General features: G+C 39.0%; 101 protein-coding genes (1 of these 101 cut by a window edge). 47 read left to right on the top strand and 54 right to left on the bottom strand.

Annotated features, from left to right (window positions below; all coding sequences use genetic code 11):
- Positions 1-60 precede the first annotated feature (60 nt).
- From LV716_RS14550 to LV716_RS14535, 4 genes are all read left to right on the top strand, one after another.
- Positions 61-267, top strand: a complete 207-nt coding sequence (locus LV716_RS14550) for a hypothetical protein (protein WP_163417931.1) — start codon at positions 61-63, stop codon at positions 265-267.
- 333 nt (positions 268-600) lie between these two features.
- A complete protein-coding gene (locus tag LV716_RS14545; protein WP_163418512.1) occupies positions 601-2130 on the top strand; it encodes a M20/M25/M40 family metallo-hydrolase in 1530 nt (509 codons plus the stop codon).
- 88 nt (positions 2131-2218) lie between these two features.
- A complete protein-coding gene (locus LV716_RS14540) occupies positions 2219-2974 on the top strand; it encodes an ABC transporter substrate-binding protein (RefSeq protein WP_233759151.1) in 756 nt (251 codons plus the stop codon).
- Positions 2964-3533 (top strand): YdeI family protein, encoded by a 570-nt coding sequence (locus LV716_RS14535; RefSeq protein WP_163418510.1) that lies wholly within the window; start codon positions 2964-2966, stop codon positions 3531-3533. The genes LV716_RS14540 and LV716_RS14535 overlap by 11 nt, the downstream gene beginning before the upstream one ends.
- Before the next feature lie 11 nt (positions 3534-3544).
- On the opposite strand, the gene LV716_RS14530 is transcribed toward LV716_RS14535, so the two are convergent.
- The 3 genes from LV716_RS14530 to LV716_RS14520 form a co-directional block, all read right to left on the bottom strand.
- A complete protein-coding gene (locus LV716_RS14530) occupies positions 3545-6784 on the bottom strand; it encodes a S41 family peptidase (RefSeq protein ID WP_163418509.1) in 3240 nt (1079 codons plus the stop codon).
- 109 nt (positions 6785-6893) lie between these two features.
- Complete coding sequence (locus LV716_RS14525; protein WP_163418508.1) at positions 6894-9461, bottom strand: glycoside hydrolase family 2 protein; 2568 nt, start codon at positions 9459-9461, stop codon at positions 6894-6896.
- Positions 9462-9506: 45 nt separating this feature from the next.
- Positions 9507-10754, bottom strand: coding sequence for a nitrate/nitrite transporter (locus LV716_RS14520; protein WP_163418507.1), 1248 nt, complete (start codon positions 10752-10754; stop codon positions 9507-9509).
- Between the two features lie 388 nt (positions 10755-11142).
- Here LV716_RS14520 and LV716_RS14515 point away from each other — a divergent pair, with 388 nt between their 5' ends.
- Genes LV716_RS14515 through LV716_RS14505 form a run of 3 tightly spaced genes read left to right on the top strand, consistent with a single transcriptional unit; the run spans position 11143 to position 13355 of the window.
- Entirely contained in the window at positions 11143-11463 is a 321-nt protein-coding gene (locus LV716_RS14515; protein WP_042294514.1) for a helix-turn-helix domain-containing protein, read from the top strand.
- A gap of 3 nt (positions 11464-11466) precedes the next feature.
- A complete protein-coding gene (locus LV716_RS14510) occupies positions 11467-12516 on the top strand; it encodes a DNA cytosine methyltransferase (RefSeq protein WP_163418506.1) in 1050 nt (349 codons plus the stop codon).
- Positions 12513-13355, top strand: coding sequence for an NgoPII family restriction endonuclease (locus tag LV716_RS14505; protein WP_163418505.1), 843 nt, complete (start codon positions 12513-12515; stop codon positions 13353-13355). The genes LV716_RS14510 and LV716_RS14505 overlap by 4 nt, the downstream gene beginning before the upstream one ends.
- A gap of 587 nt (positions 13356-13942) precedes the next feature.
- Here the strand turns inward: LV716_RS14505 and LV716_RS14500 are convergent.
- Positions 13943-14131 (bottom strand): hypothetical protein, encoded by a 189-nt coding sequence (locus LV716_RS14500; RefSeq protein ID WP_163418504.1) that lies wholly within the window; start codon positions 14129-14131, stop codon positions 13943-13945.
- Between the two features lie 111 nt (positions 14132-14242).
- Here LV716_RS14500 and LV716_RS14495 point away from each other — a divergent pair, with 111 nt between their 5' ends.
- From LV716_RS14495 to LV716_RS14430, 14 genes are all read left to right on the top strand, one after another.
- The gene (locus LV716_RS14495) at positions 14243-14461 is read left to right on the top strand and encodes a helix-turn-helix domain-containing protein (protein ID WP_163418503.1); all 219 of its coding nucleotides are present in this window, start codon (positions 14243-14245) and stop codon (positions 14459-14461) included.
- A gap of 313 nt (positions 14462-14774) precedes the next feature.
- Positions 14775-15599 carry a carboxypeptidase-like regulatory domain-containing protein gene (locus LV716_RS14490; protein ID WP_233759150.1) on the top strand — a complete coding sequence of 275 codons (825 nt, stop codon included), beginning with the start codon at positions 14775-14777 and terminating at the stop codon, positions 15597-15599.
- Positions 15600-15771: 172 nt separating this feature from the next.
- Entirely contained in the window at positions 15772-16452 is a 681-nt protein-coding gene (locus LV716_RS14485; RefSeq protein ID WP_317167648.1) for an SAM-dependent methyltransferase, read from the top strand.
- A 93-nt stretch (positions 16453-16545) separates the two neighbouring features.
- The gene (locus LV716_RS14480; RefSeq protein WP_163418501.1) at positions 16546-19758 is read left to right on the top strand and encodes a hypothetical protein; all 3213 of its coding nucleotides are present in this window, start codon (positions 16546-16548) and stop codon (positions 19756-19758) included.
- Positions 19759-19847: 89 nt separating this feature from the next.
- Entirely contained in the window at positions 19848-20564 is a 717-nt protein-coding gene (locus tag LV716_RS14475; RefSeq protein ID WP_163418500.1) for a DUF2490 domain-containing protein, read from the top strand.
- Positions 20561-21781 carry a bifunctional alpha/beta hydrolase/OsmC family protein gene (locus tag LV716_RS14470; protein ID WP_163418499.1) on the top strand — a complete coding sequence of 407 codons (1221 nt, stop codon included), beginning with the start codon at positions 20561-20563 and terminating at the stop codon, positions 21779-21781. Before LV716_RS14475 ends, LV716_RS14470 begins: the two co-directional genes overlap by 4 nt.
- Positions 21782-21847: 66 nt before the next feature.
- Positions 21848-22342, top strand: coding sequence for a YdeI/OmpD-associated family protein (locus LV716_RS14465; protein WP_233759149.1), 495 nt, complete (start codon positions 21848-21850; stop codon positions 22340-22342).
- A gap of 53 nt (positions 22343-22395) precedes the next feature.
- Positions 22396-23121, top strand: coding sequence for a superoxide dismutase (locus tag LV716_RS14460; RefSeq protein ID WP_163418498.1), 726 nt, complete (start codon positions 22396-22398; stop codon positions 23119-23121).
- A gap of 124 nt (positions 23122-23245) precedes the next feature.
- Entirely contained in the window at positions 23246-23542 is a 297-nt protein-coding gene (locus LV716_RS14455) for a GNAT family N-acetyltransferase (protein ID WP_163418497.1), read from the top strand.
- A gap of 100 nt (positions 23543-23642) precedes the next feature.
- A complete protein-coding gene (locus LV716_RS14450; RefSeq protein ID WP_163418496.1) occupies positions 23643-24950 on the top strand; it encodes an MFS transporter in 1308 nt (435 codons plus the stop codon).
- A gap of 76 nt (positions 24951-25026) precedes the next feature.
- Positions 25027-25485, top strand: a complete 459-nt coding sequence (locus LV716_RS14445) for a nuclear transport factor 2 family protein (RefSeq protein WP_233759148.1) — start codon at positions 25027-25029, stop codon at positions 25483-25485.
- 38 nt (positions 25486-25523) lie between these two features.
- Entirely contained in the window at positions 25524-25895 is a 372-nt protein-coding gene (locus LV716_RS14440; protein WP_163418494.1) for a VOC family protein, read from the top strand.
- Between the two features lie 49 nt (positions 25896-25944).
- Entirely contained in the window at positions 25945-26475 is a 531-nt protein-coding gene (locus LV716_RS14435) for an RNA polymerase sigma factor (RefSeq protein WP_163418493.1), read from the top strand.
- 1 nt (position 26476) lies between these two features.
- Positions 26477-27271 (top strand): anti-sigma factor domain-containing protein, encoded by a 795-nt coding sequence (locus tag LV716_RS14430; protein ID WP_163418492.1) that lies wholly within the window; start codon positions 26477-26479, stop codon positions 27269-27271.
- A 96-nt stretch (positions 27272-27367) separates the two neighbouring features.
- Here the strand turns inward: LV716_RS14430 and LV716_RS14425 are convergent, their stop codons facing one another.
- The gene (locus tag LV716_RS14425; protein ID WP_163418491.1) at positions 27368-28018 is read right to left on the bottom strand and encodes an OmpW family protein; all 651 of its coding nucleotides are present in this window, start codon (positions 28016-28018) and stop codon (positions 27368-27370) included.
- Positions 28019-28334: 316 nt separating this feature from the next.
- On the opposite strand from LV716_RS14425, the gene LV716_RS14420 reads away from it, so the two are divergent.
- On the top strand, positions 28335-28874 hold the full coding sequence (locus LV716_RS14420) for a mechanosensitive ion channel family protein (protein WP_163418490.1): 540 nt from the start codon (positions 28335-28337) through the stop codon (positions 28872-28874).
- 61 nt (positions 28875-28935) lie between these two features.
- Here the strand turns inward: LV716_RS14420 and LV716_RS14415 are convergent, their stop codons facing one another.
- From LV716_RS14415 to LV716_RS14405, 3 genes are all read right to left on the bottom strand, one after another.
- A complete protein-coding gene (locus tag LV716_RS14415; RefSeq protein ID WP_163418489.1) occupies positions 28936-30210 on the bottom strand; it encodes a lipopolysaccharide assembly protein LapB in 1275 nt (424 codons plus the stop codon).
- 66 nt (positions 30211-30276) lie between these two features.
- Positions 30277-31008: a hypothetical protein gene (locus LV716_RS14410; protein WP_233759147.1), complete on the bottom strand. Its 732-nt coding sequence runs from the start codon at positions 31006-31008 to the stop codon at positions 30277-30279.
- Positions 31005-31697: a DUF4331 family protein gene (locus LV716_RS14405; protein ID WP_163418488.1), complete on the bottom strand. Its 693-nt coding sequence runs from the start codon at positions 31695-31697 to the stop codon at positions 31005-31007. Before LV716_RS14405 ends, LV716_RS14410 begins: the two co-directional genes overlap by 4 nt.
- Positions 31698-31863: 166 nt before the next feature.
- Here LV716_RS14405 and LV716_RS14400 point away from each other — a divergent pair, with 166 nt between their 5' ends.
- Positions 31864-33054, top strand: a complete 1191-nt coding sequence (locus tag LV716_RS14400; RefSeq protein ID WP_163418487.1) for an LETM1-related biofilm-associated protein — start codon at positions 31864-31866, stop codon at positions 33052-33054.
- A gap of 91 nt (positions 33055-33145) precedes the next feature.
- On the opposite strand, the gene LV716_RS14395 is transcribed toward LV716_RS14400, so the two are convergent.
- From LV716_RS14395 to LV716_RS14375, 5 genes are read right to left on the bottom strand one after another with little or no spacing between them, the layout of a single operon-like run.
- Complete coding sequence (locus LV716_RS14395) at positions 33146-33901, bottom strand: LytTR family DNA-binding domain-containing protein (protein WP_163418486.1); 756 nt, start codon at positions 33899-33901, stop codon at positions 33146-33148.
- A 16-nt stretch (positions 33902-33917) separates the two neighbouring features.
- A complete protein-coding gene (locus tag LV716_RS14390) occupies positions 33918-34253 on the bottom strand; it encodes a 2TM domain-containing protein (RefSeq protein WP_163418485.1) in 336 nt (111 codons plus the stop codon).
- Between the two features lies 1 nt (position 34254).
- A complete protein-coding gene (locus LV716_RS14385) occupies positions 34255-34560 on the bottom strand; it encodes a 2TM domain-containing protein (RefSeq protein WP_163418484.1) in 306 nt (101 codons plus the stop codon).
- Positions 34561-34562: 2 nt separating this feature from the next.
- Positions 34563-34865: a 2TM domain-containing protein gene (locus LV716_RS14380; protein ID WP_163418483.1), complete on the bottom strand. Its 303-nt coding sequence runs from the start codon at positions 34863-34865 to the stop codon at positions 34563-34565.
- A gap of 44 nt (positions 34866-34909) precedes the next feature.
- Positions 34910-35188: a 2TM domain-containing protein gene (locus LV716_RS14375; protein WP_163418482.1), complete on the bottom strand. Its 279-nt coding sequence runs from the start codon at positions 35186-35188 to the stop codon at positions 34910-34912.
- A gap of 486 nt (positions 35189-35674) precedes the next feature.
- On the opposite strand from LV716_RS14375, the gene LV716_RS14370 reads away from it, so the two are divergent.
- The gene (locus LV716_RS14370) at positions 35675-37231 is read left to right on the top strand and encodes a BspA family leucine-rich repeat surface protein (RefSeq protein WP_163418481.1); all 1557 of its coding nucleotides are present in this window, start codon (positions 35675-35677) and stop codon (positions 37229-37231) included.
- Positions 37232-37467: 236 nt separating this feature from the next.
- Here LV716_RS14370 and LV716_RS14365 read toward each other — a convergent pair whose 3' ends face one another.
- Together LV716_RS14365 and LV716_RS14360 are read right to left on the bottom strand one after the other, a co-directional pair.
- Complete coding sequence (locus LV716_RS14365) at positions 37468-38808, bottom strand: 2TM domain-containing protein (protein ID WP_163418480.1); 1341 nt, start codon at positions 38806-38808, stop codon at positions 37468-37470.
- A 34-nt stretch (positions 38809-38842) separates the two neighbouring features.
- Positions 38843-39466 (bottom strand): M48 family metallopeptidase, encoded by a 624-nt coding sequence (locus LV716_RS14360; RefSeq protein WP_163418479.1) that lies wholly within the window; start codon positions 39464-39466, stop codon positions 38843-38845.
- Positions 39467-39757: 291 nt separating this feature from the next.
- Here LV716_RS14360 and LV716_RS14355 point away from each other — a divergent pair, with 291 nt between their 5' ends.
- From LV716_RS14355 to LV716_RS14340, 4 genes are all read left to right on the top strand, one after another.
- Complete coding sequence (locus LV716_RS14355) at positions 39758-42157, top strand: TonB-dependent receptor (RefSeq protein WP_163418478.1); 2400 nt, start codon at positions 39758-39760, stop codon at positions 42155-42157.
- A 13-nt stretch (positions 42158-42170) separates the two neighbouring features.
- Positions 42171-43007: a DUF4249 domain-containing protein gene (locus tag LV716_RS14350; RefSeq protein WP_233759146.1), complete on the top strand. Its 837-nt coding sequence runs from the start codon at positions 42171-42173 to the stop codon at positions 43005-43007.
- 326 nt (positions 43008-43333) lie between these two features.
- Positions 43334-45358 (top strand): S9 family peptidase, encoded by a 2025-nt coding sequence (locus tag LV716_RS14345; protein WP_233759145.1) that lies wholly within the window; start codon positions 43334-43336, stop codon positions 45356-45358.
- 129 nt (positions 45359-45487) lie between these two features.
- Complete coding sequence (locus tag LV716_RS14340) at positions 45488-46099, top strand: FMN-binding negative transcriptional regulator (protein ID WP_163418476.1); 612 nt, start codon at positions 45488-45490, stop codon at positions 46097-46099.
- Between the two features lie 7 nt (positions 46100-46106).
- On the opposite strand, the gene LV716_RS14335 is transcribed toward LV716_RS14340, so the two are convergent.
- On the bottom strand, positions 46107-47870 hold the full coding sequence (locus LV716_RS14335) for a PorP/SprF family type IX secretion system membrane protein (RefSeq protein ID WP_163418475.1): 1764 nt from the start codon (positions 47868-47870) through the stop codon (positions 46107-46109).
- A 307-nt stretch (positions 47871-48177) separates the two neighbouring features.
- On the opposite strand from LV716_RS14335, the gene LV716_RS14330 reads away from it, so the two are divergent.
- Positions 48178-48648, top strand: a complete 471-nt coding sequence (locus tag LV716_RS14330; RefSeq protein ID WP_163418474.1) for a GNAT family N-acetyltransferase — start codon at positions 48178-48180, stop codon at positions 48646-48648.
- Here the strand turns inward: LV716_RS14330 and LV716_RS14325 are convergent.
- A complete protein-coding gene (locus tag LV716_RS14325; protein WP_163418473.1) occupies positions 48643-50805 on the bottom strand; it encodes a TonB-dependent receptor in 2163 nt (720 codons plus the stop codon). The two genes, LV716_RS14330 and LV716_RS14325, sit on opposite strands and share 6 nt — an antisense overlap.
- 210 nt (positions 50806-51015) lie before the next feature.
- On the opposite strand from LV716_RS14325, the gene LV716_RS14320 reads away from it, so the two are divergent.
- Complete coding sequence (locus LV716_RS14320; protein ID WP_163418472.1) at positions 51016-51435, top strand: DUF2141 domain-containing protein; 420 nt, start codon at positions 51016-51018, stop codon at positions 51433-51435.
- A gap of 69 nt (positions 51436-51504) precedes the next feature.
- Here LV716_RS14320 and LV716_RS14315 read toward each other — a convergent pair whose 3' ends face one another.
- Positions 51505-51984 carry a Dps family protein gene (locus LV716_RS14315; RefSeq protein WP_163418471.1) on the bottom strand — a complete coding sequence of 160 codons (480 nt, stop codon included), beginning with the start codon at positions 51982-51984 and terminating at the stop codon, positions 51505-51507.
- A 109-nt stretch (positions 51985-52093) separates the two neighbouring features.
- Between LV716_RS14315 and LV716_RS14310 the strand changes: the two genes are divergently transcribed.
- On the top strand, positions 52094-53041 hold the full coding sequence (locus LV716_RS14310; RefSeq protein ID WP_163418470.1) for a LysR substrate-binding domain-containing protein: 948 nt from the start codon (positions 52094-52096) through the stop codon (positions 53039-53041).
- A gap of 52 nt (positions 53042-53093) precedes the next feature.
- On the opposite strand, the gene LV716_RS14305 is transcribed toward LV716_RS14310, so the two are convergent.
- Complete coding sequence (locus LV716_RS14305) at positions 53094-53291, bottom strand: hypothetical protein (RefSeq protein WP_163418469.1); 198 nt, start codon at positions 53289-53291, stop codon at positions 53094-53096.
- Between the two features lie 141 nt (positions 53292-53432).
- Between LV716_RS14305 and LV716_RS14300 the strand changes: the two genes are divergently transcribed.
- Positions 53433-54701 carry a D-alanyl-D-alanine carboxypeptidase/D-alanyl-D-alanine-endopeptidase gene (locus LV716_RS14300; protein ID WP_163418468.1) on the top strand — a complete coding sequence of 423 codons (1269 nt, stop codon included), beginning with the start codon at positions 53433-53435 and terminating at the stop codon, positions 54699-54701.
- A gap of 15 nt (positions 54702-54716) precedes the next feature.
- On the opposite strand, the gene LV716_RS14295 is transcribed toward LV716_RS14300, so the two are convergent.
- The 4 genes from LV716_RS14295 to LV716_RS14280 form a co-directional block, all read right to left on the bottom strand.
- Positions 54717-55304, bottom strand: a complete 588-nt coding sequence (locus tag LV716_RS14295; RefSeq protein ID WP_163418467.1) for an NUDIX domain-containing protein — start codon at positions 55302-55304, stop codon at positions 54717-54719.
- Between the two features lie 8 nt (positions 55305-55312).
- A complete protein-coding gene (locus LV716_RS14290; RefSeq protein WP_163418466.1) occupies positions 55313-55966 on the bottom strand; it encodes a DUF2461 domain-containing protein in 654 nt (217 codons plus the stop codon).
- Positions 55967-56150: 184 nt separating this feature from the next.
- Complete coding sequence (locus LV716_RS14285) at positions 56151-56948, bottom strand: TIGR00266 family protein (RefSeq protein WP_163418465.1); 798 nt, start codon at positions 56946-56948, stop codon at positions 56151-56153.
- Between the two features lie 75 nt (positions 56949-57023).
- On the bottom strand, positions 57024-57479 hold the full coding sequence (locus LV716_RS14280) for a DUF4442 domain-containing protein (RefSeq protein ID WP_163418464.1): 456 nt from the start codon (positions 57477-57479) through the stop codon (positions 57024-57026).
- Between the two features lie 168 nt (positions 57480-57647).
- On the opposite strand from LV716_RS14280, the gene LV716_RS14275 reads away from it, so the two are divergent.
- The 7 genes from LV716_RS14275 to LV716_RS14245 all read left to right on the top strand — a co-directional run bounded on the left by LV716_RS14275 (position 57648) and on the right by LV716_RS14245 (position 64023).
- Entirely contained in the window at positions 57648-58130 is a 483-nt protein-coding gene (locus tag LV716_RS14275) for a DUF4870 domain-containing protein (protein ID WP_163418463.1), read from the top strand.
- Positions 58130-58636 (top strand): nuclear transport factor 2 family protein, encoded by a 507-nt coding sequence (locus LV716_RS14270; RefSeq protein ID WP_163418462.1) that lies wholly within the window; start codon positions 58130-58132, stop codon positions 58634-58636. Before LV716_RS14275 ends, LV716_RS14270 begins: the two co-directional genes overlap by 1 nt.
- A gap of 232 nt (positions 58637-58868) precedes the next feature.
- Positions 58869-59201, top strand: coding sequence for a PadR family transcriptional regulator (locus tag LV716_RS14265; protein WP_163418461.1), 333 nt, complete (start codon positions 58869-58871; stop codon positions 59199-59201).
- A gap of 8 nt (positions 59202-59209) precedes the next feature.
- Positions 59210-60940 carry a PspC domain-containing protein gene (locus LV716_RS14260; protein ID WP_163418460.1) on the top strand — a complete coding sequence of 577 codons (1731 nt, stop codon included), beginning with the start codon at positions 59210-59212 and terminating at the stop codon, positions 60938-60940.
- A gap of 164 nt (positions 60941-61104) precedes the next feature.
- Positions 61105-61827 carry a head GIN domain-containing protein gene (locus tag LV716_RS14255; RefSeq protein ID WP_163418459.1) on the top strand — a complete coding sequence of 241 codons (723 nt, stop codon included), beginning with the start codon at positions 61105-61107 and terminating at the stop codon, positions 61825-61827.
- 133 nt (positions 61828-61960) lie between these two features.
- On the top strand, positions 61961-62974 hold the full coding sequence (locus tag LV716_RS14250) for a dipeptide epimerase (protein WP_163418458.1): 1014 nt from the start codon (positions 61961-61963) through the stop codon (positions 62972-62974).
- Positions 62971-64023: an aminotransferase class I/II-fold pyridoxal phosphate-dependent enzyme gene (locus LV716_RS14245; protein WP_163418457.1), complete on the top strand. Its 1053-nt coding sequence runs from the start codon at positions 62971-62973 to the stop codon at positions 64021-64023. The genes LV716_RS14250 and LV716_RS14245 overlap by 4 nt, the downstream gene beginning before the upstream one ends.
- A gap of 12 nt (positions 64024-64035) precedes the next feature.
- On the opposite strand, the gene LV716_RS14240 is transcribed toward LV716_RS14245, so the two are convergent.
- A complete protein-coding gene (locus LV716_RS14240; protein WP_163418456.1) occupies positions 64036-65544 on the bottom strand; it encodes a SusD/RagB family nutrient-binding outer membrane lipoprotein in 1509 nt (502 codons plus the stop codon).
- A 3-nt stretch (positions 65545-65547) separates the two neighbouring features.
- Positions 65548-68643 carry a SusC/RagA family TonB-linked outer membrane protein gene (locus tag LV716_RS14235; protein ID WP_163418455.1) on the bottom strand — a complete coding sequence of 1032 codons (3096 nt, stop codon included), beginning with the start codon at positions 68641-68643 and terminating at the stop codon, positions 65548-65550.
- A 396-nt stretch (positions 68644-69039) separates the two neighbouring features.
- Between LV716_RS14235 and LV716_RS14230 the strand changes: the two genes are divergently transcribed.
- The gene (locus tag LV716_RS14230; RefSeq protein ID WP_163418454.1) at positions 69040-69486 is read left to right on the top strand and encodes a hypothetical protein; all 447 of its coding nucleotides are present in this window, start codon (positions 69040-69042) and stop codon (positions 69484-69486) included.
- Between the two features lie 119 nt (positions 69487-69605).
- Here the strand turns inward: LV716_RS14230 and trxB are convergent, their stop codons facing one another.
- Entirely contained in the window at positions 69606-70580 is a 975-nt protein-coding gene (gene trxB, locus LV716_RS14225) for a thioredoxin-disulfide reductase (protein ID WP_163418453.1), read from the bottom strand.
- A gap of 761 nt (positions 70581-71341) precedes the next feature.
- A complete protein-coding gene (locus LV716_RS14220) occupies positions 71342-72256 on the bottom strand; it encodes a hypothetical protein (RefSeq protein ID WP_163418452.1) in 915 nt (304 codons plus the stop codon).
- Positions 72257-72453: 197 nt separating this feature from the next.
- Between LV716_RS14220 and LV716_RS18480 the strand changes: the two genes are divergently transcribed.
- Positions 72454-72582 (top strand): hypothetical protein, encoded by a 129-nt coding sequence (locus LV716_RS18480; protein ID WP_255674264.1) that lies wholly within the window; start codon positions 72454-72456, stop codon positions 72580-72582.
- Between the two features lie 304 nt (positions 72583-72886).
- Here the strand turns inward: LV716_RS18480 and LV716_RS14215 are convergent, their stop codons facing one another.
- The 13 genes from LV716_RS14215 to LV716_RS14155 form a co-directional block, all read right to left on the bottom strand.
- Positions 72887-74992 carry a glycoside hydrolase family 172 protein gene (locus LV716_RS14215; RefSeq protein WP_163418451.1) on the bottom strand — a complete coding sequence of 702 codons (2106 nt, stop codon included), beginning with the start codon at positions 74990-74992 and terminating at the stop codon, positions 72887-72889.
- Positions 74993-74999: 7 nt separating this feature from the next.
- Positions 75000-76463, bottom strand: coding sequence for an arylsulfatase (locus tag LV716_RS14210; RefSeq protein ID WP_205600131.1), 1464 nt, complete (start codon positions 76461-76463; stop codon positions 75000-75002).
- Between the two features lie 164 nt (positions 76464-76627).
- Positions 76628-78073, bottom strand: a complete 1446-nt coding sequence (locus LV716_RS14205) for a RagB/SusD family nutrient uptake outer membrane protein (RefSeq protein ID WP_163418449.1) — start codon at positions 78071-78073, stop codon at positions 76628-76630.
- 17 nt (positions 78074-78090) lie between these two features.
- A complete protein-coding gene (locus LV716_RS14200; protein WP_163418448.1) occupies positions 78091-81168 on the bottom strand; it encodes a TonB-dependent receptor in 3078 nt (1025 codons plus the stop codon).
- A gap of 211 nt (positions 81169-81379) precedes the next feature.
- On the bottom strand, positions 81380-82816 hold the full coding sequence (locus LV716_RS14195) for a sulfatase (protein WP_163418447.1): 1437 nt from the start codon (positions 82814-82816) through the stop codon (positions 81380-81382).
- 234 nt (positions 82817-83050) lie between these two features.
- Positions 83051-84718: a ribulokinase gene (locus tag LV716_RS14190; RefSeq protein WP_163418446.1), complete on the bottom strand. Its 1668-nt coding sequence runs from the start codon at positions 84716-84718 to the stop codon at positions 83051-83053.
- Between the two features lie 20 nt (positions 84719-84738).
- Positions 84739-86037 (bottom strand): L-fucose:H+ symporter permease, encoded by a 1299-nt coding sequence (gene fucP, locus LV716_RS14185; RefSeq protein ID WP_163418445.1) that lies wholly within the window; start codon positions 86035-86037, stop codon positions 84739-84741.
- A gap of 63 nt (positions 86038-86100) precedes the next feature.
- Positions 86101-87873, bottom strand: coding sequence for an L-fucose isomerase (locus LV716_RS14180; RefSeq protein WP_163418444.1), 1773 nt, complete (start codon positions 87871-87873; stop codon positions 86101-86103).
- Between the two features lie 9 nt (positions 87874-87882).
- Positions 87883-89103, bottom strand: coding sequence for a DUF6786 family protein (locus LV716_RS14175; protein WP_163418443.1), 1221 nt, complete (start codon positions 89101-89103; stop codon positions 87883-87885).
- A gap of 213 nt (positions 89104-89316) precedes the next feature.
- Positions 89317-90324, bottom strand: a complete 1008-nt coding sequence (locus tag LV716_RS14170) for a LacI family DNA-binding transcriptional regulator (protein ID WP_163418442.1) — start codon at positions 90322-90324, stop codon at positions 89317-89319.
- A 125-nt stretch (positions 90325-90449) separates the two neighbouring features.
- Positions 90450-90890, bottom strand: a complete 441-nt coding sequence (locus LV716_RS14165) for a thioredoxin family protein (protein WP_233759144.1) — start codon at positions 90888-90890, stop codon at positions 90450-90452.
- A gap of 153 nt (positions 90891-91043) precedes the next feature.
- A complete protein-coding gene (locus LV716_RS14160) occupies positions 91044-93407 on the bottom strand; it encodes a TonB-dependent receptor (RefSeq protein ID WP_163418440.1) in 2364 nt (787 codons plus the stop codon).
- A 416-nt stretch (positions 93408-93823) separates the two neighbouring features.
- Entirely contained in the window at positions 93824-94072 is a 249-nt protein-coding gene (locus tag LV716_RS14155; RefSeq protein ID WP_163418439.1) for a hypothetical protein, read from the bottom strand.
- A 247-nt stretch (positions 94073-94319) separates the two neighbouring features.
- Here LV716_RS14155 and LV716_RS14150 point away from each other — a divergent pair, with 247 nt between their 5' ends.
- Complete coding sequence (locus LV716_RS14150; RefSeq protein ID WP_163418438.1) at positions 94320-95024, top strand: sulfite exporter TauE/SafE family protein; 705 nt, start codon at positions 94320-94322, stop codon at positions 95022-95024.
- Here the strand turns inward: LV716_RS14150 and LV716_RS14145 are convergent.
- The 14 genes from LV716_RS14145 to LV716_RS14080 all read right to left on the bottom strand — a co-directional run bounded on the left by LV716_RS14145 (position 95021) and on the right by LV716_RS14080 (position 108597).
- Positions 95021-96115 carry a hypothetical protein gene (locus tag LV716_RS14145; RefSeq protein ID WP_163418437.1) on the bottom strand — a complete coding sequence of 365 codons (1095 nt, stop codon included), beginning with the start codon at positions 96113-96115 and terminating at the stop codon, positions 95021-95023. The genes LV716_RS14150 and LV716_RS14145 overlap by 4 nt on opposite strands.
- 1 nt (position 96116) lies before the next feature.
- Positions 96117-97178, bottom strand: a complete 1062-nt coding sequence (gene hypE / locus LV716_RS14140) for a hydrogenase expression/formation protein HypE (protein WP_233759143.1) — start codon at positions 97176-97178, stop codon at positions 96117-96119.
- An 11-nt stretch (positions 97179-97189) separates the two neighbouring features.
- Entirely contained in the window at positions 97190-98284 is a 1095-nt protein-coding gene (hypD, locus tag LV716_RS14135) for a hydrogenase formation protein HypD (RefSeq protein ID WP_163418436.1), read from the bottom strand.
- A gap of 2 nt (positions 98285-98286) precedes the next feature.
- Positions 98287-98562 (bottom strand): HypC/HybG/HupF family hydrogenase formation chaperone, encoded by a 276-nt coding sequence (locus LV716_RS14130; RefSeq protein ID WP_163418435.1) that lies wholly within the window; start codon positions 98560-98562, stop codon positions 98287-98289.
- A 3-nt stretch (positions 98563-98565) separates the two neighbouring features.
- Positions 98566-100824, bottom strand: a complete 2259-nt coding sequence (hypF, locus tag LV716_RS14125; RefSeq protein ID WP_163418434.1) for a carbamoyltransferase HypF — start codon at positions 100822-100824, stop codon at positions 98566-98568.
- Between the two features lie 7 nt (positions 100825-100831).
- Positions 100832-101527 carry a hydrogenase nickel incorporation protein HypB gene (hypB, locus tag LV716_RS14120; RefSeq protein WP_163418433.1) on the bottom strand — a complete coding sequence of 232 codons (696 nt, stop codon included), beginning with the start codon at positions 101525-101527 and terminating at the stop codon, positions 100832-100834.
- Positions 101528-101541: 14 nt separating this feature from the next.
- Positions 101542-101889 (bottom strand): hydrogenase maturation nickel metallochaperone HypA, encoded by a 348-nt coding sequence (locus tag LV716_RS14115; protein ID WP_163418432.1) that lies wholly within the window; start codon positions 101887-101889, stop codon positions 101542-101544.
- 5 nt (positions 101890-101894) lie between these two features.
- Positions 101895-103379, bottom strand: a complete 1485-nt coding sequence (locus tag LV716_RS14110; protein WP_163418431.1) for a hypothetical protein — start codon at positions 103377-103379, stop codon at positions 101895-101897.
- Positions 103354-103617: a hypothetical protein gene (locus LV716_RS14105; RefSeq protein ID WP_163418430.1), complete on the bottom strand. Its 264-nt coding sequence runs from the start codon at positions 103615-103617 to the stop codon at positions 103354-103356. Before LV716_RS14105 ends, LV716_RS14110 begins: the two co-directional genes overlap by 26 nt.
- Positions 103614-103934 carry a hypothetical protein gene (locus tag LV716_RS14100; protein ID WP_163418429.1) on the bottom strand — a complete coding sequence of 107 codons (321 nt, stop codon included), beginning with the start codon at positions 103932-103934 and terminating at the stop codon, positions 103614-103616. The genes LV716_RS14105 and LV716_RS14100 overlap by 4 nt, the downstream gene beginning before the upstream one ends.
- Positions 103931-104410, bottom strand: a complete 480-nt coding sequence (locus LV716_RS14095) for a hydrogenase maturation protease (protein WP_163418428.1) — start codon at positions 104408-104410, stop codon at positions 103931-103933. Before LV716_RS14095 ends, LV716_RS14100 begins: the two co-directional genes overlap by 4 nt.
- Positions 104411-104487: 77 nt before the next feature.
- Positions 104488-106080 (bottom strand): nickel-dependent hydrogenase large subunit, encoded by a 1593-nt coding sequence (locus tag LV716_RS14090; protein ID WP_163418427.1) that lies wholly within the window; start codon positions 106078-106080, stop codon positions 104488-104490.
- 22 nt (positions 106081-106102) lie between these two features.
- Positions 106103-107062, bottom strand: a complete 960-nt coding sequence (locus LV716_RS14085; RefSeq protein WP_163418426.1) for a hydrogenase — start codon at positions 107060-107062, stop codon at positions 106103-106105.
- A gap of 500 nt (positions 107063-107562) precedes the next feature.
- Complete coding sequence (locus LV716_RS14080) at positions 107563-108597, bottom strand: LacI family DNA-binding transcriptional regulator (protein WP_163418425.1); 1035 nt, start codon at positions 108595-108597, stop codon at positions 107563-107565.
- A gap of 201 nt (positions 108598-108798) precedes the next feature.
- Between LV716_RS14080 and LV716_RS14075 the strand changes: the two genes are divergently transcribed.
- The 5 genes in view from LV716_RS14075 to LV716_RS14055 are tightly spaced (at most 21 nt apart) and all read left to right on the top strand, a layout consistent with a single transcriptional unit that may run on beyond the window.
- Complete coding sequence (locus LV716_RS14075; RefSeq protein WP_163418424.1) at positions 108799-109806, top strand: zinc-binding alcohol dehydrogenase family protein; 1008 nt, start codon at positions 108799-108801, stop codon at positions 109804-109806.
- A gap of 21 nt (positions 109807-109827) precedes the next feature.
- Positions 109828-111480 (top strand): UxaA family hydrolase, encoded by a 1653-nt coding sequence (locus tag LV716_RS14070; RefSeq protein ID WP_163418423.1) that lies wholly within the window; start codon positions 109828-109830, stop codon positions 111478-111480.
- Between the two features lie 18 nt (positions 111481-111498).
- The gene (locus tag LV716_RS14065) at positions 111499-112962 is read left to right on the top strand and encodes a tagaturonate reductase (RefSeq protein ID WP_163418422.1); all 1464 of its coding nucleotides are present in this window, start codon (positions 111499-111501) and stop codon (positions 112960-112962) included.
- Positions 112963-114498, top strand: a complete 1536-nt coding sequence (locus tag LV716_RS14060; RefSeq protein WP_163418421.1) for an alpha-L-fucosidase — start codon at positions 112963-112965, stop codon at positions 114496-114498.
- Between the two features lie 11 nt (positions 114499-114509).
- Positions 114510-115343 carry the 5' portion of an amidohydrolase gene (locus LV716_RS14055; RefSeq protein WP_163418420.1) on the top strand. The gene runs 36 nt beyond the window's last position, so 834 of the gene's 870 nt are visible here — the first part of the coding sequence; its start codon is at positions 114510-114512; the stop codon falls past the right edge of the window.

Here is a 115343-nt window from a genome sequence, read left to right as displayed (position 1 = left end):
ATACTCATGTTACATCATATAAATTACCACATTTATAAACATTTTATTTATTTTTGCCTCATGCAAGACCATCACGCAAAAGAGAACAGACTTTCAGAATACATGACGGACTCTTATGGTTCACCGGAAGAGTTATCCTTAATTCTTAATTCATGTATTGAGATGCTTTTTTATTTAGAAGAAGGTGTTTTTGATCGCCGAGAGGTACAAAATGTGGTTTCCGTTCTAAAAGATGTTATCATCTTGCTTAAGCAACAAGGATGGTAAACTACTTTCGTTCCCCCGCTCCCGCTGGTCTGTGACTAGTGGCGTACCAGATATGTAAACATATTTTCGAGTATACTAGCTTGTTATAGGTTTTATATTTTTAGGGCATTAGCTGAGATTGAAAATCTCAGTTTTTAGGTCAATTCCAAATTGGATACTGTTGTAGCCACCAGTTGCAAACTGTCGGTAGCGGGGGTAACTGGTGGAAAGCAAGCGTTAGAAAACAATAGAAAAGGCCAGCTTAAAAAAGGTCATCGGCACTTATACTAAGCAAGAATTCGCAAAATCAACTTACTATGCCTAAATTTAGGCAACAACGCAATATACCGACCCATGAAGTTTTCTACATCCATTTTCGTTTACTTTTCTGTATTGACACTTTTATTTCCCTTAACCGGTCTTTCGCAAAAACTAAGCCAAGAAAAATTAAATAGTACTGCCCAAGCGTACACGTTAAGCTCTTTTGGAACTTTAAAAGAATTGCTCAGCATTCCAAACGATGCCTTTTATCCCGAGGAAATCGAAAAAAATGTGCAATGGTGCGAAAGTGCCTTTAGTGCCAGAGGTTTTACTGCAACCCGAATTCCAACAGCAACTGTTCCCTTGTTATTGGCCGAACGAAAACATAAAAAAGCCAAAAAAACGGTACTCATTTATCTGCAAATCGATGGACAACCTGTAGACTCGACGCGATGGTTTCAAGAAAGTCCGTACAAACCTGCCCTTAAAAAAATGGACGGTAACGGGGAATGGAAAGAAATTCCATGGAATACCATTGAAAACTACGAGGATGATTGGCGTGTTTTCGCAAGGGCTGCAAGCGATGCAAAAGGACCGGTCGCTATGTTTCTTGCTGCTTTGGATGCTGCGGAGGATTTAAACATCAATCCAAACTACAACATTAAGGTAATTATGGATTTTGAAGAGGAACTGGGCTCTCCACATCTTCCAAAGGCGGTAACGGATAACAGCGAACTTTTAACAGCGGATATGCTCATTATCTTTGATGGCCCCCGGCATATTACCAACAAACCTACATTAACCTTCGGTGCCAGAGGGATTTCCACGATACAATTAACGACTTATGGCCCCGTAGTGCCACAACATAGTGGACATTTTGGGAATTATGCACCAAATCCTGCCTTGCGACTTTCTAAATTGTTGGCTTCCATGAAAGACGATGAAGGTCGGGTCACCATCCCAGATTTTTATAACGGTATCGACATCGACCAGGCTACCGAAAACATCTTAAAGGCCGTTCCCGATAACGAAGCACAGATAAAGGAGCGCCTTCAGATTGCCGAAACCGATAAGGTGGGCAGGTATTATCAAGAAGCGATTCAATATCCTTCGTTGAACATTAGGGGCATGCAATCCGGTTGGATCAATGAAAAAGTGCGCACCATTGTTCCGGGATGGGCCAGAGCGGAAATCGATGTGCTTTTGGTTTTGGAATCTGACCCAAACCGTCTTATTGATTTAATCAAAAAACATATAGCCGATCAAGGATACCATGTATTGGACAGGGAACCGACCAAAGAAGAGCGGTTACAACATCCTAAAATTGCTACCATGACACATGAGATTTCCTATCAATCCTTTAGAACTAATTTTGATTCCGAAGTAGGACTATGGTTGACTAGTGCCCTCAAAAATGCCTTTGGTGAAGACCCCATTCGCATACGCATGAGCGGTGGTTCCATTCCTATCTCACCGTTCGTGAATACGTTGGGTATTCCGGCAGTGACGGTACCCACAGTGAACCGTGACAACAATCAGCATAGCCCCAATGAAAATTTGAGGTTGGGCAATTATAGGGAAGGCATCAAAACCATGATAGCTATTTTAGCGGAAAGGTTATAAGTTTTCTCGTTTAATCCATTATAACAATCAACGTAATCAGTTTCGTTTTGCTATGGGAAGCTTTGAAATAACGGACCAAATGGGGCGCATGATACAAATAACAAAACCTGTATCGCGAATCGTTTGCCTTAACCCTTCCCAAACAGAAACATTGGTTGATTTGGGGTTAGAAGAATCATTGGTCGGTATTACCAAATTTTGTATCTATCCAGATTATCTTCGAAAAACCAAGACGGTAGTCGGTGGTACCAAGAACATCAACTATGATAAAATCAAAAGCCTAAAACCGGATATTATTCTTTGCAATAAAGAGGAGAATAGTAAAGAAATCGTGGAGGCCTTGGAAAAAGAGTATCCTGTACATGTTACGGATGTGGGTTATTTGACCGAAGCTTTGGAAATGATTCGCCAATACGGGCAACTGTTCGATTGTACGGAAAAAGCTTCTGAGCTATGCACGCATATTTTAGCTGAAAAATTGGAATTCGAATCCATAATTTCAACAGCATCAAAATACAGGGTAGCCTATTTTATTTGGCAAAATCCCTGGATGGTAGTTGGCAAAGGCACTTTTATTGACCATATGTTGGCACTTAACGGATATAGCAATGCCTTTGCAGAACAGGACAGATATCCCGTCATAGAACTCGATACCTTAAAAAATAAGGCTTTGGATTATATTCTGCTATCCTCAGAACCTTTTCCCTTTAATGAAGAACATAAACTGAAATTGGAGCAACAACTTGGTATTCCGGTAAAGTTGGTAAACGGAGAATTTTTCTCTTGGTACGGCTCACGATTACTAAGGGCATTTGACTATTTTAAATCACTACATGGACATTAAGGAATATTATTTTAAAAATGATTTGGAATGGCGGGATTGGTTGCATGAAAACCATCCCAATAAAGAAGGTATTTACCTTATCTTTTATAAGGTGGATCATCCCAAACCCAGCATGCGATGGGAGGAAGCGGTGCGTGTTGCACTATGTTACGGTTGGATAGACAGTACCGTAAAAAGTTTGGGCGATGGCAAAAGGCGCCAATACTTCTGCCCCCGAAAACCAAAAAGTGTTTGGAGCAAGGTCAACAAAGACCATATCAAGGGATTGACCAAAGCTAAACTAATGCACAAAAGCGGCTTAAAATCAATTGCGGTTGCCAAAGAAAATGGTTCCTGGACCGCTTTGGATGATGTCGAGAACGGAGTTATACCCGACGATTTGCAAAACGCCTTTGACAAAAACAAGGTCGCATGGGAAAATTTTCAAGGGTTTGCCCGTGGACAACGCAAAAGCTATCTCTATTGGTTAAACAGTGCAAAACGTGAAGAAACACGCCAAAAAAGGATAGCAGAGATTATTTCACTTTGCGAAAAGGGATTGAAGTTGAATTCTCGATAAACAACCCTTATCTAATTCACCTCTTTCAACAATTCTTCGATAGAACGTTCCAATTGTTGGTCAATCCCTTTATCGATGATATCTGGCATATTCTTTACCTTGATTATAGGTTCAGTCTGGTTGTTTTCCATCCACTCCCCTGCTTTGTTTTTGGCACTAACGGGTACCACTCCCCATCTTCCGCCATCGGGCAAACGTTCCCAACCTGCAAAACTGCACGTTCCCGGTACGGGCATTCCCACCGTTTTTCCGATCTTTAAGTCGGTATAACCACTTGCAAAGCAGTGTCCATCACTATACATGGATTCATTGAAAATAGCAAGTGTAGGCTTTGTCCATCTAGAAGTTGGCTCTCCTCCTACTTGCCTATCCTCCGTAGCGTAGGTAATAAAGGATTCACCAGTAAAGAACATGGCTAAATCGGCTACTAAATCACCACCACCATTAAAACGGGTATCCACGATAACTGCTTCTTTATCAAAAAACTTGCCCAACATGTACTCGTAGATATTGCGATAGGGACCATCGCTCATGCCAGGAATATGCACATAGCCCAGTTTTCCATTACTTTTCTCCTCTACCTCTTTCTCGTTTTGTTTTACCCATCTTTTGTACAATAGACGATTTTCTTGTGAGCGTGTGATAGGTTTTACCGTGATTTGCTTTCTTTTTCCCGTAGCTGGTTCAACGATATCCAGTAACGTAAACTGGTCTGCCAATCGATTGAGGTATTTGGCAACATCGCTATCCGCTAAAATAGTCTCCCCATTAATTTTTTCGATAATGGTACCTGGCGCAATCGAAAAGGCTGATTTATCAAGCGGACCTCCCTTAATGACTTCCGCAATCTTTATACCATCACCCTCATGGTCATAGTCCATAAATATTCCCAAACTAGCCGTAGCATCACCATTGGGAATGTTTCCGTTGTATCGACCTCCGGCATGGCTTACGTTCAATTCGCCTAAAAGTTCAGAAACCAGTTCAGCAAATTCATAGGAATTGCCCAAATGTGGAATGTATTTTTCGTATTCCTTACGAAGCATTTCCCAATCCTTTCCATGAAAATTGGAGTGGTAGAAAATTGCATTGGTACGTAGCCAAACATGCTCGAACATATGTTGACGCTCGGCATTGGTATCCAACTGCATTTCGGATTTCATTTTTACAGCTTCTGTCTTCCCTGCTTTTAAATCAACCTTCTTAATTTTTCCATCGCTAAGTAAAAATAGATTCTCCTGTTCTTTGTCCCATTCCAAACTAGCACGTTTGGCATTCAGGGAAATCAACATTTTGGTTTTCTTGGTGCGAAGTTCCGTTTCCCATAGATTCAGATTTTTTTCAAATCGGGCCAAATAGTACAATTTCTCGCCGTCTTTAGATAAAACTGCATCTGCCAGATTTGAGGAATGGATGGTCAAACGCGTTTTACGCTCGGTCATATCTTCCCAATCAAACTGTATCGGTTTTACCGTCTCCTTATCTTTTTTGTCGTCCTTCTTTCCTTTTTTCTTTTTTGAATCGGAAGTGTCTTCGTCTTTTTTATCATCCTTTTTATCTTCCAACAACTTCATCAAGTCATAATCTTCTTTGTTCATATTGAATTTGTCCCAACTTTCTTGGGTCAGGAACATGCTGTATACATCGCCTTGGGTTCTACCGCTGGTGGCGTAACTTTTAAGCCCGTCCCTGTTACTGAACCACAAAAGTTGATTTCCTTCATTCACCCATTTGGGTCGATAATCATAATATCCGCTTTGGGTAAGGTTTTCTTTTTTAGAACCATTGGCGGACATCAATAAAATTTCTCCATTGCTCAATGTAGCGCCCCAAGCGATCAACAACCATTTGCTATCTGGACTCCACTTAAAGTATTTGTCCCCATCGCTAAAATGATAAAGTTCTTTTGGTGTCAGTAAGGTCTTTTCCTCTTTGGTTTTCAAATTCAATACCTTCAAGGTTCTTCGGTCTTCTATATAGGCCATGTACGTGCCATCTGGGGAAAATTCTGCCAAATAACAATCTACATCTTTGCTGAGCAATGTTTCTTCCTTCAGCAAGGTAGCGGCAAAAAAATACGATTCCTCACTACGTACTTTTTTAGTTTGGTACAACTGCCATTTGCCATCACGTTCACTGGAATAGGCAACGGCATTTCCATCGGCCGTAAATTTTACAAATCGTTCTTGCTCTGGGGTATTTGTCAACCGTTTTGTTAAACCTCCTTCTATGGCAGTGACAAACACCTCTCCCCTGGCTATAAAAGCTATCTCTTTGCCATTTGGTGAAACTGCCATTTCAAGCACCCCTGAGTTAATGGAAATAAATTGGTCTGTATTTACACCATCTTGGGTTCGGATGATAATACTGACCTTTTCTGGGTCAGCCCCATCGGTAAGCGTATAAATTTCTCCATCGTAGCTAAAAGCCATGGTTCCATTGCCATAGGACAACGACCGAACTGGATGTGTTTTTAAATTCGTTACTGGTTGATTTTGAGAAGGATTGTCCAAGCTAAACTTGTGCACGTTGAAACTCCCGCTTTCTTCACTGAGATAGTATACCGTTTTTTCGTCTTTGGACAGCACTGGGTTTCTATCCTCGCCCCCAAATGTCGTAAGCATGGTATGCTTATCCTCATTTTTGCTATACATCCAAACATCCCGGGCTATTGCTGAAACATGATGCTTTCTAAATTCATTTTCATATCCTTTTTTATCATGATACAACAAAATACTACCCTCTGAACTTACCTGTACGTCTTGTGCTGGAACGGTCAATACCTGATTCACCTTACCCACATTGGAAGCTACTTCATAAAGCTCGGGTTGAGCGCTAGTGGGATATTGCCTATGCTTTACCGCATCTTGACGCACGGCACCGAATAAAACGGTACTATCATCATGCGAAAAGGTATAGGGTATTTCGTCATTGCTATGAAAAGTCAATCGGGTAGCTTCTCCTCCAAGAGCGTCCATTACAAACACATCAAAATTACCATACCGGTCAGAAGCAAAAGCAATCTGCTTGCCATCCTTGCTCCATGTTGCCTTATAATCATGGGCCTTATGATAAGTAAGCTGTGTTGCCGTGCCACCTGCTGATGGAACCCGAAAAAGATTTCCCTTGTAGGTAAAGACAATGGTACTTCCATCTGGGGAAATGGAAGGATAACGGGCCCATTTGGGATTGACCTGCCCTGTGGCGCATACGCTAAAAAGCAATAAAAATATGGCTGAAAAAGTTCTCATTTGACGTAGTTTGGAAATGTTGTGGAAGATAATGAATCCATTGCTTTTTAGTTGCGCATAAACGAAAAAAACTCTTACGTAATCTGGATATATTCTTCCTTGAAGAATATCAATATGTGGTATCTAAAGTGAGTACCTTCAAATCTTCCGCAAAATTAAGATCAGAACCATCTTTTAAAATAAAAACTGTTTTTTTCTGCCCCGGCAGTAAATCAAAATAATTATCGGAAAAATTATTAGTGGAACGTGAAGCTAAATAAACATCCTTGGCAAGCTTTTCCGTTTTTAGATGCACTTCATACCGGCCTTCTTTTTCGGTGATGGAATGTGTTAAACCGGAGCTTGGCAATACCAATTCCTTGAAGGGAACACGATAGCTAATATTTTCTACAGTAGTGGTTCCATTACTAAAAGAAGCATGCAACAGGGTAGCTTTTTCATCATGGGAGTTCAATTGAACTTTATCAATAGCCAATGCGTCTTTGGTACTATTTCCATCCACCGTTATCGTTTCTTCCCATGATTCCAAAACAGTTCCCGAAAAGTCCAGTAGTTGTAATGTCATTTTACCTGAAACAGCTTCCAGATGGTCGTTCAATACTACTACGTTTATTGCGTCCGTATTTTTTGTGATACTAAGTGCCAAAGGTTCAAAAGCCCTTTTTATGGTATAGTGCAAGGCTTTCCATTTACCATAATAATCGATACTGCTCCATGAAGCTACAGGCCAACAATCATTGATCTGCCAATACAGACTGCCCATACAGCGCTCTCGGTTTCTCCGATGTGCCGCAATACCCTCACCGATACCGTATGCTTGCAAAAGATGGCTTAGGTAAAGGTAGGATTCAAAGTTCTTCGGTTTTTTATAATGGCGCAACATGTATTCTTCAATAGTCTCGTTACCGATACTCGAACGCTGGTGCGATTTCATGACTTCTGAATAAATATCATAATCTTCGGGTATCGCATATTTTTCAACGGTTGATAGCTCTGGAAAGGACTGAAAACCAAATTCGGACATAAAACGCGGCATTTCTTTCTCAAAATTGGAAAAAGGTTCTTTGCCCCACCAAACGCCCCAATAATGACGGTCACCATCCGTAAGAGATTCTGGTTCCCCCAGTGCGGTACTTGGCGAAGAAGCCCAATACCTTCTATCCGCATCATAGGCATTGACCACTTCTGGCAAGATTTTATGAAATATGTTTTGATACGCCTGGTATACCTCTTGCGCCGGAGCTTCACCATAGGTTTTTTTCATCTCATCTTCCCAGCCCCAATTCTTCCATGCCGATAAAATCTCGTTGTTACCGCACCATAAGGCAATTGAAGGGTGGTTTCGAAGTCGCTTTACATTATCAATGGCTTCTTCCCTAATATTGTTTAAAAAATCGGTATCGCCGGGAAACATGGCACAGGCAAACATAAAATCTTGCCAGACCAAAATGCCCTTTTCATCGCACAGTTCATAAAAGTAGTCGTCTTCATAGATGCCCCCGCCCCAAACACGAAGCATGTTCATATTGGTTTCAACCGCTGCATTGATTACGTTCTCATAGTCTTTTTTATCAACACGGGGCAAGAATACATCATTGGGAATGTAATTTGCCCCTTTCATAAAAATAGGATGCCCGTTGACCTTGAAAAAGAACGAGCTTCCAATACTGTCTTTTTCGGTGACCAATTCAATCGTTCGCAAGCCTACCTTTTTGGAAATGGTATCTTGACTTTTTCTACCCTTGATTTTAACACCAATAGTATATAGTTTTTGGTTCCCTAATCCGTTAGGCCACCATAATTCGGGATCGGCAATTTTAAAAGAAAAATCATATTGATGTGTCCCTTTTCGCATCAAGAATTCTTCTTCGAGCACCGTAATATCATCGATTGTAACTTCTACATCTGCTTTTTCTTCGGCAACAAGTGCGGTCAACTCCAGATGAGCTTTTAGTTTTGCAACGGTATCCAACACTTCCTGCTGCACAAAAAGGTCCTTGATCACAAAATCGTCCCAACTTTTAAGTGTTACTGGACGCCATATCCCTGAAGTTACCAAACGAGGTCCCCAATCCCAACCAAAATGATAACCGGCCTTTCGAGTATATACACTGACTTTTTTATTTTCGGGAACTTGCCCCAATGCTGCGAGGTCATTATCCGATACAGGGATTACATAGGGGACTTTGTCATATTTTTCGATGCCTTTTTTAATCGGTGATGCCAAAACTACCCTTAACCGATTTTGACCAACTTTTATTTTTTGCTTTACAGAAACTTCGTAAGTCCTGAACATGTTATCGGTCTGTAGCAACAACGTACCATTTAAATAAACATCGGCGTAGGTATCCAAACCCCTGAATGTAAGTGCCATGTAATCTCTTTCCGTTTCTTCTTCGGTAAGGTCAAAAGTCGTTTGGTACTCCCAATCTGCCTTGTCTACCCACTGTAACTCACGCTCATTTAGGCGAAAAAATGGGTCTTTAATTTTATTGTTGTCCAATAGATCGGTATGTACCGTGCCAGGCACTTGAGCCTTTAACCAACTTGTATCGGCCGTATTTCGGAATTCCCAATTGTCTTTAAGTACCATCTCTGAAGGTGTTTTCTTCGCACATCCGACCAGTATCAAAACTAATAGATAAAGTGGCTTTTGGATGAAATTCAATTTTTTCATAAGGGGAAAGATACACATAAACCGACTTAAAAAAACTGATGTTGCTCAATTGTTACGGTACATCCTGTAATAAATAAATGCCGTGATAGCTCCAACGCCGGAAAACCCTGTTAGCATCCAAAACACGTATTGATGTCCTTGCTCGCCCGGGTATGTATCCAAGAAATAACCATAGGCCGGGCCGGCAAAGATATCTGGGGTGTAGCCGACCAAAGAGATGAGTCCAACTGCAGTACCCGTTAACACCAGAGGTATTTTACCTTCCTGCATTACACCAAAGTATAAAGCCCGTGCGGCATAAACCCCTACGGCAATCGTAACTACCGACATAAAAAATAAAATGGTGGTTGAAGGACCGATCACACCAGAACCAAAAAATATACCCCCGATTACGCAGAGCAACAAACTCAAAAACAGCCAAAATGTAATTTTGAACCTATCGACCACCAAACCTACCAGTATGCCGGTTGTTGGTCTTAAAAACTGTAAAAAGGTTCCTACCTTGGCAGATTCCACCTCATTGTAGCGCATTACTTCATTGGCATATTGGGATATGACATCCGTTATTTTATAACCCACATAACCGCAAAGAATAATTATCATAAGAAGCCATACGGAAGGAAGCTTCAAGACTTTCTTGATATCAGTAAAAGATAATTCCTCGATCAGGATATTGCTTTCGTCCATTCCAGATTTCATAAACAGCCAAACCAAAACACCGATGACACCTATAATGACCGATGCCATATAGATGACATAGGTAAACGCTTCTTTTCTTTCGGATAAATCAGCTGTATTTACATCCTCTTTTAGAAATAGCGAAAAAACCAAAACACCCAATAGCCCAAACAAAGCTCCGGTAAGCCCCCTACCCCCATCCAAAAAGCCAAACGCTTTCCCCTGTGAAGTGTCACCGCCCCATACCCTAGTTGCCTTTATCATGGGCGCCCAAAAAAGAAAAATGGTGGTGAAACCCCAATAACCATATAATGCCCGCAAAATTCCATAACCAGGATATGTAGCGAACAAAATGCCACCAAGTGCTGTCATCCAAAGCGCAATAGCAATCAATTTTCGTGGTGGAAATTTATCGGCCAATGGTCCTCCTACCAGATAAGATAGCAAGGCGACAATACCATACACCGAAAAACAGAGTCCCAACTGTACATTCTCCAATTGAAAGACATCCAATACCGTAGGTCTAAAAATACGGGGCAATACAAAGGGAAGAATAAATACGGCCTCTCCGGCCAAAATTAAAAGGATAAGATAGTACCAAGGCGGTTTTTGCATTTAAGTGGTTTTTGTTGGTATTGGTAATCTAGGCTTTAAAGTAATGGATTTTATTGGAAAAAATGCAATATCAAATCCATCTTGACTCATTATAGAATTCTTTTAAACCTGATAAATTAGCACAAAAACATGAACTGGAAGGATAATGGAAATAGCAAAAAAAACATGAGAAAAGTATTATTTTTACCCTTGTTTAAGATGGATAATGGGACGATTCTCTTTATCTATTAGTTGTGTTTCATACTGCCAGCCGCATATTTTAGCACTTTCGGTTTTTGCCAACACACAAGTTCCAACGCTCGAAAAACCAAAAGAGCTAAAATTTCCCAACGCACGAATTGAATATTCCGATTAAAATATTTAAATTTGTCAAAAAATGACAAGTCTTATGAAAACCACATTTGGAGAATACATCCGACTTTTACGAAACGAAAACGAATTGACTTTAACTCAACTTGCGGCCAAACTGAATTTGGACTCTGCAAATTTGAGCAAAATCGAGAATGGAAAACGAGATTTTGACGAAAAGCGCCTGCCAAAACTTGCGAAAATCTTCAAACTAAATCTTACGGAATTACGAAATGAATATGTGACTGACCAAATAGGAAAGCATATTTATGAAACAAATTGTACAAAACAACTTTTACAAGTTGCAGAGGAAAAAGCAGAATATCGTAGAACACTTAATAAATCACTTCAAACACAATAAAATATGAAAATAGTATCTTTCTTCGCAGGAGCTGGCGGACTTGATTTAGGCTTTCAACAAGCTGGTTTTAATGTTATATGGGCAAACGAATATGACAAAGAAATTTGGGAGACTTATGAAAAAAATCATCCAAACACGATACTTGACAAAAGAAGTATTATGAACATACCAGCTGATGAAGTTCCAGAATGTGATGGAATAATTGGAGGTCCACCTTGCCAAAGTTGGAGTGAAGCTGGAGCTGCAAGAGGAATTAAAGATAAGAGAGGTCAGTTATTTTATGACTTCATAAGAATATTAGAAGCTAAACAACCTAAATTCTTTTTAGCAGAAAATGTTAGTGGAATGTTGATTTCTAAACACACAGAAGCTTTAGAAGGAATTAAAGAACTTTTCAGAAATGCAGGAATCGGATATGAACTTTCCTTTCAAATGCTTAACGCATCTGATTATAATGTTCCTCAAGATAGAAAAAGAGTTTTCTTTATTGGAATTAGAAAAGACTTGAATTTTAAATATCAATTTCCAACTGAAACTTTCCCGAAAATACCTCTTGAAGACGTTATATCTGACTTAAAAGAATGTGTTTTACCGGCTTTAGAATACAACAATACAAATGGAGATAATTGCGTAGTACCAAATCACGAATATATGATTGGTAGTTTTTCAACTATTTATATGTCCAGAAATAGAGTAAGAAGTTGGGACGAACAGTCTTTTACAATTCAAGCTGGAGGAAGACACGCACCACTTCATCCACAAGCACCAAAAATGAAATTCATAGAAAAAAATAAGAGAATTTTTGTTCTAGGAAAAGAACATTTGTACAGAAGATTAAGTGTAAGAGAATGTGCAAGAATTCAGACTTTTCCAAATGACTTTATTTTTCATTATAAGAAAGTCGCAGCAGGTTACAAAATGATTGGAAATGCTGTTCCTGTTAATTTAGCAAAGTTTTTAGCAAATAGCATTATGGAACAAATTAAAGCTAACGATAAAACGAATAAAGCAGTCAAAAAGACTCAAAAAGTAAAAGAAGCATTAGCAGTATGACAAATATTTTAGAAGCAATTTACAATATCGTAAATCAAAAGAACTTTGAAATACGTGCAATGTATTCAGGTAGAAATCGAGCGAACGGAATGGGTGACGCTCTTGAAAACTACATCAAAGATGCCTTTGCAGGAACTTTTGGAGTTTCTGACGAATTGCAGAAAATGCAAACCTATAATCAAAAATTTTCTTGGTTAGGCTCACAAAACAATCCACCTGATATAATGATAAAAGGCGGAGATGCAATTGAAGTTAAGAAAACACAAAGTGCAAATTCAAGTTTGGCATTAAATAGTAGTTATCCAAAAACGGATTTAAGACACACAAGTCCAATGATTACGAAAGAATGTAAAGAGTGTGAAAATTGGACTGTTAAAGATTTAATTTATTGTGTTGGACATACAACTGATACAAGTTTAAAATCTTTGTGGATGGTTTATGGTAATTCCTATGCAGCCAGACACGAAACCTACCAAAGAATTAAAACGACAATTTCAAGCGGAATTAAAACAATTCCAGATGTCGTTTTTGCGGATACTAAAGAATTAGGTCGAGTAAATCAAGTTGACCCTTTAGGAATAACGAATTTGAGAATTAGAGGAATGTGGCAAATCGAAAATCCAAGGAAAGTATTTAACTATTTACACGAACCAACCGACAAGGATTTTGAATTAGTTTGCATAATTCCAACCGAAAAATACAGTAGTTTCCCGAAAGATAGTAGAACAAAACTTGAAGGAATAAAAGAAAATGGATTTAGTATTGAAGATAAACAAATAAAAGACCCTAATAATCCTGCGAAATTAATGGATTGTAAATTGATAAAACTATGTGTGTAAGCCAACGCTAAAAGCCATACACATTTGCAATTCGCTTCAGCCAACACACAAGTCGAAAATTGCAAAAGAGTATGTCTTTGCCAACGCTACAAACAGAACGGAAAATAAAGTACGAAAACACAACAACGTATATAAAAAATAGCGGTTTTAGTGCTTAAACAAAAGATAAATTATAAAATAAAGGTCAGTTATAAACCGAAAAATTAGTGCGTTAAGTCCACTACTTTTCATATACAAACCGTTATCTTCAATAGCTCAAAAAATAAATTAATTGGACTTTAAGACAAAAATAATTGTTTCCATCCTTGTTATAGTAGGAGTTCCTATTTGGCTTAAGTTGGGAGAACTAAATGATAAGCGTCTTATTAACAGACTTGAAAAAACTAATAGGCCATTGGCTAAAAAATCTGCTTGGTTTTTTTCGAAGGAGAAAGGACCTCTGTCAAAATATATAGTTGTGATTTTCATAGTTATATTACTCTTGGCCATATGGGTGGGTTTTGAATAAACAAACTCTGTCAAACCCAAGAAATACTGCCCACGGCCTCGGCAACTTTGCACGGATTGACTATACAGAGACGGGGAATTTATTCTTGCCGCCTTAGAATACTGATAATTGTCCTTAAAGCTGAAACAACGGACTGAACATCTCTCCTATCAAAAGTATGGTCTTCAATGTAGAACAGCATTTCAATGGCCTTATCCAAAAAGTTGGCCAAGCCACCGGGATCGCCATAACTATCCTTAATCAGTTCGGCAAAATACTTGTCTTTCATCGTCATAGATAATTATGACGCTAATATATCATTTTATTTTAGCTCGTCATAATTTATTATGACTATGTTCCCATTTTATCTCTTCAATTTTGTTTTGTTACCACGAAGGAAATGTTGACAAAGAAAGAGTTATCGATTAAAATTGGGGACCGAATCAAACAGCTTAGAAAAGATAGAAATATCTCCCAAGCCGAGTTGGCCAGATTGTGCGAAAGGGACAAACAACATATTGAACTAATCGAGAACCACAAAGTCTCTGCCAATACTTACACTCTTTACACTATCGCAACTGCCCTGAACATTGAACTTAAAGAGCTGTTCGACTTCTAAAAAATTGGCCGACAAAGGAATTCAATCGGACGCAACTGTTGCGACGGACTTTACTCGGGTGTAATAAAAATGAGAACGTGCCTACTCGCACGTGTCGCTACAGAAGATAACAAAGCCTAAACGTAATCCAGACTTATGAGCAAAACCGAAAGGTCTGTGTATATTTATAATGTCGCTAAATCTTATGGATTTAGCTTTGGAACAAAAAAAGAAAAAGCAAAACAATAAGCTTTAGCTTCGTTCGCAGACGGAAACGAAAAGTTTCCTTGCCTCCGCACTACGCTTAGCCGAACCGTTACCTGCAAACTGAAAAATGAAGAACTCCTTTTATACATTTATCTTATTACAACTTTTAACTTTTCAATCTCATTCACAAACGATTGAAATGAACGGGACCATAATTGATTCGGAAACGAAAGACCCCATTGAGTTTGTAAACATTGGTATATTAAATAAGAACATGGGCACGATATCAAATTTAAAAGGGAAATTTGACCTAAGTGTTTCGAAAAAGTTCTCGAATGATAGTCTAACTATTAGTCACGTTAGCTATTATACCTTAAAAATACCTATCAAGGGTTTTAAAAATCAAATGATACGTCTTGAACCTAAAACAAATGAATTGTCGGAAGTTATAGTTTCAAACAAAAAGATAAAAAATAAAAAAATTGGGGTCAAATCTTATAGCAGATTTTTATCAATGCGTGTGGTATCAAAAGACAATGATATCGTAGAGGTTGCACAGCGAATTAATATTGCGAACAAAGAAATAAAAGTTAAAGCAGTAAACTTTGCAATAAGAAAATGGTCAAAGATAGATGGCGTTAAAATTAGAATTAATTTTTATGAAAATAGAGACAACGCACCTCAAACTAAAATAGTGCTTAAAAACATTGTTGCGGAATTACCAACTCAAGAGGACTCGGATTGGATACGAATTGACCTGAATGATAAAGACATTTATATCTCACAAGACTTCTTCATTGGAATTGAATTTATACCGAACTTCGAAAATCCAACAATAGTGGACTTAGGTGGAATATTGACAAAAGGAAAGGGATATTACCGAGAAAATAGCTTGGGCAATTGGTCAAAACTGAACGGAGGAGCTTCTATTAACGTTGAAATAGAATACTGAAAAAGTCTACACATAACACGGAGTATAAAATACAGCTAACAAGTACTAAATCTAAAGTTTTGTGCTTCTTTGCAAAGAACATCACACTTTTAATTTGGCATCTAAATGAGAAAAAATAATGAATAGCTATACCTAACAACATACATAAAAAATACGCCCAAATGATTGCCATGTGACCTTTTTATTCCCTAACATTTCAAATGTTTCGAAGCTTTCACTCAACTTTAGAGTAGCAATCTTTACTTTTGAGCCTACTATGGACAATGAGCAAACCTATTGGACCCAACGCTACAAGCAAGAACGTACAGGTTGGGATATTGGATATCCTTCCACGCCATTGAAAACCTACATCGACCAACTTACGGACAAGAATATCAAGATTTTAATTCCCGGTGCGGGGAATGCCTATGAAGCTGAGTATTTATGGAAAAAAGGATTCCATAATCTATACGTCATGGACATCTCCCCTATCCCTTTGAACGCTTTTCAAGCAAGAAACCCTGAATTCCCTACAACCCATTTGCTCCAAGAAAACTTTTTTGAGCATCAAGGACAATATGATATCATTTTTGAACAGACTTTTTTCTGTTCTCTTGTTCCAACCGATAAAAATAGATTTGCTTATGCAGAGCAAATGGCATGTTTGCTACAAACCAATGGCAAATTAGTCGGGGTTTGGTTCGATATCCCACTAATGGACGATATGGATAAAAGACCTTTTGGGGGTGACAAGGAACTCTATCTAAAATACCTGACGCGCTATTTAAAGATGATTGCCTTTGAAAGATGTTACAACTCCATTCCTCCTCGACAAGGGAATGAACTTTTCGGAATCTTCGGTAAAAAGGAGTGACAAAAAATCTATGCATTGCCCTAAATCCGTTAACAAGCCTTTAAGAAATCCCGTGTCCCTTTTGGTTATCTTTAGCAGACTAATTAACCTAGAATGAAACAACATTACACTTTGTTGATGCTACTTGCATCTATTACCCTATTTGCACAAGATTTTTCCATGGATTTGGTCCAGGATATGAAACCCCGTAACATTGGTCCCGCAGGGATGAGTGGTAGGGTTACCTCTATTGATGTAGTCCATTCCAATCCAGATATTATGTATGTGGGCACCGCTTCGGGCGGGCTATGGAAGTCTACATCTGGAGGCATTAAATGGGAGCCGATTTTTGATAAGGAAGTTACAGCTTCCGTAGGTGCGGTTGCCATTCAGCAATCCAACCCATCAGTAATCTGGGTGGGTACCGGAGAAGGAAACCCAAGGAACAGTCTTAATGGTGGTTACGGAATCTACAAGTCCTTGGATGGTGGAAAAACCTGGAAAAGTATGGGGCTTGAAAAAACCCGACATATCCATAGAGTGATTATAGACCCCACGGACCCGAATGTGGTGTATGTAGGTGCTATTGGTTCCCCATGGGGCATACATCCAGAACGTGGTGTCTACAAAACGACCGACGGTGGAAAAACATGGGACAAAATCCTTTTTATAAATAACAAAACAGGTGTTGCCGACCTAGTAATGGACCCAACAAATCCAAATAAGTTGATTGCAGCAATGTGGGAACACAAGCGCGACCCGTGGTTCTTTAAATCGGGCGGTGAAGGCAGCGGGCTTTATATGACGCATGATGGCGGAACTACTTGGAAAAAACTAACAGATGAAGATGGCCTGCCAAAAGGGGATTTGGGGAGAATCGGCATCGCCATAGCTAAAAACAAACCTAATGTTGTCTATGCCTTGGTCGAGGCAAAGAAAAATGCACTCTACAAATCTGAAGACGGAGGTTTCAAATGGAAGAAAGTAAACGATAAGAATGATATTGGAAATCGTCCATTCTATTATTCGGAAATCTATGTTGACCCACAGAACGAGAACAGAGTGTACTCTATTTTTACTTTTGTAAATGTTTCGGAAGATGGAGGTAAAAACTTTGAACAGTTGATGAACGCTTATGGCTGGGATGTGACCAATGGTATACATCCAGACCATCATGCCTTTTGGATTCATCCAGAAAACGGTCAATTTTTAATTGATGGTAACGATGGCGGGATGAACATTTCTAAAGATGGTGGCAAAACTTGGCGTTTTATTGGAAATCTGCCCGTAGCACAATTCTACCACATCAATGTCGATAATGAATACCCCTATAACGTCTATGGCGGAATGCAGGATAATGGATCTTGGCGTGGGCCCGCATATGTATGGAAAACCCAAGGCATACGGAACAGTTATTGGCAAGAAATTGCCTTTGGGGATGGTTTTGATGTCGTCCCCGATTTGGATGACAATCAATTTGGTTATGCCATGAGCCAGCAAGGCTATGTTTCCCGTTATGACTGGAAAACTGGAAACAATTACATCGTACGCCCTACTCCACCCAATGCGGAGACCAAACTTCGCTTTAATTGGAATGCTGGAATAGGACAAGACCCATTTGATAACAGTACGGTTTATTTTGGAAGTCAATTTGTACATAAGTCAACTGATAAAGGATTGACATGGGAAGTGATTTCCCCGGATTTGACCACAAATGACAAAGAAAAACAAAAGCAAAGCGAAAGTGGTGGACTTACCATGGATGCAACCGGAGCCGAAAATCATTGCACCATTCTAGTCATTGAACCTTCACCAGTAGAGAAGGATATGCTTTGGGCAGGTACAGATGACGGTCGCGTGCATTTTACCCAAAATGGTGGTAGTAGTTGGACCGAGGTCACTGGAAATATTAAAGGATTACCAAAAGGAAGTTGGATTCCACAGATTAAAGCTTCGAAGAACAACAAAGGGGAAGCGCTTCTAATAGCTAATGATTACAGAAGGTTCAACTATACGCCTTACGCATACCGTACCAAAGATTATGGAAAAACATGGACGCGCATTGTAGATGGCGATGATGTTGAAAGTTATACGTTATCCATAGTCGAAGATGCCAAAAATCCCAATCTTATGTTTTTAGGAACAGATGATGGTCTATATGTTTCCTTAAATGCAGGAGAGAAATGGCAAAAGTGGACAGAAGGTTTCCCTACTGTGTCCACTAAAGACTTGGTTATTCAGCCTAGGGAAAACGATCTTATTTTAGGGACTTTTGGTCGTTCTGCATGGGTGCTGGACGATATACGCCCACTAAGGGAATTGGCAAAAAACCCTTCCCTCCTTCAAAAGGAAATACGTCTCTTTGATAGCCCAGATACATATCTTGCCGCATACCAACAACCTACCGGAAGTCGGTTTGGAGGAGATGCCCTTTATAATGCCGAAAACAGAAAATATGGTGCTATGATCACCTATTATTTAAAAGAAGGGAACAGCTCCAAAAAAGAAGATGACAAAAAAGAAGAGAAGAACGACGGAGAGAAGGAAGTTGAGAATACAAAACAAAAAACAAAGGATTCCGTTGTATTCAAGTTCTTCGACGGAGAAAGATTGATACGAACATTGAAATTTAAAACTCCCAAAAAAGCTGGTTTTCATCGCATCTATTGGGACCTTGATGAAAAAGGTCCAGACAGGCCGTCAAGAAAAATAAACAAGGATAAAAAAGAACGTGGCGGTGTGGAAGTAAAACCGGGAACGTACAAAGTAAAGGTACATTATGGGGAGTTAATGGACTCCACATCAGTATCGGTTAAGTCGGACCCAAGGCTGAAGGTTTCGATTGCTGCAATCGACCAAGTGTATACCACAGGAAAAAAATTGGATGATTTTACACAAAAAGCAGCCGATGCTGTAAAACAACTTGTGGAAAGCAAGGACTTGGCCAATAAATTCGAAAGAGAATTAAAAGAATTGGACAAGGAGCAATATAAAGAACAGATTACCGCTTCAAAAGATATTGTAAAACAAATAGATTCCATAACCGCACTCTACCTTGGTAAGGAGGACAAACGCCAAGGAATAACCCGAAATCCTGAAATAACTGTTATGCTCCGTATCAATACCGCCAGAAGATATGTGGGCAGCCGTAAAACAGGAATGACCAAAACGGAAAACAATCTGATTCAATTTGCAGAAGAGGAACTGAATTCCGCATTGGAAAAGACCAATACTTTCTTTAAAAATGATTGGAAAGCTTATAGAGAAAGTATTGAATCTTTAGATGTATCCCCTTTTAAGGAAACACAGTCCTTTAGTTTAGATTGAAGTATTAACGATTTAGCAGCACATAATCTATGAGTTTTAAACATAGTCTTTAAGAAGATTGACTACGTTCTAATTCGCAACATTGTTTTATGAGAAAACTTATTTTACTGGTCACGTTAGGTACTTGTTCTTTTATGTATGCCCAAGAAAGTGGCGAAGAAGAATTAGGTGCATGGTATATGTATTTTGGAATGAATCGAGTTTCTGACAAACTAAGCATACATACCGAAGCGCAATTTCGATACTATGAAACTACCTCGAACTTTAATCAGTTGTTGTTACGTACCGGACTGAACTACCACATTACTAAAAATGCCATCGTAACCGGCGGGTATGCCTATATTGATTCAGACCCTACGTTTGGAGAATTTGATGGTATTGCTGGAGATGTTTTAATTAATAACAATACACTTTTAGAACATCGAATCTTTGAACAATTAATCTTGACGAACAAAGTATGGGAATTTCTTTTTGAACACCGCTACCGATTGGAACAGCGCTTTTTGGAAAACAGGGATTTAAATGATTCGTTTACTGAACATCGTGCCAGATATCGGTTACAGGTCACCTTGCCTTTGACCAATACATTTTTCTTGAATTTTTATGATGAAGTATTCATCAACCTCCAAGATGACATCTTTGGACAGAATAGATTGTACCTTGCTGGGGGAATACATCTTACCGAAAACAGTAATCTTCAGATAGGATACTTAAAAAATCATTTCAACAATGCAGTTTTTGACCGCATTCAGATAGGTTTTTTCTTCAATCCCGACTTAAGAAAAAAGTCAAAAAGTAAATCATGAACCTCCAAAAAATCACGTTCACCAATAAAGAAGGGCAACAACTTGTAGGCCGCATAGAATTTCCTGTAGATAGGCATCCACACAATTATGCACTCTTTGCACATTGTTTCACCTGTACCAAGAATCTTTCCGCCGTTAAGAATATCAGTAAAGCGTTGACCGCAAATGGTTTTGCGGTACTTCGGTTCGATTTTACGGGTTTAGGTGAAAGCGATGGTGATTTTGCAGATACCAATTTTTCCGGAAATGTAGAGGATTTAATAGCTGCAGCCGATTTTTTAAAGGATAACTACGAATCCCCCTCATTATTGATTGGGCATTCTTTGGGCGGTGCTGCGGTAATTTTTGCTGCCTCCGAAATCGAATCCGTTAACGCAATAGCAACCGTAGGAGCACCTTCTAATCCAAAACATGTAAAACATTTGTTCAAAAGTGGATTGGAAGAAATCAATGCCAATGGAGAGGCAGTTGTCAATCTAAGTGGTCGCGATTTTAAGATTAAAAAACAATTTGTGGATGACCTAGACACCAAATCACTTCCTGAAACCGCAAAGTCACTCCGAAAACCTTTGCTCATTATGCATTCCCCGCAGGATGATACCGTGAGCATAAAAAATGCAGAAGAAATTTACGTTGCGGCCCATCATCCTAAAAGTTTTGTTTCCTTGGATGGCGCGGACCATTTACTGTTCAATAAAAAAGACTCCACCTATGTTGGGGAGGTCATTTCTGGTTGGGCAAAAAGATACCTGTCCATAGAAAAAGGAGTTGATGAGGGTTTACGAACAAAACACCAAGTTGTGGCAAGCCTGGACGGGGATGACTATTTTACAACACAGATGAAGGTTGGAAATCACTACATGATAGCGGATGAACCTACTGATTTTGGAGGGAATGACTTTGGCCCTTCCCCCTATGAGCTTGTCTCTGCCGGTCTTTCTGCATGTACCGTAATGACCATTCAAATGTATGCCAGAAGAAAGGGGTGGCCCATATACAATGTGGAAGTGCATACCTCTTACAGCAAATCCCATGCGGAAGATTGTGAAAATTGTGAAAACGATACTTCTAAAATCGATACATTTCAACGAGAAATTAAATTGACAGGGAATCTTGATGAAAAACAGAAAGCAAAAATCATGGAGATTGCCGATAAATGTCCAGTGCATAGAACGCTTCACAGTAAAACACAGATTTTGACCAAATTAGTAGATTAATTTCCTGTTTCTTTTATACTTTGCCTTTAAATCATAAATCGCCATTTAAAATTCAAAGTACGTTAGATGCAAAGTCCAACTTTTGAAATAAGCATTGGAACTAATATGGATGGTATGTATCTCATTGCCATTCCAATGGAAATTGCAAAACCTTTTGTTGAGAATAAGCATAAACGTGTCCGGGTCGTGGCAAGTTTTGAGGATAGATCTATTGAAATTTATGCAGCGTTATTAAAGAGAAAAAATGCCTACTTTATGATGTTCGGAAAGAAGAATCAGAAGGCATTGGGTATATTCCCTAACGATTACTTTCAATTACAACTTTTTGAGGATACTTCTAAATATGGTGTTGCCGTTCCCGAGGAATTTGATGCGGTCATGCTAAGCGATTATGATGCCTACAACATATTTGAGGGTCTAACGGATGGAAAAAAACGAGGTATTATTTACATGATCACCCGTTATAAAAACTCTCAGACCAAAATTGACAAAACACTCTTGTTGTGCGAAAACCTAAAAAGGGGGATTCGGGATAATAAAGAATTGTTAAAGCCATTTTAGTTTGACAACGTTTCAATAATTCCTAACTTTAGAAAAATCATAAAAACTTTACCATGGACAAACGTAAATTTTTGAAGCATACCGTAATGGCGACCACTGGAATGTCCATTGCCCCTTCCCTTGTGCTTTCATCCTGTAAAACCGAACCTAAAAAGGAAAAAGAGATGGAGGTTCCGGCTACAGCGGCAACGGTGTTTTCACTTCCCGAGATTCCATACGGGTATGAAGCATTTCCAGATACCATTGATGCGATGACCATGGAGATTCACCATTCAAAACATCATCAAGGGTATACCAATAAATTGAATGCTGCCCTGAAAGAGGAAAATATTTCTGGGAAAACAATTGAAGAAATTTTGAGTATGGATAATTTGCCAACAGCAATCCGCAATAATGGTGGTGGCTATTACAACCATACCCTCTACTGGGATATTTTAACTCCCGGTGGCAGTATGAGCGATACCCTAAAATCCAAGATTACCGAAGATTTTGGTTCGCACGAAGCTTTTACCAAAGAATTGGCAGAAGCCGGCGCAAAACGATTTGGTTCTGGTTGGGCTTGGGTCTGTCAAGATGCGGATAAAAAACTTCACATCTGTTCTACACCAAATCAAGATAATCCTCTTATGAACGTTGCCGAAAAAATGGGAACGCCAGTATTGGGAATAGATGTTTGGGAACATGCCTATTATTTGAAATACCAGAATAAGCGAGGGGACTACCTTCAAAATATTATCAAAATCATCAACTGGGAAAAAGTTGAGTCAAGAATGTCTTGAACATTTTAAGTTTAAAAAGAGCTGCCTTTTGGCAGCTTTTTTTAGAAAGCAACCAATTACGACTACGCCATCCTAACAAGACAAATAAACACATAACCCTTTCCACACTTAAATCGTTTATGTTATGGATACTTATCAACTTTTAAATAATGAAGAAGCCAAGCAGTTTCAATTTAAGATTGATGGCGCCGTGGCCAAAATAGAATACATAAAGGCGAAAGAAAAAATCTATCTTACCCATACCGAAGTGCCCAGAAACTACGAGGGCAAAGGTGTTGGCTCTGAACTTATAAAACAAACGCTGGAATACATCAAAGCAAAAGATCTTACATTGGTTCCCTTATGTCCTTTTGTGGCCATGTACATAAAAAGGCATCCCGAATGGAAAACCTTGGTTTTAAAAGGAATTAACATTGCCTAATAATTTCAGATAATCTTTGCGGTTTAGATAAAGATCCAATTCTTATTTTTTTGATATTCCATTGGACTAAAACATTTACTTTTACGAGTGAAACCTTACCATGTTCAAAACCCAAAGATTCAGTTTAATCGACCCATCAAAAAGTCCTTTTTTCTATGGATATGTCATCCTTCTTATGGGTACTGTTGGTGTCTATTGCAGTATTCCCGGTCAAACCATAGGGGTATCTGTTTTTACGGATCCAGTTAAAGACGCTTTGGGTTTGAGTCGTAATCAATTCAGTAATGCTTATATGATCGGAACCATCATCAGTTCCCAAGTCATAGGACGTGCTGGTGTTTGGTTTGACAGATACGGAGCAAGATATGTTGCCTTAGGCGCAACATTGACATTGGCAACAACACTTTTACTCTGTTCCTTATCGGTTCATATGAGTGAGTCCATCAAGGATTTACTTAATCAAGACACATGGATCATACCATTTGTTCTTATGACTTGTTTGTTTTTCTTATTACGATTTGCTGGACAAGGCGTATTGACCATGGCATCAAGAAACATGATCATGATCTGGTTCGATAAAAACAGAGGTAAGGTGAATATGTTCAGTAGCGTTGCTCTTTCTTTTGGTTTTTCCTCCTCTCCTTTATGGATCAATGCAATCATTGAAACAAATGGTTGGGAAAATGCATGGCAAATCTTTGCGGTAGGGCTTCTGGTCTTCAGCATGTTGGTTTTCCTTTTTTATAAGAACAGACCTGAGGAACACGGACTGTTACCCGATGGAGTATCTGAGAAAAACTTGGAAGAACGGGAAAAAATCAAAATTGCGAGCAAGCAATTCACGCTTAAAGAGGCTAAAGGTACACGTGCTTTTTGGATGTACGGGCTTATGCTTGCCTTTAATAGTTTTTTTATCACGGGCCTTACCTTCCATGTTGTATCCATCTTTGCCAGTGAGGGCTACCCAAAAGCTGATGCTATCGCTATTTTTTTACCAGGTTCTGTGGTTGCCGTTACAATTTCAACCATTTTTAATTGGTTAAGCGATTCCCTATCCTTAAAGCTGTATCTCTATTTAATGCTTTTGGGCGGTATTCTGGCAGCTGTAGGCTTTTTATTTTTGACCAGTCCAATTGGGATTCCCTTCTTAATTGCCGGTTTTGGTATTATGGGAGGGTTTTTTGCCGTCCTTAATGCTATCGCATGGCCACGTTTTTATGGTCGAGACCACCTAGGTGCCATTACAGGAAAAATAATGAGTTTTTTAATTCTGGCAAGTGCTTTGGCCCCGCCTATTTTTAGTTTATGCTTTTCCACGTTCGGTTCTTATAGCCTGGTGGGTTATATAGGGTTGGCATTTTTGATATTCTTGGTTTTGGGAAGTTTAAAAGCCAACAATCCTCAATAACAGGATTCTTGAAAATTAAAAATGGCCACTAGTAGTTAAATTTCTTAAATTTATAAGTATCATTAGATTACGGCGCATGAACTTCAAGATTTCTTTATTTGTTTACTTAGTTGTGTCCTTTTTTTTGTTCTGTGCCTGTACGGCCCAACCAAAAGAAAAGGAATTGTTAGATACCATTGAAAAGTTTAATACTGCTTTTGCAAACAGTGAACTCCCAACATTGGATGCTATGGTAACGGAAAATTATGTTCATACCAACGGAAATTCCAAGGCCATTGATAAGACGTCTTGGTTTAACTATCTAAAATCAAGGAATCAGGAAATTGAATCTGGTATGCTAAAGATGGAAGGTTACAACATGGATGAATTACATATTGAATTACATAACCAAACGGCAATTACCACGGCGAAAATATCCACATCTATCATCAAAAATGGAGTAATTACAGAAAATGAGTATCGGGTTACAAATATTTGGGTATATGAGGATGATGTTTGGAAACGAGCAGCTTTTCACGACACCAAAATAAAATAACAAACGTAGTCAACATATAACCAATTGAAATAAACAACATGAAACTAGGCGCATTTTCCATTAGTTTGGCAGTAAAAAATCTAGAGGTGTCCAAAGAATTTTACGAAACTTTGGGCTTCACTGTTTTTGCCGGAGAATTGGAACGAAATTACCTTATCCTAAAAAATGAGAATACGCTAATCGGGCTTTTTCAAGGCATGTTCGAAAACAATATTTTGACCTTTAATCCGGGTTGGGATGCCAATGCCCAAAACTTGGACGCTTTTGACGATGTACGCACCATACAAAAGCACCTTAAAAAAAATGGTATAACACCGGTAAAGGAAGCAGATGAGAATTCTGAGGGTCCTGCAAGCTTTGTAATTACTGATCCCGACGGCAATACTATTTTAATTGACCAACATGTATAATGGGCCTTCAAAAGAAAGCATTGCTTTTTTCATACTTTAGCCCCGCGCCATGAATTTAGACGACCTCATACAACAATTTCAACAAAAGGATAAAACTGCCTTTGAAAAATTGTACACCATGTATGCCGACAATATTTGTGGGGTCATCAATACCATTATACAAGACCCAGAACGTGCCGAGGAATTGTGCCAGGATGTATTTGTGAAGATTTGGGAAAAATCAGATAGCTATAATCCAACAAAAGGTCGTTTTTTTACGTGGATATTAAATATTGCGCGCAATACGGCCATCGATGAACTACGTTCTAAGATCCATAAAAATCAGAAGAAAAACCTACATGTTCATTCTCTCGTAGGTATTTTTGAAAAAGGAGAGGATTTAAACTCCAAAATAGATACGATAGGAATACAAACGCTTCTTAAAGGGTTGAAAGAAAAATGTATTCTATTAATAGATTTGCTATACTATAAGGGATACACGCAAAAGGAAGTGGCCAAAGAACTAAATACCCCAATAGGCACCATAAAAACAAGAATTCGTAGCTGTATTTCCGAAATACGGAAAAACATGAAACTGTAAGATGGATATTGAAAAGTACATAGCATCCGGAATTTTAGAGCTCTATGTAGCAGGAGCATTAAGTGCCGAGGAAAACTTGGAGGTACAACATTATGCGCTTCAATATCCTGAAATTCAAAAAGAAATTGAAGGGATTGAAGAGGCCATGCTTCAACTTACAAAATCGGCAAGCCCCGGAGTAACTGACACCGACTTTAAAAAAGTACTGGCTCGTCTGGACGATACCATTCCTTTCTTACCTGCAGCTTCAAAGAAAAGGATTGCCTGGACAAGTTATATGGGTTGGGCCGCTTCGTTAGTATTGATTACGGGCTTGGCCTGGATGTACCTTCAAAACAAAAATTTAAAGTCAGAAATTGAACTGACCAATCAAGAGAACAAAAATTTACAACACACTATCACCAAAACCCAGAATGCCATCACTGAAAAAGAAGCACTCTTACAGGAGCTTAGAAGTAATAATGTTACGGTGGTAGCGTTGGGAGGCCAAGATGTATCTCCAAACTCCTATGCAAAGGCATATTGGAACAAAACCGAAGAAAAAGTTATTATCGATGCTCAAGGATTGCCAACACCTCCAACGGGATATGCTTATCAAGTTTGGTCGTTGACCTTAGATCCCTTGACTCCTACCAGTTTAGGCCTATTGGGAAATTTTGATACTGATACCAGTAGACTATTTACACTACCAAATACCAATGAATCCCAAGCCTTTGGCATAACACTGGAACCAGAGGGCGGCAGTTCGACACCAACTATGGAGCAGCTTTATACTCTAGGAACGGTTGGACCGTAAAGGGTTTCAAAATACTTTGCCTGTCAATTTAGAAAAAGAAAACGACTTGGAAAAACCAAGCCGTTTCTAACAACTTATAAAACTAAGAACACAATTCTATAACTTAATCCCTACTCCAAATCCGATAATCCATGGATTGATATCAACATCCGCATCAACTGTTGCTTGGAGAGCAGTAGTAGCATCAATGGTGGCATCGGTACTTAAGAAGAGCTTTTTCACATCAACATTCAAGAACCACTTATCGTTGAGCATAAAATCAAAACCTCCTTGTAGTGCATATCCTATAGAAGTATCATAGTCAACATTGTCCGCAACGGGACCTTCATCAACTCCGTAAAAAATAGTCATATTAAGACCTGCACCAACATAGGGAACAAAATCACCTCCAGTAAAATGGTACTGTCCTGTCAATGTTGGAGGAAGTAACCATACATGTCCTAAATCTATATCCCCAGCTGCTGTACCCACAGCTTCCACATCGTGCTTAGCAGTAGCCAAAATCAACTCAACTGACCAATTTTCGTTAAAGAAATAAGAGATGTCCAATTCGGGAACAACTGCTGTGGATATTGATGCATCACCACCTATAGCTTCAATATCTGCACTTTCATCTGGTGTTACTACAATACCTCGTAACCTAAATTGCCATTTGCTGAAGTCAGCATTCGAATCTGTATCCTGTGCATTTGTGTAATTCACAAAAGCCAAGAGCACTACCATTAAAGAAATTACTGTTTTTTTCATTTGAGTCTGTTTAAATTTCAGTCAAAACTAAACCTCTACTCAATCAAAGAACATGACCTTTATCATAGATGGAAAATTTATGATTTGTTACAAAAGCTATTATTTTAATCATACTTGCATCCTTGGCCTAGATAAGAAGGGGCTTCACAAAGAATCAAGTATAGAAATAAAAATGAAGAAAAATGGTATACTTTGGCATTCCATCTCAGAATAATGGATTGTAGTTGTATTATTTTTAAAATCTCTCGTCATTTGTATTACAGAAAAGACGGTTGTTTGTCAGCTACGGTAATAAGTTAAACTTTAAGTATATGCTATGTTAGATTTCATGTCTGTGAAAACAGAACTACTGGTCACAATTATTTTATTGGTATTTATTCTAGGGTTAAACTCTTTAAGTAAAAGGGCCATACGCAGGTTCGGGAGAACCAGCGCTATAAATATGAACAGTAGAAAAATTATTTTCTATCTAAGCAACTTGTTTTTTTATGGCCTTGCGATAATAGTGATTACCTTGATTTGGGGGGTAAACCTAAAGGAATTCACTGTTTTTATTACGTCGGTCTCTGCAATTTTGGGCATTGGATTTGTCGCCCAATGGTCCATATTATCAAACTTGACCGCCAGTGTCATTTTATTCTTTAGTCATCCGTTACGTCTTGGCGATAGGGTCAGGGTTATGGACAAGGATTTTGATTGGACCGGAGAAGTTGAGGATATCAGTGGTTTTTATCTTTTTATGCGTACGGATGATGGTAGAAAGATTACCATTCCTACTAATTTGGTCATTCAAAAAGGTATAGAAATCCTTAAAAAAGAGGAAATCGATAACAAACCTGATGCCATCGAAAATTAGTTAAAATACGCCACGATACTTCCGTGGCGTATCTTAAAAACAATCAATCCAAAAAAACCGTTTAAAGCATTCCAACTTTTTTTGAAGCGTTGGGACCCAATTCGTACAAAGCCTCCAATAATTCCTTTTTTAACTCCTGTACTTCTTTCGTTTTTCCATTTGCTTTATAGATTTCAGCCAGATGCTGAAGTATTACCGGTTCCTGTGTTTTACCTACAACGTGGTTTTGGGCAAGTTCAAGTGCCACTTCAGGTTCTCCTTTTTTAAGATAGCTGTAGGCGAGCATATCAAAAGACTCTGGAGTAGGGCGGTTTTCCACTTCTTTTTTAGCCAACTCCAAGGCCCTATCGAAAGCTTGTAACTCATCCAAGTACAAATTAATAGTGTATGCATTGTACATAGCCCCATAGGACTTGTCCTGAATACTTTTATGGTATGCATTAAGTGCAGATTTTTTTAAAGCATCATCGTTCATGAACTCGGCAATTTCCGCTCGTAGCAAATGGTAATCTGGTAATGTATGGGTTTGAGTTATTGCGTTTAGAATGCGTAATGCTTCTGCACCATCTTTCTCATGGGAAAAAACAATCCATGCTATGCCTTTTTTGGCATAGGCATTTTTCGAATCTATTTTTAAGGCTTTCAAATAGTGCTCGTAGGATTCCTGTATACGCCCTGCGTGCCCGTAATAATCCGCCAAATTGGTATAGGACCACAGCATAAGTTGCCTATTTTTTGAAGATTCGGCTTTGTTGATCGCTTTCTCCATCAAACGAATTGTGGTATCAAGATTACCTTTATAATCGTTCCATTTTGCCAAGCGTATCAGATATCCAAAATCGGACATATTGCGGATACTGTCCAAATATTTACTTGCTGTATTATAGTTTCCCAGTTCCATATGCAAATCGAACAGAAGACCATGGGATGCATTGACACCGCTACCTTTTTTTAGTGCCAACTCGGCCAATGTAAGTGCCTCTTTAAATCGATGCTGCGAAATATAGTTTCTTGCCAACGCCCTATAATAGGCTGCTTTACCTATTGCAGCGACTTCAACAGCCTTGCTTAACGCCTCTTCAGCTTTTTTCAAATATGTGATATTGCCCGTACCTGTAAAAAAACGACTGTACTCTGCCGCTACGTTACCTAAGCCCAATGCTTGTAAGCTATCGGGTTTTATTTTGTTGTTCCAAAGCTCAAAATACTTGGAAGTCGTTGAATTCGATGCCGTACTTAAATAGAGTTCGTAATCTTTGGAATCTGTTTTAAATTTTGATTTTTGATTACAGCCCACTACAAGCGTCAGTAATAGTAACCATACTGGATATTTCATGCCTTTGATTTTTTATTGAATAAAAAGGGAGAGTGAAAACGCCTCTCCCACTCCTTTTCATAGTTATTATTCCGGATTTCCCAAATATGGAAAGCTTGTTGATATATCAGCCGTTAAACCCACTCCATCCGAAGTCAATCTAGGTAAGTCGGGAGTTCCATCATCATCCAAGTCTTGCCCACTAAAACGGTTTCCTTCCGCCCCACCAAAAAAGAGGATTAAGGAGACATCAATAATATCATCACTTGGTGTTCTCCCGGTCAGTGCAACTTCGTCACCATCAGGCACTAAAATATTCCCATCGTTATCTGCATCGGTACCAGGATTAAAATATGTTGTGGGTAAATCGGGAGCTACTTCCAATACATCGGCTGCCAGAACCGTGGTCAACGTTGTGGCATCCAATCCAAGTATATTGTTTTCATAATTGACAATGTTTGGGTCCAATCCCAATTTGTTGGCATAAACATCATGATATTGTTCCAGTCTGGCCTCAAAACCACTCTGAAAGCTTGCCACCATTTCCGAAGGTATGGCTACATTATGGGCGTCCTTAACACTTGGCTGGCCGTCCATATCAAAACTAAGCGTTGTGTTTATTCCGGGGCGACCCATGAAATCAACTTGTGAAAAGGTACCGGAAAAATCGATTACTTCGACATCGTCATCATCCATCATCATCGTGTCGGGCGTATTGTCGTCATTGCTACAGGCAATAAATAAGCCTGACAATAATAGTGCTAGTGTTGTGTTCTTTATATACTCCTGTATCATGGTGCTCTTTTTAGTATTTCTCATTGTTTTCTATTTGTAGTTACCCAAGTCTTATAGACCGTAAGGCCTAAAGCGTTTGTTCCAGTAGGTGTTCCTAACATGCTATTTGGTATCTCAATGGCAATGGTCATGGTATTGGCGCCATCAAATGTATCTTCTGCATCAACGGCCGGTAAAAACCCGTCTGGGGCCGAATTAACTTCAGGAGATATGACTGCATTGAACTGGAAAAAGTCGAAAAAGAAAGGGTCTTGTCTTGGACCGGCAAATAACGAAACGCCATCTGAGGTAGTTTCTACGATTGCCGTAGCTCCCGAAATATCAACATCCCCGAGAGGGCTGTCCGTTAAAATTTGACCGCTTGTACCTGTCTGGGATGGAGCATCAGGCCCAAAAAAGTACATTCTCCCATCTCTGGCAATGGCCTGAATGACAAGATCTTCTACTAAATCTCCACCCAAATCTATATTGATTTCCGTAAGCACATCTTCATCAAAGCTACCGTACGGCAAGTCTGGCAAAACATCTGATTGCAAATCAACTAGAAAAACAGTATTGTTGGAACCTTCTGTGGGTTCAAAAGCAAAAAAATCTGCAATATCGGAAGTGGTCCCAGTTGTTGAGGGAGCATCAATATGATCCGCGGACACCAAAACCATCGTAGCTGTTAGCAAAACTCCCAGACCAGCCACATACTTAGTTGTTTTTTTCATTTTAGTATACATTTTTGAATTAAATACAACGGTACCTACGGAACTATGGAAAGTGGGGTTTGGTTTTGATGTGTTAAAAAAAACTTAATACATTTCTATTATTATAAGGACCGTAGTCATAAAAAGTCCTATAATTTGTGTTATTTTGGTATGTAAACATAACCTAATGAATCCCTCATCTTCTGGCTGGATAAACAAGTTTGGGTATCTTGTCAATAAAGAAAGTCTTGATTTTCTAGACTTTGAAAGTCTCTATAAGGAACTTAAGACGAATGGTTTTATCTATGGGGTTCACTTAAATATCCCCTCTTTTGTTCCAGTAGAGCATAAGCTAACAGAAGATGAAATTGCAAAAATAAATTTGCTCACCGCTTTGTACTTCACCTTCAGGTTCGAAAAAGAAGAAACTGATTTTGATGTCTTTGTAAATACTGTTTTTGATTATTACCAATCCCTGGAAGTTGGAAAAATATCGTTCTTGAACAAAATATTGAGCGGAAAGCATACGGAATCCCAATTGGAAAAGCTCTTGGATTCAAGAATTTACTTGGACAGTAATATTTTTAATCGGGCTTTTGGAAACAGTCTTACCAATTCCCTGTTGTATGTAGACGTCCTAATTTTTAGAAGCTATCTACAAGGTTATATCCCCATAAAGCAACATGCGCAGTTATTGGAATATGTAACCATTAATATTGCATACCATGCATTGAACTCAAAAGATACCGATGAAAAGGATATAAAACTTGTACAGATATTAGCTTCTTCATTAACCTATGTAGATTTTGATGAGACGGATTTTGATGGCACCTATAGGGATTTGTTAAAACAGAGTTTTACAACAGTTTACGAAAGAGAATATTTTATGGATATTGCATGTCTGACATTGTGGGAGGATGGGTCGTTGGACTACACGGAATCCGATTATATTTTTGGTCTGGGAAAGGACTTGGGAAAGACAAAAATCGAGGTAGAACATGCCCTAAATTTCGTTAAGGATTTCTTCAAAAAAAACAGCGAAAAAGCAACCTATTTAAATGATAAAAATTTGGCGTTTCAGTTCTATGAAGGAATGTCCAAAAGTGTAAGTAAATTGATTTTGCGAAATAGCAAAAGACTAAAAAAAGAGCTTCTTGAAAGTAAGGAGCTTGTCACCCTTTTATCAAAATCCACGGTAAAGGATTTGAGTGCGGAAGAAAAGAAAAAAGTACAAAATCATTTGTTGGATATTTTTAAAACCATTCCTTCTTTGGCCATTTTTATGCTACCGGGCGGAGCAGTTTTATTGCCTATTTTTATAAAATTAATTCCTAAATTGCTGCCATCGGCTTTTGATGACAATCGAGTCGAAAAATAGTCGTTTTTCTCTTAAAAAAGCTACTATAAGAAAAATCTATATTTACTTTTATACATGAATAAATATTTGATAACCAAAATTTTATAATTTCTTATTCTAACCAAAGCTTAAAGTCTTTTACTCGCTCCCGGCTTACGATGATTTCTTGTTCATTAAAGCGATTCAGCTTAATTTGAAGCCTAGAATTGGTGTATGAAATGATGTCGTTGATGTGATTGATGTTCACATAAAATTTTCGGCTCACCCTGAAGAAATTTTTTGGTGAGAGCTCCTCTTCCAAATTCTCCAGAGTGGTATCCAACAGATAACTTCTCCCCTCGGATGTAGCTGCATAGGTTCCCTTATTTTCACTATAAAAACATTCCACGTCATCTGCATTTATAATTTTCAAATGCTGCCCTACCTTGACCGTAAATCTTTTTTTGTATTCACGTTCCAGAGGGTTTACCAACAGGTTTTTTATGTCGTTAAAATCAACCGATATTTTGTGCGAACCAGGCTTAAAATCCTTGTACTTTTTCACAGCACTTTCCAGCTCTTCATCATCGATAGGTTTTAACAAATAATCTATGCTGTTCAACTTAAATGCCTGGAGCGCATATTCGTCATATGCAGTGGTGAAAATTATGGCACTTTTTACCTCGATGATATCAAATATTTCAAACGAAAGACCATCCGACAATTGGATATCCAAAAAGATAAGATCGGGATGTGGATTGTTCTGAAACCACTCGATAGATTCTTCAACGGAATGCAACATGGTTGAAACCTCAACATCCAATTCTGCAAGCAACCTGTTCAAACGTCTTGCAGCGGGTTTCTCATCTTCTATAATGATAACGTTCATTTTACTGTATTAAAGATTATTCAAAAGTACGTGTATCCCGTTCTTCTTGTTCCATATATTTTTGAATCTGCTTGGCTTCCCACTTTTCTACACGGGAGTGGCTAAAGACCCGGATTGCATGAACAACAAGAAAAATTCCCCAGATTACTGGTGTGGATACCAAGTCCCATATCAACCAATTGTTATAGTTAAAGGCTTCTGAACCTATATCTTGGAAAAAATCATAATGATACGCCTTTATACAGAATATGATGATATTGATGATAATGTAAATACTCAAGTGCGAATAAAACTTCTTTAGTTGTTTTACTCTTTTTTCTGCTCTTTCCCTACTAGTTTCTAGATTTTTCATATTACATGTATTTATCCATTTCTTTTTTATCTTCTTCTATATATTTTTTGATCTGCCTTTCTTCCCACTTTTTATTAAAAAGTGGATTAAAATCAAAAGTCTTGGCCGCATGGAAAAAAAGTCCAATGCCCCATCCAAAAAGCGTTACAAAATGACCCCATTCCCAAAAATCCTCGGTGTTTCTATAGATATTAAAAAGGATGAAGGCATTCACGATGACATAAACTGCTATGTGAACATAAAACCCTTTTAGCTTTTCGATCTGGTTCTTTGCACGTTTTAATTTTTCTTGATTATATGGCTCCATAACTATCTCCATTTATCGTTTTCTTCTTCTTTTTGCATAAACTGCCTAATCTTACGCTCTTCCCAGTTTTTTCCAAAAAATGGGTTGAGGTCAAAGGTTCCTATGGCATGAAAAAAGACACCTATCCCCCATCCAAATGCAGCCCACAAAAACCATGCATAGCTAAATCCGTTGGTTAAATAGTTGATCAATGCCAAAGCTGAAATTACAATAATATACGTCCAAAGGTTTGCGTAAAACTTTTTTAATTGAATAACCCTCTCCCTTGCCTTTACATATTTATTTTCCTTGCTTAAATTTTCCATTTTAGTTGTTTTTGGTTAGTTGTACAGTTAAATATACTGAAACATTAGAATTTAGTGTTGTTCATGAATTCCTTGATTTTACGCTCTTCCCAGTCTCTGCCAAAAATAGGATTATACCCATAAATGCCCATCCAATTTGCGACCAATCCTATTCCCCAACCCAGTGCAGGAAAAACGAACCAAAGAAAACTGGTTGTCCTATAATTGATATAAGCCAAAATAGGAATGACAATACAATACGCAAACAAACTGGAATAGAGAGATTTAATAGTATCAACTTTTTCCTTTGCTCTTGTGTATCTGTTTTCATTGAAGTCTTTCATAATGCTATGTTTTAAGTGTTACCTATATCTTAATTACATAGCAAACTTCGGGATATTGAAAAGCAAGTGAAAAAGTAGATTCGCGAACTGTTGGTTTTTAGGGATGAATTGTAGGGATTGGGAATTAGGTATAAGGTGAAGGGTAAAAGGTGTTGGGTATTGGAATCGAATATGCTTACAACTTGTTTACTTGTAATCCCTAACTCCTAACAACTGACTTCTGATTTCCGATTTCTGATGTCTGATGTCTGAAAAACACCCCTTTTCACCCAAAACCTTTCACCCAAAACCCTTCACCTCGATAACGACCCTTCTCAACTTCTCAACTTCTCAACTTTGAAACTTTGAAACTCTGCAACTTTGAAACCTTTCACCCAAAACCCAACACCCCCATCCGTCAACCCAAACCCTGCATCCGTCAATTGCCATGGGTCACCGATCTATATTCCTGTTTTCTTGCAAGCTCTAACGCTAAATTTCGAGCTCATGAAAAAAATACGTTTTTTGATTCTGATGACACTGTCCGTTGCAATGTTCGCCGTCTCCTGTTCAAGTGATGATGGTACAACGACACCGACACCAACACCGACTAAGCCGACCATAAGTGGTTTTACGCCCAGTTCCGGGCCTGTTGGCACACAGGTGACCATTAACGGGACCAACTTTAGTACAACACCGGCATCCAACACCGTAAAAATTGGTGCCACTACGGCTACCGTAAGTACCGCAACCGCCACCAAGCTTACCATCTCCGTTCCCCAGGGTGCGACAACAGGAGCGGTAAGTGTTGGCGTAGGTGGTGAGACCGTGACCGGAAACACCTTTACCGTGACCGAAGCGGAAGCGCAGAACACCGCCCCCGTAATCACCAACCAGACCACAACAACAGAAGTGGATGAGAATGCGAACAATGAATTCACCATCTTTACCGTGACCGCCACCGATGAAGATGAAGGCGATACGCTCACCTTTGAGATTACGGACGGAAACGATGAAGAACTGTTCAGCATAGATGAAAGCGGCCTGATCACCTTGGCGGACGGTAAGAACCTTGACTACGAGACGACCAGCGGGCACAACATCACCGTGACCGTCTCCGATGGCAATGGGGGCACGGACCAGATCAGCGTACAGATAGCCGTGAAGAACGTCATCGAAAACCTGTTCGAGGACCCGGCATCCTTTATCTTTACCTTGGAGACCGCTGGTGCCAATGAGGAATTCAACATAGAAGTATTCGGAGAAGGGGAAGATGTCGATTTTCAAATTGATTGGGGCGATGGACAGCCAGAGGAACATGTGACCGAAGAGGAAGCGTACCATCAGTACCAAACTGCGGACACTTATACCGTGGCCCTAAAAGGGCAAGTGGGCCGATTGAGCTTCTTTGGACAGGACGCTTTGCGGACCGTGGAGCAATGGGGAGACACGGCATGGAAGAGTATGGAGGATATGTTTCACTTGGATAATGATGATATTTATGTAGCTATAAATGCAACGGGCGAACCCAACCTTGAGCAATGTACATCGTTCAGTTACGCTTTTCCCAATGCGGATTTTAAACAGGACATTACCGAATGGGATGTAGACAATGTTCAAACCATGAATAACACTTTTAGGGGTAATAGCCTATTTAATCAGGATATCAGCGGTTGGGATGTAAGCAATGTTGAAGATATGCGTTCCATGTTCTTTGAAGCTACTGCATTCGATCAGGACATCAGCGGTTGGGATGTAAGTCAGGTTACCAATATGGATTACATGTTCGCGGATGCCACGGCGTTCGACCAAGATCTGGGGGAATGGGAAATAGGCAACGTTTCAAGTATGATAAACATGTTCAACGATTCCGGGATGTCCGCCCCTAACTTTTCAGATACACTTATAGGGTGGGCCGATCAAGTGGTACAACCAAATGTGGTTTTGGGTGCAACGGGAGTAGATCTGTGCATAGGTGACGGGGGCATCGCTTATAATACCCTTATAAATGACATGGGGCCCAATTGGGACATAGATTATAAAGACAGTGTTTTCTGTCCGTAATTAAACTTAACTTTTAATACAATGGGCCACTGAGGAACTTTACGTTTTTTGGTGGCCTTTTGGTTTGGGTATGAGTTCGGAGGTCAGAAGTCAGATATCGGAAGTCAGCGGTACGAGGTACGAAGTCAAATTCAAGAACTTAGAGCTTAGAACTTGAAACTTTGAAACCTTAAACCTTTTACCCTTCACCCAAAACCAAAACCCGCATCCGTCAACCGTCATATTAAACCGAACAACTAAAAATCCTCCTTGTCCATAAGCTCTTGGATCTTACGTTCTTCCCAACGTTTGCCCCAAAGTGGATTATAGCCATAAGCTTCCATACCGTGTGCCAACACCCCAAATCCCCAGCCAATTGTTGGAAACAGTGCCCAGAGAAAGCTAGTGGTTTTTAGGTTGAGCCACCATAAAAATGGAATAACGATACAGTACGTAATCAGATTGCTATAAAAACCTTTTACGGCATCTACTTTTTCTTTTGCCTTTAGGTAACGTTTCTCCGCAATATGGGATTCCTGCGTTTCAACCGTTGATCCTTTTTTAGTAAGCATTGGGATCGACACACTAAAATCTGAAGTTGTTTTTTCAATGTGGACCTGTCTATCCGTTAAAATTTCATAGCGCTGCTGGATATTTTGGAGCCCCACCCCACTACTCTTTTTGACCACCTGCTTTTCTTGAAGGTTATTGGTCACCATCAGCATTCCGCCCTCTTCTTTAACGGTAATATGCAATGGTTTTGATGATGTCACAACGTTATGCTTCACGGCGTTCTCCAACAACAGTTGTAATGATAGGGGCACTATTTTAGCATCTGGAACACTGGATGTATCCGGAATATTAAAAACAATACTATCCTCAAACCGCATCTTTAAGAGTCTAACGTAGGTTCGGGCAAAATTCAATTCTTCGTCCACTGTGACCAAATCCTTGTTTTTCTGTTCCAAAACATAGCGGTATACTTTTGAAAGGGACGTCGTGAATTTTTGGGCCTGATGCGGATCTTCTTCAATAAGGCTGGTAAGTACATTAAGACTGTTGAATAAAAAATGGGGATCCAATTGATTTTTTAGCGCATCAAAACGGGCAGAGGCCGTGCCTGCTATAATCCGTTGCTTTTTTACCCTAGTATCCTGTAAAGCTTTGTAGAAATGAAAGGCATGTAAAATGGCGGAGATACATATTGCGATAATCAAAGTGGAAACGTAGTTCTCCAAGGTCTCATTTGCCAAAAAATCATCAAATGAGTTACTGTATATCCCCACATTTACCAATACCCTGGCCAGACCAAATCCTACTAAAGTAACGACTATAGAGCCAATGGCACCATACCAAAGACGCTTTTTACCCTGCAGTTCCCAGCTATATTTTGTAGAGATAAAATCATTGTAATAAGCATTGAATGCGGTTATAATGAATGCATAGATGTAAGTGACCCCAAAGTTTTCAAGCTCATCGGACCACGTAACACCATTACCTATATTGATAAGTATGTTAAGTGCGCGTATAGCCAACGTAATATAAAGGCTTACGATTAAAACACGTCTTAAACTACCTACTTTGACCTCTTTTTTCACCTTTTACAACTTAAAAGCATCATACTGACCATCATCAGCTCTTACACTGTTCTAAAACCTCTTCGGCTCTTTTCTTTCCCCAACTTGGGTAGAACGGGGTTTCGGATTTAAAGGTAGCAAAAAGTTCCAAGGCCTTTTCAATATCACTACAGTAAGGTGCGGTATCTTTTCCAAAATAGCGAGCAGAACCCATATCCCATTCTGCTTTGGAAAGTATGACCCTTGGGTTTTCGGGCGCCAATTCCAAGGCTTGGTTATAGAGTCGGGTGTTCTTTCCCGAAAGTGTCATGCCATACTTGGCACCATCAAAAGAGATCCACGCTGTATTGATCATTGCTTCCTGAACAAGGAGCTCGGGATTGTTGGAAGAAATGGCTTGTGCCAAATCCAAGAACTCTTTTGCCTTGTCCAATTGCTCGGTCAATTTTTCTTCATCCTTCTCGCCAAAGGAGGAAAAAGTATTGACCTGTGCTACATAGTAATAAGGCAGCCAGTTATCGGGCTCGGCCATTGCAATACGTTCAAAAAGATTGGACGCCTCAACATTTTTTTCGTTTTTCCATAAGTCAAATGCCTTTTCCATTCCCTTGGTATATTGATCTTGTGCACTAAGGGTTCCGATCAATAAGGAGATTAAAATTTTTACTACCGTTTGCATAACTGTTCGTTTTTTGATTATTGCTGTCACAAAAATGTAATCAAAGACATCATTTGACCAGAAAGTATTACCGGATTGTAGAATTTTTGGGATGAATTGTATTCAGATTGCTATTGACCAAAAGTTCATGGCCTACCTGCCCACTTGTCCATCGATGAAAACCTTGGATAGTGAATAGTTTTATGTCAAAAAATTATTTTTTCCGGGTGATGCAACCCTTCTTTTTTTCAAATGTCATTAAGGAGAGTAAACCATAATAGGATTTAACTTTTAACCTTAATCAAGAAACAAATGAAGAAAAGAAACGGTAGTAATTTACTACCACTACTAATGCTGATCGTAGGCTTTGTGCTGAGCTCATCTCTCATCCATGCACAAAAAAAATATACGATCAGCGGAACCGTTACCGATGAATTTAACGGAGAAACACTTTTTGGAACCTCCATATTCTTAAAAGGCACATCCATTGGAGCCATAACAAATGAATATGGGTTTTATTCCATTAGCGCACCTGAAGGCTCTTATACCCTGGTATTCTCGCATATGGGATATAAAGAGATCTCCATGGAAATAACATTGAACAGCAATCAAAAAATTGATGTTGAAGTTGAGGAAACCTCAACGCAATTGGATGAAGTTGAGGTCACGGCAGAAGAAACCGAACGTGCAATCATAAAGAAACCGGAAATGAGTATTTCCAAGCTGAACATAAAAACCGTGAAGCAGATGCCGGTAGTTTTGGGAGAAGTAGACGTTATCAAATCATTACAGATTTTACCAGGAGTGACCAATAACGGTGAAGGTACGAGCGGATTTCACGTAAGAGGCGGTGCTGTTGACCAAAACCTGGTATTATTGGACGAAGCTATCATCTATAATACTTCGCACTTATTGGGCTTCTTTTCGGTCTTTAATGCAGATGCCGTAAAAGACTTAAAACTATACAAAGGTGGAATTCCAGCGCGCTTTGGTGGCAGGGTATCTTCTGTATTGGATGTTCGCCAGAAAGATGGGAACAGTAAAAACTTTGCCATGACTGGCGGAGTTGGTGTTATATCCAGCAGACTTGCTTTAGAAGGTCCAATGTTCAACGACAGGGGATCTTTTTTAGTTGCAGGTAGAGGATCTTATGCACACTTGTTACTAAAACTGGCAGGGGAGAAAAACAGTGTCAGTTTTTATGACCTAAACCTCAAAACAAATTATAGCATAAACGACAATAACAAATTGTATCTATCTGGTTATTTTGGTCGTGATGTTTTCAATTTTGACGGCTCTTTCAGCAGTAGTTACGGCAATGCATCGGGCAACCTAAGATGGAACCATATCTTCAATGATAGATTGTTTTCAAATTTATCCCTCATTTATAGTAATTATGACTATGAGCTGGGCATAGAGGATTTTGAGTTTGATTGGATTTCATCCATTAGAAATTATAATGCCAAATACGACTTTAAGTATTATTTAAGCGATGCTTTTAAGCTGGATTTTGGAATCAGCGCCATAAAGTATGAGTTCAATCCAGGGGAAATTAAACCTACTGGGCCAAATTCAGCTATAAATGAACTTATATTGGACCAAAAATTAGCGCTCGAAAGTGGCATCTATATTGGAGCAGAACATAAACTAACGGATAACCTGTCCGCACAATACGGTGTACGGTACAGTAGGTTCAACCGACTTGGTGGCCAACCCATATCGGAATATGCAAATGACCAACCTATCTTATATAACCCAACGTTACGGTTCTACCAGAGAACAGACCCAATTGGTGAAACATTTTTCAAAAAGAGTGAGAGCATCGAAACATTCGACAATTTTGAACCCAGGCTCTCTTTAGCGTATCAGCTCAATGATTACTCTTCCATCAAAATGGGGTATTCAAGGGCGGCACAGTATATCCATCTGCTATCCAATACTTCAGCAGTGACCCCTTTGGACGTGTGGACACCGAGCGGAAAATATATAAAGCCCCAACTCTCCGATCAATATGCGTTGGGCTACTTTAGAAACTTTAACGATGAAATGTATTCTTTAGAAGTGGAAACCTATTACAAAACGGTCGATAACAGAATCGACTATGTGGATGGTTCAGACTTAATAGGGAACAATACTATTGAAACTGAAATTTTAAACGGAGAATCACGAGCTTATGGTCTTGAATTCCTGTTTCGGAAAAATGAGGGAGCTTTTACAGGATGGATTGCCTATACCCTATCTAAATCTGAACAAAGAACCCCAGGTGGTATTGCAGGAGGACCTGGGATAAATAATGGTGAATGGTATAATACCCCTTTTGACAGAACCCATGATGTATCGATTACTGCTGCCTACAAATTGAATGATAAATGGAGTTTTGGGGCAAACGCAATTTTCCAAACGGGAAGACCTGTCACATATCCCAACGGACAATATGAGTATGAAGGTATATCCGTTGCAAGTTACTCTGATCGTAATGCCGATAGATTACCCGCATACCATCGTATAGACCTTTCCGCGACGTATAGGCCCAATAGAAGACCTGATAAAAAATGGAAAGGTGAATGGGTTATTGGCATCTATAATATCTACAATAGGAAAAATGCCGCTGCCATATCATTTGGACAAAATTTGGAAACCGGAGCAAACGAAGCCACCAGAACCGCTATTTTCGGAATGGTCCCATCAGTAACGTACAACTTTAAATTCTAAGAACATGAAACCAATGTATAAGATATTATTCAGCATTTTATTGATAATGGGCGCATCATGTACCGATGTTATAGAAGTTGATGTCCCAGAAGGCCCTATAAGACTAACTATAGAAGCATCCCTAGATTGGGAAAAAGGAACTACGGGCAATAATCAGACTATTCTTCTAAGTACCTCCACACCGTTTTTTGAAAGTCAGCAAAATACAGCGGTCACTGGGGCCAGTGTTAAAGTAACAAACAATGATAGTGGTACCGAATTTATTTTTGAAGATGAAAATGATGGTAGGTATACCACTACATCTTTTGAACCGATTATTGGAAATTCCTACACATTGGAAGTGGTTTACCAAGAAGAAACCTATACTGCTACTGAAACGCTTCTTCCTGTGACCGATATCACATCCGTAACACAATCTACCGAAGATGGAGAGGATGATGAGGCATTGGAAGTAAATGTATCCTTTGAAGACCCGGCAGATATAGAAAACTATTATTTTTTACGTTTTCAGAGTCGCGACGACTTGCTTCCTGAACTCTTCTACATAAAAGATGAATTTATCGATGGCAATGAGTTCACCGTTTATTATGAAAAGTTAGAGGATGAGGATAATAATATCAGGGAGTTTTTGGTTGGGGATACCGTTGATATCGTTTTTCTGGGAATATCCGAGGATTACTATACCTATTTACAGCTTTTGGTAGACCAGTTTGAAGCCGGCGGAGATCCCTTTAGCCCTACCCCTGTAGCACTTGTTGGTAATTGTGTCAATACCAGTAATCCAGACAATATCGCCTATGGTTATTTTAGGGTCACGGAAAAAGTAGAACGCAGTTATACGTTTGAATAATTATTTGGTTTGATGAAAAGAAAGGGTATCTCATAAGCATTTAGTTCTTCCAAAATTAGGTTGAGCCTATATAAGCTCATGTTGAATTTCTGACAGGTTGAAGTATTTCAATAAGTTCAATATGACAAGAATGTTTTTTTTGATGCCCTTTTTTGATTCAATGCTAGCTATAATTTTCATCTCCATACAATTCGGTTCCGGTTTGATGCCAAAAGGCTATCAATTCTTATTTTGGGATCTTAGATTTTAGGAAGCTCTGTTTTGATACAGTAAATCGATTAAATACGTATCTTGAGCATTATTCAACCTTCTAAAAATCTAACACTTTGAAGACTATCCTGCAGCGTATCGTTTTAGTATTGTTTTTTGGCCATACCGTTCTAGGTCAAGTAAAATCCAACTTGGAGCTTATAGACATTTTCAATATGGAATATGTCTCTGACCCACAAATTTCACCTGACGGGAACAAGATTATCTACGTCCGTAATTTTAAGGACGTAATGACCGACAAAAACCTTTCCAATCTTTGGATAGTTAATTTTGATGGTACCAAAAACCGTCCGTTGACTACGGGAAACCAAAACGACTTTTATCCAAGGTGGTCGCATGACGGAAAAAAAATCATTTTCAAATCGAACATGTCGGATGGTAAAATGAAATTATATCTCATGTGGATGGATACCAAGGAAACTGTTGCGCTCACCAATACACCAAAATCCCCAGGACAAGTTTCTTGGTCCAAAGACGATAAGCAACTTGCATTCACCATGTTTGTCCCCAAAAGCGAGAAATCTATTGTAAACATGCCCACAAAACCTGAAGGTGCCAAATGGAACAAACCACCAACATATATTACAAGACTTAACTACCGCGGTGATGGGCAAGGATATTTTAAAGGGGGAAATACGCAGATTTTCACCTTATCCATAGATGGCGGCACACCAAGGCAATGGACCTCTACCAATTTTGACCATGGAGCACCTGTGTGGTCAAAAAATGGCAAAAATCTTTATTTCTCAGCGAATTTTAATACTGAAGAAGCATTAGAACCTCTAAACAGTGAAATCTATACGCTTTCTTTAGCCGATGGGAAAGTAGCTGCACTTACAGATCGTTATGGGCCTGATTCCAATCCGGTCTTATCACCAGATGGTACTAAATTAGCTTACACCGGTTTTGATGATACCTACCAAGGTTACCAATTGACCAAGGCTTATCTACTTGATATCGCCAGTGGAACATCTAAATTGATTTCTGACGGTTTTGATCGTGATATACAAAACATTACTTGGGCCAATAGTGGAAAAGGAATCTATTTTCAGTTTGATGATAAGGGCCATACAAAAATCGCGTACATGAACCTCAACGGAAATGTTGATGAAAAAGTAAAGGGCTTAGGTGGACTTTCATTGGGAAGACCTTACAATGCGGCTGCGTATACCGTTTCAAAAAACGATAGATTCGCATATACGCTAGGAAGTACGGAGCATCCAGCTGATCTGGGAACTTATGAAAAAAATCAAACCAAACGACTTACTTCTTTAAACGATGACCTATTCGCTTTTAGAAACTTGGGCAAGGTAGAAGAGCTTTGGTGGGATTCTTCTTATGACCAACGTAAAATACAAGGTTGGGTCGTTACTCCCCCGAATTTTGACCCTTCAAAAAAGTATCCTATGATCTTGGAAATACATGGTGGACCATTCGCTAGCTATGGTGCGGTTTATTCTGCAGAGATACAAGCGTATGCAGCGGCAGGTTACGTAGTCCTCTATACAAATCCTAGGGGAAGTTCAGGTTATGGAGAAGAGTTTGGAAATTTAATTCACCATGATTACCCCAATCATGACTACGAAGATTTAATGTCGGGCGTAGATGCTGTGATCAAGAAAGGCTATATAGATGAAAGTAATCTTTTTGTTACCGGTGGTAGTGGCGGTGGTGTACTCACTGCATGGATCGTTGGTAAAACTGATCGTTTTAAAGCAGCTGTAGTCGCTAAACCGGTAATCAACTGGCAAAGTTTTGTGCTCTATGCAGATGGAGCCAGTTTCTTTTCTAAATATTGGTTTGGAAAAAAACCTTGGGAGGATCCAGAGAGTTATTTTAAACGATCTCCCCTTTCCTATGTCGCCAACGTAAAAACGCCAACAATGCTATTGACCGGTGAAGAAGATTATCGCACACCAATTGCAGAATCCGAGCAGTTCTTCGCTGCATTGAAATTAGAAAATGTAGAATCTGCCATGGTCCGAATTCCGGGTGCATCCCATGGAATAGCAAATAAACCTAGTAATTTAATTGCTAAAATTGCCAGTGTTCTGGCATGGTTCGAGAAGTATAAAAAATAAATGCACATAGGTTAAGGCTTCAATCGCAAACCCAATTTTCTGAGGTTCCTTGTTTGTTTTCACTGAACTCAACACAAGTATTGTTTATTGTTTATTGTTTATTGTTTATTGTTTATTGTTTATTGAAAAATGTATATCCCACATCACTACAAAAACGAAAATCTTGAAGAAATAAAAGATTTCTTGACCCATAATAGTTTTGGCCTTTTGATTAATCAAGTAGATGGAAAGCCATGGGCGACGCACATACCATTGGAACTAGAGAAAGACGAAGCAGGAAAGGATATTCTTGTCGGTCATATTGCCAGGGGAAACCCACAGGGAAAGTCATTTATAGACTCGGTAGAAGTACTTTGCGTATTCAATGGTCCCCATACCTATATCTCTTCTTCATGGTACAAGGATGAGGAAGTTCCCACTTGGAACTATATTGCGGTCCATATTTACGGAAAGCTTACAATCCTGAGTGAGGAAGCTACCATGAAATCGCTATATAGGCTGGTAGACAAATATGAAAGAACGGTTAAAAACCCCATTTCCCTGAAGGATATGTCGCCAAAAACCTTGAGGCAAGTTAAGGGTGTTATTGGTTTTAAGATTGAAATCTCAGATATTCAAGCTGCGTACAAGCTTTCACAAACCCGCGAACAAGATCATCCAAAAATTACTTCAGAATTGATGGAAAGAGAAGATATGGGCAGTAAGGCAATCGCCAAAAAAATGAAAGAACCAAAACTGTAAAGGTCAATTATTCATTATCCTGAAATTTAGTGTCCGCCCAGTTGGAATAGCGGGGATTGTCTACGTGCATGATCCATATCTCATCGGTATATGCACCCTTCATCTTTGAACGATACGCTTGGTACGCAAGTTCATTTTCTTCATATTTCGCCAAGTAGACATAATTTAAGCCATTATCTGGATTTTTAAAGTATTTGGCATTCAATCCTCTGGCTTTAAGTTTAGCCATAAAGCTCTTTAGATAACGTTCGTTCTTGAATACATTGGCTACAATATAATGCCCCTTACCTACTCCATCAAGGTTGATGAATTTCTCAATGGGTTTGAACGCCCCACCGGTAAAAGCACCGGTATCATCAGTAGCACTGGTTTTTTTAGCTTTTACGTTATTCGCTAAACTATTAGTTTTTAAAGTTTTCTCAATAGAATCCAAATCAACATTTTTGGCCAAGTATATATCTTGGGCCTGTGCTTCAATATCTGGTCGTTCGTTATTGGTTTTGCGTTGTACCATTCGCATGACCATCTCAAAACGTTTTTCCAAGTCCCGCTGTCTGTGCTGTTCCAATGAATCCATTTTAAAAATCAACTCATTGATCACCATGTAATTGTCTTTTTGTTGGGCCTTTAGCTCTTTGACCTGCGCTTCCCAGAACGCTAAATCCTCCTTATTGGTTGGACGTAGGGTAGTTTGTTCATCCAACTTGTCTTTTTTCTTTTTCTTTTGATTCTTAGCATCGGCCACAAAAGTTCCCTCTATAGGTTTTTCAGTTGAACCTTCATTGGATGCTATTGCATTTCTTGACTGTGAAGGGATGAAGGAGAAAGCAATGGAAACTTCATGGGTTACGCCAAGATTACTTAGAGGACTATTAATATTTTTTTCAAAATTATAACCAAATGAAAGTCTTCGATTTAGATTAAATCCCGTACCTGCGGAAGCGCCATAAAATTCATCATATCCGCCTTGAATCCAACCTAACTTAGGTAAGTCCAATATTAATCCTCCCCCAAAAATGGGTTCTTCGGCCCCTTCAAAACGGGCTCTCGCTAAAGGCAGTAGTCTACCATCTTCAAAAATTCCAGCTCCATTTTTAAACTCATGCGCAAACTGAATATGTCCAGAAAAAGTTTTTTCATCGAAACTGGTCAAGGATTCCCCGGATTGCATATTGTAATCGACCAAGTTTTGTGCAAATACCCCAAAATCAAACTTTCCAAAAGAAAGGTTAAGCCCAGGCTGAAAAGATATAATGGAATTTTGTGAAGCATCATTTAAAAGAGGGTCTTCTTCTAGGGTAACGGCTCTTTCTGGATCAAAACTACTCACGTAATACGGAATATTGACTCCAAAACTAAGATTACTTTTTTCACCCAATTGTATGCCATGGGAATAGTTTGCCATAACACCCAAATTGGAGATTACACCTTCCTGTTGGTTGTACAAACTTAACCCAAGACCAACACGTTCATTTAAACGTCCACTATAACTCAAGAAATAGTTTTGGTTATTGTTGTTAAAATCCGAACCTTGGTTTCTGTGAAACAGGTTTACATAGGACTTATCCTCTCTAACAGCTGAAAACGTTGGATTTATCAAAAATCTATTGAATTTCAACAAGTTTTGAAAAGGCACATCATAGCTAACATATGGGTTTCCATCTTGTGCGTTTGCTTTGCATAGAAAAAACAATGGTATTATAAAAAATAAGGCCTGTCTTAGATAAAACAAGACTGTACCTCTGGATAAAAGGAGTAATTTTAAATCCATAGCTTAATCGTATTTGTAGGTTAAACAAACTGTGGTCAGCAGATTTGTCTTTTTTGTTTGGTCTCATTAGCAAGATTTGGGATACTTGTAAGAGCTTTACTATTAATTATGAAACAATATTACTTATTTAATCGTTAAAAAACCAATTTAATCGATGAAAAACAGTGTTTTCTTGGTTATCTGTCTAAATTTTATGAAAATTCAAGATTTTTTTTCCAAAAATCTATACTATGGTAGTAATCCTATTAACCTGTAATCGGTTTCTTCTATTTTCTTTTTTGGTAATTTTCGAATACAATTTATTCAAATGACCGAGACACCTACAATAGTTCCATACGCGGAAAAATATAAAGAAGCATTCAAAACACTCAATGTAGCCTGGATAGAAAAGTATTTTAAGATTGAGGAAATGGACCGTATTTCTCTTAATTATCCCCGAGAGTATATATTGGATAAAGGGGGGTATATTGGTTTTGCACTTGTTGAGGATAAGCCTGTTGGGGTATATGCCTTGATACCCTGTAAACGCAAGGGGTTCGATTTTGAATTGGCAAAAATGGGAGTTTCTCCTGAGGCGCAGGGCAAAGGTGTTGGAAAACTACTTGCACAGCACATTATAGAAAAAGCCAAAGCTTTGGGTGCCAAAAGAATTTATCTGGAAAGTAACCGTGTTCTACAACCTGCAATCAATTTGTACCAGAAGTTGGGCTTTGTAGAAATCAAAGGGGCTATGTCACCCTATGAGCGTAGTGATATTCAAATGGAACTGGTTTTATAAGTTATCCAACTGGTTACTTTTCTTATCTGTGCTTATTGTCCAAAAGAAGCCTACAAAAAAGAAGCTATCCGCCGCAGGTCTTATGGCCTGTCTATCAAAAATACCATTTGCATTTGGGGTGTTCGCATACTGATAGTTATTGATATTATTGAATCCAAGTACATTATTGACCGAAAAGTAGAGGATTTTTTGTTGGTCTATCAGGTATGCCCAGTTAAAATTCAAACTGTTAAAGGACTTTGTCTTTTCCGTTAAAAACCCATTTGTGTTTGGATTGTCATAAGGCCTTCCGGAACCGTATATGTATGAAAAACCCAATTGCGAACGTAAATCATCCACCCAATACTTGGTAACTACAGAAAGATTGTGCTCTGGAGCAAAGTTTGGTGTAGCGCGTTCCCTAAAATTTCTATAGTCCCTCTCGGTGTTTAAATAGGAATACGAAACCCAATAATCCAGATTCTCAATACTTTTGTTATCCCGCCAAAAAACATCCAATCCAGCAGCATATCCACTGCCCGAGTTATCATATACAGAATTGAACTGTGGTAATTGCGTGTCATACTTTACCAAATTGTTGTAATCTTTATAGTAAGCTTCAGCCCTGAAGGTTTTACCATCACTTAAAAATTGATAGTTTAAAAGGTAATGCGACGTTTTTTCGGAACCCAAAGCTTGTCCAAACTTGGCAACTTCTGTCAATGGGTTCTGATAAAAATCCCCATAGGCCAAAGAAAACTGCCCTTTTTCCCCTGGTTTATATGCCAGGGAAATTCTTGGAGAAACTGTAAAATCATCAATCAAGGAACTATTTTCTGCCCTAACACCAAGTTTCATGGCAAATTTGTTGCTCAAAAAAATATCGGTCTCTACAAAACTTGCCCATAATTGGTCCTCAAATCCTATACTCAAGTCCTGGACGTTGGGCTGTGCAAAGGTTTCATCAAAGTCGGTTAGAAAAAGTTCAGAGCCAAAATTCAAGCTAAAGCGGCTACTAAAACTTTTTTTGACCTTGAACTTTATATGCGAAGCGGTTTCATCATTGTCAATAGTATTCTCTTGTACCACTATCGCATTATCATCCCATGAAAATGATGCTCCGGTAGAAAGGGTCCAATCATTTTCAAAAAAGTGTTTGTACGAAGAATTGAAGTAAAGATTGTTATTCTTCAGGCGAAATCTGACCAAGTCTTCAAAATTGATATCTTCCTGGCTGATATCAAGATTTGAAAAATTGAATCCTGTGTACAACTTCAACATGCTTTTGTCTCCCTTGCTCCTAAAAACTGTTTCGCCGGAAAAGGATTCAACAGGACTGTTCCACCTAATTCCTTGAGTCGAAGGAATCAATGCTTCGTAGGGAGATAAGTTAATATAAGAGGTGTTGATGCTCAGGGATTGGTCGCCCCATAATTCCGTATGACCAAGTCCGCCACCAACAGACATGATGGATATTTCGGTCTTTTCCTGATCGGGCATATCGATTGTATTCAGCAATAGCACGCTAGAGAGCGCTTGTCCGTACTCGGCAGAATATCCACCTGTACTAAACGTAGTCCCTTTAAACAAAAAGGGTGAAAACCGCCCCCGGGTGGGAATGTTGTTAGCCGTAGCATTAAAAAACTGAAAAACCCGAAGACCATCAATAAAAACCTGTGTTTCGCCAGCTTCTCCTCCACGCACAAATAGTCTACCGTCTTCGTTAACGGTGGTGGTACCGGGCAAGGTTTGCAGAGCACTGCTAATATCCGCTAGCGCTCCGGCAGTGGTAACGATGTCCAACGGTTTTAAAACAGATACTTTTGAGTTATCTCCCGCTTCAAAAGTGCCTGCGGTAAGGGTAACGCCCGTTAAAGCATTTATAGATTCCAAAAGACTTATTTGTAAGTCTTTAAAATAGGATACTTCACCTATTTCGTAATGCGTATCATACGAAAGCATAGAGATTACAAGGGTTTGTGTTCCCGTCTCTTCCGTCTCAAAACTAAATTCACCATTTTCTGAAGTTGATGCACCATCATACGTACCTTCTAAATACACATTGGCCCCTGCAATCGGAACCTTTTTTGAATCTGTTATAATACCAGATATGGTTGTCTGTGAAAGAAGAAATGAGACATTAAATAGTATGAGTAAAGTAAAGGTTAGTTTTTTCATGACTGTTCGTTATTTTGATGGGGCAAAAATGCACAGGCAAGGTTTGATGCACCAATCCCATTGACCCAATTGTAAAATTTCAGGGATGAATTGCACCTTGATATTTTGAATTCAATTCAGCCTTAAAAAACTACATTTCAGTAGATTGAAATTTTGAAACAAACACTCCAGAAGGATATTTGTGGCATCAATAACAATAAAAAAATCATCATGAAGACTCTAACATTAACAGTAGGATTATTTTTAATCAGTTTTATCAGCTTTGCACAAGAAACTACAGGTGTCGATATTACGGTAACCATTAATAACGTAGCGAATGACCAAGGTAAGGTCATGATTGCGCTGCATACCAAAGAAACTTTTTTGAAAGGAAAAGGGATTCAAAATCAAAAAGATTCCATTAAGGATGGAAAAGTTTCATTCGTATTTGAAAATGTCCCAAAAGGCACTTATGCCATCTTAGCATTGCACGATGCCAACGAAAACAATCAAATGGATTTTGATAGTAACGGTGCACCAACGGAAAGTTATGGAATGCCCGGAAATGAAATGTTCTTTGGCTGGCCAGACTTTGAAGACGCCAAGTTTGAAGTAAACGATGAGAATCTGGAAATGGAAATACGGTTCTAAAAAAGGTGCAACGTAAAATGCCCTGATTGTTTTTACAATCAGGGCATTTTATTTTGTTCAAACTTGTAATCAGATTTCTTCGGCCAACCAGGCTTTCATCATCCATACTGTTTTTTCCTGCTCCGTGATGAAATCGCTCATCATCGAATTGGTCCCTTCATCTTTTGCTTCATCAGAAAGGTCTAAAATCTTTCTTTCGATAATCAATAGTTCTTTTAAGGAATCAACAATCAACCTGATTGCATCTTCATCCTTGGTTACATTTTTTCCTACCGGCACCTTGGCATTGGAAGCATAATCCTGAAATGTATGGTAAGGCACTCCTCCCAGTGTCAAAACACGTTCTGCTACTTCATCAACTTTTAAATTTGCATCAACGTAAAGTTCTTCGAATTTTTCATGGAGGTCAAAAAACCGTTTTCCGCGTATATTCCAGTGAATACCTCTAAGATTAAGGTAATACTGTTGGAAATTTGCCAACAATTCATTTAAATCATTACTCAAGGACTTTGAAGTTTCCTCGTTCAATCCTATAGCGTTTAGTTTCATTTTTATGTTTTTTTGTTCAAATTCACGATAAAATTATCAAATTAAAATCTACGGGCTCCATAAGTTTTACTAATAGTTTTTATAGCTTTATAGTCTAATATTATCGTTGATGACCATAACTCAATTACAGTATGTTTTGGCGGTTGCGGAATATAAAAATTTCACTCTCGCCGCAGAAAAAAGTTTTGTTACGCAACCTACCCTGAGCATGCAGATACAAAAACTTGAAGATGAATTGGATATACTCATTTTTGACCGCGGAAAAAAGCCCATTTCCATTACGGAAGTAGGTGAAAAGATAGTTGCGCAAGCAAAGAATATTGTGGCAGAAGCGGAACGTATCAAAGACATCGTAGATCAAGACAAAGGATTTATTGGTGGTGATTATACCATTGGAATAATCCCTACGGTAATGCCAACGCTTCTTCCCATGTTTTTGAACACATTTATAAAAAAATATCCCAAGGTAAACCTCATAATTAAAGAGCAGTCCACGGATACTTTAATACGAAATATACTGGATGGACATTTGGATGCTGGAATCGCCGCTACACCATTGGAAATTGAATTTATCAAGGAAAGACCCTTGTACTACGAGCCTTTTGTTGGATATGTTCCAAAAAACCATCGCCTTTCTGAGCAAGAATTATTGGCAACAGAAAATTTGGATGTGAGCGATATCCTATTGCTACAAGATGGACATTGTTTTAGGGATGGTGTCATCAATCTCTGTAAATCTCCTAAGAATTTAAACAAGGAACAGTTCAAAATTGAAAGTGGAAGTTTTGAAACTTTGGTAAGTCTGGCAGATGAAGGTATGGGGATGACATTACTGCCCTATTTAAACACCTTGGAATTAGATCAAAAGAAAAAACAGTATTTAAAAAAGTTTAAAAATCCGTCCCCTGCGAGAGAAATAAGTTTAATCTACCATAAAAGTGAATTGAAAATACAGATTACAGAAGCCTTAAAAGAAGTGATTTCTGGAATTGTTAGAGGAGCCATTGCTTTTCAAGATGTGAAAATTATAAGTCCATTGGGAAAAAATGGTGTATAGATAAAATCTTGGTAAATTCTCCAAAAAAAAGAGCCGCTTAAAGCGGCTCTTTTTAAACTCTCACTAATACTAGTGTAGCTTGTAATTCTGGTTTATCTATAATAAATTGTTTCAACCAGATTTTAAGTTCTTCTATTTCATTTGGTAATAATCGTGAAATAGCTTTTTTCAATTCTTTAGTAAATAATTTAGTATCAAAACTGACTTTTTGTAAAACAGTTTTTGTGTAATCCAACATAGCTCTAGGCATAATTCTTAGGGTTATGTTTAACAAATTAGTTGATAATCATTGTTTTAACGAACATAAAATTAAACAAAAATTCATAAACATTATTGTTTTATCCTTGTTAAAAATTAGGTAATTTCATGTTAAACAAAGTGTGGTAGTGATATGAAGCATTTATTGTATCTACTTTTAGTTGTCATTTTTTTGGTTGGATGTACCAGCTCAAAGAAAATTATTCAGAAAAAAACCGAATCTGCATTATTGGAATCTTTTTTCAATAATCAATTTACAGGGTTACTTATACTGGATGCCCAGAGCAAGGATACGCTCTATCAGCAAAACCATACAAAATATTTTACTCCTGCCAGTAATACCAAAATTTTCACTTTGTACACTGCGCTTAAGATGCTGCCGGACAGTATTCCTGCCTTAAAATATATTAAGTTGGGAGATTCCCTATTTATTGAGGGGACGGGCGACCCAACATTTTTACATTCTGATTTTGATAACACAACAACATTGGATTTTTTAAAGTCCCATGAAAATATAGCCTTGCATCCGAATAATTTTAAAGACGAAAAGTATGGTCCCGGTTGGTCCTGGGGAGACTATTCTTATTATTACCAACCTGAAAGAACGGCTCTTCCTATATATGGAAATGTCACGACTTTACATAAAACCGATTCCCTTATTGTTATCCCTGCCTATTTTAAGGATAAAGTGGTAGACATGGATTTTTCAAGGAATAGGAAAAAGGAGAGGAATCTTTTTTTCTTTAATCCTACTAGAAAGGATACACTGTCAATCCCATTTATCACCGATAGCACATTGACCAAGGAATTACTCATAAACGTACTAGATAAGAAAATAAACATTATAAACAGTATGCCAGAAGGGGTAAAATCGACCCTATACAGTGTGCCCAAAGATACAGTGTTGCGAAAAATGATGCAGGACAGCGATAACTTTTTAGCAGAACAATTGCTTGTGCTTGCCTCTTCCACTTTGTCAGATACCTTGAATGTATCCAAAGCACAGAATCATATGCTGGAAAACCATTTGTCCTATCTCAAACAAGTTCCACGTTGGGTGGATGGGTCCGGGCTTTCGAGGTACAATCTATTTACACCAGAATCCATAGTACAAGTTTTGGATAGAATGTACAGTGAATTTCCAAGGGAGACGTTATTCAGTACTCTTGCTGTTGGTGGTGTTTCAGGCACTTTGGAAAACTGGTACTCAGGTGCCCCTGACCCTTACATTTATGCGAAAACGGGAACCTTGAGTAATAATCACTGTGTTAGTGGCTATCTACTCACTAATTCTGGAAAAACACTTATTTTCAGTTTTATGAACAACCATTACAGACAATCCACTTCTGAACTAAAACAACGCATGCAATCTATCTTTGAGTATCTGAGAGATACCTATTGATAATTTGCGCCGAATTTATTTGGAGAACAATCCGTTAATTTGAGCGTGTTGCAGCAACATAATGGTCTTGGCATCTTTTATTTCACCATTTTTGACAAGTTTCAAAGCTTCTTCAAAAGATAGTTCCAATACTTCAATATTTTCAGTTTCATCCTCAGCACCCCCGCCTTCGCTGATTTTCATACTCTCTTCATACTTTCCCATGAAAAAATAAAGGACTTCCGTAACCGAGCCCGGTGACATGTATGATTCAAAAACTTTTTCCACTTCCGAAATTTTGTATCCCGTTTCTTCTTCAACCTCCATGATAATAGTCTGCTCCGCATTTCCTTTTTCAAGGATTCCTGCACAAGCTTCTATCATCATGCCGTCTTCATTACCATTCAAATACGTAGGCATTCTAAATTGGCGTGTTAGAATTACCGTACCCTTATCCTTATTATAAAGAAGAATAACAGCACCGTTTCCGCGATCATAGGCTTCTCTAACTTGAGTTTCCCATTCACCATCTTCCCGCCGATATTCAAAAGTGATTTTACGAAGCGTGTACCAATTATTGGACAATACTTCCTTTTTGATATTCTTTACATTTCCGTATTTCATAGTTTTATTTAAATCGATGCTGCTCGGTTTAGGTAACGGCGAAATAGTAGCATTTCCATGTATACCGCTATGATTTTTTCCTTAAAATCATTTTGAAAAACTTCAGCTCTATCAAATTGATGCGCTACCGCAAATGTCTTATTTTTTAAAAGTTCAATATGTGGGTGATCCTGAGAAAAGCCCTTAGGGGCATTTGTCAATTTTTCATCTTGATAAAGTCCACCAAACATACTTTTGAAAGAGGGCTTATTTAAAATAGAAAGTAGTTCCTCACCATCATAGTCTATACCCTCCCGGATACTTTGTAGTGTTTTGGCCTTGGGCCTCCAAAACCCTCCGGCAAATAGGCATTGCTTTAACCCAATTTCGATATAAAAATCCGCCGAATTGGGTGCTTTATCCAAACCTGCACCAAAATGGTCCTTATATACAGGTTTTTGGGGATGGAACATTAAATTATTATTGATTCGATTGATACCCTGTTTCCCTGGAGTGGGGTAATAATCATCATGCAATTGTGCTAGTTCTGTATCTAAGTCATCCAGCCATAGGATATAATTAGCCCGTAGGGATTCATACCATTTACGATGAGTATCCATCCATTCTTTGTGATTGTTTTGCTCAAGCTGCTCCAGAAAGTCAAAAAGGTCGTGGAAATCCATGAATTGGTGTTTGGTGTTTCGTAAAAATAGAAAACAATCCATTCAATAGGATTCAAACGAAACAGTATTTGATTCATTTAAAATGCAACCTTCATTACCAAGAATATATTGATACACTAACCAAAATCCGACATCTGACATCTGACATCTGACATCTGACATCTGACATCTATAAATCAAAAAATCAAAACCGATTATCACCCATGACAATATCACCCAAACCACCTAAAATGCTACCTTCCCCCTTATCTTTTCCACCCCTGGGAATGGAAGCCAAAACTCTTCCTGCCAATCTACTGAAAGGTAATGATTGTACATAAACGGTTCCTGGCCCTTTAAGGGTTGCAAAAAATAGTCCTTCGCCGCCAAAAACGGTGTTTTTTATTCCACCCACAAACTCAATGTTATAATCAACGGTGTGCGAAAAACCTACAATGCAACCTGTGTCCACTTTTAATACTTCCCCTGCTACCAATTCCTTTTTAGCCATGGTGCCACCTGCATGTACAAAGGCCATTCCATCGCCTTCTAATTTTTGCATAATAAAGCCTTCACCCCCAAACAATCCGCGACCCAATCTTTTAGAGAATTCAATTCCGACGGATACGCCTTTTGCAGCACATAAAAAAGCATCTTTCTGGCAAATAAACTTACCGCCTTTTTCAGATAGATCGATAGGAAGTATTTTACCTGGATAGGGAGAAGCAAAACTTACTTTCTTCTTTCCTTGCCCAATATTTAGAAAAGCGGTCATAAAAAGACTCTCTCCCGTAAGCAATCGTTTTCCAGCAGAGAACAGCTTGCCCAATACCCCCGAATCTTGACCGGAACCATCACCAAAAATGGTATCCATTTTAATATCGGTGTCCATCATCATAAAGCTACCAGCTTCGGCAACTACCGCTTCTTGAGGATCAAGCTCAATTTCTACATATTGCATTTCTTCTCCGTAAATGTCATAGTCTATTTCGTGTGCATTCATAGTTTTTGTTTTTGTTTACGGTTATTAGTTGTCTGTTTTTATATTTTGTTACTATACCATGTGTATAAGAGATAATCATTTTTTCAACTTTACCGTCCATTCAAAATTAAACGTAGAGACCACTACCCCATCGGTATTTACTCCTACGGACTTCATCCAGATGGTCTGACCTTCCCCTGTTTCAATACTTTTTTGAATAGCATCGGTAATCAAATGTCCATCTTCACAGGTAAAGGTGATTTTACCAGTAGCTTTTTTAGAGAAATTTGCATTATTGTTCAATACCAACATGGATATTTTTCTGCCGCTATCTTGTATTTGATTGATGACCATAGCACCCGTGCTCAACTCAGCAGCCATACCTTGAACGGCCCAAAACATACTTTTAAAAGGATTTTGATTCACCCAACGATGTGTTACTGTGGTTACCGTCTTTTTGCTATCAATAGACTTCACCCGTACTCCGCACCACCAAGCCGAAGGAAGTTTAAAAAAAGTAAAAGTGTTGAATTTACTAGCATTTGAAGCCATATTCCAATTTTAGTTTTGATAAAAGTAACCAAAATAATTGCTATTTCATTATGTTAAATATATGTTAATTTATAGTACTTTGTTTTGCATAGTACCATCTTTTGGATATATATTTGCATGGTAAGCTAATAGGTAAACTAAATTTCTTATCAAATCATCAGTTAAAAAATGGCAACAACAATAACCAAACACGAACGAAATCTGTCAGCGATCATACACGCTTCCACGTTCTCAAAGTATTTTATTCCTTTTGGTAATTTTATACTTCCATTAATATTATGGACAGCGAACAAATCGGAACACAAGTTTGTAGACTATAATGGTAAGCAGGCATTGAACTTTCAGATAAGTATGCTATTATATTCGGTTGTCACAGGTTTAATCAGTATTCCATTTTTTATAGGTTTTTTACCTGATTTGTTTGATTGGAACTTATTTGGATTTCACCGCTTAAGCGACCTTAATAATTTGGATATTCATATTAGCAGTGATGATTTTAGGTTAAGCCGATTTTTTTGGCCTGCAGGTATTACTGGACTTATCCAAGTAGCTTTGGTTGTAATCAATGTGGTGTATACCATTTTGGCAACGATACGCACCAATGAAGGGCAAACATTTGCTTACCCTTTCACTATAAAATTCATAAAATAATGAACCGAACCAACATAATAATAATTGGACTTTTTTTAAGTATAACAGCGTTTACCAATGCCCAAATAGCACAAGGTTCTGAGTTGTACATCACCCTTGAGAAAAAAGACAGCACGCTGTTTGACGCTGCCTTTAATCAATGTAATCCTGAAATCATGAAAACACTGTTTACCGAAGATTTTGAGTTCTATCACGATAAAGGAGGACTTACCGAAAGTAGAGCAGCTTTTTTAAATCCAATGCGGGAGAATTGTGCAAAATTGGACAGAAATGAACCTCAACCCGCAAAAAGAATCTTAGTGCACGAAAGTTTAGAGGTCTATCCGCTTCATAAAAAAGGGGAACTATATGGGGCGATTCAAAAAGGAATACACAGTTTTGAATATTTGAACGAAAACAAAGAATACCAAAAAGGAGAGATTGCCAAATTCACCCATGTTTGGGTATTGGAAAACGGAAATTGGAAAATAAAAAGAGAATTAAGCTATGACCATCAATCACAATAATAAATAACATAATACCATTAAGGAGTTTATTCATCAACCTGTGCTAAGCACTGTCGAAGTATCAAAAAACAATCAAAAACTTGCCCTGAGCATAGTCGAAGGGTCATCAATCAATCAATCAAAAAAAGTTCTCGCTCCCTCTTCTCATCAAAGAGGGAATGGGCGGGAGCAAGAGGCCCGATCAAATTGGGTACAAGAAAAACGAACAGTTAATTAATAGAACCATGAAGTTATGAACATAGAAAATACAAAAGCACAAATGCGAAAAGGGGTTCTAGAATACTGCATTCTTTCTATCTTAAACGATAAGGACAAATATGCATCGGAAATTCTAGGAGCTTTAAAAGACGCAAAGATGCTTGTAGTGGAAGGCACTATTTACCCTTTATTGACAAGGTTAAAAAATGCTGGATTGCTCAACTATCGGTGGGAAGAGTCCACTTCAGGACCGCCACGTAAATACTACGCGCTCACCGAAACCGGAAAGTTGTTCCTAAACGAACTCAACGGCACCTGGGACGAATTAAGAAATGCAGTAAATCTGGTTACCAACTCAAAACAATAATCAAAAAAATGAACAAGACAGTAAATATAAATCTAGCAAATACACTCTTTCATATAGATGATGAGGCGTATAACAAACTTAGGCTCTATTTGGAGTCCATAAAACGGTCATTTTCTGGCACTGCTGGTAGCGACGAGATCATTGCGGATATTGAAGCTAGGGTAGCCGAACTTTTCTTGGAAAAAATGGAAAGTGAACGTCAGGTGATTACCCAAAAAGAAGTGGACGAGGTCATCAACATCATGGGGCAACCCGAAGATTATATGGTCGATGAGGACATTTTTGAGGACGAACCCAAAAAGACACGCCCGGAAACCAGACGAAGAACTAAAAAGCTGTATCGGGACATGGACCAAAAATATATTGGTGGTGTCTGTTCTGGTCTAGAGCATTACTTAGGTTTTGACTCCCTTTGGATACGAATCCTTTTTATCCTACTAACCATATTTTCAGGGTTTGGACTAGTGGCTTATATCCTATTGTGGATTTTGGTACCGGAAGCCGCCTCAACTTCGCAAAAACTGGACATGCGGGGAGAGCCTGTCAACATCAGCAATATAGAACGTAAAGTCAAAGAGGGGTTTGATGATGTTGCAGACAGGGTTAAAAACGTCGACTACGAAAAAGTAGGCGGCAAGGTCAAAAGCGGCTCCAAGACCTTTTTCGATACTATAGGAGATATCATCATGTTCCTGTTCAAAGTATTTGGGAAATTCATAGGTATACTATTGATTATCATAGGTGCTTCAATGCTTATAGGATTGTTTGTAGCACTCTTTAGCGTAGGAATGTTCAATGCAGTGCACTTTCCGGGTATCGATTTTTATGAGATAGTGAACACAACAGGCGCTCCTGTTTGGGTCGTATCTATTTTGATATTCTTTACCATAGGAATTCCATTCTTTTTCTTGCTGTATTTAGGACTGAAGATTTTGGTAAACAACTTAAAATCCATAGGGAACATTGCAAAATTTTCACTTTTGGGGCTTTGGTTAATTTCTATCGGAACCTTGTTCGTCCTTGGATTACGACAAGCTGCTGAATTTGCCAACGTGGGGAGCGTCAACATTAAAGATGAAGTATTAATTGAAAATCCAGGAGATACGTTACTCATAAAAATGAAGAACTCCAGATTTGACTATGGTATGGATGATGTTCATTTTGGGCGAATGACCTTTACGTATGACGAAGATGATAATAGAATTTTGATATCCGATGATGTGGATATCAAACTGAGAAAATCTGACGATTCCTATTTACGATTGAACATTAGAAAAGATTCGCATGGTAATACTACGCTTGCAGCAAGGGAAAGGGCAAAGCAAATTAATTATGACTATGAATTAATGCCAAATGAGATTTTGTTGGATGAATTTCTTACTACATCAACTTCAAATAAGGCTAGAAACCAAGAGGTGACCTCGACCATCTATATTCCAGAAGGTACTGTAGTACAGTTTGCAGAATCCGTACACGGATATGTAGGACGGGGCATAAAAAATGATCAAGATTATTATAGAAGCAGTATAGTAGAATATACTTGGATCATGGGAGAAGATGGGGAGCTCAAATGCCAGGATTGCCCAGAACGTTCAAATTCTTACGAAAGCGAAGACGAAGACGGTCATATTATCATAAACGAAGATGGTATTGATATTGACCTAGAGGATGGTGACGATGCGCTCAAGGTAAAGATCAATGAGGACGGCATAAAAATAAAGGCCAAAGAAAAAAACTAACAGTTGGGTCCTCTTTTTCAACAATTGGGAAACCTTTAAAAGAATTAAACAATAATAAACACGAATTTCATACTGAGTTTATTTCAGCATCGCAAAAAACAAAGAACCATATCAATCAATTATTAACAGACCCTGAAACAAGCTTAGGGTAAAAAACAACAATCATGACAACACTAGCAAAAATCGCAATCGCACTATTAGTTTCCATTTTTGCATCTTCCTGCGCCTTCGATATCAATTTTGGAGATGGAAAAAAAGGAAATGGCGAAGTAGTAGAAGAATCCAGAAATGTAACTGAAGATTTCACCGTGGTATCCGCTTCAGAAGGTTTGGATGTCTTTGTAACTCAAGACCAAGAATTTAAGATTTCCGTTGAGGCCGATGAAAACATTATCGATTTAATCGCAACGGATATCAAAGATGGAAAACTACGAATCCATGCTTTGGAGAATATTGGAAGAGCGACCAAAAAGATTTATGTATCGCTCCCAGAAATAACTGCTTTGAAAAGCTCAAGTGGTTCTGATTTGATTGTACAGAACGTTATCAAATCAGAAAAAATAGAATTGGATGCCAGCAGCGGTTCCGATTTACATGTAGAACTTATTGCAGTAGAAGTATCGGCAGATGCCAGTAGCGGAGCGGATATTAAAGTTGCAGGTAAAACGGATTCATTTTATGCAGATGCCAGTAGTGGCGCGGATATTAGGGCGCGCGAACTTATGGCCAAAACATGTAATGCAGACGCCAGTAGCGGTTCTGATATTTCGGTAAATGTATCCGAATCCCTCGTTGCCGATGCGAGCAGTGGAGCGGATATATCCTATACTGGTGAAGCAAGCGTCAAAAAGAAAAAATCTGTTTCTGGAAGTGTGCATAAGTACTAACGCCAATATATGTAGGAATTAAAACATATCTACAAAATATTAACATTAAAAACCCTGATTCTACCAATAAGAATAAGGGTTTTCGTTTATTAGTCTTGCAGGTTTATCTATATTAGTATAAACCATTTTTTCGATGAAAATCAGCTTAAAAAAATATACGTTACCACTCAAGCATACCTTTAGCATTTCACGGGAATCACACGATTTTCAAGACTCTTTGATAGTGGCGCTTGAGCTTGGTGGTAAAACAGGCTATGGAGAGGCAACTTCCAATCCCTACTATAAAATTACAGTCGAAAGTATGATGGCAGAAATCGCGGCTATAAAAGATGAATTGGAATCGTTTAGCTTTACCACTCCTGAGGTTTTACATCAATTTTTAGTAGAAAAGGGATTGACAAATTTTGCCATATGTGCTCTCGATTTGGCAGCATACGATTTATATGGAAAAATACAGAACAAGCCTCTTCATCAGATTTGGGGAACAACTACCAATACGTATCCCACAACCAATTATACCATAGGTATAGCTTCTATAGCTAAAATGGTTTCCAAAATGCAAGAAACCCCTTGGCCCATCTATAAAATAAAATTAGGTACAAATGATGATGTAGCTATCGTTAGGGAACTGCGAAAACATACCGATGCTATTTTTAGGATTGATGCGAACTGTGCCTGGACCGCAGAAGAAACCATATACAATGCCCCTTTGCTAAAAGATTTAGGCGTAGAATTTTTGGAACAACCTCTTAAGGCAGATGATTGGAGCGGAATGGAAAGCGTATTGCACCATAGCGTGCTCCCTGTTGTTGCAGATGAAAGTTGTATTGTGGAGACCGATGTTGAGAAATGTGGGTTACATTTTAACGGAATCAATATAAAACTAACCAAATGCGGTGGCCTCACCCCTGCCCTACGTATGATAAAAAAAGGAAAGGAAATGGGGCTTAAAGTCATGGTGGGTTGTATGACGGAATCAACCGTTGGCATCTCTGCAATTGCCCAGTTATTGCCACAATTGGATTATGTGGATATGGATGGTGCCATGTTGTTAAAGGAAGATATTGCCGGGGGTGTTGAAATTTTAACGGATGGAGCTGTAAAATTCCCTGATATTGCCGGAAGTGGCGTAACCTTATGGCAATGAAATATTGGATAGATTCCTTCCCCGGCAGAACGGTCACCATTAAAAGCAAAGAATACCTATATTTTGGGGGCACTTCGTATCTAGGTTTACAAACAGATGCAACTTTTCAAGACACTTTTATCAAAAACACCAGAATTTTCGGCACCAATTATGGTGCTTCCCGAAAATCCAATGTTCAAATTTCTATATTTGAAAAAGCAGAAAACCATTTGGCAGAACTGGTCGGTAGCGAAGCTTGCATTACATTATCTTCCGGTTATTTGGCGGGGCAACTGGTCTCACAATTCTTAAGCCACGCAAAACATCCCTTCTTCTATGCGCCCAGTACGCATTCCGCATTGTATCAACACAAGATTAAAACGTACGATACTTTTGCTGCGCTCAATACAGCACTTCGGGCACAGTTAAGTTTGGACAAAGAATCAGTTCCCGTTGTTTTTTTGGATTCGATTGATTTTTCAGGTATGAACTATCCAAACTTTGAAGGCTTGCAATTGTTACCTCTTGAAGATATTATACTGGTGGCAGATGATTCGCACGGTATTGGAATTGTCGGGAAAAATGGCGGTGGCGTTTACCAGAAGTTAAAAAGCTTTAAGCCCAAAGAACTGATTGTTTGTTGTTCGTTAGGGAAAGGGTATGGCGTGCAGGGTGGAGCAGTTTTTGGATTTGAGAAAAGAATCAAGGCATTACAAAAAACAGCTTTTTTTGGAGGTGCCAGTCCCGCAGCTCCTGTAGGTCTGGCTACATTTTTGGACAGTGAAGCAATTTATGCGCAAAAGAGAGTTACCTTAAAAAACAATATTGAACTTTTTATTGATAAGATCAAGGGATTGAACAGATTTCAATATATGCCAAAACATCCTTCGTTTGGTTTTGTAAATGAAGCATTATCGAGTCATCTTGAGAAAAACCATATCCTTATTACCAACTTCAGGTACCCAGATGAAGATTCAAAGTTATTGAGCAGAATCATCATAAGTGCAGCACATAAAAAAGAGGATATCCAATGCCTGGTTGGACATTTGAATACCCTCTCTGAGAACTAATTAACTAATAACTTAATCTCTATCCCACCAAACTCCTTCGCTTATTTCTTTTACAACTATTTCTACCTGATCACCATTTCTAGTTTGCTCACTAGCTGGATATTGAACTCTTCTCACCCATTCCCCATTCAAAATTGGATTATGTCCAAAAGGCAATTCAAGACCAACAAATACATTAGGGTCAAAATCGTATCTTCTTAAATCCACAAAGGATTCTGGATTTAGGAAAGTAGCTATGAATTTTTCTCGCATTATTAAAGCCATAGTCAAATTTTCGGCCCCGACTGCAACGGAAACATCCGAGAGATAAGCCGAAGCTTCCCCAGTAGGAATTCCCAATTTTGTCATATTAGCGTTAATTCCCTCAAGGTATGCATCATATGCTTGTTGGGTGGCACCAATTGAGGTAGGTGTACCACCATCTTGAAGAAACAATGCCTCAGCCTCAATAAATTTCAATTCTGAATAACTGCCCAAAATAATAGGAGCGGATTGTGATGAGTAAAAATTATCAGCACCCAAATTCGTATTTGCACCTATGTTGGAATCACTACCAGCTTCTACAAATACATTAAATCCTCCAGTACCGTTAATGGCTCCTAAAAATTCTGTGTCATCTTCACCAATTGTGGTTATCTCTGGTAATCTTGGGTCTAATTCAATACTTGAAAAAGGAAATGATGTACCATCCATTAGACTTACAAGTTGATCTGAAAGTAACACTGAGAAATTTCCCGTGTTATTTGGTAAAACCACCTCTGAGTTCCAAAGGTTAAAGTTTCTGGAATTATAGATGAGCTGAAAATCATCATCATTAGAAGTAAAGGCATTTTCTATATTAGCAAGTACACCGGCTATTGCAGCATTTTGATCTACTTCGGTCAAATGAATAGCATACTTGGCCTTTAAAAAATATGCAGTTTTAATCCATTTAGCTGTATCCCCACCATAAATGATGTCATCCTCTCCTATGGTAAAGCCAGAGCTATCTGTCTGCCCCAATAAGATAATGGCATCATCCAACAACGTATTGATTTCTGTATAAACCGCCTCTTGTGCATCAAAAGAAGGTTTGAAATTTTCCTCTCCCAGTGTTGCTGTAGTAACTGGAACATCTCCCCATTGGTCTGTTGCCAGACCAATATTTGTTGCTTTGAGAATTTTGGATATGCCCAAATAACTTGTTGCACTCTCCCTTTCGGCTACATCCGCTAAAGTAGCTATATCTGCCAGTGCTTCTAAATAAATTGCCCTCCATGCGTCAGTTAACTGTATTTCCTCTTGTGTATCAGTACCAGGCTCAAAGTACGAGGCTAATTGTTGTGAATATTGACATACGCCCACAGCTACATTATAATGTGCAGAAGATGTATAAAAAATCGATGTAGTTAAAAGATCTGCTGGTATAAGCGTATCTAAACCTTCTTTGTTTGGATCTACATTTACATCTAAGTAATCATCACATCCCAAAAATAAAGTAATCACCAATAGACCCAATATATTATTTACTATCGCTTTCATTGTTTAGAAATTTAAGTTTAAACCAAAAAGGTATGTTTTTGTGTTCGGTATGTTAAGACCGGTAAAACCAAATGCATTAGTGCCTGCACTAAATTGACTACCTTCCGGGTCATAACCCCTAAATGGTGTGTCCAACCATAAATTTGTACCCGTAAAGCTGAATGATACTGCGTCAAAAACAGTATTTTGAAGCAGTTTGCTAGGTAAATCATAAGACAGGGTCACATTTCGTAACCTCCACCAAGAAGTATCCTGTATAAGTATTTCAGAAGCACGATTATAAGCACCTGAATCTCTATAGTAGTTTTCTGTAATAAGGACGGGTATGTTATTTGGTTCTCCGCTCTCTAATACACCATCCAAAATTACTTCTTCATCTCTAACTTCTGTTATCTTTAGAATACCATTTCTTATCCCATTACGCTGTCCTGAATCATAAGCTTCTCCACCTTCTTTTCTTTCAAGTAAAAAAGATAGTGCTAAGTTCTTGTATCTAAATGTGCTTCCAATACTACCCAACCAATCTGGAAGCGCATTACCAACTTTGACTCGATCTGAAGGACTGTCCGCAACTATGTTCGGTAACCCATCCTCTCCAATGATACGATTACCATTTGCATCTCTTTCCCAAACGTAACCAAATAAATCGCCCGGAGCACCGCCTACTTCCAGTTTTGAAATTACACCTGCAAAACCGCTATCCGCAAATATAATTTCATCAATACCATCTGGAAGCGAAAGTACTTCGGCTTCTACTTTTGTCCAGTTAAGTGTTATATCCCAAGAGAAATCAGCAGTTTTTATGGGAACAATATTTATTAAGGCTTCATAACCAATATTCTCGATTTCACCGGCATTTAAAACATAGGTGTCAAACCCTGATGTTTGTGCAACTGGAACAGGAAGAATCTGATCTTTACTATTCTGTTTATAATAGGCCAAATCCATTCCCAGACGGTTATTAAAAAACTTGAATTCCCCACCAAACTCTATTGAGGAAGTCCTTTCTGGTCTTAGTGCATCTGAACCACCTTCGATATCACGTGAACGACCATCAACATTACCAAATGGAAAATTAAGCGGTTGATCGTAATAGACACCTACAAACGGGGGAGCATCCTTACCTACCTCAGCATAAGATGCACGCAGTTTAGCATAGGTCAAAAAACTTGGAAGCGCATCATTGTCTTGCAATGTCTGCGATAAAACATAACTTAAATTAAAAGAAGGATAGAAAAAACTTCTATTATCCTTGGGCAGTGTAGATGACCAATCATTTCTACCTGTAATATTTAAAAACAAGGTGTTTTTATATTCCAGTCTCAAATCTCCAAAAAGACCTATTATTCGTTGCTTTGTTCCTCCAATGTCGTTAAAGAAATTGGTAGCTTGATCAAAACTGTTTAGATTATCCGGATCTAGTCCCTCTGCCCTATTGGTTAATCTTCTTGTCTCAATATCGGTTATTTGGTTACCTACCAATAATGAACTTGAGAAGTCCTCACCAAAATCATGAGAGAGTGTTAAGAATAAGTTTGATGTTATCTCATTATAATTTATTCCTTCATTAACTATAAAGCCGCCATTGGCAGAACCTGGGTCAATATCCGGTGGAACAAAACGATTTCTAGAATCGTGGTAATTATCAATTCCTAGCTGATATTGTACAGTAGCCCAATCATTGAACTTGTAATTAAGTCTGGTATTAGCTAAGATCCTATCCACCCTACTATCCAGATAGCTCACTTCTGCAAAGTACCTTGGATTATCAACAATACCAGCCGTATAGTTTCGTTCATTGCCATTAGGTAACAAATAATCATTTACATCTATGGTTGGTGTCCAAAAAGATAAAGAACTCATAATGGACTTGTCACCTCCGTTGGGCAGTCTACCGTCTGAAACGATGTATGAAAAAGAAGGTTCTACAGAGAATTTATCTGTAACGTTTATTTTACCTGAAAGTTTAAGTGTAGTCCTATCAAAAAAAGTGTTTGGAACAATACCTTCATCATCGGATCTCGATATAGAACCAAAATACGTATAATCTTCCCCTCCACCACTAAGGTTAAACGAATTATTGGAAGTAAAACCTTTGTTAAAAAAGTTTTTGAAGTTATCAAAATTACGGTCATTCGGTCCATATTCAGGTCCTAAAGTCCAAAATCCGAAGCTTCTATCATCTGCATAATCAAACCCATCAGGTGCATTGTCATTTGGTATCGATACGATTTCGCCACCTCTTCCTTCTCGCCATCTTGTCTGTACATCTGGGGTTTTATTTACCTCGTTCCATCCAACAGAACCCCTGTAGTTGAACTTCATTTCTCCACTTTCACCTCTTTTTGTAGTAATAACCACAACGCCATTTGCAGCTCTTAGACCATATAGAGCTGTCGCTGCTGGCCCTTTAAGAATAGATACACTTTCTATATCATTTGGATTTAAATCCGCCCCTCTGTTGGAAAATGAAAATTGTTCAGAAGAACTTGGGGAATTAGAACCAGTACTTGGCAATACATTACCTGCAGGAGCCTCATTACTGATAGGAATCCCGTCAACAACAAATAATGGTTGATTGTTAGCGTCTGGATTCAGCGAAGTAATACCTCTTATAATAATACTGGATCCTGCACCTGCAGCACCACTTGTAGCATTAATATTTACACCAGCTACTTTTCCTTGTATGGAACTTAAGACATCTCCATCATTATTTCTTACCAATTGATCGCTCCCTATTTCTTGAACAGCATATCCTACAGAACGTTTCGCTTTTTTGATACCGAGTGCAGTAACAACTACCTCGTTCAATTGCTGGGTATCTTCTTGAAGTATAATATCAATTACCGAATTTGAGCTTACCAAAATATCCTGCGATATCATTGCAAGGTATATAAACCTTAAAGTATTGCCTTCTGAAGCGGATATGGAATAGTTTCCATCAAAATCGGTCGTAGTTCCATTATTTGTTTCGAGTACTACAATAGACACACCGGGCAGAGGAGCTCCTGATTCATCAACTACACTTCCAGTAATGGTCTGACCAAAACTTAGCATAGTTATTAATAAAGTAAAAAAGGTTAAAAATGCTTTAATCATAAGTTAGTTATTTAAAAGTGGTGGTTAAAAGTGTATAAAAAATGTTAATAATCAAACAATTTTATCTTAAAATGTTGCAGATATATACAATTATTTACGGTTTTATAGAAAAAACACTCATTATTTCCTTTTTTATCATCCATTTTCCTACAAAAAGCTATTTAATCTTGCAAAATATAGTTTAAAATCTTTTTCAAGTCATTTTCTTGCAATTAACTGCACATAATGCTGTTTTTTGACGGCCAAGGTAATCGGTAAGCATTGTATATAGCCATAAAAAAATAGGTTTTATGAATTTCATATTTAACATGCCACTTTTTTGAATTAAACCCAGTTTTGATCATAATTATTTGTAAATTAAAGGGTTGATTATTACTAATCTTAAAAGTAACGGGTATGAAAAAACTACTAGGATTGGTTTTATTGATGTTAATTTTAATTTCTGCCACAGAATTTACATCGCCTAAACCTCAACCTACAAAATCTATCGAAGGAACATGGGAGCTTCAAAGTTTCTATAGTTATGACGGGCAGGATATCTCTGATACCATCGAAAAATCTGATGGTTACAGACAGGTAAAAATGTACTCCAAGGGGAAAATAATGTGGACACGCTACGTCCCCGATGAACCACATGGAAGATTTGGCTACGGTTCCTATAAAATAACCAAAGACTCGCTCATAGAAGTCATTGAATACGGTGATGACGCTATGATGAAAGCACTGGACACCATGCGGAATTTCACGTTTGAACTTAAACTGGAAAAAGACTTTTTTAGTCAGATTACAGTAGATGATGAGGGCAACAGAACCTCTTCAGAAAATTATAAGCGCATCGATTAAAAAAATCCATTATAAAGCATAAAGCAATCCATTCCTGAATTGAAATCAGTCTATGGATTGCTTTTTTATTGTTCTTTAGTTATACCTATTATAATAGGAGAACATCTTCTACCCAACTTCTATGAATTGGCCGTCACTTCTTCTGTTGACCCAACAGAAGCCAAATAACGTTCTGCATCCAAAGCGGCCATGCATCCTGTTCCGGCAGCGGTTACTGCTTGCCTGTACTCCTTATCTTGTACATCTCCGCTGGCGAAGACTCCAGGTTTATTTGTTTTTGTGGACTTTCCTTCAGTAATTATATAACCTGTTTCGTCCATATCTAATTGACCCTTGAAGATATCCGTATTGGGTTTGTGTCCTATTGCTATAAAAAGCCCTGTAATAGCAATATCTTCTTTTTCCCCAGTTACATTATTGACCATTCTAAGGCCTTCTACCACTTGTTCGCCCAACACTTCATCAACCTCTGTGTTATATCTGACCTCTATATTCTCTAAACTGTTGACACGATGTTGCATCGCCTTGGAAGCTCGCATATAATCCTTTCTCACCAACATGGTCACCTTTTTACAAATGTTTGCCAAATAAGAAGCTTCCTCCGCAGCAGTATCCCCAGCCCCAACAATAGCGACTTCTTGGCCTTTATAAAAGAATCCGTCGCAAACAGCACAAGCGGAGACACCACCTCCCCGTAAACGTTGTTCACTTGGGATATTTAAATATTTCGCAGAAGCACCTGTAGAAATTATAATGCTTTCTGCCTCTATAACCTGATTATTATCCACAGTTACTTTATGTATTCCGCCAACTTCATCGCTAAAATCGACTGAAGTAACCATTCCTATCCGTACCTCTGTCCCAAATCTTTCAGCTTGTTTCTGCAACTGAACCATCATTGTTGGACCATCGATACCATCAGGATATCCAGGAAAATTATCCACTTCTGTTGTTGTTGTTAATTGCCCCCCAGGTTCCATTCCTGTATACATTACAGGTTTTAAATCTGCTCTAGAGGCATAGATTGCCGCAGTGTATCCTGCTGGGCCGGATCCAATAATCAGTGTTTTTATTCTTTCTATTTGTTCGGACATAAGATAGTTTGTGCTATAAATTACTTTTACAAAAGTAGGTTTTTTGCATAGAACCTTACAAAATGTAAACAGTTGATTTATTCACCATGCTATTCTCAATTTGTCAACAAGATCTTTGTGAAAGATTATAAACTTTCCTAAGTTGAAAAAGAAAAAGAGCCATTATAAATGACCCTTTTATCTAAGCAGGTAGGTTAAGTAAATGAGCTTGTTATACAATTAAATTTTAAAACCGTTACAACCAAGGAGCTCAACCTCATAACCCCTTGGTGCAACGTAAATCTTCTAAACAAATTGATCTAAAATATCCAAACCAAATCTATTCTTAAAAGATTTATAATCACGTCATTCAACTTGACTACTAACTCGGTGTAAACATACTATTGAATTTTGCTTTTATAGGACCTAAACTGATGGATGGGCCATTTGCATTCACGGATGGGCCTTCTGGATCGATATTTAAAAAGTGTAACCGTAACTTTCAATTAATTTTAACAGTGAATGAAACAAAAAATCCTCTAAACAAATCCAAAGATTTGTTTAGAGGATCGGCAACAAACAGTTTTAAATCTGTTTAATCCAGAAGTTTTGTTATTCAAAATATAAAAGTATTAGGTCAACCCAAGGGCAAGCTTCCAGATATACTATAACCAACTAAATAATGATGAGGTACTTTTACAGGAGCTAGAAAAGGTAGTTTTACAATTGATTACATCTTGTAGGCCAAAAAGCTCAAGGTTTCTATCAAACCATCGTTATGACTACTTTTTTTCTGGCAAATCAATATAGCGTAAAGAAGCTGGTTTACCATTTCCGTTTTGGGAAATATATAGTCTTCGGTTCTTAGTATCAATGTCTATACCATTCGGTGTCACAAAACTGGCTTTTGTAGCAGCACCATCTTCCATTTTGTATTCGCCAGAACCGGCAAATTCTGTAACCTTTCCATCCATTCCTATTTTATAAATCTTGTTGGAACCATATCCTGTTGCGTAAAGATTTTCTTCAAAATATGTGATATAGCCTATAACATAACCGGGGTAAACTATTGGAATACTTGCCAGTTCCTCGATTGAACCTTTGGAGTCCAATTTAAAAATCTTGCCCGTAGTAAAATTACTTACAAACATATCTTTGTCAGGACCAAAAGTTATACCCGTTGCGCCTTTTAGTCTTTCATCTTTTGCGTAATCTTCAACTTGCCCTTGCTTGGATACTCTTCTAATAGCAGGGTGCGTATAGCTGGTGATGTAAAAAAAGCCATTGGCCTCATCCATCAAAATATCTCCGGAAAAACCTTCGAGAGTTGCGATTTTGGTTATTTTACCATCTTTTAAAACCATAAAATCACTTGAAGTATAGGAATTTCCAGTATTGAAATAATAGTTTCCCTCACTGTCCATTGTATTGCCCACGGCACCTTTTACTTTATCAGAGATAATATCGACCTTACCTTCTTTGCTTACTGAAAATATACGGGTTCCACTCCCAGAAATATCTGGATTTGCCGTACCATATTCATTGACAAAAACAGTCCCATCCAGACCAACGGCCACTGAGCCATTTCCATAAAAATTCTTGGTTAACGTCTTTACGTGGATTACATTTTCTTGCGACCACATTTTATTGTAACAAAAAAAGGCAAAGACAATAGTTAAATAGTAGATGCTTTTCATTTCAGAGATTTTACATATGGGAAGATTAACAATACAGGCTCAGAACTCGACCGTATGGGCACAAGCATACCACTATTTTGGGTTGCAAACGAAATTAGATACAATTTTAATATAGTATAGAGAATCTGTTTCGCTATACAAACCTAATTGTCTCTTTTGAAAACACCTGTTAATTCATTCGATTATCCGATTTGTTTATGAGTAATCAAAAGAAAAATGAAATGCCAAGCCCAAATCCAGAGATATGGTGGCTATTGCCAGAAAGTAATAAAACAGTGCCTTTGATCAATATCGTAAATGCGAATTATGCCTATTGGAGCAAGTGAAGCTATCAAGAATCAAAAGTAAATCTCCTCCAGGCAAGCCCAAGAGCCACTAAAATTCCAAGCACCAAATCCAAAAAAAATCTCCGAGAAATTCCTGTTAATTTGTGTAATTAGTGTCCAGTAAATAATCCCAATAAAAAGAACCGGGCAAATCTTGGGAAATTAGAAAAGATAAGATAAAAGACCGATAACCAAGCTATTCAAATTTGCCAAATATTTTGAAAACAACTAAAATACGCTACAATACTTTTATTTGCTTCTGGCTTGGAAATCGGTCCTTTTTTGAAAAAACTAACTCAACTAATTAAACTTTCTGTAGTTCCAAATAATCTAACCGTAAGGCCTGGGGAAATTCGCCATCGCCTGACCAAATAAACTCTAACTCTTGTTGGCCTAGTTCTAGGCGAACTTCACCAAGTAATACGCTCTTGGTCTGCTTTTGTTCTTTGGGTGCTCGAAAATCCAACCGATTCAAAGCTTTACCGTTCAATTTGATATCGAATGTTCCTCCATCATCTTGCTGAACTAGATTTGCATACACTTTATAGTTCCCTGCTTCAGGCCAGTTAAAGGTTGTTTTCAAGGTATTGGCTTTATCCTTTGCAGCAAACCATACCATGATTTTATGTCCGCTCACGGTCTCAAAAAGTGATTCGTGTGCCCAAAAATCTGTCGATACCCATCCACCCGTATTGGATGCAACAGTAAGTTGTTCCGCTTCCATAACACCATCCTTTCGGAATACCTCGAATGGCGTTTCATACCCATAAAGTTCGTTTGCATCTACTGCAGTTAATACATCTTCTCCTTCTGGGTTCAAGTACCAATATACTACGGTGCTATATTGTGTGGGCAATTCGTTGGGGAAGTACTTTTCAAGATAACCATCAAAAGATTGTTGAAAAGGAATATTATCCGTTATCTGCCAGCGGTTCATAGGTTGATACCCCATATTGTCATTGTCTTGGGTCTGACTGTGAAACGCCTGTTCAAAAATTGAAGGATTACACCAAGCATAGCCAAAATAATCTTCGGTTCCCGTACCAAAGGTAGATGGAAACTGCTCGTTGTCCACAAAGAACTTTTCATCCCCTTCGCCCCACCAAAAATGTCCAGGTCCACCCGAATCCGAGCTACCCCCCTTTGGGTTCCAGACCAAAAGATGAGCACCTAAAAATCGTCCTTGGCCCTTTGTTTTAAGTAATTCCCAATCTGGCCATCGTTCTTCTTCGACGGGGTCCAAATCTCTGTGCCATTTGGCGTGAAACCTGCCGTAATCATCAATATCGCCTTCAAGCTCGGTATGTGCTATTTCTAAGGTCACCGATACGGGACCATCATAATAATTTTGTAAGGTTATTTCAGCCCCATCTCCATAGGGCATATACCAATAGCTGTATGCCCATTCTTTGGTCATTCCCATGGGTAGGGTTTGGTATTCGTTCCAACCGGGTGACGTACCAAAAAAATCTCCCAAAGGTGTCCAGACCGAAGGTTGGTCTTCTCCATCCCAACGTATCTCCAAAATGGTCTTGCGCATGATCTCTGCAACCTCTGAGGAGTCGGCGATATGAAACTTCGCCTTTATCGCTGCAATGGCTCCTTCTCCTTCTAAAGTAAAAGCGGTTTTCTTCTCGTTCGCCGCTAATTCCAGCTTGTTGGTTTCATTTTTCAGACTGCTATTTTCATGAGGGTATTCGCCCATATTTTTAGCGAAAAAAGTGTTCACATTATTAAGTGCATTTTTTCCTGATTCAGTCAACTGTGGGTCAAAAGCTTCCAGCTCTGTACCTTCAGGAAAAGTGATGTAATTGAAATGATAGTACTGCCCCCAACCGGGTTCTGCCACGATTTTACAACTTTTTTGATAGGGTATTGGCACATAGTTGTTAAACCCCTTGGCATTGGTCTCGTAGACCAGTTCAGGATAATCAAAAGCTGGAATACTCGGCTTGAAGTAATCAATAAAGGATTCGTTGACCATTGGCTCCTCGTTCCCATCAATATAGATTTTAACCTTTCCCTTACGTGGGCTTGCCGACCAGATCCTGACAATGGCTCCCGGTCCTGTCATTTCTGCCAACACCTCATTGTCACCTTCTTTTCTAATATATTGTGGTTCAAAACCATCAATATTGGCATCCCAATCAATAAATTCCCCAGTTACCGAATCTATTTTGCTATCACGATCATAACTGGACCACATTTCACTTTTTTCTCCTTTTTCGGGTAATTTCGCCAACACTTGAAGGTCTATTAATCGATTGACCATATCTGTATAGGAAATATACTTTTTCTCTTGTTCACAGGATAGTATAGCTACGACCACAAAAAACAATACTCCAATTTTTATGGTATTCTTTCGTATCGCAGTCCAAAATATTTTATTGTTATTTACTGAATGTCTCATGTTCTGTCTATTTATCATCCAAGGTTTTTTTAATCAGGGCTTCCATTTCCTTTACAACATCAGGATATTTTTCGTACACATTGGTGCTTTGATAAGGGTCGGCTTCTAAATCATATAATTGTGCGGGAGATGCTTCATCCTTGATTTTACCGTTTTCGATATCGCTGTTCACCTGACCTGTAAATGGAAAAGCAGCTGGTCCACCAAACGTGTGATCACCTAGTTTGATGTCTTCAAAACCACCTCCACCCTGCGCAGATATGTACATCCATTTTCCTTTGCGCATTGCAAGGTTTTTAGGTCGTGAAGGAGAAATGAGTAAATGTTCCCGAATAGGTTTATCTGGGTTTCCTGTCAACGCCGTTAACATGTCCATACTGTCAGGGCCTTCATCTTTCTTAGGTTTGTAACCAATCATTTTTGCCAAAGTGGCAAACAAATCTACATTTGACAACAATTCGTCCGATGTTGTTCCGGCAGGTACCTTACCGGGCCAACGAGCAATGAAAGGAACCCGATGCCCTCCTTCCCAGGCATCAAACTTAAAACCGAGCAAAGGTCCGTTCAAGGAATGGCCGGCTTCCATGGCAACCTGTCCTCCCCTATTCAACATACCGCCATTGTCACTTGTTAGAATTACCAGTGTATTGTCCGCAATCCCTTCTTCATCCAGCGTTTCTAGAATTTCAGATACCATCCAATCCAGCTCATGGATAAAATCCCCATAAGGTCCTGCACCACTAGTCCCAATAAATCTTGGTGCCGGGGTAAAAGGATGATGAATGTTGGTTGGTGCAAAATAGAGGAAAAAAGGATTGTCCTTGTGCTCTTTTATCCAATCCACTGCCTTATCTTTTAGATGTGTTCCTACCTCACGGTCTTTGTACAGTTTATGGGCCTCATGTGCACCTCCCATCTCATCTATGCCAAATTTCTCATCAAAATATCTGGTATTCGCTTTTTTTCCATAGACCATGGGGTCATCTGGTACAAGACCGACTACTTTATGATTTTCCACATATACAAAAGGAGGATGACTATTGAGCACAGGAACCCCGTAATAATAATCAAACCCAAGTTCCAAAGGACCTGGTTTCAAGGGTTTATTCCAATCTATGGGCTGTTCGTTGCCAAATCCCAGATGCCATTTCCCTATGACAGCTGTCTGATAGTCCGCTTTTTTCATAAGACTCCCCAAAGTCATACGCTTTGCATCTACTTGTAAAGGTGTCTTTAAGAATATGGGACTCCAAAAATTCTGTTTGGCAGGATACTGTCCTGTTAGCAGTGCATACCTCGAAGGGGAACACACAGCAGAAGCGGAATGAAAATCAGTAAATCGCCTACCCTCCGAAGCTAAGCGGTCTATAGTGGGGGTCTTTACTTTGGTCGCTCCCTGTATGCCAATATCTCCATACCCCAAATCATCAGCATTGATGATAATTACATTGGGCCTTTTAGTTTGTGACATTCCAATCGAACAAATCAATAAAAGTAAAATGAAGTTTAAACTTGTCACTGATGCTATTGTTTTGATGATATGTTTCATATTCTTTCTACAGGTAAAGCCTTGTATGACCAATTCAATAAATGTAAACGTAGTTTCTAAAAATTAAATCTATTGTTAATTTCAAGCTAATATCCAGGATTTTGTTCTAGGTTCGGATTTTTATCGATTTCTGTTTGGGGCAAAGGAAATAACACTTGATAATCTTGTGCCGCCTTTCCTCTGCTTTGTGCCAGTTGAATAAATTTGCCATGTCTGATAAGGTCTTGACGACGTAATCCTTCAGTATGGAATTCCCAGCTTCGTTCCAATAAGATTTGATCACGCAGCGCTTCTTTTGAAGCAAAGTCTGCCAAACTGATAGCCTCCAAACCTGCAGCAGTCCGAATTTGATTAATTAGCTCAATCGATTCCTGATTGGGACCTTGCAATTCGTTCAAGGCCTCTGCTCTGGACATCAAAATATCGGCATAGCGAAGAATGGGGAAATCGTTTCCGCTTACATCTCCAATACCATTGGGGTCCTCACGGTATTTAAAACTACGTTTGTCATCGTTCCCAAGTTGTACCAAATTGCCACCTCCATTGGTATACTCGAACAAAATGGCATCCAAACGTTCGTCTTCCCCAGCAAAAGAATCTACAAAACTTGACAGTAATTTGAACTGGGCGGCAAAGTTTACTTTTGGCGGAAATTCAAATTGATATCCCGGGGGGGCTGCATGACTGAGATAGGTATTGCCCAAATCTCCTGTGGGTACATCCGGAAAAGGAAACACCCAGATAAACTCATTGGATCGTTGATTGGCCAAGGCAAAGAGTTCCGCTCTATTACCTTGAGCAAAAATACCGTAAACACCTAAATCCATTACTTCCAAAGCAGTATCGGCAGCTTCTTGCCAAGATTTCTGATTCAAATGGTATTTTGCCAATAAACCCAATGCGGCACCTCTGGTAGCACGGCCATACTGTTCCTGCGTTGGGGGCAAAATGGTCGCAACTTCTGTAAATTCAGTTATCATAAATGTATCAAACTCCTCACGGGTTGCCCTGCTGGGCCTATCCGAAGCTGTGGTCTCACTCGTCAATATTAAAGGAACGGTTCCAAAAAGATCGTGTAACGTATAATAACTGAATACTCTTAAAAATCGTGCCTCGGCAACTATCTGAGTCCGCCGGGTTTCATCCATATCAATATTTGGAACTTGTTCCAACACCGTATTTGCCCTAAAAATGGAACTATAAAATTTGGCCCAAAGGCTTAAAAGCCATGGATGGTCTTCCGGGAACAGAAAATCTTCTATAGGTTGTGTGTTGGCGTTAATCGCTCCTTGTCGAGAAATCATCAAATCGGTGGTCATTTCGCCAAAAGTCAGGTAATCCCTCAATACATCTCGATATCCTCTTGCATTTGCATAGACAGAGTTCAATAAGGCTTCGGCATCCTCTGCGGTTTCATAAAAATTGGAAGGCCCCAATTGTGTGAATGTTTCTTCTTCTAAAGGTCCTTCACAACTAGGTAATAGAAAGAACAAGCTTACTATAAAAAAGTAGTATTTTCTTTTGAGTATCATGAGTCTATCTTTTTTTATTAAAATCCAATATTAAATCCTAATGTTATTATTCGTGCAAGAGGATATGCGTTATAATCCAACCGTAAGTTGGATGTTCCAAATGAACTTACATCTGGGTTAAATCCGCTGTAATCCGTAATCGTGAATACGTTTTGCGCATTAGCGAAAATGCCCAAACGCTCTATGCCCTTTATGCTTCCATTGGGGAAGGTATAGCCTATCCTTAGATTACGTAAGCGGATGTAAGAACCATCTTCAACGACCCTGTCGTTAACGGCGCGTCCACCCAATGAAGTCAGAAAAGAAGGATTTTGGCTATCAGTATTATCGGGGGTCCATCTGTCCTGTACAAAACTCTGTCTGTTACGGAGTAATGAAAATGGACTTTCAGAATCTACCCGTGTAAAGTTTAAAAGTTCATTGCCAAAGACGCCTTCAAAGAAAAAGTCCAAGGTAAAGCCCTTATAGGAAAATGAATTGTTTAAACCCAATGTAAAACTAGGAAAGGGATTCCCCAAAATAACGCGATCCTCCGGATCAATGGATCCATCCTCGTTAGTATCGACAAATTTGAGGTCTCCTGGGCTTGCACCCGGTTGCGCCGAAGCATCTATTTCTTCCTGATTTTGAAAAATACCTTCGGTCCGGTAACCCCAATATGAATTTAACGGGTCTCCTTCCCTTAGTATGGTAAAATCATTCAGAAACCTAAGGTTTCCCTGTAAAATAAAGGGTAATTCCCCCAAATTGGTCACCTCATTCCTTACGGTAGCAAAATTGAAGGTGCTTGTCCAGTTGAAATCACCTACTATGTTCTGTGTTTCCAAAAGCACTTCAAACCCACGGTTACTGGTATCTCCAACATTTTCCTGGGTAAAACCAAAACCAGTGGTAAGTGGAATGGGCAGGTTCAACAACAGGTCGGAGGTTTCCTTGGTATAATAATCCAAAGTTCCCGAAATCCGATTGTTGAACAGTCCAAAATCCAAACCTACATTGAATTGTGCCGTCTCCTCCCATCTTAGATCGGGATTGGCAAGATTTGAGGGAGCTATACTCGTGAATCGTTCTCCATCGAAAACGGCATCACCAGAGGTCCCCAACAATACCAATGAAGTATAATTCCCTATCTCTTGATTACCTGTAATACCATAACTGACCCTAAGCTTGAGATTCGATATAGCCGTTGCATTTTGTAGAAACGATTCGTTGTTCATTTTCCATCCTAAGGCAACTGAAGGAAAATAGCCGTATTTGTTGTCCTCTCCAAAACGTGAAGAACCATCGGCACGAACGGTAGCGGTAACTAGATAACGGTCTTTATAAATATAGTTGGCGCGACCAATATAAGATAACAATTGATTTTTATTTCTGCTTGAACCAACAGTATAGGTTTCCAAGTCGCCAGCACCCAAGTTATCAGTACCAAACTGATCGGTAGGGAAGTTTTGACTCCCAGCATTAAAACCCTGAAAATTAAATTCTTGATAGGATATGCCTGCTAAAGCATTTAAGGAATGATCTTCACCAAAAGTTTTATCATAACTCGCCGTTAGTTCAGCTAGATAACTTGTATTCCTTGCGTGATTGATACTTGCCGATCCATTGCCTAATTGTCCACGCTTGGTAACCGGAGCAGCATAGAAATCTGATCTAATATTTCTCCGATTTACACCAAAATTGGCCTTGGCCGAAAACCCTTTAAAAAATTCGTACTCGGCAAAGAAGGTTCCAAAGGTCCTATCCGTTTCTGACCTTGGCTCTATGGTTTCTGCTAATGCAACTGGATTGTTTAAATCAAGGTTTGGTGATTGTACATAGTCCCCGTTTTCGTCAAAAATGGCCAAAGTAGGATCAAATTGGAGCGCCGTACCGATTGTTCCTGCACCAATATTTATACCATTGCCCAAAGGTACATTGTCACTAACAACTACGGAAGTGTTCAGATTGACGCCAAAATTGAATCTGTCTCCAGTATGATTGATGTTTACTCTCCCTGTGTAGCGTTTTATTCCCGAACTTATAACGACACCGTCTTGGTCAAAATAGTTTAAGGAAGTATAAAACTTGGTCTGTTCAGACCCCCCAGACACCGAAAATTGATGGTTTTGTACGAAAGCGGACCTAAAAATAGCATCTTGCCAGTCTGTTCCTGCGCCGATTGCCGTAATATCCTCAGGGGAAAACTGAGGTTCTTGGCCTTGGTCTGCACGAATGCCATTGATAAAGGAAATGTATTCTTGGGTGTTTAAGAGATCCAATCGGTTTTCAACCTCTTGAAAACCAGCATAGGTTTCATAATCGACCCGAAGCTTTCCAGCCTTACCTTGTTTAGTAGTAATCAATACTACTCCATTTGCTCCTCGCGAACCGTAAATTGCTGTGGCGGACGCGTCCTTAAGAATTTCTATAGATTCAATATCACCAGGGTTGATGGCATTTTGCGGCTGACTTGGCAAACCATCAATAACAAACAAGGGTTCATTTCCTGCCGTGATGGAAGTTGCACCACGAATCCGGATGGAAAATGCTCCACCTGGCTGCGCATTTGCCTGAGTTATCTGAACACCTGCAGCCCTCCCCTGTATCAATTGCTCCACGGACACCTGTGCCCCCGTATTGAAGCTTTCATCACTTAAGGAAGACACGGAACCTGTCAAGTCACTTTTCTTGACCGAACCATATCCGATTATAACGACCTCATCCAAATTTTCAAGATCTTCTTCTAAGGTTACATCGATAACCGACTGCCCCCTAACAGGCACTTCAATACTGCGAAACCCTATGTATGAAAAAGCAAGAACACCATCAGAAGCTGTATCTATTGTATATTTTCCATCAATATCAGATACAGTTCCAGATGTAGTTCCCTTAACCAATATTGTAACACCCGGCAATGGAACATTGTTCTGGTCCGTTACGGTTCCCATTACTGTTTGTTGTAGCTCCATTTTTGGAATTAGGGGCGAAAACGCAATGGGCGATGCATAAATTGTTCCTGCAAAGAGAAAGAAAACAGCCCAAAAAGCGAAGTAATTTTTAGGATAAGGTAGCCAGCGTGAATGGGCACTTATCTTTTCGTAAGTATGCTTCATGTTGTTTTGGTTTAGTTAAAACAGTGTGCTTGTAGTATTTTACTTAAACGTTTAAGTAATATTTTAAAAAAATTTAAACTATTAACACAAACCTAACATAAAAATCCTATTTAAACAATGCTTAAACGTTTAAATATATCACTTTAACATTATTATCGTATAAAAATGACGATTTTTCATTTTTATACTATTCCATTTACTTTCAAGGATTTCAAAATGGTCTGTTCTTTCTAGGAAATTTATCCAGTTCGCTTTCGGGCTTGATGACGGTCGCCATGTGGGTATCGACCATCTTATCGATTTCCGATAGGATTTCAGGGAAATCTTTGGCAACATTGAACCGTTCGGAAGGGTCTGTCTGCACATTGTACAATTCGGGCATATCCAATTTTTCCATTCGTTCTGGATAACCCATTGGGTTGTTTTTATAATAATACTTTTTGTAATCGCCTTTTCTTGCGGCAAATAGAATAGTACCGTGATAATAGAGATGTTCATTTCTTGGATTTTCATCTTCGCCCTTCAAAACCGGTGTGATATCGAATCCATCATATACTCTGTCTGTTGGTAATTGAATGTCAGCCAAATTCATGAATGTCGGCAATAAATCCATGGTACTTCCCATTTTGGAGACCACTTCTGGTTTCACCAATTCTGGTCCCCAGAAAATTGCAGGTTCCCTAACCCCGCCTTCATAACTGGTCCCTTTTGCCCCATATAACATTCCTGCACTACCACCGTGATCGTTCATGATGGCCCAAGGACCATTATCCGAAGTGAAAACTACCAAGGTATTTTCATCCAACCCGGTTTCCTTCAAGGTCTCTATAATGTTTCCAACACTCCAATCGATTTCTTCCACTACATCGCCATATAACCCCCTTTTACTTTTGCCTTGAAAATCTTGGGACGCAAAAAGAGGAACATGTGGCATGGAATGGGCCAAGTATAGGAAAAATGGTTTATCGGTATTTTCCTTGATAAATTTTACGGACTCCTCCGTATATCTTTTGGTTATGGTATACTGATCCGCAGGCCGCTCTATAATTTCTTTGTTTTTCATCAACGGAACATTGAAGTACTCCACTTTTGGATTCAAAGATGCATTTCCATGACCTATATCTGCAACACGATCCATATCGTTACTGTAGGGCAGTCCATAAAAATAATCGAACCCCTGATCGGTGGGCAGATACCCATCATTATGTCCTAAATGCCATTTTCCAATACATGCTGTATTGTACTGCTTTGTTTTTAACAATTCAGCTATTGTAATTTCGCTTTGGGGAAGCCCTGTTTCGGAATCAGGAAAAAATACCCTTCGCGTTTGCGAGTATACCCCATTTCGTATGGGCAACCTTCCTGTAAGCAGAGAAGCTCTGGAAGGCGAACAAACATTTGCCGATACATAGAAATTTGTCCATTTTTGACCTTCGTGAGCCAATCTGTCCAAGTTTGGGGTTTTAATAGATGGGTTTCCATAACAGCCTAAGTCACCATATCCCAAATCATCCGCAAAGATGACTATGAAATTGGTGTGGCTCTCTTGATCAGTGTTTTTTTCTTCTTCCCGTGTATTGCAGGATAGGTTGATGGACGCTACTACAAATACTACGAAAACGAGCTTGCATATTCTGCCGTTTCCCATTTTTGATACATTTAGTTATTGAAATCATGTAAATATTCTAGTAGCTCCAACGAATGTACCGAATTTATAAAGATCATTCAATAGCTATTGATTGAAAATCGAATCAGTATCGATTCAATCGTAATCGGGAACCGTTTGCCTATCAATAGCAGCTTCGACTACGCTCAGTCTCCTGTTCCCAGACCATTTAATATATATCCACTGACCTTCATACTTTTTGGTTTTCAAGGTCAATCAGTTGATCTTCTTCTCCAAGAAATCACCTGTAGTCCTGTACATTGTGTAGCGTTTACTATATAGCTCAGTATTCTTTTTGTTGGGTTGATATACAGCATCAAAACCTTGCCCCATAACTCGCATGGCTTCTTCGACATTGGAATGTATGCCAGCAATTACGGAGGCAAACATGGCCGCTCCAGTAGCACAGGTTTGTTCTGATTTATGCACTTTGATGGTGAGGCCGAGTACATCTGCCATGGTCTGCATGACGTAATCCGATTTTCTGGCCACTCCCCCCAAAGCGATGATTCCTTTTAACGGGATACCATTGGCTACAAAATGATCTACAATTTGTTTTGACCCAAAACATGTGGCCTCTACCAATGCCCCGTACATGCTCGCTGCATTACTGCCGAGGTCAAGATTGAGAAAGGCACCTTTAACATATGGATTGACGTTTGGAGTCCGTCTTCCGTTAAACCAGTCTACGGCAAGTTCGGAATGTACATCAATGGGTAATTTGGCAGCTTGTTTGCCCAGTCTATTTAAAATATTTGAATCGATTTCTTTTAGTAATACTGTTTTCGCTTCTACATCAACAGCACTTTCTTCTATAGCTGTGCGTACTGTTTCTGTCAATAATTTTTCGAACCAAGCATAAGCATCCCCAAAAGCGGACTGTCCTGCTTCCAATCCTATCATTCCAGGGATTATTGAACCTGTTACCTGTCCAGAGATACCTTGTATCACCTTGAGTTTATCCGATATTGGGGCAACCAACATATCACATGTAGACGTACCGATGACCTTGCTCAAGTAATATGGCGCTATTTGCCCACCAACGGAACCCGCATGGGCGTCCAATATTCCAATACCTACGGATACATTGGTTGAGAGACCCAGCTTTTTTGCCCATTCGGGACATAAATCTCCAGCTATGCTATCTGTAGAGAAGGTTTTCGTAAAAAGTGGGTGGTCTAGCTTGCCCAAGGCAGAATCAAATTTTAGAAAAAAGGCTGCTTCAGGCAAACCTCCATGCTCTTCTGCCCATAACGCTTTATGTCCGGCAGCACATACTCCTCTCTTTATTTTTTTTACATCCTTTCCTCCTGTCAATAGAAACGGTATCCAATCGCAATGTTCCACCCATGAACGACATGCTTTGGCTACGGCTTCATCATGTCTAAGCGCATACAACAGTTTTGCCCAAAACCATTCTGAGGAATACATACCTCCCGAATATTTTAAGTAATCCTGTTTGAATTTTTTAGCATTTTGATTGATTTCCTCTGCTTCTTGTATTGCGGTATGATCTTTCCACAGGAAGAACATGGCATTTGGGTTTTCGGTAAACTCTTCCTTCAATGCCAAAGGCATTCCAGTTTCATCAACGGCAACTGGAGTAGATCCTGTTGTATCCACTGAAATGGCCTTGACATTTTCCGCTATGTCCTTACCTCCTTTTTGGACCACATCTCTCAAGGTATGTTCCAATCCTTCCAGATAATCCAAAGGATGTTGTCTAAACTGATTTTTGGAAGGGTCGCAATACATTCCTTTTTTCCACCTTGGATATTCAAATTCCGAAACTGCAATTTCTTCACCTGTAAGCGCATTTACCAACAAAGCACGTACTGATGCCGTCCCGAAATCGATTCCTATGACATAATGTTCTTTTCCCATTTTATTGCTTCATCTATTTCTTACGGTGATACTATCTTTTGCTGTAGGCTTTTTTGAACCCACGCATACAGGGCCACGACCAAAAAACATAACAATGGTACATAAAATGAAAAATGGATGCTCCCTGTTTTATCAGACACAACTCCCTGAATACCTGTTAGTACCGCTCCACCTAGAATTGCCATAATCAAGCCCGAACCCCCAATTTTGGCATCATCACTCAATTTTTGCATACCGAGACCATAGATTGTTGGAAACATGAGTGACATACAAGCTGAGGCCAGTACCAACGAAATCACTCCAATAAAACCGTTGCCATAGATTACCACGAGCGTACATATTGCACCCAAAATTGCAGCAAAGGATAACAATCGCCTTGGTTGTATAAATTTCATCAAGGCGGTAAATACAAATCTAGAACCTGAAAATAATATGATAGATGCCAAATAATACACTGAGGCATCATCTTCGTTTTTTTGGAGTTCTTGCATTACATATCTTATCGTATAGGACCATAGGCCTATCTGTGCGCCCATGTAGAAAAACTGAGCTACTACAGCCCAACAATAGTTACGGTTGCTCAATAAACGTTTTATGGAACCTCCAATATCAAGTTGTTTTGTTTTTTGCTTTACGATGGGCATTTTGGTAAACCGAACCAGAATCCAGACCACTAATAAGAAAAAGGCCACCCCCACATAAGTGCCCATCACTGAACCAAGCTCTTCGGATTGTACTGCGTTGAGCTCGGTTGGACTCATCATGGACCTTTCATCAGCATCTAGGAGGTTTAGATTTGAAAGGATAAAGAACTTGCTTAACAAAATCCCTGTTATCGACCCAATGGGATTGAAGGATTGGGCCAAGTTCAACCGACGGGTCGCTGTCTCCTCCGGGCCCATTGAAATAATATATGGATTTGCCGCAGTTTCCAAAATAGATAGACCGCCCGCCAAAATAAATAGTGCTGCCAAAAAATGCCCATAGACCATGGTAAAGCTAGCTGGATAAAAAAGAAGCGCACCAGCTATAAAAAGACCCAAACCCACCAATACGCCTTTTTTATAGGTATACTTTTTAATAAGAATCGCTGCGGGCAACGCCAATAAAAAATAGGAACCATAAAATGCCATTTGTATCCATGAGGTCTGAAAATCGGTCATACTCATGATTCTCTTAAAGGCCGCCAGAAGAGTATCTGTCATATTATTGGCCAATCCCCATAAAAAGAACAAACTGGTTATTAGTATGAAAGGCCATTTGCTGCCCCTCATGATAACTGGAATGCCCTTGGAAGTATTTTCTTGTTTATTGGTCATTGTTCGTTGTTGGTTGTTTGCTTCGACTACGCTCAGTATGAGCCTTATTTGTTGCTAAACGTATCATCTTCCGTACAATGGACCATAATTTTCACAAGCCCTGTAATCGGCACCTTCTTTGTCCATTCCATGCGCACCCCATGCCGAAGGCCTCAAAATACGTTCGTCTTCAACATTGTGCATACATACTGGAATTCTTAGCATAGACGATAGGGTAATTAATTCGTGACCAATGTGACCGTAGCTAATGGCACCGTGATTGGCTCCCCAATTGTTCATAACGGAATACACATCCGTAAATGGGCCATGACCTGTTATTTTGGGCACGAACCATGTTGTTGGCCAGGTTCGGTCGGTCCGTTCATCCAAAATATTATGTACGTTTTCGGGCAAATCAATAGTATATCCTTCTGCAATTTGAAGTGCAGGTCCCAAACCCTTGATCAAGTTGAGACGGCACATTGTGACTGGCATACCACCTTTGGTGAGAAAATTCGAGGAAAAACCACCTCCCTTAAAATAGCCCAGGTTTGCAGGATACCATGTAGTCGTTTCCAAACAAGCGTTCACTTCTTTCTGGTCGATTTCCCAAAACGGTTTCATCATGGGCTTTCCATCCTTTGACTGTTGCCCAGTACCGTCCAAGGTCGCAGAACCTGAATTTATCAAATGGATGAAACCGTTTGAAGCGATGCCTTCAGGCTTCCATCCTGTGACGCGTTCAATGGCTGCAGGACTCCAGTATGTACGTACATCGGCAAAAATCTGTGCCGTATTGGTCAATAGGTAATTGAACAGCATGGAAACTCCGTTAAGGGCATCGTTTTCAGTTGCTACCATATAAGGTGCTCTAATACCGTTCCAATCAAACGAGGAATTGAGAATGGCTTCGGAAAAGTCGCCGTTAGGTAGAAAATCGGTCCATTGTCGTTGTCCTTGAAACCCTGATACCAAGGCATCATGTCCTAACGCTTCTTCACCAAAACCCATTTCTTTAAGTTTAGGGTTGCCTTCCATTAAATCACGTATAATCAGGGTCATTTTTACCACAAATTCCCAATCTTGTTCCTTTTCCTCAGAACTACGCTGCTTTTCATCTACATTGAAATCGGTACCTTCCTTACAATTTGCTTTTGTCCATTGCAATGCTTTTTGATATTCTTCTTTGTCATAAATCTTGTTTTGAATGCGTCTAAGGACTTCGGTGGAATCCACATATTCATTCCGCATCCCCAAGAAGTCCTGAAAAAAATCGGGGTCTATCATAGACCCTGCAATGCCCATCGATACACTTCCTATAGCTAGGTAACTTCTATTCCGCATCATAGCAACTGCAAGACCTGCTTTGGCAAATTGCAGTAATTTTGTTTTCACATCCAATGTTATCGTTGTATCATCCAAATCCTGTACATCCTCTCCATAAATTCCAAAAGCAGGTAATCCTTTTTGGTTATGGGCAGCCAGAGTAGCGGCCAAATACACTGCACCTGGGCGCTCGGTACCATTGAATCCCCAGATAGCTTTGGGCACTAAGGGATCCATGTCCATAGTCTCTGTACCGTAGCACCAGCAAGGGGTCACTGAAAGTGATACTCCAACATTCTGTGATTTGAAAAGTTCACCACATTCGACCGCCTCTTTAACACCGCCGATACAAAAGTCTGGCAGCACACATTCCACGGAGCTGCCGTCTGGGTATTTCAACGTTTCACTAAATAATTTTGCAACGGTTTTTGCCAAGTTCATAGTGGTGGACTCCAAAGACTCCCGTACCCCTCCCAATCTGCCGTCAATTATAGGACGAATGCCTATTTTCGGATATCTATTTTCGGACATTTTTTTGCTTTATAATGCGTTTGTAATTTCTTTTAAAGTGACACCAAAAACTGATTTGGCCACGCTTTCCAGTTGTTCGGTTTTACCAACAAAATGAAAAACGGCATGATTGTGCATCAAAGATTCTTGCGGTTTTAAGAAAGCCGCTGGGGAAACACTTTCAATTTCGTAGAAGGGTCCCATTTGGGAGCCGTCTTCCAAAGGCCCGTCATTATATGCATTTATGGCATCGCCTTTAAACGGATCTGCATCAAGGTTCCATTCCTGATTAAGATAGGCAGCATCAGCATCTACCTCGAAAAGTGTAATGGTCAATATTTGATTGACAGCATCATAACTACCTGCCACATTGGTGGCCCTTTGTGGTGAAATCCCCAACTTCCCCCGCGACTTTCCATCCGCTTTAAAGAATAATACTCCATCGCCATAGGTAACTCGATTGTCTGGTATCTCACCAAAGTAATCGGTCGTTGCAACTTCACCTATTGCATCAGTTTTGTATGGTATGACAATGTTAGTATTGTCGGATGGTGGGAACATATCTAAAATCCAGATACACGGAGCACCGGTTTTTTTTGTCCATGCTTCACTTCCCACATTAGTGATCATATTCTCCGTGTTATAACCCACTATTTTCAAATCAGATGTTTGAATCTGGAGCAGTTCTTCAATCTGATTAAGGGTAAGTAGGGTGACTTTCCTTTTTGCCTTGATTTTAAATTTATGAGCTGAATAGTTCTTTAGATCCATGTTGGACTCCATAGTAACGTAAGTGTTGGTTTTTTCGACAGTTTTCCAAGGTTCACTATCGATTGGAGCTGGAGTTTTCCAGTTATCAAAGACCATTTCATCATTAGGTTTAAAGAAAAGAGAAAAAGCATTGCCTTCGGGCCCTAACCAAAAGCGATTCTCTCCTCCATAGGCATTCATATGCATATCTGTCTTTCCAAAAGCTTCATAGTTGATCCAGCCCAGGCTTCTGCCCTCTCGCCCAGAAGTTGTGGATGTAAACACCTTTGCCTGATATTTACCCGAAACAAGAACCACATTCTCATCAGATTCCAATATGACCAGATTCTCATCCCATTTCTTTAAAAAATTCTCATCGTATGCGAAGCTTCCTTGTTGGTCAATGGTCGTGGGCATTTTTTGTTTTTTATTTTCTTTGTTATCCTTGCAGGAAAGAGCAATAGCTATTAAGAATACAAGAATGATAGGTGTTTTTTTCATGAGTATCACGTCTGATTTACTTCAGAATTATTCTTTAGAGCATAAGTTTTTGAGTTGAGCCATATCCTTTACAATATTTGAGGAGTTTTATATTTGAATTGATTATTACGCAATCAAATATATTACTTAAACGTTTAAGTTACAAATCAAATATTCCATAACCCAAATTATTTGAACTCTAGTTTCCCAATAATTTTTTAGTCAAAGATTTAACTATCTACAAGAATTCCCCACAATCAATTCGGCATCCAGATTTATTTTGGATACGTTCTTACTTGGTTTGGTTATCTCCTCCACAAGTACATTTACCGCTTTTTTGGCTAAATCTGGTAAAGGTTGTTTCACATAGGTCAATGGACAATAAAAGAAATCAAATGCTTCACTTTCATCAAAAACGATAACAGCAACGTCTTCGGGAACGTTTATGTTGCGCTCGTTAAGATACTTTAGGCCCGTTATGCCCAAAGTGTTGGTCGCAAAAAAAATGGCATCTACAGAATTTTCATTTCCCAATAATGCTTCAATGGCTTTTGGAACGCCTTCCTTAATCTTTGAAAACTCGACCTTTTGAAGCAATGTTTCTTGGTATTCTTCGGCTGTTATAGCATTTTTAAAACCCCTTACCCGTTCTTTCATATGATGCAATTGCGTATCATAAGCAATCATACCAATCCGTTTTTTTCCATTTTTTTTTAATCGGTTAACGGCATCAAAAGCAGCTTTTTGATTGTCTATTGCGACAAAATTGGTTTCTATATCCGGGAAATAACGATCAATCAGTACAAAAGGTACTTTTTGTTCCTTTAATTGTTGTAATTGATTTTCCGAAGCTTCTGAAGGTGCAATGATAAAACCGTCCACTTGCCTGTTCAACAAAAATTTTATTAGGTCTCCCGATTTTGAAGCTTTTTCGTCCGAGCTTCCAAAGATTACGGTATACCCATTTTTTTTTGCTTCGTCTTCTACAATTCTTGCAATCTGGGCAAAAAAAGGATTGGAAATATCGGCTACAATCAATCCAATGGTATGGCTTTTGCCACTCTGAAGACTTTTGGCAATCTGGTTGGGCCTATAGTTAAGTTCTTTAGCTATTTTTCTGATCTTATCCGAAACCTCTTGGCTAACGCCACTATTTTTTTGTTTGGACAGCACATAAGATACCGTGGCAATGGAAACTCCTGCTTTTTTTGCAATATCTTTTAGCGAAACCCTTTTCTGCATGCTTCAAATATAATGGATCAAAGGTTAAAATTCTGAAGCTCCTTGCTTGAAGTTTCAATACCACAAGAATTCTGTCCGATAGCCAAGATAAGAAGGAACTTATCAAAAAAGTGTTTGAAATAGAGTCATTCAGATAGGATTTTCACCATTTTTTTTGGTGATAAATACTCAAAATATCGGGCTTTAACTTGAAAATACTCGTCCAAAACCAATACTGCGGGCAATGAAAATGGCACATCTTCCCGTGATGCCAGCAATAAAGGAATTTCATGGGTAGGATTTCGCTTTTTACCCAATTCTTTATTATAAAAAACATCACCGCCAAATTGTATACTGTCTTTATGTTCTGCATTCATTTTGACGGCATAATACGCTGTATTTAGTCTTTTAATAACCTCAGGATTCTGAAATGCGGCTTTATCCATCTTTTTACAATAAGTACACCAGTCAGCGTAAAAATCGATGAAAACTTTTTTAGGTTTTTCAGCAAGAGCAGTCTCCAATTGTTCAAAACTCAACCAATTGATTTCATCCTGCTGCGAAATCCCAATATGTATTGAGAGCATGTAAAAACCAAAAAATAAGAAATTCTTAAAATTCATAGTAGTTACTGTCGAAAAAAGGGTCACCAACTATCATTGCTTTTGAATTACCAATTCTTTCAAGATACAAATAAGCAACCCTTTTTATTAAACTTAATTTTCAACAAATCAACTGTTCTAATGTAATTTTCCAAACTTTACGCCTATAAAAAAGGTCCTTGGGGCATTAGGCCCATAAATATAATCGGAATCTCTTGTAGGGCCTATATCAAAGTCGTCTTGGAAACTATTGAATATGTTCTTTATCCCACCGGAAAAAGTCATCATAAAGTTTTCATTAAAGTCAACATGCGATTCCAATTTGATGTTCAAGTCGAAAAAGGAATCTACTTCGTTCAACTGCAAAAATCCGGTGTCACTTATAACCAAAGGTACTGTCATTCCACCAGTATATGTACCAGTAATATCTACATTAAAGGCCTCGTTTGGCAACCATGTAGTATTTAGATAGCCATAGAGATTGGGCGTCCTTACAAACTCATTCACTTCAATATCCGACTCACCCGGGGTTCCATCGGACTCGAACAATATTTGGGGTTCATCATATTCCGCTTTTTGTAGTGTTCCTCCCAATTGGAATTGCCATCTGGGGTCTGGAGAAACCCCAAGCTCAAAATTGGTACCGTATACCTTCGCGCCAGAACCATTCCGTACTTCTTCCAAAATAGAACCATTGTCCAAAACCGCGCCAGTGCTCACTAATGTGAACGGGTCCTCCAAAATTGTATAGAATCCTTCAACCAAAAAATCCATTTGTAACAACCCGACTGATTTAGAGTAATTGAGAGAGCCTGTAAATGCATTGGAATACTCGGTATTCAGGTCATTGGAAAGAATGACGAACTGGGGTTCTCCTCCGACACTCGATATATGCAAATCTTCATTAAAGGCCTGTGGTGCACGAAATCCCCGAGCATAGCCACCTCTCAATTTTAATGCTTCTGTAAATTGATAAGAGAGCGTAACCCTGGGTGAAATTGCCGTTTGGTTGATATCCACTCCTCTATCAATTCCCCCGATGGAAAAATCACCATCGACGGTCACATTATCCAATCGAGTACCTATTAAGGCCCTTAATTTCTCAGTAGGCTTCCATTCATACTGAAAATACCCTCCTAAGGCGTTAACGCTTTGATCGATCAATCTGTCATAGCCCTCTATGATATCCTCTGTTTCATTATGGTTAAACTCACCCCCGACCGTTAGTACATCGTCATTTTTAAATGTCTTGGTATACTGTAACCCATTTACCCATGCCAAATCTTTCGTGTTGCCAAAGGCGTTGTTTGCCAAAATACTATCTTGACGGGTTCTTCCACCACCAAGCCCCCCGTAGTAACTATCCCTATTGGTGTAAGAAGCTGAAGTATAAATCTGGTATTTTGCTGTTTTGTCTTTACTATCCAACTCATAATCGACTCCTCCAATAAAGGTATCATGATCCAGTTCTTCCGTGATATCCGTAAATTGTGGAGCTAAATCCAAACGATCACCTCCCCTTCTATACTCTCGAATTGCATTTAGATTCACCGAAATCCTGCTACGGTCTGTAGGTCTTAAAAAGGCTTTAGCTCCAACAGTATTATTTCGTAGTTCAACAAGCTCTGAAAATCCATCATCATTCGCATCATAACTTTCGCGATTTCGATATGTTCCAAAAAGGGTAAAGCCGCTATTCAAATCATCCGCTACAACAGAAGTGTTGAAGGTAAGGATACGATCGGCTGTCTTACCATCCACAAGAGCTAAATTTGTAGCGATTTCCCAAGTATTCAGAATAGGGTCTTTAGTGATGATATTGACCGTTCCTGCAATGGCATTTGAACCATAAAGTGCAGAACCGCCGCTACGAACCACCTCTACCCGTTCAATGATATTGGTAGGAATCTGTTCCAAGCCATAGACCCCAACCAACGAACTGAATACGGGCCTACTGTTTAACAATACCTGTGTATACCCTCCATCAAGACCATTTAAGCGTACTTGGGTAAATCCGCAATTCTGACAGTTGGTCTCCAAGCGTATTCCAGGTGCATAATTGAGCCCATCGGCCAATGTAATGGATTGGGTTGCGGTCAACAGTCTTGGTTTTAAGGTAGAAACAACAACGGGAGCGCTTCTACGTTCCACACGATTTCTGGTGGCACTAATAACGACCTCATCCAACCCCAAGGCATCTTCAATAACCTCAAAATTTAGCGTGGCCTCTTCATTTGCTGCTACCACTATGGTTTTGGTCGTTTTTCTATAACCTTGAGAGCTGATTTGCAACGTAAGTTCACCTGGATTTACATTCAATTCGTAATAGCCTTCCCTATTAGTAGTAGTTCCTTCCGCACCATTTTTCACAAAAACGGTAGCAAAAGGTATGGCCTCATTACTAGAAGTGACGTGGCCTTTAATTATCGCCTGGTCAGTTTGGGCAGAAATACTTAAACTTGAAATAATAAAGCATAGCAAAAAGTATTTTTTTAGGCGCATATATTTAATTTTAACCTAATCATAAATTATTTTTAGACAAAACTAATAAAATATTTTTACACGGAAAATTAATTTATAATGAATCTTTATTAGTCATTATAAAGACGAAAAATTATAGCACAAATCTTCGTTTTGGACAAGCAAAAACTAGTTTAGCCCTCCAAGATCCTGTTTATAGATACATGAAAATTTGAGCTAATAGTTTCTTGAAGTACAAAAAAGTAACTGAATAGCTGCTAAAAAACTGACCCGAATTAGTTCTAAAATAATATAGAGAGATAGTAAAAATCATTGCACAAAAAAATCATATGCAGACTATACTATTTTGTGCAAGTTTGAAATTGAAGTAGTTTATTGCAATAAAAAAGGCCAGCTGTTCAAACTGACCTTCTTTCCAATGATTTTGTAGTTCTGTTTTAAGCTGAAGCCTGCCGTGGTGCCCATTGGTTACAGGACATTCCAGGAGCTGCTTTTTGTGGGTTTGCGCAATCACTCGCTTCAAAGCGAACACATGTTACACAATTCGTATCGTTCTTAAGTACCTGCTTCATTTCAAAGCTATCACAGGTATAACTATTGCCTACTTTAACACCGTGTACCTTACAGGTGTTCCCTTCAACTAAGTTTTCACAATTAATACAACTATTTCCTAATCTTATTGCCATAACAACCTATTTTAAGTTCATTATAAAATTAAGATTGGGCATTGTTAGAAACAATTTAAATAACTGGTTTTCAGCAATATCAATTTAGATTATTTTAAAATAGCCTTACTATATTAATCTATTTCATATCAATAAAATCTATTCATAATGTGAGGTAGTTGCCGTATAAAAACATCCTACAATATTTTAGGTTTTATGATATCATTCTAAAATAGAAATCCTTAAATTGTTGATTCTAAACTAACTCATGGGTTTTCCTTTATTTGCTGGTTTTTTTGCATCGTTACTGCACGTAGTTTCTGGACCTGATCATTTGGCGGCCGTTACACCATTGGCCATTGAAACTAGGCGAAAAGTTTGGAAAATCGGCTTGGTTTGGGGATTTGGCCATTTAGGAGGGATGTTGCTCATTGGCTTACTATTACTCTTGTTCAAAGAATTTATACCCATTGAGCAGATTTCTGAACATAGCGAACAATTGGTCGGGTTTGTTTTGGTTGCAGTTGGACTTTGGGCACTATTCCATATTTTCTATAAAAGCAAGCATCACAAGCATCCCCATATTCATGATGGTGAAGAACCTTATATCCACGTTCATGAGCATAAACATGGGGCAAACGAATTGAACCATAGCCATTCACACCAAAAAAAGGTCAAGCAAAACTTATGGTCTTCTTTTGGAATTGGGGTTTTACATGGCCTAGCCGGAATTGCACACTTTGTGCTATTGCTTCCCGTTTTAGGTTTTAAAAATCAGTTTGATAGCATCCAGTACATTTTGGGATTTGCACTAGGTACGGTTGTAGCCATGACCATCTATACATATGTATTGGGATTGCTTGCCAACTACTCAAAAAGCAAAAACGACCAATCCCTTTTTAGAACGGTTCGCCTGTCTGGAGGACTTTTTGCCATTGCAATAGGAATTTATTGGATATATCTTAGCTTCTAAAAATTCAAATCGGTAATTACTATACGATGGTTTCCCGTATCGGCAATAATAAGTTGTTTGTTGTTTGTTGTAATCGAAAAAGGCCAGTACAAAGAGCTAGATGTTCCCATTAAAGTCTCTTTATTTTCACTTCCTGTTTTAAAATCACGTTTTCCAATGACCGACGTAGCTTCTGCGTTATTTTTATCCGGAATTTCTTCAAACCAGAGAATTCTGCTATTACCTGTATCATTGACCAGTAACCCATTTTTATAGAAACAGGAATCGTACGTCCAATTCAAGGATTTGGATGAGGGAAACAAGCCAAATTGATTTTGTCCACAGGCGTCAAAATTCTGCTGACCAATAATTACCTCCGCCGGTTTTGAAAATGCGTCATCAGTATCATTCCAAAAGAGGTTGCGATAGAATTGGGTATCGGCAACGATCATTTGATTTTTTGCATTGACTTTAACAGAATACGGCCATACCGGTTCATTATTCTCATAGTCCCGTGTAGTAAAATCCAGTTTTCCTATAACCTGGTCTGCCGCAGAAAAGTTATCTTTTGGAATGTTCTCGTAGAACAGGATTCTTCGATTTCCCGTATCGGCAATCCATAACCTGTTTCCATCTGAAAAAACACCATACGGCCAATTTAAGGATTTTGCCGTGGGGTCTGTTCCAATACCATGCAAATTGGGCTGGTTGGATTCAAAATCGGGTTGACCCAACACCACATCGGCAGGTTGTCCATTCTGTGTTGGCATTGCATGCCAAATCAATACACGATGATTCCATGCATCACCAACAATCAATATAGTTCCATCGCTCCATATTCCAGAAGGATAATGCAAAGTTTGGGAAGTTACACCACTATCGGAATTTCGACCGGTTTCCAAAATATTCGATTGCCCTAGAATAACGTCTGGTTCTTGGTACTCTGTCTTTGGAACCTTGTGCCAAATAAAAACACGATTTCGACCTGTATCCGAAACAAACAAATGATTTTTAGCCGTAAACACCCCTCTTGGAGCTAAAAAAGGTATTTGTTCGGAACCCTTAAAAATATAGGAATTGCTAACATGGGGGCCAAGGGTTTCAAAATTCATACTAACAAATTCTAGGTAACTGCTCTCCAGGCAGCATGCTCACCACCCGTTTTCCACCAATGGCACTTTCCAAGATTACCTGTTTTGGGTGCGCATCGACCACGCTTCCTATAATCTTGGCATTTTTCCCCTTCTCATCTTCCTGCAACGTCTTCAATACAGCGTTTGCTTCCGATGCTGAGACAAATGCAATAAAAAGTCCTTCATTGGCAACATATAAAGGGTCTAAGCCCAATAATTCGCAGGCACTCGCCACTTGGTCATTAATGGGAAAATCTTTTTGAAAAATATCGATGCCCAATTCTGTGGATTGTGCAATTTCCTTTAAGACAGTTGCCACTCCTCCTCTAGTTGGATCAGTTAATAGATGGATAGCCGAACCAAACTTGTCGATAAGGTTGCTCACAGAATGATTGAGATTGGTGGTATCGCTTTGAATCTCGGAATCAAACTCCAGACCTTCACGAACCGACATAATGGCCATTCCATGGGAAGCCATGTTTCCACTGATAATGATTTTATCCCCAACCTTTATATTTCTTGAACCGATAAGGGCCTTGGGGTGTATCGTACCAATCCCCGAAGTATTGATGAAAATTTTGTCTCCCTTCCCTTTTTCAACAACTTTTGTGTCTCCAGTAACCACCTGAACCCCTGCATTTTCACAAGCGATTTTTATGGACACCAATATTTCCCAAAATTCCTTTACCGGAAGGCCTTCCTCAATAATAAAACTCAGTGATAAATATTTGGGTATTGCACCGCACATCGCCAAGTCATTTACGGTTCCATTAATAGCTAATTCTCCAATATTTCCACCGGGGAAAAAAATAGGAGAAACCAAAAAGCTATCTGTTGAAAACGCTGTCTTACCATTCAGTTCCAAAAAAGCACCATCATGGCGTTCCTCTAAAATATCATTTTTCAGTAAGTCAAAAACACCACTGTCCAAAAGTTTATTGGTGAGCACTCCCCCACTTCCATGTCCCAAGGTAATTACATCAAAATCCAGCTGGGGCATGGGACATTGCAGTTGCATGCGTAAATTTTTATTATCCGACATTTACAGTTCGATTAAGCTTCAACCATTCCCGAAAAGTGATAATAGGCCGCACAAGCGCCTTCACTACTTACCATGGGTGCACCAAGTGGATTGGTGGGTTTACAGGTTTTTCCAAATTGTGAGCATTCAAAAGGTTTCTTGATTCCTTTCATAATCTGACCCGAGATACACTTTGGGTTTTCAGGTGCTTCCTCAATATTGACCTCATATTTTTTGGTGGCATCGTATGCCTCATATTTTTTACGGACCGCATAACCGCTATCTGGAATTTCTCCTATACCTCGCCACATTTGATTACGAATCTCAAAAACTTCATTGATCACTTTTTGTGCCTCTGGGTTTCCTTCTTCGCGGACAATGCGCGCATATTGATTTTCCACTTCTGATTTACTTTGTTCCAGCTGGCGTATAACCATCAAAATCCCTTGAAGTACATCCAGCGGTTCAAAACCAGTCACAACAATAGGAACTTTATAGGTTGCCGAAATAGGATGGTACTCCGTATTTCCCATTATGGTACAAACGTGACCAGCAGCCAAAAATCCATCGATTTTACTTTCTTCATCATCGATAACTGCTTTTATTGCTGGTGGTACAAGAACATGGGATGCTAAAATAGCATAGTTTTTAACCCCGCTACGGTGTGCATGAACCACAGAAAGGGCGTTGGCAGGAGCCGTAGTTTCAAAACCAACCGCAAAAAATACCACTTCCTTATCTGGATTATCCTGTGCAATTTTTACTGCTTCCAACGGAGAATAGAGAACACGTACATCAGCACCTTCAGCTTTGGCTTCAAGTAAACTTTTTTGTGAACCGGGTACACGAAGCATATCACCAAAAGAACAAAGGATCACATTTTTTTCAAGAGCCAAAAAGACGGCTTTATCAATTAAATTAAGCGGTGTTACGCAAACAGGGCAGCCCGGGCCATGAATCATCGTGACTTTATCGGGCAGCATATCAATAATACCATTTTTGACCAGACTGTGCGTTTGTCCACCGCATACCTCCATAATCGACCAAGGCCTTGAGACCGTATTCTTGATTTCTTCCAAATATTTTTTCGCGAGTTCAGGGTCGCGGTATTCTGACATGTACTTCATAATTATTCCGATTTAGGCAGGTATTCATCCACATCTTCCAATTCGCCCAGCTCTCCAATTTCTTCCAAATATTTAAACGTTTTCTGTGCCTCTTCTTCATTGACCTTGCTTATGGCCACGCCCACATGTACCAACACATAATCGTCAACATCTGCATCTGGTAACATTTCAAGACTGGCTTCTTTGGTGATACCACCAAAAGAAACTTTTGCCATACGTACCAGACCATTGTATTTGGTCTCGATGCTCCTAATTCTTCCTGGAATTGCTAAACACATAACTTAGTTTTTAATATGTTGATAATAGCATAATTGACCGAACGAAATGTTCTCATCGTTACTAGACAATATACGATTAAATTTTAACTTAATTTCTTGTTTTTCAGCTAATACCGTAAGCTTGTCCACAAGAACCACATTCTGAAAAACACCTCCGCTACAGGCAATGGTGTTCAACCCATTTTTCTTGGCTACTTTAATAACGACCAATGCTAAAGTATGTATAAAGCTAGCTGCGATTTGCTCAATGGAAACACTCCTTTCCAGTTCACGGTAAATGCTTTGTATAATTTTTTTTGAAGGGACAGTGTCAAATTCCAAATCCTCCAAAAAATCAATATAAATACCGCCTGAATACGCATTTGCTTTGGTCTCTAAAAGCATTGCAGCTTCCCCTTCATAAGAACAGACATCTATAAGCTTAAGCAACGATGCCACTGCATCAAACAACCGTCCCACCGAAGAGGTCTTTAGCGTATTGCCAGCCAACATTGTATTGTAGACTTTCCATTCCGTTTTGGTAAATTTATTCTTGATTCTATTCTTTTCTTTTTCTGGAAGCAAGCTGAGTAAAGACAATCTAGGCTCTTTGGCCATTTTGTCGGCAGCCAACCAGTCCACATATTCAAAATGGGTCAAGCGTTCCATATTACAATTCTCGTAGGCAAAAAACTCCCCGCCCCAGATGGCATTATCTTCGCCAAGTCCCGTACCATCCCAAACAACACCAAGTATTTTCTCTTTAGTTTCGAACAACTTATGCTCACCCAAAACACTCGCAAAATGTGCTTTGTGATGTTGAATAGAAATGAGATTGGTATTCCATTTTTTGGATAATTCTTTGCCCAGAATACTGCTTTGATATTGTGGATGGGCATCAATTAAAATAGTTTCTGGTTTTGTTTGAAATAGCTGTTGAAACTGGTCAATACTTGTTTGAAACCTTTCCAAAACATCGAAACTATCCAGATTTCCAAAATATTGACTCACATACGTATGTGCATTTGGAACAAAAGTGAAGGTGCTTTTTAGATGCGCGCCCATCGCCAAAATCTTTTCACCACCACTATTACTTTCTAAATAGTTTGGAGCCAATCCACGGGAACGTCTTAGCGTAATTTGATGCTCTCCCGCAAAGCGCAGTACCGAATCATCTTGGGGAAATACAATTTCTAGATTATGATGCAAAAAATAGTCAGCCACGCCGGCCAGCTCTTCAATTGCTTTTTTCTCTTCTGAAATAATAGGTGAGCCGTGAATATTTCCACTTGTAGCAATTATTGGGATCTGTATACTATCAATTAAGAGTGTTAACAGTGCCGAAGAAGGCAGCATAACGCCAAGTTGATGCAATCTTGGGGCAATACTTTCCATTTTCAACTCCCTCGCCGCTTCCGTAGGGTTCAAAATTACGATTGGTGCAACAGCTGATTTCAAAGCGGTTTCTTCTTCAACATTTACTTCAAAATCAGTTTTAATTTTTTCTAGGGAAGGATATAACAGTGCGAACGGTTTGGAAGGACGTTGTTTTTTCGCTCTTAGACGTTCAATGGCTGTTTTATTTTTAGCATCGCAACACAGCAAATAGCCATTTGTATTCTTTAGTGCAACAATGGCCCCTTCCAAAATGAGTTTGCCCACTTTTTGAATTATCTTGGACTGATCCGATTCGATTTGTTCACCATTGACATTGGTCAATGTGAGTACTATGCCACAATCCATGCAGCTGTTCGTTTGTGAATGAAACCTCCGATGGGTAGCGTCCATGTATTCCGATTCACATGAAGAGCACATTTGAAATTCTGAAATGGTCGTATTTGCCCTTTCAAATGGGAATTTTGTTGTTATCGCAAACCTTGGCCCACAATTCGTGCATGTTGTAAAAGCATAACCAAATCGTCGATTGTCTTTATCCCTAATCTCTGTCTTACAGGCTTCACATATTGCAAAGTCTGGAGTAAGTGGAATGTTGATTTTATGGTTTAATGCTGAAGGAACTATCCGAAAGTCGATATATTCTTGAAACGAAATTTCAGCAAGAGAATGTGATTGAATATTTGAAATAACAGGAGGGTTCTCCAAGATACGTTGGAGAAAATCATTCGCTTGGTTTTGGGATGTATTGACTTGAATCTGCACTCCATTTTCGTTATTGCAAACTATACCTTTCAGCTTTAACTTCTGCGCAAGATTATAGACAAAAGGACGAAAACCAACCCCTTGTACTTGTCCAGAAATTATAATTTGGAAGGTTTGTTGCATTCAGGAATTATCCCCTTTTCTGTTGCACTCTTTCCAAAAGCCAATCGCACCAAGCATCAATGCCTTCTTCCGTTAAAGAAGACACTTGAATCACTTCCAATTCGTGGTTGACCTCTCTGGCATCTTTGGTTACTGCTTCTACGGAAAAAGGGACATAGGGCAATAAATCAGCCTTGGAAACCAGCATCATATCACTGGTCAAAAACATCTTTGGGTATTTTTTAGGCTTGTCATCACCTTCAGTGGTCGCCATAAGGGTCACTCTATAATCTTCTCCCAAATCGAAGGATGAAGGACATACCAAATTACCCACATTTTCTATAAACAACAGGTCAATGTTTTCCAAATCAAATTGGTCAAGTACTTGATGGACCATTTGAGCTTCTAAATGACATATTCCGCCCGTGACTATCTGCAAAGCCTGGATTCCCGTTTCCCGAATACGTTCTGCATCACGCTCGGTTTCCAAATCGCCCACCATAACAGCAATCTTAATTTTATCTTTCAACTTTTCGGCCGTTTTTTGCATTAAAGTAGTTTTTCCACTCCCTGCCGAAGAGGTGACATTAATGAGAAGGGTCTTGGTTTTTGCCATTTCCTTTTTAATGATGTCAGCAACAAAATCATTCGCCTTGAGCAAGTTGATATTTGTGTTCTCGCACTGTACGGTACCGCGCGCCGCCTTTGTTGATTTTTCTATCATAGTGTTTTTTTTAATCAATCTTCAAATTCTACTTTGTGAATCAGCATTTCCTCCCCTTGAATCACATTTTTACTGGGTCGGTCGCAGTGCTCACAAATAAATCTATAGTTTTTTACATCAGTAATATGGTTGCACACTTCACACTGAATTTTTAAATCGGTAGATTCAATGTGCAAGGCTACGTGATGGTACTCTGGGCGTGTCAAATGGTATGCACTATACGCATTGTGCAGAAGCCGTGGTTCAATATTGGATAAGATACCCACTTTTAAATGAATCGCTTTCATTTTGTTCAGCTTCTCAGCTTCAAACTCTTGTTCAAGCGTACGCATGATGCTATTTACGATGGAGGTTTCGTGCATAACTTTTACTGGATTAAACTTTTAACTTTTTCCAATTCTTTTAAATGTTCGTCGGCCTTTGCTATTAAATTCTCGTCACTTACCAAGCTTTTTATCTCTTCGGCCTTGGCCTTCATGATACCATACTTCTTTTGCTCCTCATCTCCGTTCGCATTATGGGTCAACCAGGCCAATTCCAATTGATTCAAAAGAGTCAATGCTCTTTCAAAAGGATATTTTAGTGCTGTCCTGATTTCAAGTGCATCATTGAACAATCCTGTAGCTTTTTCCAGATTATCATGGATTTTAGCTGGTGGAAAATGCATTAATGCCGTAGCGTAATTATGACTTACCATGGCATGTTCGTATGGATATTTTTCTTTGGTATAAAAAGCCAAAACCTCTTTGAACGAGGATGCACAAAAGGCTGTCCACATAGGTTTTTCTTCAGAACTTACAGGAATTTCCGAATAAATCAAGGCTAGATTATGGTGAATGTCCGCAAATTTCTGTGGATGTGTATCGCGTTTAAAAACTTTTAAAACATCTTGAAAAGCATTAATCGCTGCCTTGTAATACTGTGGACTCCCATTTTTTGACCAAGTGTACAGTAAAATCGCCTTTTTTAATCCAGCTTCCCCTAAAAACTCGGGAATATCTTCTTGCTTAAAGTATTGAATGGCACGATTGATCAACTCTTTTGATGCTATAAAATCTTCTTTGAAGTTGGCAACTTCTGCAGCTTCAATGAGCAACAGCCCCGCTTGTACGTTCAAACCCTTGGACTCATAAAAAGTAATGCATTCCATTTGTAAATCTTGAACCGCATCAAGTGCTTTTAAATCATAGGGTACTCTTAGCAACGCCATTAAAATTGCCGCCAAATGCGTTTTTATGGCATGGTTCGCATGTTCGGAAACAGTTACGGGCAAGTGTTGTTCCGCAAGTTGCTTTGCCTCTTGCAATTCTCCACCATCCAATAGAAGGTTTAAATAATGCTTTGCCGTAAATATTTTTATCTCCTCATTCTCAGCCTGATTCAAAGCTGCTATGAATAGCTTTTTGAGTCCAGAATACTCCAAGGAATTTTGAATAGTTCCATAATAGTTTAAAATAGCAGTATTGTGAGCAGAGGTTTTTTCGGCAAAGACCAACATCTCATCCGAAATTTCGTAGGCAAACTGTAGATGTGTTGCGACTAAAAGATGATGGTACAAGTCCGAAGCTTCCGATACATATTCAAAGGCTCTTTGATGGTTTCCCAACTTATAGAAAACCAATGCCAATAAATTCTCCCTTGAAAAAGCAGTTTTTGGAAATACATAGGGAGGTTCCAGATCATACCAATCCAAAGGAACTTCAATCCCGTTTTCTTCAACCAATATAATCTTCAAGTTCTTGATGCCATCGCTCTCGTGGACTATGTCAACCAACTCGTCCAATCGCTCCACAGATGCAATGGTATCCTTTACTTGTTGGATTTCACTAGTTGTTGTTAATATCGTAAGCATCTTTGTTTAGTTTTTGATTTCCCCTAGAGTCTTTTGCTGCAGTCTGCTGCATATTCTTTCCATAGATTTCAGCCAATCGTTCTGAGCGATAATCTCCAATAGTCTGGACCAAAACCTGATTGGGGTCTTTAGTATTGATGAACAACAAAGAGACTTCCCATCTGCCCTTTACCGGAGTAACCTTGTACTGCACCTCTGCATCGAGCAACCAATCATTATTTGTTTTTCCGCCTTTCATGACATACTCACTTTTAGCAACTGGGTCTTTTCAATAAGTTCATAATCCAGCTCCCTGTCCTTGGTGTTCAAATCGTTATCGATTAAAATCTCGCGAATTGCCAATGTTTTGTCTCCCTTCAAGTTACGTGATTTTAATAAAAATTGGGTGGGTTTGTAGATTTTAACAAACCATTGACTGCTAACGGGTGTCATTAATAGTTTTTGTTGCTCTTTTACATAAGTCACATAAGCATAGTGGATTTCCCCGAAAATAAGTTCTACCAAGGTACTGTCGATATATATATGTGACGATTTAAGACTTACTTTGGTATTCACTTGGGTATGGATTGATTTAAGTCTTCTAAAATGTGCTGAACAACTTTATCGCCAGCTTTTCGTACAACATCACTCAAATCGACTTCCAACTTGGTATTTTCAATGGCAACCAAATACACCTGAATATCCTCGGGGTATTCATCCCGTAAAATCTTTTTGGTATAGGATAGGGCTTGGTCCCATTTCATTCCATGCAAAAAGACCAACGGGTCGTCCTGTGGTGCTTTCATTACCTCTTCTGCAGGGACTTTAAATACTGTCCCCACGGGTTCGTTACTGTTCAACACCGCATCCACCAATATAATCTTACTATGACCTTTTAGCCCAAAGAGCACTTCAAAAGCAGCAGTGCCCATATCGAAGATATTGATCCTTTCCGTTTCAGGAAGTTTTTCCCGCAATTGCTCTATCACATAGATGCCGATAGCGTCATCGCTACGCACAGGGTTCCCAAAACCCATTATCGCAGTTTTCATTTTGATTTTTTTTGATATTAAAGACCTCACAGGAATTAGAACCCTGTGAGGTCTTACTTAATATATGGAATAGTTGGTTATAATTTGAATCGAGATAGTTCTACCCCGCTTTGTGCATCATGGGCATGTACCGTACACACCAAACACGAGTCAAAAGAGCGGGCCACTATACCTACTTCAACTGGGTCTAATGGGTCCTCTATTTTAGTACCCAAAAGCGCTGTTTCAATAGGACCAGGGTTATCATTGCCGTCTTGAGGGCCAACGTTCCATGTTGTTGGCGCCATGACCTGATAATTTTTAATAACACCGTCCTTGATTTCTATCCAATGCGCCAATGCGCCACGTGCAGCCTCGGTAGCCCCGAATCCTTTTCCGTCTTTTTCAACTGGTTTTGTGTAGAATTCACCATCCAAATCGATTTCAGAAAGCCATTGTTCTATGAACTTGTAGATTCTTGGTGCTTCATGAACTCTTGCCAATACTCTTGTAAAAACACTAGGTCCCAATTTTTTAATGATATCACCAAACAAAGGATCTTTAATCTGATGGTCTTTATTATTTGGATTAGCGTTCATAATTACCCTTGCCAATGGTCCTGCTTCGGCGGCATGCCCATCGTATCTTGGTGCTTTTGACCAGCTGTACTGCGAATCAAAATCACTGTCATGTAACGTTTGCGATTCTGCTGGAGTCGGTAGCGGCTCATCCCATGGGTGAAGTCCATCTTCTTGGTCATTGTACCATGAATGCTTGACATGTTCACTTACTTTCATATGGTCGAACTCGTGATAGTTTTCACCATCAAAGAAACCACTGGATTGTATCAACGCATTATTTCTACCTTCTATAGTAGGATTATTGTACAAATCTTTGTGCAGGTACGTTCCCGTTGCCAAAAATTTACCAACGCCTTGACCGAATTTATCCAGACCAAACTCTAATCCAGCACGAATCAATAACCCCAAATCACTATTGCGTTGCGACTCGTTCTCATCTACCCATGCGAGCATATCGTCCCAAGTCTTGATTTCCATGTAGCGCTCAATGGAACAACCCAACCAAACAGGTTCTAACCAATCATTTTTGAACTGAGCCAGAATGGCATGTGCCCTTGTTACGTCTTTTAAAGTTGGTGCACACATTACACCTCCGGGCACCATGTAACTGGAGTGTGGCCATTGCCCACCGAACAAAGCATAAATTTGAACAGGCAGACCACTTGCGGTCAACCCAATCTGAAACGTCTCGCCTACATAGGCACTCCAACGTTTTACCACTTCTTTGTACAATGGCTTATCGGCATATTTTTTATTGGCCAAATCCGTGGCAAAGATTGCATAATACCAGCGTGGAATACTTTGCAATGTTTCGGAAGCCTGTCCTATAGCCCTTAACAATAGTGCATTGGGGGATAGCTTCGTTCCCCAAGCCGTATCTAACGCGGATGAGGCACAATAGAGATGTGAACCTCCACAGATACCACAGATTCTAGGAGTAACAATCAACCCCGATTGCGGGTCTTTGCCCGCCATTATTTTTTCAAATCCCCTAAACATTGCAGCTTGTGTATGTGCTCGAGTGACTTTACCGTTATCGATATATACTTTGACATCCAAATCACCTTCAACACGACCAACGGGAGATATGTTTAATTCTTTAACTGACATTTGATTTTCTTTTTCGTTGCTATTATTTTGAAGTTTCCATGACCTTATGGTTCTTAGGAAGCACTTTTTGAAATCCTGCTTCGATATAGTAGGCCAACTTGGTTCTTCCTTCGGGTACTTCCCTTGGAAGGAAACCTAAATATTTCATGGTATTGAATACACTTCCTTTTTTTAAATCGTGATGAGGAAAACCTGGCTCCGTACAACCCAAACAAGGGTGGTTTGTCCTTGTTTTGCTGGATTGGCGGTTCCAAAGAATATTATTACAGCTTGCGCGTGTCATTGGTCCCCTACAACCTACTTCATAGAACAAACAACCGCCTCTCGTTCCAAATCCACCATCAACTTTTTGGGCAAAATTGGTAACATTGGTACAGCCATCTTGGACAAAATTTGTAAAAAATGTTTTGGGCCTGTGGTAATCATCTATTTGGACATCTCCTATCCTACCTACCGCTATGGCAACAAGGATTTGGGTAATCCAATCAGGATGTGCGGGACATCCGGGTATATTGATAACGGGCAATCCTCCTTTTGAAACATAATCCGCCCCTAGAAAACCACCTTTTTCTTTTTTATGGAATTGTAACCCGGTCGATTCACTTGGATTTGGTGGTACTGCAGGAATACCTCCCCAAGTAGCACAATCGCCAATAGCAACAACGTATCCTGCTACTTCGGATAATTCTTTGATCCATTCCATCATAGGACGGTCAGCAAAGAAATTCATTGAACCTGTATTATTAGGCCCTTGAATCAATGAGCCTTCATAGACAAGAATATCCATTTGTACTTTCCCTTCAAGAATATCTTTTAAGAGGTCTTGTACTTGATCTCCAATCTGTAATCCTGTAGTCGGATGCCATAAAATATTCAAGCCAAAATCCGTAATAAGTTCTACCACGGTCGGTTCTTCAGCGTTCAAAAAAGACATGGTGTTACCACTGCATGCACCTCCTTGCAACCATAAAACATTTGCCATAAATTGTCTGGTTTTTATTTATAAGAACCTCAAAATATGAATATTACATTGTTTTGGCAAAAAAAATATCATATTCACATTTATTTGAATGAATTCTAAATAATCTGTTTAATGGCGCTCATGAAATGATTCAACAATGCTCTTGAATCTTGCTTTGTTCCTAGTATTTTAAGGCATTTAAAGTTTGATTTGATTTTAGAAAAGTGTGTATAAATGGAATAGTCAGGATTATGGATCAAGTGAACTTTCTCAACAATTTAATTTGCAGTAGCACCTATGGGGTCATATTTGTTTGTAAATGGATGGAAAGTACTCATCGTAACTTATCCATCCAGAGGGATTTTCTACAATCGAAGTAATTTCCACACCTACAAAGTGCTGTTCATCGTTTTTCATGATAGTATGAAGTAATAATCAAATACAACTTACTTTCAACAGTTCTCGATGATATATCTTGGCTTTCTACACGATTATTGTATAACCGGGAGAAAGATTCCAAATCATGCTTTTTTTACAGCGGACCTGTCGGAAGAAGCTCTTACAATCAACTCAGGTTTTAGTACAGTTTTGTTTAAATCAAGGTTTTTTACTGGCTTTTCCATTTGTCTTAAAAAAGCTTCAGCAGCAAGTCTACCAATTTTGGCATTATGCTGACCTACTGTGGAAATTGAGGGAGACACAAGAGACGTAAAAGGTTCATCGCTAAATCCTACAACTGCAATCTCTCGAGGTATGTCAATACCGTACTCTTGAATTACCTGCATAGCACCAAGGGCAGCATAATCTCCCGCCGCATAGATGGCATCAGGTCTTTCTGGCATATTCAAAAGCTCAATCATTGCTTTTCTTCCGTCATCCACCGTTAAACCGCACTCCACTATCAATTCCTTATGTATTTGTAATCCCGAGCGGCCTAAAGCATCAATAAATCCATTGATTCGATTCTTGTATATACCAATATGTCCATGCCCTCCTATATGGGCAATCCTTTTATAACCTTGGTCAGCAAGATGTTCAACAACTAAATGACTACTTTGACGATCGTCTATTCCAACATAGCTTACATCTAACTTGTCTTCCACCCTATCGAACATAACAAGTGGCACTTTACTAGTTATTATTTTTTTATAATACCCTAGATTTTTTGTTTCTATGGATAATGAAGCGATGATACCATCGACACGGGTTCTGAGCAATGCATCAATGTTTTGGCATTCCTTAATGAAGGATTCATTGGATTGGGTAATAAACACGTCATACCCCTTTTTATTCAATACTTCTTCCATTCTTTCAACAACATTGGAAAAAAAATTGCTATTTGCCCTTGGAACAATCACGCCTACAATATTGCTCTTTCCCTTCCTTAATGCACTTGCCAAATTATTGGGTTGATAATTCAACTTACTGGCCATTTCAATTACAGAAGCCTTTGTGCTATTGCTTATTCTAGGGTGATTGCTCAATGCCTTGGAAACTGCAGAAGGTGTGATTCCCAATTCTTTCGCAATATCTTTAATTGTAACTTTTTTTTGCATTCCAATTTTTTATTTTATTTTTGTTCAAACGTTTGAACAGAGTCATTGCTCATCAATTAATCAACAAAAAACCTGATATTTTTTCAAATTCGCAATAAATCGAACATTCATTTTATTGTCAGGTACAAGAGATAAAGAAATTAATAAAACCTACTCCAAGCAAGATACAATGTAATCAATGCTTGAGAATTAGAACAGCTGATGAAATATTTAGTTTGCAAGAAGCCAGGTACATTTCTTTTAAAAGAAAAGGAATACCCCATCAGAAATAAAGGAGAGGCATTGTTGAAAATAAACAAAGTAGGGATTTGTGGTACGGACTTGCATGCCTACGCAGGTAGGCAGGCTTTTTTCACCTATCCTCGTATTTTGGGTCATGAATTGGCTGCCGAAGTACTGGAAATAGACGAAAATCCACATGGAATTCAAAATGGCGACAAGGTGGTCATCATGCCCTATTTAAGCTGTGGCACTTGTGTAGCATGCAGAACAGGCAAGACAAATTGTTGTACCAATATAAGTGTATTGGGTGTGCATAGTGATGGCGGCATGCAAGAACAGATTACAGTACCTGTCAACGTATTGTTGCCCGCAAAAGGCCTATCAGACGACCATATTGTCATTGTGGAGCCATTGGCCATTGGAGCCCACGCTATTAGAAGGGCCAATATACAACCGCAAGAAAACATTGCTGTTATTGGATGTGGTCCAATTGGAATAGGACTCATGAAACTAGCACAAATTGCCAGAGCGAATGTAATTGCTCTTGATATAAATGAGGAACGATTACGCTATGCCAAAGAAAAAATTGGTGTGGACCATGTAGTAAATGTCGCAAACGACCCTATACAACAAATAGTTGATTTAACAAATGGTGATATGTGCACAGCGGTATTTGATGCATCAGGTCATAAGGGAGCTCTAGAGTCGGGAATCGATTATATGTCCCATGGTGGCAGATTTGTATTGGTAGGGCTTTCTAAAGGAGAACTTACCTATAAACACCCGGCAATTCATGCCAAGGAAACTACAATCATGTGCAGTCGCAATGCTACAACGGCAGATTTTGAACATGTAATTAATGTATTGGATAAATTCCCTGTGGAATCTTTTATTACCCACAATGTCCCCTTCACAGAGATGATTGCAAATTTTGACAATTGGCTCGATCCAAAATTTGGGGTCATGAAAGCCACCGTAGACTTTTAATGTGAACAGAAAAAAATTTGCATGTCAACACCATACGTTCAGATAGATTCAAGGGACAATGTAGCTGTAGCTATATCCAATTTAAGAAAGGATGCAGTCTTACTGATTAATGACAAAGAGATTGTCCTAAAGGAAAATATAAAAGGAAAACACAAGTTCACGTTGAACGATTTTTCCATTGGAGACGATATACTTATGTACGGCGTGCTCATTGGTAGGGCAACTAAACCTATTCCAAAAGGTTGTGCCATCACCATAGATAATGTAAAGCATGCTTCAGCCAACTTTGGCGATTCCAAAAGAAATATAGATTGGTCAGTCCCATCAATTTCCAAGTTCAAAAACAGGACTTTTGATGGCTATCATCGCAAAGATGGTAGTGTGGGTACCAGAAACTACTGGCTGGTAATTCCCCTTACTTTTTGTGAAAATAGAAATCTGGATGTCATCGATGCAGCACTATCCGAAAAATTGGGCTATATCACCAAAAATGACTTTGCTGTTGACACACAGGTACTCATTGAAAAATACCAATCTGGAGCTACTGCTGAGGAGCTTTTTGAAATCCCAATTAGCAGCACAAAAGAAGAAATATCCAAAAACAGAGTCTTTCCCAATGTTGATGGCATTAAGTTTTTAAAGCATGACGGTGGCTGTGGGGGCACTAGAGAAGATTCAGAAATACTATGTAAACTGTTGGCGGGATATATTACCAATCCCAATGTGGCAGGAGCAACGGTCTTGAGTCTAGGGTGCCAGAATGCACAAATGCAAATCCTCAATAAAGCGCTTCTTGAAAAGGATGCTAATTTTTCAAAACCTGTTCATTATCTAGAACAGCAACAGAGTAAAAGTGAGCGTGCATTTATTGAAGAGGCAGTTAAATTGACTTTTGTGGGACTGATTGAAGCCAATAAAATGAAGAGAAAACCAGCACCTCTAAACAAGTTGACACTTGGTCTGGAATGTGGTGGGTCAGATGGTTTTTCTGGAATATCTGCCAATCCTTCACTTGGCTATGCCTCCGATTTATTGGTTGCACTTGGTGGAAGTCCTGTGCTTGCAGAATTTCCTGAATTGAATGGTGTAGAGCAAAACTTAATTGATAGATGTATTACTGACCATGATGCCAAAAAATTTGCCGATCTCATGCGAGCATATTCTGATTCGGCAGTAGCGGTTGGGTCTGGTTTTGAGAACAATCCTTCGCCAGGAAATATCAAAGATGGCCTTATTACTGATGCTATGAAGTCGGCAGGTGCGGCAAAAAAAGGAGGAACATCACCCGTAGTCGAAGTGCTCAATTATACCGAAACAGTAACTAAACCAGGTCTTAATTTATTATGTACTCCAGGAAACGATGTTGAAAGTACAACAGGTTTAGCCGGTTCGGGATGCAATATGATCGTTTTTACCACTGGGTTGGGAACCCCAACAGGAAATCCGATAACTCCCGTATTAAAGTTGTCCAGCAACACGGCACTTTATCAAAAAATGGGAGACATCATCGATATGAGTGCTGGAACAGTGATAAGTGGCGAAGACACTATTGAAAGTATGGGTGAAAAAATCTTGGAACATATTATAAAAGTTGCCAGCGGCGAAACCATGGCAAAAGCCGATATCAAAGGGCAAAATGACTTTATCCCATGGAAACGTGGTGTATCCTTATAACAATCAATACTATAGCAATTGAAAACACTAAATAGACAAACCGTATCGGCACATAGCTATCCCAAAAGAATATTACAATATGGTGAAGGCAATTTCTTAAGAGCTTTTGCAGACTGGGTTATCCATAAGATGAACAACAAAGTCGATTTTGATAGTGGTATCACTGTAATTCAGCCCATAGAACAGGGCTTGATCCATATGCTCAATGATCAAGATGGATTATACACACTTTACCTCAATGGGATTAAAAATGGGAAAGCAATTAGTGAGCACGCTGTTATTGATTGTATCCAAGAGGGCATTGACCCCTACAAAGACCATACTACCTATTTAAAAAATGCGGAGAACCCAGACCTCCGTTTCATTATTTCCAATACTACCGAAGCAGGAATTTCATATGATAAGGAAGATACGTTGGAAGACGCCCCGCAAAAAAGTTTTCCAGGCAAGTTAACTGCATTTTTGTACAAAAGGTTTTTGCATTTTGAAAGTGCTTCGGACAAAGGATTGATCATCATTCCTTGTGAATTGATTGACAAGAATGGCGAAAACCTCAAAAAAATCATTTTAAAGTACGCCCAAGAATGGAACTTAGATCCAAACTTTACCAATTGGATCAATGAAGACACCATATTCTGCAACACTTTGGTAGATAGAATCGTTCCCGGATATCCGAGGGACAAAATGAATGCAATAACCAAGGAGTTGGGATACCAAGATAATTTGGTGGTTGAAGGAGAACAGTTTCACTTATGGGTCATCGAAGGACCTGATACGGTCAAAGAAGAATTTCCGGCAGACGAATGCGGACTTAACGTCGTGTTTACCGACAATATAGAACCCTACCGAACCCGAAAAGTCCGAATTCTGAACGGCGGACATACCTCATTAGTACCCGTAGGGTATCTCTATGGCATCGATAAAGTACGTGAATCTACAGAGGATGAAGTAGTAGGCAAGTTCCTTAAAGAAACCATTTTTGAGGAAATCTGTCCAACATTGGATTTACCCAAACCAGAACTGGATCAATTTGCCAACGATGTGTTAGATCGTTTTAAAAATCCATATCTGGAACACGCACTGATGAGTATTTCCCTGAATTCCATTTCAAAATACAAAACAAGGGTCTTGCCTTCGGTGTTGGAATATATAAGACGAAGAAATGCACTCCCCAAACGACTGCTCTTTTCCTTGGCATCCCTAATTGTTTTTTATAGGGGCAAGCGAAACGAGGAGACCATTCAGCTCAAAGATAATCCGGACGTGTTGGCTTTTTTTAAAGAACTGTGGGCTCAAGCCAAGGAGCATGACCTCGATACAATTACTTCGGCAATACATAAGGTATTGTCCCAAAAGGAATTCTGGGGAGTGGACCTCACTGCTTTGGAAGGATTCACCGAATTAGTTTCAAAATACGCTCACACCATCATCAATGATGGAATGAATCCTGCTCTAATACATTTTAATCAATCAAAAGACTAGATGAAAGCAGTAAAATTCATTTTTGTAATAACACTGGCCTTTTCGATGTTCGCATGTCGACAAAAGTCAAATGAAAATGTTTCATCACAGCTAATAGCAAACAAAGACAGGGTACAATATCAATCCGATTGGAAATCTTTAAGTAAACACGAGGAATCCCCTGAGTGGTTCAAAAATGCGAAATTGGGTATCTATTTTCACTGGGGAGTTTACTCAGTTCCTGCTTTCGATAATGAATGGTACCCTAGGCACATGCACTTTGAGGACCACCCTGTGTATAAACATCATCTAGCCAAGTATGGCCATCCATCGGAATTTGGGTATCATGATTTTGTTCCGATGTTCAAGGCTGAAAAATTTGATGCGGAAGAGTGGGCCGAACTTTTTCGTAAAGCCGGCGCGCGCTTTGCAGGACCGGTTGCAGAACACCACGATGGGTTTGCTATGTGGGATAGCGATGTCACCCCATGGAATGTGATGGACAAAGGACCTAAACGAGATATCACAGGAGAACTTAAAAAAGCCTTGGATGCTAGAGAAATAAAACTGATCACCACCTTTCACCATTCCAAACAATTGCAACGCAGCAAAGAACTAAATAAAGAGAACCCTTTAAGTCATTACCCTTATTTTGAAGGGATGCCGCCCAGTTCTAACGATTCTCAACTGGCATTACTCTATGGAAACATGCCCGAAGAAAAATGGTTGGAAGAGATTTGGTTGGGCAAGTTGGAAGAAGTGATCGATAAATACCAACCCGATATTATCTGGTTCGATTATGTTTTGGATGCCATCCCCGAAAAACATCGTCAAGCATTTTCAGCTTACTATTTGAACAAAGCGAAAGAATGGGATAAAGAAGTGGTCATTGTTAGAAAGCAACATGATTTACCATTATCTGTGAGTGTTGACGATTTAGAACAATCCCGAAAAAATATCATTGGTACCAAAACATGGATGACCGATGCCACGGTGAGCAACGGCAGTTGGTGTTACACCGAGAACTTAAAGGTAAAAAGTCCACAAGACGTGCTACATGTTCTTATTGACATTGTAAGTAAAAACGGAGTCTTATTACTCAATATTTCTCCCATGGCCGATGGATCTATCCCAAGTAATCAAAAAGAAGTATTGCTCAAAATGGGGAATTGGCTATCGGAATTTGGTGAGGCTATTTATGATACGGAAGCATGGTATACCTTCGGTGAAGGCCCTACAAAAGAGCCTACAGGGCATTTCGAGAATCACGAGGCATTCCATAAAATCAAATATACCGCAGAAGATATAAGATATACTACCAAGGACTATAACATCTATGCGATTGCACAGGGCACTCCAAAAAAAGGAGTAGAAATGCTCCTGAAGGCATTTGCGAAAAAACACATTTTAGATCCTGTAAGAATTGAAAAGGTTTCAATTTTAGGGGAATCTTCTCAAGTACAATGGGAGGTTACGGGAGAAGGACTCCAGATCAAAATACCTAAAAACATAAAAGATAGAATGGCAACCGTAATAAAGGTTGAAACCTCAGCTTAGAAAATTATTTTATGGTCATCGATTCACATCAACACTTTTGGCATTACAATCCCATCAAACATGAATGGATTGATGACAAAATGGCGATAATACGACGAGATTTTACTCCTGATGATCTAAAGCAGGTATATGCAGAAAACAATGTGGACGGTTGTGTGGCGGTTCAGGCAGACCAAACTTTAGAAGAGACCGATTTCCTCATCGAACTATCTAATAATTATGATTTTATAAAAGGAATTGTGGGTTGGGTAGACTTTAGAAGTCAAAATGTAGAAGCGGAATTAGAGAAGTATAGCCATGTTAACATTGTAAAAGGCTTCCGACATGTAGTACAAAGTGAACCTGATCACAATTTTTTGCTAAGGCTACAATTTTTAAACGGAATAGCTAAACTTGGGCAATTTGGATATGCCTATGACATTCTAGTTTTTCCACATCAATTAGGTGCCACATTAGAGTTTGTGAAAAAATTTCCAAACCAAAAGTTTGTTATAGACCATATTGCGAAACCCTATATCAGAGATGGTTTTTTTGATGGTTGGGCAGCGTTAATGACTGCAATTGCCAAGCACGAAAATGTGTATTGCAAAGTATCAGGAATGGTTACAGAAGCGGATTATGACCTGTGGACCAAGGTAGATATCAAACCATATCTAGATTTAGTTCTCAACATTTTTGGTGCAAAAAGGACAATGTTTGGTTCAGATTGGCCAGTATGTTTGGTTGCTGCCAACTATAAAAGAGTAAAGGATCTTATTATAGATTACATCGAGAACATGAGTACAGACGAACAAGCTGCTATCATGGGAGGTAATGCTAATATGTTCTATAATTTATGTCAAACC

The organism is Flagellimonas sp. HMM57 (genome assembly GCF_021390175.1).
In the GTDB taxonomy this organism is placed as follows: domain Bacteria; phylum Bacteroidota; class Bacteroidia; order Flavobacteriales; family Flavobacteriaceae; genus Flagellimonas.
This window is presented reverse-complemented; position numbering and strand designations above follow the sequence as displayed.

Bases quoted from the DNA above. Each gene is read 5' to 3' on its own strand.
- LV716_RS14285 (WP_163418465.1), bottom strand. From the start codon at position 56,948: ATGAATGCACACGAAATAGACTATGACATTTACGGAGAAGAAATGCAA.
- LV716_RS14465 (WP_233759149.1), top strand. From the start codon at position 21,848: ATGCAAAGTCCAACTTTTGAAATAAGCATTGGAACTAATATGGATGGT.
- LV716_RS14360 (WP_163418479.1), bottom strand. From the start codon at position 39,466: ATGCAAACGGTAGTAAAAATTTTAATCTCCTTATTGATCGGAACCCTT.
- LV716_RS14320 (WP_163418472.1), top strand. From the start codon at position 51,016: ATGAAGACTCTAACATTAACAGTAGGATTATTTTTAATCAGTTTTATC.
- LV716_RS14300 (WP_163418468.1), top strand. From the start codon at position 53,433: ATGAAGCATTTATTGTATCTACTTTTAGTTGTCATTTTTTTGGTTGGA.
- LV716_RS14275 (WP_163418463.1), top strand. From the start codon at position 57,648: ATGGCAACAACAATAACCAAACACGAACGAAATCTGTCAGCGATCATA.
- LV716_RS14310 (WP_163418470.1), top strand. From the start codon at position 52,094: ATGACCATAACTCAATTACAGTATGTTTTGGCGGTTGCGGAATATAAA.
- LV716_RS14550 (WP_163417931.1), top strand. From the start codon at position 61: ATGCAAGACCATCACGCAAAAGAGAACAGACTTTCAGAATACATGACG.
- LV716_RS14470 (WP_163418499.1), top strand. From the start codon at position 20,561: ATGAACCTCCAAAAAATCACGTTCACCAATAAAGAAGGGCAACAACTT.
- LV716_RS14295 (WP_163418467.1), bottom strand. From the start codon at position 55,304: ATGAAATACGGAAATGTAAAGAATATCAAAAAGGAAGTATTGTCCAAT.
- LV716_RS14315 (WP_163418471.1), bottom strand. From the start codon at position 51,984: ATGAAACTAAACGCTATAGGATTGAACGAGGAAACTTCAAAGTCCTTG.
- LV716_RS14060 (WP_163418421.1), top strand. From the start codon at position 112,963: ATGAAAGCAGTAAAATTCATTTTTGTAATAACACTGGCCTTTTCGATG.
- LV716_RS14450 (WP_163418496.1), top strand. From the start codon at position 23,643: ATGTTCAAAACCCAAAGATTCAGTTTAATCGACCCATCAAAAAGTCCT.
- LV716_RS14520 (WP_163418507.1), bottom strand. From the start codon at position 10,754: ATGCAAAAACCGCCTTGGTACTATCTTATCCTTTTAATTTTGGCCGGA.
- LV716_RS14290 (WP_163418466.1), bottom strand. From the start codon at position 55,966: ATGGATTTCCACGACCTTTTTGACTTTCTGGAGCAGCTTGAGCAAAAC.
- LV716_RS14115 (WP_163418432.1), bottom strand. From the start codon at position 101,889: ATGCACGAAACCTCCATCGTAAATAGCATCATGCGTACGCTTGAACAA.
- LV716_RS14155 (WP_163418439.1), bottom strand. From the start codon at position 94,072: ATGGCAATAAGATTAGGAAATAGTTGTATTAATTGTGAAAACTTAGTT.
- LV716_RS14490 (WP_233759150.1), top strand. From the start codon at position 14,775: ATGAAGAACTCCTTTTATACATTTATCTTATTACAACTTTTAACTTTT.
- LV716_RS14160 (WP_163418440.1), bottom strand. From the start codon at position 93,407: ATGCGCCTAAAAAAATACTTTTTGCTATGCTTTATTATTTCAAGTTTA.
- LV716_RS14350 (WP_233759146.1), top strand. From the start codon at position 42,171: ATGTATAAGATATTATTCAGCATTTTATTGATAATGGGCGCATCATGT.
- LV716_RS14500 (WP_163418504.1), bottom strand. From the start codon at position 14,131: ATGAAAGACAAGTATTTTGCCGAACTGATTAAGGATAGTTATGGCGAT.
- LV716_RS14535 (WP_163418510.1), top strand. From the start codon at position 2,964: ATGGACATTAAGGAATATTATTTTAAAAATGATTTGGAATGGCGGGAT.
- LV716_RS14425 (WP_163418491.1), bottom strand. From the start codon at position 28,018: ATGAAAAAAACAGTAATTTCTTTAATGGTAGTGCTCTTGGCTTTTGTG.
- LV716_RS14445 (WP_233759148.1), top strand. From the start codon at position 25,027: ATGAACTTCAAGATTTCTTTATTTGTTTACTTAGTTGTGTCCTTTTTT.
- LV716_RS14170 (WP_163418442.1), bottom strand. From the start codon at position 90,324: ATGCAGAAAAGGGTTTCGCTAAAAGATATTGCAAAAAAAGCAGGAGTT.
- LV716_RS14110 (WP_163418431.1), bottom strand. From the start codon at position 103,379: ATGCTTACGATATTAACAACAACTAGTGAAATCCAACAAGTAAAGGAT.
- LV716_RS14235 (WP_163418455.1), bottom strand. From the start codon at position 68,643: ATGATTAAAGCATTTTTAACCTTTTTTACTTTATTAATAACTATGCTA.
- hypB (WP_163418433.1), bottom strand. From the start codon at position 101,527: ATGATAGAAAAATCAACAAAGGCGGCGCGCGGTACCGTACAGTGCGAG.
- LV716_RS14370 (WP_163418481.1), top strand. From the start codon at position 35,675: ATGAAAAAAATACGTTTTTTGATTCTGATGACACTGTCCGTTGCAATG.
- LV716_RS14145 (WP_163418437.1), bottom strand. From the start codon at position 96,115: ATGAATTTTGAAACCCTTGGCCCCCATGTTAGCAATTCCTATATTTTT.
- LV716_RS14440 (WP_163418494.1), top strand. From the start codon at position 25,524: ATGAAACTAGGCGCATTTTCCATTAGTTTGGCAGTAAAAAATCTAGAG.
- LV716_RS14195 (WP_163418447.1), bottom strand. From the start codon at position 82,816: ATGGGAAACGGCAGAATATGCAAGCTCGTTTTCGTAGTATTTGTAGTA.
- LV716_RS14495 (WP_163418503.1), top strand. From the start codon at position 14,243: ATGTTGACAAAGAAAGAGTTATCGATTAAAATTGGGGACCGAATCAAA.
- LV716_RS14545 (WP_163418512.1), top strand. From the start codon at position 601: ATGAAGTTTTCTACATCCATTTTCGTTTACTTTTCTGTATTGACACTT.
- LV716_RS14200 (WP_163418448.1), bottom strand. From the start codon at position 81,168: ATGAAGCATACTTACGAAAAGATAAGTGCCCATTCACGCTGGCTACCT.
- LV716_RS14355 (WP_163418478.1), top strand. From the start codon at position 39,758: ATGAAGAAAAGAAACGGTAGTAATTTACTACCACTACTAATGCTGATC.
- LV716_RS14415 (WP_163418489.1), bottom strand. From the start codon at position 30,210: ATGAAATATCCAGTATGGTTACTATTACTGACGCTTGTAGTGGGCTGT.
- LV716_RS14085 (WP_163418426.1), bottom strand. From the start codon at position 107,062: ATGGCAAATGTTTTATGGTTGCAAGGAGGTGCATGCAGTGGTAACACC.
- LV716_RS14165 (WP_233759144.1), bottom strand. From the start codon at position 90,890: ATGCTCTCAATACATATTGGGATTTCGCAGCAGGATGAAATCAATTGG.
- LV716_RS14430 (WP_163418492.1), top strand. From the start codon at position 26,477: ATGGATATTGAAAAGTACATAGCATCCGGAATTTTAGAGCTCTATGTA.
- hypF (WP_163418434.1), bottom strand. From the start codon at position 100,824: ATGCAACAAACCTTCCAAATTATAATTTCTGGACAAGTACAAGGGGTT.
- LV716_RS14175 (WP_163418443.1), bottom strand. From the start codon at position 89,103: ATGAAAAAAACACCTATCATTCTTGTATTCTTAATAGCTATTGCTCTT.
- LV716_RS14205 (WP_163418449.1), bottom strand. From the start codon at position 78,073: ATGATACTCAAAAGAAAATACTACTTTTTTATAGTAAGCTTGTTCTTT.
- LV716_RS14330 (WP_163418474.1), top strand. From the start codon at position 48,178: ATGACCGAGACACCTACAATAGTTCCATACGCGGAAAAATATAAAGAA.
- LV716_RS14325 (WP_163418473.1), bottom strand. From the start codon at position 50,805: ATGAAAAAACTAACCTTTACTTTACTCATACTATTTAATGTCTCATTT.
- LV716_RS14075 (WP_163418424.1), top strand. From the start codon at position 108,799: ATGAAATATTTAGTTTGCAAGAAGCCAGGTACATTTCTTTTAAAAGAA.
- LV716_RS14405 (WP_163418488.1), bottom strand. From the start codon at position 31,697: ATGAAAAAAACAACTAAGTATGTGGCTGGTCTGGGAGTTTTGCTAACA.
- LV716_RS14270 (WP_163418462.1), top strand. From the start codon at position 58,130: ATGAACCGAACCAACATAATAATAATTGGACTTTTTTTAAGTATAACA.
- LV716_RS18480 (WP_255674264.1), top strand. From the start codon at position 72,454: ATGAGTAATCAAAAGAAAAATGAAATGCCAAGCCCAAATCCAGAGATA.
- LV716_RS14255 (WP_163418459.1), top strand. From the start codon at position 61,105: ATGACAACACTAGCAAAAATCGCAATCGCACTATTAGTTTCCATTTTT.
- fucP (WP_163418445.1), bottom strand. From the start codon at position 86,037: ATGACCAATAAACAAGAAAATACTTCCAAGGGCATTCCAGTTATCATG.
- LV716_RS14090 (WP_163418427.1), bottom strand. From the start codon at position 106,080: ATGTCAGTTAAAGAATTAAACATATCTCCCGTTGGTCGTGTTGAAGGT.
- LV716_RS14215 (WP_163418451.1), bottom strand. From the start codon at position 74,992: ATGAGACATTCAGTAAATAACAATAAAATATTTTGGACTGCGATACGA.
- LV716_RS14455 (WP_163418497.1), top strand. From the start codon at position 23,246: ATGGATACTTATCAACTTTTAAATAATGAAGAAGCCAAGCAGTTTCAA.
- LV716_RS14400 (WP_163418487.1), top strand. From the start codon at position 31,864: ATGAATCCCTCATCTTCTGGCTGGATAAACAAGTTTGGGTATCTTGTC.
- LV716_RS14305 (WP_163418469.1), bottom strand. From the start codon at position 53,291: ATGCCTAGAGCTATGTTGGATTACACAAAAACTGTTTTACAAAAAGTC.
- LV716_RS14505 (WP_163418505.1), top strand. From the start codon at position 12,513: ATGACAAATATTTTAGAAGCAATTTACAATATCGTAAATCAAAAGAAC.
- LV716_RS14180 (WP_163418444.1), bottom strand. From the start codon at position 87,873: ATGTCCGAAAATAGATATCCGAAAATAGGCATTCGTCCTATAATTGAC.
- LV716_RS14070 (WP_163418423.1), top strand. From the start codon at position 109,828: ATGTCAACACCATACGTTCAGATAGATTCAAGGGACAATGTAGCTGTA.
- LV716_RS14475 (WP_163418500.1), top strand. From the start codon at position 19,848: ATGAGAAAACTTATTTTACTGGTCACGTTAGGTACTTGTTCTTTTATG.
- trxB (WP_163418453.1), bottom strand. From the start codon at position 70,580: ATGTCCGAACAAATAGAAAGAATAAAAACACTGATTATTGGATCCGGC.
- LV716_RS14150 (WP_163418438.1), top strand. From the start codon at position 94,320: ATGGGTTTTCCTTTATTTGCTGGTTTTTTTGCATCGTTACTGCACGTA.
- LV716_RS14130 (WP_163418435.1), bottom strand. From the start codon at position 98,562: ATGTGTTTAGCAATTCCAGGAAGAATTAGGAGCATCGAGACCAAATAC.
- LV716_RS14250 (WP_163418458.1), top strand. From the start codon at position 61,961: ATGAAAATCAGCTTAAAAAAATATACGTTACCACTCAAGCATACCTTT.
- LV716_RS14380 (WP_163418483.1), bottom strand. From the start codon at position 34,865: ATGGAAAATTTAAGCAAGGAAAATAAATATGTAAAGGCAAGGGAGAGG.
- hypE (WP_233759143.1), bottom strand. From the start codon at position 97,178: ATGTCGGATAATAAAAATTTACGCATGCAACTGCAATGTCCCATGCCC.
- LV716_RS14190 (WP_163418446.1), bottom strand. From the start codon at position 84,718: ATGGGAAAAGAACATTATGTCATAGGAATCGATTTCGGGACGGCATCA.
- LV716_RS14460 (WP_163418498.1), top strand. From the start codon at position 22,396: ATGGACAAACGTAAATTTTTGAAGCATACCGTAATGGCGACCACTGGA.
- LV716_RS14480 (WP_163418501.1), top strand. From the start codon at position 16,546: ATGAAACAACATTACACTTTGTTGATGCTACTTGCATCTATTACCCTA.
- LV716_RS14395 (WP_163418486.1), bottom strand. From the start codon at position 33,901: ATGAACGTTATCATTATAGAAGATGAGAAACCCGCTGCAAGACGTTTG.
- LV716_RS14375 (WP_163418482.1), bottom strand. From the start codon at position 35,188: ATGAAAGACTTCAATGAAAACAGATACACAAGAGCAAAGGAAAAAGTT.
- LV716_RS14335 (WP_163418475.1), bottom strand. From the start codon at position 47,870: ATGGATTTAAAATTACTCCTTTTATCCAGAGGTACAGTCTTGTTTTAT.
- LV716_RS14340 (WP_163418476.1), top strand. From the start codon at position 45,488: ATGTATATCCCACATCACTACAAAAACGAAAATCTTGAAGAAATAAAA.
- LV716_RS14410 (WP_233759147.1), bottom strand. From the start codon at position 31,008: ATGAGAAATACTAAAAAGAGCACCATGATACAGGAGTATATAAAGAAC.
- LV716_RS14435 (WP_163418493.1), top strand. From the start codon at position 25,945: ATGAATTTAGACGACCTCATACAACAATTTCAACAAAAGGATAAAACT.
- LV716_RS14390 (WP_163418485.1), bottom strand. From the start codon at position 34,253: ATGAAAAATCTAGAAACTAGTAGGGAAAGAGCAGAAAAAAGAGTAAAA.
- hypD (WP_163418436.1), bottom strand. From the start codon at position 98,284: ATGAAGTACATGTCAGAATACCGCGACCCTGAACTCGCGAAAAAATAT.
- LV716_RS14525 (WP_163418508.1), bottom strand. From the start codon at position 9,461: ATGAAAAAATTGAATTTCATCCAAAAGCCACTTTATCTATTAGTTTTG.
- LV716_RS14385 (WP_163418484.1), bottom strand. From the start codon at position 34,560: ATGGAGCCATATAATCAAGAAAAATTAAAACGTGCAAAGAACCAGATC.
- LV716_RS14420 (WP_163418490.1), top strand. From the start codon at position 28,335: ATGTTAGATTTCATGTCTGTGAAAACAGAACTACTGGTCACAATTATT.
- LV716_RS14095 (WP_163418428.1), bottom strand. From the start codon at position 104,410: ATGAAAACTGCGATAATGGGTTTTGGGAACCCTGTGCGTAGCGATGAC.
- LV716_RS14280 (WP_163418464.1), bottom strand. From the start codon at position 57,479: ATGGCTTCAAATGCTAGTAAATTCAACACTTTTACTTTTTTTAAACTT.
- LV716_RS14245 (WP_163418457.1), top strand. From the start codon at position 62,971: ATGAAATATTGGATAGATTCCTTCCCCGGCAGAACGGTCACCATTAAA.
- LV716_RS14105 (WP_163418430.1), bottom strand. From the start codon at position 103,617: ATGAAAGGCGGAAAAACAAATAATGATTGGTTGCTCGATGCAGAGGTG.
- LV716_RS14540 (WP_233759151.1), top strand. From the start codon at position 2,219: ATGATACAAATAACAAAACCTGTATCGCGAATCGTTTGCCTTAACCCT.
- LV716_RS14260 (WP_163418460.1), top strand. From the start codon at position 59,210: ATGAACAAGACAGTAAATATAAATCTAGCAAATACACTCTTTCATATA.
- LV716_RS14515 (WP_042294514.1), top strand. From the start codon at position 11,143: ATGAAAACCACATTTGGAGAATACATCCGACTTTTACGAAACGAAAAC.
- LV716_RS14265 (WP_163418461.1), top strand. From the start codon at position 58,869: ATGAACATAGAAAATACAAAAGCACAAATGCGAAAAGGGGTTCTAGAA.
- LV716_RS14530 (WP_163418509.1), bottom strand. From the start codon at position 6,784: ATGAGAACTTTTTCAGCCATATTTTTATTGCTTTTTAGCGTATGCGCC.
- LV716_RS14240 (WP_163418456.1), bottom strand. From the start codon at position 65,544: ATGAAAGCGATAGTAAATAATATATTGGGTCTATTGGTGATTACTTTA.
- LV716_RS14210 (WP_205600131.1), bottom strand. From the start codon at position 76,463: ATGTCACAAACTAAAAGGCCCAATGTAATTATCATCAATGCTGATGAT.
- LV716_RS14230 (WP_163418454.1), top strand. From the start codon at position 69,040: ATGAAAAAACTACTAGGATTGGTTTTATTGATGTTAATTTTAATTTCT.
- LV716_RS14080 (WP_163418425.1), bottom strand. From the start codon at position 108,597: ATGCAAAAAAAAGTTACAATTAAAGATATTGCGAAAGAATTGGGAATC.
- LV716_RS14220 (WP_163418452.1), bottom strand. From the start codon at position 72,256: ATGAAAAGCATCTACTATTTAACTATTGTCTTTGCCTTTTTTTGTTAC.
- LV716_RS14510 (WP_163418506.1), top strand. From the start codon at position 11,467: ATGAAAATAGTATCTTTCTTCGCAGGAGCTGGCGGACTTGATTTAGGC.